The 113,855-nt window shown below is 67.7% G+C and carries 113 protein-coding genes, 3 tRNA genes, 1 other RNA gene, 3 pseudogenes and 1 other annotated feature (2 of these 121 cut by a window edge); of the genes and pseudogenes, 57 read left to right on the top strand and 63 right to left on the bottom strand.

Annotated elements, in window-relative coordinates:
• The 4 genes in view from LEL84_RS06755 to LEL84_RS06740 are tightly spaced (each overlapping or abutting the next) and all read right to left on the bottom strand, a layout consistent with a single transcriptional unit that may run on beyond the window.
• Window positions 1-926, bottom strand: partial view of a sulfate adenylyltransferase subunit 1 gene (locus LEL84_RS06755; RefSeq protein ID WP_226513642.1) — the 5' portion only. Its footprint begins 370 nt before the window's first position; the window shows 926 of its 1,296 coding nt (coding positions 1-926); its start codon is at window positions 924-926; the stop codon falls past the left edge of the window.
• Window positions 926-1,915: a sulfate adenylyltransferase subunit CysD gene (gene cysD / locus LEL84_RS06750; protein WP_176455919.1), complete on the bottom strand. Its 990-nt coding sequence runs from the start codon at window positions 1,913-1,915 to the stop codon at window positions 926-928. Before cysD ends, LEL84_RS06755 begins: the two co-directional genes overlap by 1 nt.
• Window positions 1,897-2,676 carry a phosphoadenylyl-sulfate reductase gene (locus tag LEL84_RS06745; protein ID WP_137810283.1) on the bottom strand — a complete coding sequence of 260 codons (780 nt, stop codon included), beginning with the start codon at window positions 2,674-2,676 and terminating at the stop codon, window positions 1,897-1,899. Before LEL84_RS06745 ends, cysD begins: the two co-directional genes overlap by 19 nt.
• Window positions 2,673-4,436, bottom strand: coding sequence for a nitrite/sulfite reductase (locus tag LEL84_RS06740; protein WP_226513641.1), 1,764 nt, complete (start codon window positions 4,434-4,436; stop codon window positions 2,673-2,675). Before LEL84_RS06740 ends, LEL84_RS06745 begins: the two co-directional genes overlap by 4 nt.
• Window positions 4,437-4,804: 368 nt before the next feature.
• Here LEL84_RS06740 and hemW point away from each other — a divergent pair, with 368 nt between their 5' ends.
• Window positions 4,805-6,004 (top strand): radical SAM family heme chaperone HemW, encoded by a 1,200-nt coding sequence (gene hemW, locus LEL84_RS06735; protein WP_055475481.1) that lies wholly within the window; start codon window positions 4,805-4,807, stop codon window positions 6,002-6,004.
• Window positions 6,005-6,023: 19 nt separating this feature from the next.
• Here hemW and LEL84_RS06730 read toward each other — a convergent pair whose 3' ends face one another.
• Entirely contained in the window at window positions 6,024-6,482 is a 459-nt protein-coding gene (locus LEL84_RS06730; protein WP_058252083.1) for a type II toxin-antitoxin system VapB family antitoxin, read from the bottom strand.
• A gap of 162 nt (window positions 6,483-6,644) precedes the next feature.
• Here LEL84_RS06730 and hrcA point away from each other — a divergent pair, with 162 nt between their 5' ends.
• The 15 genes from hrcA (at window position 6,645) to LEL84_RS06655 (ending at window position 22,177) form a co-directional block, all read left to right on the top strand.
• Complete coding sequence (hrcA, locus tag LEL84_RS06725; RefSeq protein ID WP_055475525.1) at window positions 6,645-7,679, top strand: heat-inducible transcriptional repressor HrcA; 1,035 nt, start codon at window positions 6,645-6,647, stop codon at window positions 7,677-7,679.
• A 166-nt stretch (window positions 7,680-7,845) separates the two neighbouring features.
• On the top strand, window positions 7,846-9,015 hold the full coding sequence (gene dnaJ / locus LEL84_RS06720; protein ID WP_165629853.1) for a molecular chaperone DnaJ: 1,170 nt from the start codon (window positions 7,846-7,848) through the stop codon (window positions 9,013-9,015).
• A 63-nt stretch (window positions 9,016-9,078) separates the two neighbouring features.
• The gene (locus LEL84_RS06715; protein WP_159371946.1) at window positions 9,079-9,828 is read left to right on the top strand and encodes a 16S rRNA (uracil(1498)-N(3))-methyltransferase; all 750 of its coding nucleotides are present in this window, start codon (window positions 9,079-9,081) and stop codon (window positions 9,826-9,828) included.
• Entirely contained in the window at window positions 9,825-10,604 is a 780-nt protein-coding gene (locus LEL84_RS06710) for an alpha/beta hydrolase family protein (protein ID WP_165629854.1), read from the top strand. The genes LEL84_RS06715 and LEL84_RS06710 overlap by 4 nt, the downstream gene beginning before the upstream one ends.
• Window positions 10,605-10,742: 138 nt before the next feature.
• The gene (locus tag LEL84_RS06705) at window positions 10,743-11,825 is read left to right on the top strand and encodes a PhoH family protein (protein WP_055475523.1); all 1,083 of its coding nucleotides are present in this window, start codon (window positions 10,743-10,745) and stop codon (window positions 11,823-11,825) included.
• A complete protein-coding gene (gene ybeY / locus LEL84_RS06700; protein ID WP_055475477.1) occupies window positions 11,822-12,424 on the top strand; it encodes an rRNA maturation RNase YbeY in 603 nt (200 codons plus the stop codon). Before LEL84_RS06705 ends, ybeY begins: the two co-directional genes overlap by 4 nt.
• Window positions 12,421-13,845 (top strand): hemolysin family protein, encoded by a 1,425-nt coding sequence (locus LEL84_RS06695; RefSeq protein ID WP_165629856.1) that lies wholly within the window; start codon window positions 12,421-12,423, stop codon window positions 13,843-13,845. Before ybeY ends, LEL84_RS06695 begins: the two co-directional genes overlap by 4 nt.
• On the top strand, window positions 13,842-14,186 hold the full coding sequence (locus tag LEL84_RS06690; RefSeq protein WP_078112894.1) for a hypothetical protein: 345 nt from the start codon (window positions 13,842-13,844) through the stop codon (window positions 14,184-14,186). Before LEL84_RS06695 ends, LEL84_RS06690 begins: the two co-directional genes overlap by 4 nt.
• Window positions 14,179-15,090 carry a GTPase Era gene (gene era / locus LEL84_RS06685; RefSeq protein ID WP_165629857.1) on the top strand — a complete coding sequence of 304 codons (912 nt, stop codon included), beginning with the start codon at window positions 14,179-14,181 and terminating at the stop codon, window positions 15,088-15,090. The genes LEL84_RS06690 and era overlap by 8 nt, the downstream gene beginning before the upstream one ends.
• A 56-nt stretch (window positions 15,091-15,146) precedes the next feature.
• Window positions 15,147-16,559, top strand: a complete 1,413-nt coding sequence (locus tag LEL84_RS06680; RefSeq protein WP_055475473.1) for a YhgE/Pip domain-containing protein — start codon at window positions 15,147-15,149, stop codon at window positions 16,557-16,559.
• Between the two features lie 55 nt (window positions 16,560-16,614).
• Entirely contained in the window at window positions 16,615-18,474 is a 1,860-nt protein-coding gene (locus LEL84_RS06675) for a pyruvate kinase (protein WP_226513640.1), read from the top strand.
• A 54-nt stretch (window positions 18,475-18,528) separates the two neighbouring features.
• Window positions 18,529-19,332, top strand: coding sequence for a DNA repair protein RecO (gene recO, locus LEL84_RS06670; protein WP_055475472.1), 804 nt, complete (start codon window positions 18,529-18,531; stop codon window positions 19,330-19,332).
• Window positions 19,313-20,134 carry an isoprenyl transferase gene (locus LEL84_RS06665; RefSeq protein ID WP_137810278.1) on the top strand — a complete coding sequence of 274 codons (822 nt, stop codon included), beginning with the start codon at window positions 19,313-19,315 and terminating at the stop codon, window positions 20,132-20,134. Before recO ends, LEL84_RS06665 begins: the two co-directional genes overlap by 20 nt.
• The gene (locus LEL84_RS06660; protein WP_226513639.1) at window positions 20,131-20,541 is read left to right on the top strand and encodes a hypothetical protein; all 411 of its coding nucleotides are present in this window, start codon (window positions 20,131-20,133) and stop codon (window positions 20,539-20,541) included. The genes LEL84_RS06665 and LEL84_RS06660 overlap by 4 nt, the downstream gene beginning before the upstream one ends.
• Window positions 20,542-20,959: 418 nt before the next feature.
• Window positions 20,960-22,177, top strand: a complete 1,218-nt coding sequence (locus tag LEL84_RS06655) for an IS110 family transposase (protein WP_226513638.1) — start codon at window positions 20,960-20,962, stop codon at window positions 22,175-22,177.
• Between the two features lie 165 nt (window positions 22,178-22,342).
• Here LEL84_RS06655 and LEL84_RS06650 read toward each other — a convergent pair whose 3' ends face one another.
• The 3 genes from LEL84_RS06650 to LEL84_RS06640 form a co-directional block, all read right to left on the bottom strand.
• The gene (locus LEL84_RS06650) at window positions 22,343-22,771 is read right to left on the bottom strand and encodes a Fur family transcriptional regulator (protein ID WP_058252074.1); all 429 of its coding nucleotides are present in this window, start codon (window positions 22,769-22,771) and stop codon (window positions 22,343-22,345) included.
• Window positions 22,768-23,142, bottom strand: coding sequence for an ArsR/SmtB family transcription factor (locus tag LEL84_RS06645; RefSeq protein ID WP_226513637.1), 375 nt, complete (start codon window positions 23,140-23,142; stop codon window positions 22,768-22,770). Before LEL84_RS06645 ends, LEL84_RS06650 begins: the two co-directional genes overlap by 4 nt.
• A gap of 86 nt (window positions 23,143-23,228) precedes the next feature.
• A complete protein-coding gene (locus LEL84_RS06640; protein ID WP_226513636.1) occupies window positions 23,229-24,767 on the bottom strand; it encodes a M28 family metallopeptidase in 1,539 nt (512 codons plus the stop codon).
• 193 nt (window positions 24,768-24,960) lie between these two features.
• On the opposite strand from LEL84_RS06640, the gene LEL84_RS06635 reads away from it, so the two are divergent.
• The 6 genes from LEL84_RS06635 to LEL84_RS24895 all read left to right on the top strand — a co-directional run bounded on the left by LEL84_RS06635 (window position 24,961) and on the right by LEL84_RS24895 (window position 31,270).
• Window positions 24,961-26,346, top strand: coding sequence for a glycine--tRNA ligase (locus tag LEL84_RS06635; RefSeq protein ID WP_004023004.1), 1,386 nt, complete (start codon window positions 24,961-24,963; stop codon window positions 26,344-26,346).
• A 136-nt stretch (window positions 26,347-26,482) separates the two neighbouring features.
• A complete protein-coding gene (locus LEL84_RS06630; RefSeq protein WP_058252071.1) occupies window positions 26,483-26,968 on the top strand; it encodes a cold-shock protein in 486 nt (161 codons plus the stop codon).
• Window positions 26,961-28,277, top strand: coding sequence for a deoxyguanosinetriphosphate triphosphohydrolase (locus tag LEL84_RS06625; RefSeq protein WP_226513635.1), 1,317 nt, complete (start codon window positions 26,961-26,963; stop codon window positions 28,275-28,277). The genes LEL84_RS06630 and LEL84_RS06625 overlap by 8 nt, the downstream gene beginning before the upstream one ends.
• A 62-nt stretch (window positions 28,278-28,339) precedes the next feature.
• Window positions 28,340-30,262 carry a DNA primase gene (dnaG, locus tag LEL84_RS06620; RefSeq protein WP_226513634.1) on the top strand — a complete coding sequence of 641 codons (1,923 nt, stop codon included), beginning with the start codon at window positions 28,340-28,342 and terminating at the stop codon, window positions 30,260-30,262.
• A gap of 115 nt (window positions 30,263-30,377) precedes the next feature.
• Window positions 30,378-30,935: a dihydrofolate reductase family protein gene (locus LEL84_RS06615; RefSeq protein ID WP_226513633.1), complete on the top strand. Its 558-nt coding sequence runs from the start codon at window positions 30,378-30,380 to the stop codon at window positions 30,933-30,935.
• Window positions 30,936-31,162: 227 nt separating this feature from the next.
• Window positions 31,163-31,270: a three-helix bundle dimerization domain-containing protein gene (locus tag LEL84_RS24895; protein WP_413466945.1), complete on the top strand. Its 108-nt coding sequence runs from the start codon at window positions 31,163-31,165 to the stop codon at window positions 31,268-31,270.
• A gap of 38 nt (window positions 31,271-31,308) precedes the next feature.
• Here LEL84_RS24895 and LEL84_RS06610 read toward each other — a convergent pair.
• A tRNA-Ile gene (locus LEL84_RS06610) sits at window positions 31,309-31,382 on the bottom strand.
• A 291-nt stretch (window positions 31,383-31,673) separates the two neighbouring features.
• Between LEL84_RS06610 and LEL84_RS06605 the strand changes: the two genes are divergently transcribed.
• Window positions 31,674-31,746: transfer RNA gene (locus LEL84_RS06605), tRNA-Asn, on the top strand.
• Between the two features lie 102 nt (window positions 31,747-31,848).
• Window positions 31,849-32,013 carry a hypothetical protein gene (locus LEL84_RS06600; RefSeq protein ID WP_226513632.1) on the top strand — a complete coding sequence of 55 codons (165 nt, stop codon included), beginning with the start codon at window positions 31,849-31,851 and terminating at the stop codon, window positions 32,011-32,013.
• Between the two features lie 355 nt (window positions 32,014-32,368).
• Here LEL84_RS06600 and LEL84_RS06595 read toward each other — a convergent pair whose 3' ends face one another.
• The 14 genes from LEL84_RS06595 to LEL84_RS06530 all read right to left on the bottom strand — a co-directional run bounded on the left by LEL84_RS06595 (window position 32,369) and on the right by LEL84_RS06530 (window position 42,389).
• On the bottom strand, window positions 32,369-32,677 hold the full coding sequence (locus LEL84_RS06595; protein WP_226513631.1) for a hypothetical protein: 309 nt from the start codon (window positions 32,675-32,677) through the stop codon (window positions 32,369-32,371).
• Window positions 32,674-32,988: a hypothetical protein gene (locus LEL84_RS06590; RefSeq protein WP_226513630.1), complete on the bottom strand. Its 315-nt coding sequence runs from the start codon at window positions 32,986-32,988 to the stop codon at window positions 32,674-32,676. The genes LEL84_RS06595 and LEL84_RS06590 overlap by 4 nt, the downstream gene beginning before the upstream one ends.
• Window positions 32,985-33,821, bottom strand: a complete 837-nt coding sequence (locus LEL84_RS06585) for a phage major capsid protein (protein ID WP_226513629.1) — start codon at window positions 33,819-33,821, stop codon at window positions 32,985-32,987. Before LEL84_RS06585 ends, LEL84_RS06590 begins: the two co-directional genes overlap by 4 nt.
• Window positions 33,822-34,170: 349 nt before the next feature.
• A complete protein-coding gene (locus LEL84_RS06580; RefSeq protein WP_226513628.1) occupies window positions 34,171-34,569 on the bottom strand; it encodes a hypothetical protein in 399 nt (132 codons plus the stop codon).
• Window positions 34,496-35,158, bottom strand: coding sequence for a hypothetical protein (locus LEL84_RS06575; protein ID WP_226513627.1), 663 nt, complete (start codon window positions 35,156-35,158; stop codon window positions 34,496-34,498). The genes LEL84_RS06580 and LEL84_RS06575 overlap by 74 nt, the downstream gene beginning before the upstream one ends.
• On the bottom strand, window positions 35,155-36,501 hold the full coding sequence (locus tag LEL84_RS06570) for a phage portal protein (RefSeq protein WP_226513626.1): 1,347 nt from the start codon (window positions 36,499-36,501) through the stop codon (window positions 35,155-35,157). The genes LEL84_RS06575 and LEL84_RS06570 overlap by 4 nt, the downstream gene beginning before the upstream one ends.
• Complete coding sequence (locus LEL84_RS06565) at window positions 36,498-37,967, bottom strand: terminase large subunit domain-containing protein (protein WP_226513625.1); 1,470 nt, start codon at window positions 37,965-37,967, stop codon at window positions 36,498-36,500. The genes LEL84_RS06570 and LEL84_RS06565 overlap by 4 nt, the downstream gene beginning before the upstream one ends.
• A complete protein-coding gene (locus LEL84_RS06560) occupies window positions 37,964-38,389 on the bottom strand; it encodes a hypothetical protein (protein ID WP_226513624.1) in 426 nt (141 codons plus the stop codon). The genes LEL84_RS06565 and LEL84_RS06560 overlap by 4 nt, the downstream gene beginning before the upstream one ends.
• Complete coding sequence (locus LEL84_RS06555) at window positions 38,386-38,676, bottom strand: hypothetical protein (RefSeq protein WP_226513623.1); 291 nt, start codon at window positions 38,674-38,676, stop codon at window positions 38,386-38,388. The genes LEL84_RS06560 and LEL84_RS06555 overlap by 4 nt, the downstream gene beginning before the upstream one ends.
• A complete protein-coding gene (locus LEL84_RS06550) occupies window positions 38,669-38,833 on the bottom strand; it encodes a hypothetical protein (protein WP_226513622.1) in 165 nt (54 codons plus the stop codon). The genes LEL84_RS06555 and LEL84_RS06550 overlap by 8 nt, the downstream gene beginning before the upstream one ends.
• A 225-nt stretch (window positions 38,834-39,058) precedes the next feature.
• On the bottom strand, window positions 39,059-40,423 hold the full coding sequence (locus LEL84_RS06545; protein ID WP_226513621.1) for a helix-turn-helix domain-containing protein: 1,365 nt from the start codon (window positions 40,421-40,423) through the stop codon (window positions 39,059-39,061).
• Window positions 40,420-40,770 (bottom strand): DUF2742 domain-containing protein, encoded by a 351-nt coding sequence (locus LEL84_RS06540; RefSeq protein ID WP_226513620.1) that lies wholly within the window; start codon window positions 40,768-40,770, stop codon window positions 40,420-40,422. The genes LEL84_RS06545 and LEL84_RS06540 overlap by 4 nt, the downstream gene beginning before the upstream one ends.
• An 89-nt stretch (window positions 40,771-40,859) precedes the next feature.
• A complete protein-coding gene (locus LEL84_RS06535; protein WP_226513619.1) occupies window positions 40,860-41,048 on the bottom strand; it encodes a helix-turn-helix transcriptional regulator in 189 nt (62 codons plus the stop codon).
• 219 nt (window positions 41,049-41,267) lie between these two features.
• Window positions 41,268-42,389 (bottom strand): tyrosine-type recombinase/integrase, encoded by a 1,122-nt coding sequence (locus LEL84_RS06530; protein WP_226513618.1) that lies wholly within the window; start codon window positions 42,387-42,389, stop codon window positions 41,268-41,270.
• Window positions 42,390-42,656: 267 nt separating this feature from the next.
• On the opposite strand from LEL84_RS06530, the pseudogene LEL84_RS06525 reads away from it, so the two are divergent.
• Window positions 42,657-43,642 (top strand): annotated as a pseudogene (locus LEL84_RS06525) (hypothetical protein).
• Between the two features lie 64 nt (window positions 43,643-43,706).
• Here the strand turns inward: LEL84_RS06525 and LEL84_RS06520 are convergent.
• Both LEL84_RS06520 and LEL84_RS06515 read right to left on the bottom strand, forming a co-directional pair.
• Window positions 43,707-43,895, bottom strand: a complete 189-nt coding sequence (locus tag LEL84_RS06520; RefSeq protein WP_226513617.1) for a hypothetical protein — start codon at window positions 43,893-43,895, stop codon at window positions 43,707-43,709.
• 59 nt (window positions 43,896-43,954) lie between these two features.
• Window positions 43,955-44,344, bottom strand: coding sequence for a winged helix-turn-helix transcriptional regulator (locus tag LEL84_RS06515; protein ID WP_058252066.1), 390 nt, complete (start codon window positions 44,342-44,344; stop codon window positions 43,955-43,957).
• Between the two features lie 108 nt (window positions 44,345-44,452).
• On the opposite strand from LEL84_RS06515, the gene LEL84_RS06510 reads away from it, so the two are divergent.
• From LEL84_RS06510 to LEL84_RS06490, 5 genes are all read left to right on the top strand, one after another.
• The gene (locus tag LEL84_RS06510) at window positions 44,453-45,313 is read left to right on the top strand and encodes an NmrA family NAD(P)-binding protein (RefSeq protein WP_226513616.1); all 861 of its coding nucleotides are present in this window, start codon (window positions 44,453-44,455) and stop codon (window positions 45,311-45,313) included.
• Between the two features lie 119 nt (window positions 45,314-45,432).
• A complete protein-coding gene (locus LEL84_RS06505) occupies window positions 45,433-46,080 on the top strand; it encodes a dihydrofolate reductase family protein (protein ID WP_226513615.1) in 648 nt (215 codons plus the stop codon).
• A 118-nt stretch (window positions 46,081-46,198) separates the two neighbouring features.
• Window positions 46,199-46,951, top strand: a complete 753-nt coding sequence (locus LEL84_RS06500) for an isocitrate lyase/PEP mutase family protein (RefSeq protein ID WP_137810270.1) — start codon at window positions 46,199-46,201, stop codon at window positions 46,949-46,951.
• A gap of 68 nt (window positions 46,952-47,019) precedes the next feature.
• Window positions 47,020-47,445 (top strand): pyridoxamine 5'-phosphate oxidase family protein, encoded by a 426-nt coding sequence (locus LEL84_RS06495; RefSeq protein ID WP_226513614.1) that lies wholly within the window; start codon window positions 47,020-47,022, stop codon window positions 47,443-47,445.
• Between the two features lie 62 nt (window positions 47,446-47,507).
• Window positions 47,508-48,401: a hypothetical protein gene (locus LEL84_RS06490; protein WP_226513613.1), complete on the top strand. Its 894-nt coding sequence runs from the start codon at window positions 47,508-47,510 to the stop codon at window positions 48,399-48,401.
• A 405-nt stretch (window positions 48,402-48,806) separates the two neighbouring features.
• On the opposite strand, the gene LEL84_RS06485 is transcribed toward LEL84_RS06490, so the two are convergent.
• Together LEL84_RS06485 and LEL84_RS06480 are read right to left on the bottom strand one after the other, a co-directional pair.
• Complete coding sequence (locus tag LEL84_RS06485; RefSeq protein ID WP_226513612.1) at window positions 48,807-50,156, bottom strand: IS110 family transposase; 1,350 nt, start codon at window positions 50,154-50,156, stop codon at window positions 48,807-48,809.
• Window positions 50,157-50,422: 266 nt separating this feature from the next.
• Entirely contained in the window at window positions 50,423-51,610 is a 1,188-nt protein-coding gene (locus tag LEL84_RS06480) for a TetR/AcrR family transcriptional regulator (RefSeq protein ID WP_226513611.1), read from the bottom strand.
• Between the two features lie 202 nt (window positions 51,611-51,812).
• Between LEL84_RS06480 and LEL84_RS06475 the strand changes: the two genes are divergently transcribed.
• From LEL84_RS06475 to LEL84_RS06455, 5 genes are all read left to right on the top strand, one after another.
• Window positions 51,813-52,619 (top strand): enoyl-CoA hydratase-related protein, encoded by an 807-nt coding sequence (locus LEL84_RS06475; protein WP_226513610.1) that lies wholly within the window; start codon window positions 51,813-51,815, stop codon window positions 52,617-52,619.
• Window positions 52,620-52,701: 82 nt separating this feature from the next.
• Complete coding sequence (gene fadD5 / locus LEL84_RS06470; RefSeq protein ID WP_226513609.1) at window positions 52,702-54,306, top strand: fatty-acid--CoA ligase FadD5; 1,605 nt, start codon at window positions 52,702-52,704, stop codon at window positions 54,304-54,306.
• Window positions 54,307-54,558: 252 nt separating this feature from the next.
• A complete protein-coding gene (locus tag LEL84_RS06465) occupies window positions 54,559-55,689 on the top strand; it encodes an NDMA-dependent alcohol dehydrogenase (protein ID WP_226513608.1) in 1,131 nt (376 codons plus the stop codon).
• A 23-nt stretch (window positions 55,690-55,712) separates the two neighbouring features.
• Window positions 55,713-56,531, top strand: coding sequence for a serine hydrolase domain-containing protein (locus LEL84_RS06460; RefSeq protein ID WP_226513607.1), 819 nt, complete (start codon window positions 55,713-55,715; stop codon window positions 56,529-56,531).
• A 128-nt stretch (window positions 56,532-56,659) separates the two neighbouring features.
• On the top strand, window positions 56,660-57,178 hold the full coding sequence (locus LEL84_RS06455; protein ID WP_226513606.1) for a DUF3145 domain-containing protein: 519 nt from the start codon (window positions 56,660-56,662) through the stop codon (window positions 57,176-57,178).
• A 73-nt stretch (window positions 57,179-57,251) separates the two neighbouring features.
• Here LEL84_RS06455 and LEL84_RS06450 read toward each other — a convergent pair whose 3' ends face one another.
• From LEL84_RS06450 to aceE, 6 genes are all read right to left on the bottom strand, one after another.
• Entirely contained in the window at window positions 57,252-58,703 is a 1,452-nt protein-coding gene (locus LEL84_RS06450; RefSeq protein ID WP_058252055.1) for an acyl-CoA carboxylase subunit beta, read from the bottom strand.
• Window positions 58,704-58,741: 38 nt separating this feature from the next.
• On the bottom strand, window positions 58,742-60,010 hold the full coding sequence (locus tag LEL84_RS06445) for a KasA/KasB family beta-ketoacyl-ACP synthase (RefSeq protein WP_065630088.1): 1,269 nt from the start codon (window positions 60,008-60,010) through the stop codon (window positions 58,742-58,744).
• Complete coding sequence (acpM, locus tag LEL84_RS06440) at window positions 60,010-60,312, bottom strand: meromycolate extension acyl carrier protein AcpM (RefSeq protein WP_058252053.1); 303 nt, start codon at window positions 60,310-60,312, stop codon at window positions 60,010-60,012. Before acpM ends, LEL84_RS06445 begins: the two co-directional genes overlap by 1 nt.
• Before the next feature lie 131 nt (window positions 60,313-60,443).
• Window positions 60,444-61,352: an ACP S-malonyltransferase gene (locus LEL84_RS06435; protein ID WP_137810264.1), complete on the bottom strand. Its 909-nt coding sequence runs from the start codon at window positions 61,350-61,352 to the stop codon at window positions 60,444-60,446.
• Window positions 61,353-61,547: 195 nt separating this feature from the next.
• The gene (locus LEL84_RS06430) at window positions 61,548-62,819 is read right to left on the bottom strand and encodes a PucR family transcriptional regulator (protein WP_065630086.1); all 1,272 of its coding nucleotides are present in this window, start codon (window positions 62,817-62,819) and stop codon (window positions 61,548-61,550) included.
• Between the two features lie 78 nt (window positions 62,820-62,897).
• On the bottom strand, window positions 62,898-65,777 hold the full coding sequence (gene aceE, locus LEL84_RS06425) for a pyruvate dehydrogenase (acetyl-transferring), homodimeric type (RefSeq protein ID WP_226514260.1): 2,880 nt from the start codon (window positions 65,775-65,777) through the stop codon (window positions 62,898-62,900).
• Window positions 65,778-65,928: 151 nt separating this feature from the next.
• Between aceE and LEL84_RS06420 the strand changes: the two genes are divergently transcribed.
• The 3 genes from LEL84_RS06420 (at window position 65,929) to LEL84_RS06410 (ending at window position 67,690) form a co-directional block, all read left to right on the top strand.
• Window positions 65,929-66,549 carry a hypothetical protein gene (locus LEL84_RS06420; protein ID WP_226513605.1) on the top strand — a complete coding sequence of 207 codons (621 nt, stop codon included), beginning with the start codon at window positions 65,929-65,931 and terminating at the stop codon, window positions 66,547-66,549.
• Between the two features lie 239 nt (window positions 66,550-66,788).
• The gene (locus tag LEL84_RS06415) at window positions 66,789-67,211 is read left to right on the top strand and encodes a DUF3052 domain-containing protein (protein WP_058252048.1); all 423 of its coding nucleotides are present in this window, start codon (window positions 66,789-66,791) and stop codon (window positions 67,209-67,211) included.
• The gene (locus LEL84_RS06410; RefSeq protein ID WP_068971527.1) at window positions 67,208-67,690 is read left to right on the top strand and encodes a peroxiredoxin; all 483 of its coding nucleotides are present in this window, start codon (window positions 67,208-67,210) and stop codon (window positions 67,688-67,690) included. The genes LEL84_RS06415 and LEL84_RS06410 overlap by 4 nt, the downstream gene beginning before the upstream one ends.
• Here the strand turns inward: LEL84_RS06410 and LEL84_RS06405 are convergent.
• On the bottom strand, window positions 67,680-68,570 hold the full coding sequence (locus LEL84_RS06405) for a serine/threonine-protein kinase (protein WP_226513604.1): 891 nt from the start codon (window positions 68,568-68,570) through the stop codon (window positions 67,680-67,682). The two genes, LEL84_RS06410 and LEL84_RS06405, sit on opposite strands and share 11 nt — an antisense overlap.
• Complete coding sequence (locus LEL84_RS06400; protein WP_226513603.1) at window positions 68,567-70,348, bottom strand: ABC transporter ATP-binding protein; 1,782 nt, start codon at window positions 70,346-70,348, stop codon at window positions 68,567-68,569. The genes LEL84_RS06405 and LEL84_RS06400 overlap by 4 nt, the downstream gene beginning before the upstream one ends.
• A gap of 475 nt (window positions 70,349-70,823) precedes the next feature.
• Here LEL84_RS06400 and LEL84_RS06395 point away from each other — a divergent pair, with 475 nt between their 5' ends.
• Entirely contained in the window at window positions 70,824-72,029 is a 1,206-nt protein-coding gene (locus LEL84_RS06395) for an RtcB family protein (RefSeq protein ID WP_226513602.1), read from the top strand.
• A gap of 101 nt (window positions 72,030-72,130) precedes the next feature.
• Here LEL84_RS06395 and LEL84_RS06390 read toward each other — a convergent pair whose 3' ends face one another.
• From LEL84_RS06390 to LEL84_RS06360, 7 genes are all read right to left on the bottom strand, one after another.
• Window positions 72,131-72,328 carry a CsbD family protein gene (locus tag LEL84_RS06390; RefSeq protein WP_226513601.1) on the bottom strand — a complete coding sequence of 66 codons (198 nt, stop codon included), beginning with the start codon at window positions 72,326-72,328 and terminating at the stop codon, window positions 72,131-72,133.
• Window positions 72,329-72,398: 70 nt separating this feature from the next.
• Entirely contained in the window at window positions 72,399-72,947 is a 549-nt protein-coding gene (locus LEL84_RS06385) for an alkaline shock response membrane anchor protein AmaP (RefSeq protein ID WP_226513600.1), read from the bottom strand.
• The gene (locus LEL84_RS06380) at window positions 72,944-73,534 is read right to left on the bottom strand and encodes a DUF6286 domain-containing protein (RefSeq protein ID WP_226513599.1); all 591 of its coding nucleotides are present in this window, start codon (window positions 73,532-73,534) and stop codon (window positions 72,944-72,946) included. Before LEL84_RS06380 ends, LEL84_RS06385 begins: the two co-directional genes overlap by 4 nt.
• A complete protein-coding gene (locus LEL84_RS06375; RefSeq protein WP_226513598.1) occupies window positions 73,531-74,079 on the bottom strand; it encodes an Asp23/Gls24 family envelope stress response protein in 549 nt (182 codons plus the stop codon). The genes LEL84_RS06380 and LEL84_RS06375 overlap by 4 nt, the downstream gene beginning before the upstream one ends.
• The gene (locus LEL84_RS06370) at window positions 74,072-74,251 is read right to left on the bottom strand and encodes a DUF2273 domain-containing protein (protein ID WP_226513597.1); all 180 of its coding nucleotides are present in this window, start codon (window positions 74,249-74,251) and stop codon (window positions 74,072-74,074) included. The genes LEL84_RS06375 and LEL84_RS06370 overlap by 8 nt, the downstream gene beginning before the upstream one ends.
• Window positions 74,248-74,598, bottom strand: coding sequence for a hypothetical protein (locus LEL84_RS06365; RefSeq protein WP_226513596.1), 351 nt, complete (start codon window positions 74,596-74,598; stop codon window positions 74,248-74,250). The genes LEL84_RS06370 and LEL84_RS06365 overlap by 4 nt, the downstream gene beginning before the upstream one ends.
• Entirely contained in the window at window positions 74,598-75,110 is a 513-nt protein-coding gene (locus LEL84_RS06360) for an Asp23/Gls24 family envelope stress response protein (protein ID WP_226513595.1), read from the bottom strand. Before LEL84_RS06360 ends, LEL84_RS06365 begins: the two co-directional genes overlap by 1 nt.
• A 124-nt stretch (window positions 75,111-75,234) precedes the next feature.
• Between LEL84_RS06360 and LEL84_RS06355 the strand changes: the two genes are divergently transcribed.
• Together LEL84_RS06355 and LEL84_RS06350 are read left to right on the top strand one after the other, a co-directional pair.
• Complete coding sequence (locus LEL84_RS06355; RefSeq protein ID WP_226513594.1) at window positions 75,235-75,897, top strand: RNA polymerase sigma factor; 663 nt, start codon at window positions 75,235-75,237, stop codon at window positions 75,895-75,897.
• Window positions 75,890-76,369, top strand: coding sequence for a hypothetical protein (locus LEL84_RS06350; protein ID WP_226513593.1), 480 nt, complete (start codon window positions 75,890-75,892; stop codon window positions 76,367-76,369). Before LEL84_RS06355 ends, LEL84_RS06350 begins: the two co-directional genes overlap by 8 nt.
• Window positions 76,370-76,797: 428 nt before the next feature.
• Here the strand turns inward: LEL84_RS06350 and LEL84_RS06345 are convergent, their stop codons facing one another.
• Both LEL84_RS06345 and LEL84_RS06340 read right to left on the bottom strand, forming a co-directional pair.
• Window positions 76,798-77,649 (bottom strand): TIR domain-containing protein, encoded by an 852-nt coding sequence (locus LEL84_RS06345; RefSeq protein WP_226513592.1) that lies wholly within the window; start codon window positions 77,647-77,649, stop codon window positions 76,798-76,800.
• A gap of 647 nt (window positions 77,650-78,296) precedes the next feature.
• Window positions 78,297-79,579 (bottom strand): IS3 family transposase gene (locus LEL84_RS06340; RefSeq protein ID WP_226513591.1). Its coding sequence is split into 2 segments (ribosomal slippage): window positions 78,297-79,291 and window positions 79,291-79,579, totalling 1,284 coding nucleotides; the frame shifts between segments, so codons are not numbered across the junction.
• Window positions 79,173-79,301 (bottom strand) — a sequence feature (AL1L pseudoknot). It overlaps the preceding gene by 129 nt.
• Window positions 79,580-80,067: 488 nt before the next feature.
• Between LEL84_RS06340 and LEL84_RS06335 the strand changes: the two are divergent.
• Window positions 80,068-81,373, top strand: a pseudogene (locus tag LEL84_RS06335) (IS256 family transposase).
• Window positions 81,374-82,200: 827 nt separating this feature from the next.
• Window positions 82,201-82,758, top strand: a complete 558-nt coding sequence (locus LEL84_RS06330) for a hypothetical protein (RefSeq protein ID WP_226513590.1) — start codon at window positions 82,201-82,203, stop codon at window positions 82,756-82,758.
• 304 nt (window positions 82,759-83,062) lie between these two features.
• On the opposite strand, the gene LEL84_RS06325 is transcribed toward LEL84_RS06330, so the two are convergent.
• The 5 genes from LEL84_RS06325 to LEL84_RS06305 all read right to left on the bottom strand — a co-directional run bounded on the left by LEL84_RS06325 (window position 83,063) and on the right by LEL84_RS06305 (window position 86,807).
• Window positions 83,063-83,548 carry a hypothetical protein gene (locus tag LEL84_RS06325; protein WP_226513589.1) on the bottom strand — a complete coding sequence of 162 codons (486 nt, stop codon included), beginning with the start codon at window positions 83,546-83,548 and terminating at the stop codon, window positions 83,063-83,065.
• A 139-nt stretch (window positions 83,549-83,687) separates the two neighbouring features.
• A complete protein-coding gene (locus tag LEL84_RS06320) occupies window positions 83,688-84,098 on the bottom strand; it encodes a hypothetical protein (RefSeq protein WP_226513588.1) in 411 nt (136 codons plus the stop codon).
• A 498-nt stretch (window positions 84,099-84,596) separates the two neighbouring features.
• On the bottom strand, window positions 84,597-85,583 hold the full coding sequence (locus LEL84_RS06315; protein WP_226513587.1) for an AAA family ATPase: 987 nt from the start codon (window positions 85,581-85,583) through the stop codon (window positions 84,597-84,599).
• A 296-nt stretch (window positions 85,584-85,879) separates the two neighbouring features.
• Window positions 85,880-86,470: an NUMOD4 domain-containing protein gene (locus LEL84_RS06310; protein WP_226513586.1), complete on the bottom strand. Its 591-nt coding sequence runs from the start codon at window positions 86,468-86,470 to the stop codon at window positions 85,880-85,882.
• A gap of 4 nt (window positions 86,471-86,474) precedes the next feature.
• Entirely contained in the window at window positions 86,475-86,807 is a 333-nt protein-coding gene (locus LEL84_RS06305) for an excisionase family DNA-binding protein (RefSeq protein WP_226513585.1), read from the bottom strand.
• Between the two features lie 160 nt (window positions 86,808-86,967).
• On the opposite strand from LEL84_RS06305, the gene xerC reads away from it, so the two are divergent.
• From xerC to LEL84_RS06285, 4 genes are read left to right on the top strand one after another with little or no spacing between them, the layout of a single operon-like run.
• A complete protein-coding gene (xerC, locus tag LEL84_RS06300; RefSeq protein ID WP_226513584.1) occupies window positions 86,968-88,317 on the top strand; it encodes a tyrosine recombinase XerC in 1,350 nt (449 codons plus the stop codon).
• A 40-nt stretch (window positions 88,318-88,357) separates the two neighbouring features.
• Window positions 88,358-88,831 (top strand): hypothetical protein, encoded by a 474-nt coding sequence (locus tag LEL84_RS06295; RefSeq protein WP_226513583.1) that lies wholly within the window; start codon window positions 88,358-88,360, stop codon window positions 88,829-88,831.
• A 39-nt stretch (window positions 88,832-88,870) separates the two neighbouring features.
• A complete protein-coding gene (locus tag LEL84_RS06290; protein WP_226513582.1) occupies window positions 88,871-89,260 on the top strand; it encodes a helix-turn-helix domain-containing protein in 390 nt (129 codons plus the stop codon).
• Window positions 89,260-89,751, top strand: coding sequence for a hypothetical protein (locus tag LEL84_RS06285; protein WP_226513581.1), 492 nt, complete (start codon window positions 89,260-89,262; stop codon window positions 89,749-89,751). Before LEL84_RS06290 ends, LEL84_RS06285 begins: the two co-directional genes overlap by 1 nt.
• 152 nt (window positions 89,752-89,903) lie before the next feature.
• On the opposite strand, the gene LEL84_RS06280 is transcribed toward LEL84_RS06285, so the two are convergent.
• The 5 genes from LEL84_RS06280 to LEL84_RS06260 all read right to left on the bottom strand — a co-directional run bounded on the left by LEL84_RS06280 (window position 89,904) and on the right by LEL84_RS06260 (window position 94,908).
• Window positions 89,904-89,978: transfer RNA gene (locus LEL84_RS06280), tRNA-Val, on the bottom strand.
• A gap of 306 nt (window positions 89,979-90,284) precedes the next feature.
• A complete protein-coding gene (locus LEL84_RS06275; protein ID WP_226513580.1) occupies window positions 90,285-90,992 on the bottom strand; it encodes a type II CAAX endopeptidase family protein in 708 nt (235 codons plus the stop codon).
• A gap of 51 nt (window positions 90,993-91,043) precedes the next feature.
• Window positions 91,044-92,135 (bottom strand): NAD(P)H-binding protein, encoded by a 1,092-nt coding sequence (locus tag LEL84_RS06270; protein ID WP_226513579.1) that lies wholly within the window; start codon window positions 92,133-92,135, stop codon window positions 91,044-91,046.
• A gap of 102 nt (window positions 92,136-92,237) precedes the next feature.
• Window positions 92,238-93,221 carry a helix-turn-helix transcriptional regulator gene (locus LEL84_RS06265; protein ID WP_226513578.1) on the bottom strand — a complete coding sequence of 328 codons (984 nt, stop codon included), beginning with the start codon at window positions 93,219-93,221 and terminating at the stop codon, window positions 92,238-92,240.
• Window positions 93,222-93,291: 70 nt separating this feature from the next.
• Window positions 93,292-94,908, bottom strand: coding sequence for a protein kinase domain-containing protein (locus LEL84_RS06260; RefSeq protein WP_413466944.1), 1,617 nt, complete (start codon window positions 94,906-94,908; stop codon window positions 93,292-93,294).
• A gap of 107 nt (window positions 94,909-95,015) precedes the next feature.
• Between LEL84_RS06260 and LEL84_RS06255 the strand changes: the two genes are divergently transcribed.
• Complete coding sequence (locus LEL84_RS06255; RefSeq protein WP_226513576.1) at window positions 95,016-95,840, top strand: maleylpyruvate isomerase family mycothiol-dependent enzyme; 825 nt, start codon at window positions 95,016-95,018, stop codon at window positions 95,838-95,840.
• A gap of 73 nt (window positions 95,841-95,913) precedes the next feature.
• Here the strand turns inward: LEL84_RS06255 and LEL84_RS06250 are convergent.
• From LEL84_RS06250 to LEL84_RS06240, 3 genes and pseudogenes are all read right to left on the bottom strand, one after another.
• Window positions 95,914-96,639 (bottom strand): annotated as a pseudogene (locus LEL84_RS06250) (endonuclease domain-containing protein); the annotation flags it as partial.
• Between the two features lie 64 nt (window positions 96,640-96,703).
• Window positions 96,704-98,683 carry a protein kinase domain-containing protein gene (locus LEL84_RS06245; protein WP_078112780.1) on the bottom strand — a complete coding sequence of 660 codons (1,980 nt, stop codon included), beginning with the start codon at window positions 98,681-98,683 and terminating at the stop codon, window positions 96,704-96,706.
• A 129-nt stretch (window positions 98,684-98,812) separates the two neighbouring features.
• On the bottom strand, window positions 98,813-99,622 hold the full coding sequence (locus LEL84_RS06240) for a spermidine synthase (RefSeq protein WP_078112781.1): 810 nt from the start codon (window positions 99,620-99,622) through the stop codon (window positions 98,813-98,815).
• A gap of 43 nt (window positions 99,623-99,665) precedes the next feature.
• Here LEL84_RS06240 and LEL84_RS06235 point away from each other — a divergent pair, with 43 nt between their 5' ends.
• Complete coding sequence (locus tag LEL84_RS06235) at window positions 99,666-100,670, top strand: cobalamin biosynthesis protein (RefSeq protein WP_058253130.1); 1,005 nt, start codon at window positions 99,666-99,668, stop codon at window positions 100,668-100,670.
• On the opposite strand, the gene LEL84_RS06230 is transcribed toward LEL84_RS06235, so the two are convergent.
• Window positions 100,648-101,634, bottom strand: a complete 987-nt coding sequence (locus LEL84_RS06230) for an SURF1 family protein (protein WP_176455916.1) — start codon at window positions 101,632-101,634, stop codon at window positions 100,648-100,650. The genes LEL84_RS06235 and LEL84_RS06230 overlap by 23 nt on opposite strands.
• Before the next feature lie 37 nt (window positions 101,635-101,671).
• On the opposite strand from LEL84_RS06230, the gene LEL84_RS06225 reads away from it, so the two are divergent.
• A complete protein-coding gene (locus LEL84_RS06225) occupies window positions 101,672-102,676 on the top strand; it encodes a putative zinc-binding metallopeptidase (RefSeq protein ID WP_058253129.1) in 1,005 nt (334 codons plus the stop codon).
• 306 nt (window positions 102,677-102,982) lie between these two features.
• Here LEL84_RS06225 and LEL84_RS06220 read toward each other — a convergent pair whose 3' ends face one another.
• Window positions 102,983-103,462, bottom strand: a complete 480-nt coding sequence (locus tag LEL84_RS06220) for a low molecular weight protein-tyrosine-phosphatase (RefSeq protein WP_058253128.1) — start codon at window positions 103,460-103,462, stop codon at window positions 102,983-102,985.
• Window positions 103,463-103,510: 48 nt separating this feature from the next.
• Complete coding sequence (locus LEL84_RS06215; protein WP_078112869.1) at window positions 103,511-104,197, bottom strand: HAD hydrolase-like protein; 687 nt, start codon at window positions 104,195-104,197, stop codon at window positions 103,511-103,513.
• Between the two features lie 30 nt (window positions 104,198-104,227).
• On the opposite strand from LEL84_RS06215, the gene cobC reads away from it, so the two are divergent.
• The 6 genes from cobC (at window position 104,228) to LEL84_RS06185 (ending at window position 109,938) form a co-directional block, all read left to right on the top strand.
• Complete coding sequence (cobC, locus tag LEL84_RS06210) at window positions 104,228-105,370, top strand: Rv2231c family pyridoxal phosphate-dependent protein CobC (protein ID WP_078112782.1); 1,143 nt, start codon at window positions 104,228-104,230, stop codon at window positions 105,368-105,370.
• Window positions 105,348-106,490 (top strand): Nif3-like dinuclear metal center hexameric protein, encoded by a 1,143-nt coding sequence (locus LEL84_RS06205; protein ID WP_078112783.1) that lies wholly within the window; start codon window positions 105,348-105,350, stop codon window positions 106,488-106,490. The genes cobC and LEL84_RS06205 overlap by 23 nt, the downstream gene beginning before the upstream one ends.
• A gap of 81 nt (window positions 106,491-106,571) precedes the next feature.
• Window positions 106,572-107,309 (top strand): zinc ribbon domain-containing protein, encoded by a 738-nt coding sequence (locus LEL84_RS06200; protein WP_226513575.1) that lies wholly within the window; start codon window positions 106,572-106,574, stop codon window positions 107,307-107,309.
• A 4-nt stretch (window positions 107,310-107,313) separates the two neighbouring features.
• Window positions 107,314-108,006 (top strand): histidine phosphatase family protein, encoded by a 693-nt coding sequence (locus LEL84_RS06195; RefSeq protein ID WP_226513574.1) that lies wholly within the window; start codon window positions 107,314-107,316, stop codon window positions 108,004-108,006.
• A gap of 48 nt (window positions 108,007-108,054) precedes the next feature.
• An RNA gene (gene rnpB, locus LEL84_RS06190) (RNase P RNA component class A) lies at window positions 108,055-108,469 on the top strand.
• A 26-nt stretch (window positions 108,470-108,495) separates the two neighbouring features.
• Complete coding sequence (locus LEL84_RS06185) at window positions 108,496-109,938, top strand: RNB domain-containing ribonuclease (RefSeq protein WP_226513573.1); 1,443 nt, start codon at window positions 108,496-108,498, stop codon at window positions 109,936-109,938.
• 73 nt (window positions 109,939-110,011) lie between these two features.
• On the opposite strand, the gene LEL84_RS06180 is transcribed toward LEL84_RS06185, so the two are convergent.
• From LEL84_RS06180 to panB, 3 genes are all read right to left on the bottom strand, one after another.
• Window positions 110,012-111,505, bottom strand: coding sequence for a CYTH and CHAD domain-containing protein (locus LEL84_RS06180; protein WP_065630068.1), 1,494 nt, complete (start codon window positions 111,503-111,505; stop codon window positions 110,012-110,014).
• A gap of 67 nt (window positions 111,506-111,572) precedes the next feature.
• The gene (gene pip, locus LEL84_RS06175) at window positions 111,573-112,556 is read right to left on the bottom strand and encodes a prolyl aminopeptidase (protein WP_078112787.1); all 984 of its coding nucleotides are present in this window, start codon (window positions 112,554-112,556) and stop codon (window positions 111,573-111,575) included.
• A 31-nt stretch (window positions 112,557-112,587) separates the two neighbouring features.
• On the bottom strand, window positions 112,588-113,433 hold the full coding sequence (panB, locus tag LEL84_RS06170; protein ID WP_226513572.1) for a 3-methyl-2-oxobutanoate hydroxymethyltransferase: 846 nt from the start codon (window positions 113,431-113,433) through the stop codon (window positions 112,588-112,590).
• Window positions 113,434-113,759: 326 nt separating this feature from the next.
• On the opposite strand from panB, the gene glnA reads away from it, so the two are divergent.
• Window positions 113,760-113,855, top strand: partial view of a type I glutamate--ammonia ligase gene (gene glnA, locus LEL84_RS06165; RefSeq protein WP_226513571.1) — the beginning only. The gene runs 1,245 nt beyond the window's last position; 96 of the gene's 1,341 nt are visible here — the first part of the coding sequence; its start codon is at window positions 113,760-113,762; the stop codon falls past the right edge of the window.

Here is a 113,855-nt window from a genome sequence, read left to right as displayed (position 1 = left end):
GCGGCGATGAGGTCACCGCGCGAGATGTCGACGTCGTCTGCCAGCAGGATCGTGACACTGCGTCCGGTGTGCGCGGTGGGCAATTCGTCGTCGGCGGTGTCGATCTGGCTGACGGTGGTCCGCTGCCCCGACGGCAGGACGACCACCTCGTCGCCGACGGAGACCCGGCCGGCGGCGATCTGACCCGCGTAACCGCGGTAGTCGGGGTGTTCCGGCGTGCGGGGACGGATGACGTACTGGACCGGGAATCGCAGGCCGACGTCGTTGCGCTCCACCAGATTGGGCACGGTCTCGAGATGCTCGATGAGTGTGGGCCCGTCGTAGAAGGAGGTCGTCTCCGAGCGGTGGGCCACGTTGTCGCCGTGCAGCGCCGACACCGGGATCGCGGTGACCTGCTCGTCGGACCAGCCCAGCGATCGGGTGAGTTCGGCGAATTCAGCGGAGATCTCGGCGAACACCGACGCCTGATCGGTGACGAGGTCGATCTTGTTGACCGCGAGCACCAGCTGGGGCACGCCGAGCAGGGCCATCACCGCGGCATGGCGGCGGGTCTGGGCGACGACGCCGGTGCGGGCGTCGACGAGCAGGATCACCAGCTGCGCGGTCGACGCACCCGACACCGTGTTGCGGGTGTACTGGACGTGCCCGGGGGTGTCGGCGAGCACGAACGAGCGCGCGGGAGTGGCGAAGTAGCGGTAGGCGACATCGATGGTGATGCCCTGTTCGCGCTCGGCCCGCAGCCCGTCGACGAGCAGCGACAGGTCCGGGGTGTCGAGACCGCGGTCCACCGACGCCTTCGTGACCGCGTCGATCTGGTCGGCCAGAACGGATTTCGTGTCGTACAGCAGGCGGCCCACGAGCGTGGACTTACCGTCGTCGACACTGCCCGCGGTCGCGATGCGGAGGAGATCAGGAGCGTGCTTCATCAGAAATATCCTTCGCGCTTACGGTCTTCCATGGCGGCCTCGGAGACCCGGTCGTCGCCACGGGTGGCGCCACGCTCGGTCAGCCGCGACGCGGCGACCTCGGCGAGTACGGCCTCGTTGTCCGTGGCGTCGGAGAGGACCGCGCCGGTCGAGGAGCCGTCGCCGACGGTGCGGTAGCGCACCGAGAGGCGCTGCACCTCTTCGCCTTCGCGGGGACCGCCCCAGACTCCCGAGGTCATCCACATGCCGTCGCGCTGGTAGACCTCGCGCTCGTGGGCGTAGTAGATCGACGGGAGGAGCACCTGCTCGCGAGCGATGTAGCGCCAGATGTCGAGCTCGGTCCAGTTCGACAGCGGGAACACCCGCACGTGCTCGCCCGGGGCGTGGCGGCCGTTGTAGAGGTTCCACAGCTCGGGGCGCTGTCGCTTCGGGTCCCACTGGCCGAAGGCGTTGCGCAGCGAGAAGATCCGCTCCTTGGCGCGCGACCGCTCCTCGTCGCGGCGACCGCCGCCGAACACCGCGTCGAAACGGTTCTCGGTGATCGCGTCGAGCAGGGGGATGGTCTGCAGCGGGTTGCGGACTCCGTCGGGGCGCTCGGTGAGCCGACCGTCGGCGAGGTAGTCCTCCACCTTGGCCACATGCAGCCGCAGGTTGTGCCGTTCCACGACCTGGTCACGGAACTCGAGGACCTCGGGCAGGTTGTGCCCGGTGTCGACGTGCAGCAGCGAGAAGGGCAGTGGCGCAGGCCAGAACGCCTTGAGCGCGACGTGCAAAAGCACGGTGGAGTCCTTGCCGCCGGAGAACAGGATCACCGGCCGCTCGAACTCGCCCGCGACCTCGCGGAAGATGTGGATCGCCTCGGACTCCAGGGCGTCGAGTGTGGTGAACTCGTCGGCCTCCGCGGCGGCGCCGCTCGTCTGGGCAGCGGCGACGCCGGGCGTCGCCGGAACGGACGGTGTTTCGGTCACGGTCATGCGTGCAGCCCACATTCTGTCTTGGCGCGACCGGCCCAGCGGCCGCTGCGCGGATCGGATCCGGGTTCGGGTTTGGCGGTGCACGGTGCGCACCCGATGGAGGGGTATCCCTCGTCGACGAGCGGATTCACCAGCACGCCGTTGGTGTCGATGTAGTCCTGCATCGTCTCGTCGGACCAGGCCGCGATCGGATTGATCTTGACCAGTCCGAAGCCCTCGTCGAAGGAGATGAGCGGGGCGTTGGCCCGAGTCGGTGCCTCCACACGACGGATGCCCGTGATCCACGCGTCGTACCCGGCGAGTCCGGCCTTGAGCGGCACGACCTTGCGCAGGCGGCAGCATTCGCCCGGGTCGCGCGCGAAGAGGTTGCGCCCCAACAGCTCGTCCTGCTCGGCGACGCTCTGCTCGGGGGTCAGGTTCACCATCTCCACGCCCGGTCGAGCGAAGCGAGGGGCAGAATGGTTATAGACCTGCTCGACGGCGTCGCGGGTGCCGATGGTCTCGGCGAAGTGGTACCCGGTGTCGAGGAAGAGCACCTTGACGGGGTCGCCGTCGAGGAGCTCACGGTCGATGTTCTTCACCGCGAGGTCGACCAGGGCCGCGTCCTGCATGTTCGACGCGACGACGAAGTTGGTGCCGAAGGTCTGCGCGGTCCAGCGGATCAATTCCTCCGGGGTGGCGTCGGAACCGAGGTCTGCAGCACCCTTCTCGGCGATGTCCCGCAGCTGGTCCTCGCTGAAGCGCCGGCCCGTACGGGTGGTGGTCTCGATGGTCATCGCAGCGCCTCCTCATCGGCACGAACGGCCCACTGCGCGAACCGTTCACCCTCTTCGCGTTGGTCGACGAAGTTGCGGACCACGCGCTCGATGTAGTCACCCAGTTCGGTGCCCAGCACCTTGTGCTGGCGCAACTTGCGACCGAAACCCGAGTCCAGGCCCAGGCTGCCGCCGAGGTGGACCTGGAAGCCGTCGGTCTGGTTGCCGTCGGCGTCCTCGACGAGCTGTCCCTTGAAGCCGATGTCGGCGATCTGCGACCGTCCGCACGAGTTGGGGCAGCCGTTGATGTTCACCGTGATCGGCACGTCGAGCTGCGCGTTGATGTCGGCCAGCCGCTCGTCCAGTTCCGGGGCGAGGACCTGCGAGCGCTTGCGGGTCTCGGTGAACGACAGCTTGCAGAATTCGATGCCGCTGCACGCCAGCAGGTTCCGGCGCCACCGCGTGGGCCGGCCGTGCAGGCCGAGCGGCTTGAGCTCGTCGATCAGCCACTCGACCTTGTCGTCGGGGACGTCGAGGACGATCAGCTTCTGGTACGGGGTGAAGCGCACACGGTCGGAACCGGCCTCGGCGACCGCGTCGGCGGTCTTGGTCAGGATCGTGCCCGAGACGCGACCGGCGATGGGGGAGAAGCCGATCGCGTTGAGCCCGTTGCTCAGCTTCTGCACACCGATGTGGTCGATCGGGCGCTCGGGCTTCTCCGGCGCCGGGCCGTCGATCAGCTTGCGACCCAGGTACTCGTCCTCGAGCACCTGGCGGAACTTCTCGATGCCCCAGTCCTTGACGAGGAACTTCAGCCGCGCCTTGGCGCGCAGACGCCGGTACCCGTAGTCGCGGAAGATCGAGACCACGGCCTCCCAGACGTCGGGCACTTCGTCGAGCGGCACCCAGGCGCCGACGCGCTGGGCGAGCATCGGGTTGGTGGACAGTCCGCCGCCGACCCAGAGGTCGAGTCCGGGGCCGTGCTCGGGATGCACGACGCCGACGAACGCGACGTCGTTGATCTCGTGGACCACGTCCTGCTGGCCCGAGATCGCGGTCTTGAACTTGCGCGGCAGGTTCGAGTACTTCGGGTCGCCGATGTAGCGGCGCACGATCTCGTCGATGGCCGGGGTGGGGTCGAGGACCTCGTCGAGGGACTCGCCTGCGAGCGGCGAACCCAGCACGACGCGGGGGCAGTCGCCGCAGGCCTCGGTGGTCTGCAGCCCCACGCCCTCGAGGCGCTCCCAGATGGTCGGGACGTCTTCGATGCGGATCCAGTGGTACTGGACGTTCTCCCGGTCGGAGAGGTCGGCGGTGTCGCGGGCGAACTCGGTGGAGATCTCACCGAGGGTGCGCAGCTGAGCGACGTTGAGCGCACCGCCGTCGCAGCGCACCCGCATCATGAAGTGGCTGTCTTCGAGGATGTCGATGTTCTCGTCGCCGGTCCAGGTGCCGTCGTAACCCTCGGCGCGCTGGGTGTAGAGACCCCACCAGCGCATCCGGCCGCGCAGGTCCTGTCTGTCGATCGAGTCGAAACCCTGCTTGGAATAGATGTTCTCGATGCGCGCACGCACGTTGAGCGGGTTGTCGTCCTTCTTGACCTGCTCGTTCGGGTTCAGCGGCTCGCGATAACCGAGCTTCCACTGACCCTCGGCGCGGCGCTTGGTCGGACGGGCCTTGCGGGCCGGGCGCGCGGGCTTCGCGGCGGCCGGCTCTGCAGCGGCAGCGTCGTTCGGTGCACCCGGACCGGAAGCGGCGGGGGCGTCGGTGGTGGACGTCATGAACTCTCCTGTGCCGGCGCACAGGGCCGGCGTTCGTTGCACGAGTTACGGGCTGAAACGTGCCGGCATCCCCAGGGAATCGGGGACAAATCGGGGCCGAGACGTCGCTAGATGCGACAGAAAGCGCTGTTGACGCGCTTGAGATCAATGTGGCGGCGAGCTGCGAGCCACACCCCGGGGAAAATCACGCGGTCCATAGTGCCACGCTCCCTATCGGCTCGTCTACTTGGGGTTATTTTCCATCATGATGATGGAAACCAGGCCGGCCTCGACGCCTGCCTGCGCCGCACAACGCCGTCGAGTACTGCGCTGTTCCCGATCTGGGCGACGATTTCCTTCCACGTCGCCGCGATCGGCATCATGGAACGGTGAACGTCGACACCACCACCATCGCAGCCGACCTGGTTGCCGCTGCGTGCCGCGAGGTCGACACGGACGTACCACTCGCGCTGTACCTGCACGTCCCGTTCTGCGCGACCCGGTGTGGGTACTGCGACTTCAACACCTATACGGCGGGCGAACTCGGTTCGTCGTCGTCGCCGGAATCGTGGCAGCACGCGGTCGCCCGCGAACTCGAGGCGGCGTCGCGGATGCTGGCCCCCGGCCGGCCGGTCTCGACGATCTTCGTCGGCGGGGGCACCCCGTCGCTGCTCGGCGGCGACGGTCTCACACGACTCCTCGACGCCGTCCGGGTCCACTTCGACCTGTCCGACGACGTCGAGATCACCACCGAGTCGAATCCGGAGTCGACCTCGCCGGAGTTCTTCGACGACCTCCGCTCCGCCGGTTTCACCCGCATCTCGCTCGGCATGCAGTCGGCCGCCGCACACGTGCTCCGGCTGCTCGATCGCACGCACACCCCGGGTCGGGCGGTTGCGGCCGCCAGGGAGGCACGAGCGGCCGGGTTCGACCACGTCAACCTCGACCTGATCTACGGCACGCCCGGCGAGACCGACGCCGACCTGCACGCCACCGTTGATGCGGTGCTCGACGCCGGGGTCGACCATGTGTCGGCCTACGCGCTGATCGTCGAGGACGGCACCGCGCTCGCCCGCCGCATCCGGCGCGGGGAGATGCCAGCACCCGACGACGACGTCCTCGCCGACCGCTATCAGATCCTCGACCGTCGTCTGCGTGCGGACGGACTCGACTGGTACGAGGTGTCGAACTGGGCGCGCGGCGAGAAGTCGGTGTGTCGTCACAACATCGCCTACTGGCACAGCAACGACTGGTGGGGCATCGGTCCGGGGGCGCATTCCCACGTCGCCGGCGTGCGCTGGCTGAACGCCAAACATCCTGCGCGCTATGCGAAGTCGCTGGCGGACGGGGTCTTGCCGATCGCTTCGGCAGAACAGCTGACCCCCGAGGACCGGCACCTCGAGGCCGTCATGCTGACCACCCGGTGCCGCAGCGGACTGCCGCGCGACCTCCTCGACGACGCCGAGACCGCGCATGCCGAACAGCTCCGGGCCGCCGGACTGCTCACCGCGGCCGACGACGCCTACGTGCTCACCGACGCGGGTCGGTTGCTGGCCGACGGCGTGATCCGCCGCGTGCTCTGGGGCTGACGCGGGGCCGGTTGTCGGCCTACCAGCTCTGATCGGGGCGAGGCGGACTCGTCCAGCCCGTCGATCGCGCACCGCGCCGATGCGCACCGGGGCCGTCGGGCGTGGTCGGGGGCCGGCGCGCCGGGATCTCGGCGGTGTCTTCGAGTTGCTCGTCGAGGGGTTTGGCCGCGTCGGACAGGTCCAGGGCGTCGAGGTCGAGGGTGCGGGCGTGGATGATGTGGCGGTTGCGCAATGCCGACCGGACGGCGCGATGCAGGCCGTCCTCCAGATAGAGCTCGCCCTCCCACCGCACGACGTGGGCGAACAGGTCGCCGTAGAAGGTGGAGTCCTCGCTGAGGAGCTTGTCCAAGGCGAGGACCTTGGTGATCGGCGTCAGCTGGTCGAGCCGGAGTTGCCGCGGCGGGATCTTGGCCCAGCCACGCGTCGACAGCCCGTGGTCGGGATAGGGCTTGCCCTCCCGCACCCCCTTGAAGATCATGCGAACTCCTCCGACGCCCGTGCCTCGACGATTGCTGATCTGCGACGACGCGTCGACGGTCAGTGCGCGACACCACGCCGTGGCACGGTGATCGCGATCCCATTTCGTACTATGGAACGCACCCAACTGTATGGCAGGGACCCGAGTCAGGAGGTGTGCCGCGTGTCTACCACCGATGATCGTCGCTTCGAGATCTTGCGTGCGATCGTGACCGACTACGTCGACACGCAGGAACCGATCGGTTCGAAGGCGCTCGTGGAGCGACACCAGCTGGGGGTGTCGAGTGCCACCGTCCGCAACGACATGGCGGTCCTGGAGGCAGAGGGATACATCACCCAGCCGCACACCAGCTCCGGCCGGGTGCCCACCGACAAGGGCTACCGGATGTTCGTCGATCGGATCAGCGAGATCAAGCCGCTGTCGGCCGCCGAGCGCCGGGCGATCCTCTCGGTGCTCGACTCCGGCGTCGACCTCGACGACGTGCTCCGGCGCTCGGTGCGGCTCCTTGCCCAGCTGACGAGACAGGTCGCGGTCATCCAGTACCCGGTCTTGTCGGCGGCGACCGTGCGTCACCTCGAGGTCGTCACCCTGTCTCCGTCGCGCCTGCTGCTGGTCGTCATCGTCGACAACGGCCGGGTCGAACAGCGCATGGTGGCGCTGAGCGAAGACCACGATGAGGACGAGATCGCCCGGTTGCGCGATCTGTTCTCGGCCGCACTGCACGGCAAACGCCTCGAAGCCGCGTCGGCCGCGGTGGCCGAGCTCGCCAATTCCGCGCCTGAGGATCTGCGCGGAGCGGTCCTCAACATCGCCACCGTGCTGGTGGAGACCCTCGTCGAACGCGGTGACGACCGGCTGGTGCTCGGCGGCACGTCGAACCTCGCGCGGTCGGCGGCCGACTTCACCCCCGTCGTCGGCGGGATGGACACCGTTCTCGAGGCGCTCGAGGAGCAGGTGGTGGTGCTCAAGATCTTGGCGACAACCCAGGACATGGGCCAGGTCACGGTGCAGATCGGCGAGGAGACCCGGACCGAGAACCTGCGTGGCACCTCGGTCGTGTCGACAGGGTACGGTGCTTCGGGAACCGTGTTCGGCGGCGTCGGTGTGCTCGGCCCCACACGGATGGACTATCCGGGAACCATCGCCTCGGTGGCGGCCGTTGCCAAGTACATCGGCGAGGTGCTCGCCGAACGATGATCGCTGTTTTTCCATGATCGCTGTCGGGCATACCGCAGCGTCGACGGCGGCCGCTCGCGACACCGAGCCGGGACGACGACGGGGACGGCCGGTCCACCCGCGCGTCGCGCGATCGTGAGAGCACCCGCCGCCAGGCACCAACTGAGACCGAAGGATCACTACAACCGTGGCACGTGACTACTACGCAATCCTGGGAGTGGCGAAGGGCGCCAGTGATCAGGAGCTCAAGCGCGCCTACCGCAAGAAGGCGCGGGAGCTGCACCCCGACGTCAACCCGGGCAACGAAGACGAGTTCAAAGAGGTCAGCACCGCCTACGAGGTGCTGACCGATCCGGAGAAGCGTCGCATCGTCGACGCCGGCGGTGATCCGCTGGCCGGCGCCGGTGCGGGCGGCTTCGGCGGTTTCGGTGGCGGCGGCGGGGGATTCGGCGACGTCTTCGAGGCGTTCTTCGGCAACGGCGGTGCCTTCGGCGGCGGTGGCGGGGGCTTCGGCTCGGGCCGCGGACCCAAGTCCCGTGTCCAGCCGGGTGAGCCGGCACTGGTGAACGTGACCCTGGATCTCGCCGAGTGCGCCAAGGGTGTCGCCAAAGAGATCACCGTCGACACCGCGATCCTCTGCGACGTGTGTACCGGCTCGGGAACCAACGGCGACAGCAAGCCGGTCACCTGCGACATCTGCAAGGGCGCCGGGGAGATCCAGTCGGTGCAGCGTTCCTTCCTCGGGCAGGTCATGACCGTGCGCGAGTGCCCGACCTGCCACGGCGTCGGCGAGGTCATCCCCGACCCCTGCCACAAGTGCGGCGGCGACGGACGCTACCGCTCGCGGCGCACGATGACCGTGCGCATCCCCGCCGGGATCGAGAACGGCATGCGTGTCCGCCTCACCGGGCAGGGTGAGGTGGGTCTCGGCGGCGGCCCGGCCGGCGATTTGTACGTCGAGGTCGCCGAACGGCCGCACGAGGTGTTCCTGCGCGACAAGGACGACCTGCACTGCACCGTCAAGGTCCCGATGGCCGACGCCGCGCTCGGTGCCGAGTTCGAGGTGGAGACGATTCTCGGCGATCCGGTCACCGTGACGGTCGCGCCCGGCACGCAGCCGGGCCAGATCGTGAAGCTGCGCGGGCAGGGCATGCCGCACGTCAGTTCCGGTGTGCGCGGCACCATGCACGTCCACCTCGACGTCGTCGTACCGACCAGACTCGATGCGGCGCAGACCGAAGCACTGAAGAAGTACCGCAAGATCGCCGCCGACGAGATCGAGGTCGTCAACACCTCGGCGGCCGCGGCGCCCGGCGGCCTCTTCTCGCGGCTGCGCAACGCGTTCGCCGGGAAATAGGCACCTGGTGTCCGCGGCGGCGATCTCCGAGTGGATGTGCGCGTTCGGGACGGCGGGTACGCGGTGAGTCCACCGCTGTTCTGGGCGGACTCCGTGCCCGCGCCCGGCGCTGACCTGATCCTGAGCGGCGCCGAGGGTCGTCACGCGGTCACCGTCGCCCGGCTGGGCGTCGGCGAACGGATCCTCGTCGGCGACGGCGCCGGCTCGGTCGGCGGTTGCGAGATCCGGGAGATCACCGCCAAGGACACACTGGTGGCGACCGTCCACGACCTCGCGTTCGAGGCTCGCCCGACCCCGCAGGTGACCGTGGTGCAGGCGCTCCCGAAGTCGGAGCGGTCCGAGCTCGCGGTCGACCTCGCCACCGAGGCCGGCGCCGACGTCATCGTGCCGTGGCAGGCGCTGCGGTGCGTGTCGCGGTGGACGGGCAAGGCGGACAAGGGCGTGGCCAAATGGCGGGCCGCGGCCTCGGCAGCTGCCAAACAGAGCCGTCGACCATGGATTCCGGAGATCACCGACCTCGCGACCACCATCGACGTCCGGGCCCGCTGCGCGGACGCCGTGGCGCGGGGAGGGGTCGTCGCCGTCCTGCACGAGGAAGCCGCGCAACCCCTGGCCCGGCTACCCCTCGCCGACGCCACCGAGATCCTGCTCGTGGTCGGGCCCGAGGGCGGACTCGACGCCGGCGAGGTCGCCGACCTGACCGCGCTCGGTGCGAACTCGGTCGTGCTCGGCCCCGAGGTGTTGCGTACGTCGACGGCCGCCGCGGTGGCCCTCGGCGCGATCGGGGTGCTCACCCGCCGGTGGGCCCGATGAGTGTCGTCGGACGCCGTTCGGTGCGTCGGACCAAGATCGAATACGGCTCTGCGCCTTCCCAATTCGGGCACCTGTACGTGCCTTCCGAGGGGCTCGACGCCGCGACGCCGACGCGGCTCGTGGTGCTTGTCCACGGCGGGTCCTGGTCTGTCGAGTTCGGGTCGACGACCCAGACCGCGATCGCCCGGATGCTCGCCGAACGCGGGGCGGCGGTGTGGAACATCGAGTACCGCCGGGTGGGTGAAGAGGGCGGCGGGTGGCCGAATACCGGCCGGGATGTCCTCGACGCGCTCGGTGCCCTGGACGGTCCCGTCCGCGACCTGCTCCCGCCCGGCGCTGTCGACTTCGCCTCGACCGCGGTCGTCGGGCATTCCGCGGGTGGTCAGCTCGCGGTCTGGGCCGTCGGTCAGCTCGGAGCCCGGACCGCCACGGCCACCATCACCACCGTGATCGCCCAGGCGGCCGTGCTCGACACCGTCGGCGCAGCGGACCGGGAGTCGGTGCGGGCGTTCATGGGTCGGCCGTTCAGCGAGTCGCCGCGCCGCTACTCCGACGCCTCACCACTGCTGGCGCCGGTGGTCGACGCCCACGTCGTCGCGATCCACGGCGACGCCGATGACCTGATCCCGGTCGAGTCCAGCCGCCGGTACGTCGACGCCGCGATCGCACGCGGACAGTCCGCCGAACTCATCGTCGTCCCCGGTGAGGGGCACGAGGCCTTCGTCGATCCGCGCAGCGTCGGCACGCGACAGACGATCCGCGTGCTCGGGATCTGACGGAAATATTGCCTGCTGATCGGCTGTTGCACCGCGATACACTGACCACACCCCTGCCGCCGCGACCGCGTCGGCCGGGGGCGCCGCATCCAGAACCGAACATCCATCCGGACCAGAACACCAGGAGTGATTTCATACGTGAGTGACGACAACCCCGACCAGAGCGGGCAATCCAGCCGTACGCAGCCGCGCCGGTCTGGGGTCACATCCACTGTCGAAGTCTCTCCCGGAGTCGTGTTCGGGCTGCTCGGCGCGAGTGACGTCAACCTGCGTACCCTCGAGCAGCTCCTGCCCGCCGACATCCACGTCCGCGGCAACCAGGTGACATTGACCGGTGAACCCGCCGAGGTAGCCGCGTCCGAGCGCGTCATCGCCGAACTCGTCGACCTCGTCGGGCGCGGAACCCCGCTGACACCAGATCTCGTCCGGCACAGCGTCTCGATGCTGTCCGATGGCACCGAGGAATCGCCCGCCGATGTGCTGTCACTGGACATCCTGTCGCGCCGCGGCAAGACGATTCGGCCCAAGACACTCAACCAGAAGCACTATGTCGACGCGATCGACGAGCACACCATCGTGTTCGGTCTGGGCCCGGCCGGCACCGGCAAGACCTATCTGGCGATGGCCAAGGCCGTGCAGGCGCTGCAGTCGAAGTCGGTCAACCGCATCATCCTGACGCGGCCGGCGGTCGAGGCCGGCGAACGTCTCGGCTTCCTGCCGGGCACGCTGAGCGAGAAGATCGACCCGTACCTGCGCCCGCTGTACGACGCGCTGCACGACATGATGGACCCCGACGCGATCCCGAAGCTGATGGCGGCCGGGGTCATCGAGGTCGCGCCGCTGGCCTATATGCGCGGCCGCACCCTGAACGACGCGTTCATCATCCTCGACGAGGCGCAGAACACCACGAGCGAGCAGATGAAGATGTTCCTCACGCGCCTCGGTTTCGGTTCCAAGGTCGTCGTGACCGGTGACGTCACCCAGGTGGACCTGCCCGGCGGCGCCCGCAGCGGTCTCCTCGCCGCGTCGGAGATCCTCGAGGGCATCGACGACATCCACTTCGCCCGCCTCACCAGCCAGGACGTGGTCCGGCACCGCCTGGTCGCCGACATCGTCGACGCCTACGGGCGGGCCGAGGAGGCACAGCGGGGTCTGCCCAACACGGCCATCGGCGGCAATCGCGCCGCACGCCGGGCGGCGGCGCAGGGTCGTCGCTCATGAGCATCGAACTGGCCAACGAATCCGGGGTCGAGGTCCCGGCCGAGTTGATCATCGACGCCGCGCGTTTCGCGGTCACCGCGATGGACGTGAACCCGGCCGCATTGCTGTCGGTGCTGTGTGTCGACGAGGACACCATGGCCGACATGCACGTCCAGTGGATGGACCTGCCGGGCCCGACCGATGTCATGAGTTTCCCGATGGACGAACTGGTGCCCGGCGGCCGGCCGGATGCGACCGACCCGGGCCCGGCGATTCTCGGGGACATCGTGCTGTGCCCGGACTTCGCCCGGAAACAGGCGCGCGAGGCCAAGCGGTCCTTCGAGCACGAGCTCGCCATGCTGACCATCCACGGAGTGCTCCACCTCCTCGGCTACGACCATGCCGAGCCGGAGGAGGAGCGCGAGATGTTCGGACTGCAGAACCGCATCCTCGACGCGTTCTACGCCGACCGTCACCGTCGCGCCCAGGAGCAACGACAGACCGACCGCGATTCCCGGCTGCTGTCCAACATCGGGTTCACCGGAGCCGAGGGAGATTCACCGACCCCCGGTGCCCAGTCGGTGCCCGAGCAGTCGCGGTCCGAGGAGGACCGAGGGTGACCTCCGACTACTGGTTCATCGTGGCGGCAGTTGTGTTGATCGTGGTGGGCGGCGTCTTCGCGGCCGTCGACACCGCGGTGTCGACGGTGTCGAACGCCCGGGTCGACGACATGGTCCGGGAAGGGCGGGCCGGTGCGCGCCGCCTGGCGGGCATCCTCGAGGCGCGTGCGACCTATGTCGGCCTCGTGGTGCTGCTCCGAGTCGTGTGCGAGGCCGCGGCGGTCGCGCTCGTCGCGGTCGCCGCGACGCAGCTGATCGGCGTCGGCGGGGGACTGGCGGTGGCCATCGCCGCCATGACGGTCGTCTCGTACGTCGCCGTCGGCGTCGGCCCCCGCACCCTCGGCCGGCAGCACGCGTACACGATCGCGCTGTCGTCGTCGTACCTGTTGTTCGCGCTCGGCGTGCTGCTCAAACCGCTGACCCGGCTGTTGATCCTGATCGGCAACGCCCTCACCCCGGGTCGCGGGTTCCGCAACGGTCCGTTCGCCACCGAGGTCGAGTTGCGCGAGGTCGTCGACCTCGCCGAGGCCTCGGGCGTCGTCGCGGCCGACGAGCGCCGGATGATCCAGTCGGTCTTCGACCTCGGCGACACCAGTGCCCGCGAGGTGATGGTCCCGCGCCCGGAGATGGTGTGGATCGAGGCCGACAAGACCGCGCTGCAGGCCACGAGTCTCGCGACGCGGTCCGGACATTCGCGGATCCCGGTGATCGGGGAGAACACCGACGACGTCCTGGGCATCGTGTACCTCAAGGATCTGGTGGCGCGCACGGTCGCCCAGCGGATCGATCCCACGACCCTCCGCGTGGTCGACGTGATGCGCGAGGCCGAGTTCATCCCCGACTCCAAGCCACTGGACCGGGTCCTCGCCGACATGCAGCGAGAGCGCAACCACATGGCGATGCTCGTCGACGAGTACGGCGGCATCGCCGGGCTGGTGACCATCGAGGACGTGCTGGAGGAGATCGTCGGCGAGATCACCGACGAGTACGACATCGACGAGCTCGCACCGGTCGAAGACCTGGGCGACGGGTCGTACCGGGTGTCGGCACGACTGCCGGTGGAGGATCTCGGCGAGCTGTTCGGCGTCGAGATCGCCGAGGAAGAGGTCGAGACGGTCGGCGGACTCGTCGGTCTGGAACTGGGGCGGGTGCCACTGCCCGGCGCCCGGGTGGAGTCGCACGGGCTGCAGCTGGTGGCCGAGGGTGGGCCCAATCGCCAAGGGCGCCAACGCATCATCACGGTGCTGGTCACCCGGGTCCCCGACGTGGACGAGGATTCCCGACGCGACGAGCACGGCGGGCAGTCGAGTCGATCGCAGGGACGTGCCGAGCGCACCACGGGCAACGCCCACGACGACCAGGACACGGACACCGCCGGCCAGGAGCGCGCAGGCGAGTCGAGAGCAAGGATGAACCAGTGACCGAGACCCTCTCCGACGAGGATCGCAAGCTCGTGGTGCTCGCCCGAGGTGCGCTGGCGCGCGCCGAGTCGCCCTCGGGCGCGGCGGTCCGGGACGGCGACGGTCGCACCTACGCCGGGGCCGACGTGCGGACCCGCTCGCTGACCCTCACCGGACTCCAGGTCGCGGTGGCGTCGGCGATCTCGAGCGGCGCCCGCTCCTTCGAGGCGGCGGTCGTCGTCAACGGTGACGCCGGCGACCCGGGCCTGGACACCCTGCACGAGCTGAGCCCGGAGGCCTATGCGGTCCTCACCGACACCGCGGGTCGTCCTCAGCAGCGGCTGGGGCGCGCGGATGCCTGAGTTCCGTTCGGGCTTCGTCTGTTTCGTGGGCAGGCCCAACACCGGCAAATCCACGCTCACCAACGCCCTGGTCGGCGAGAAGATCGCGATCACCTCGAATCGTCCGCAGACCACCCGCCACACCATCCGCGGGATCGTCAACCGGCCCGACGCCCAGCTGATCCTCGTCGACACCCCGGGCCTGCACCGACCGCGCACCCTGCTGGGTCAGCGCCTGAACGACCTCGTCCGCGACACCTACTCCGAGGTCGACGTGATCGGAGTCTGCATACCGGCCGACGAGGCCATCGGTCCGGGTGACCGGTGGATCATCTCGCAGGTCCGCGAGATGGCGCCGCGCACGACGATCGTCGGGGTGGTCACCAAGATCGACCGGGTCGGGCCGGAGCAGGTGGCCAAACAGCTGCTCGCGCTGTCGGAGGTACTCGGGCCGGACTCGGAAGTGGTTCCGGTGTCGGCGAAGTCGGGCAAGCAGCTCGACGTGCTGTCCGACGTGCTCGTGAGCCTCATGGAGGAAGGCCCCGCGTTCTACCCGGACGGCGAACTCACCGACGAACCCGAACAGGTGCTGATGGCGGAGTTCATCCGCGAGGCCGCGCTCGAGGGGGTGCACGACGAGCTGCCGCACTCGCTGGCCGTCGTCATCGAAGAGGTCATCGATCGTGAGGACCGCGACCCCGACCTACCGCCGATGGTCGACGTCCACGCCGTGCTGTTCGTCGAACGCGACAGCCAGAAGGGCATCATCATCGGCCGCAAGGGCGCGCGTCTGAAGGAGGTCGGTACAGTTGCCCGCGCACAGATCGAGCGGCTGCTGGGCACCAAGGTGTACCTGGATCTGCACGTGAAGGTCGCCAAGGACTGGCAACGCGACCCCAAGCAGTTGCGTCGATTGGGTTTCTAGCAGCGTGTTCCTGACGGCCCGGCGCCGGCAGGGGCAGCCTGCGGGGAGGTACGCCGATGGGAACGCACGAATCGCCACAACAGCCGGGGGACGATTCCGGCCGCGGAGCGCATGAGGCGCCCGACACCGACCAGCCGACCGGTCGCACCATCGCCGGCGTCCTCGGATCGCCGCGTTTCTGGCTGGCACCGTTGGCTCTCGTCGCGGTGATGTTCTCGCTGATGGCCGCGCTGTACATGGCGGCGGTCGTCGACCCGCAGCGTCACCTTCACGACTTCCCCGTCGCCCTGGTGCAGGAGGACGCGGGTGGTGAGGTGCAGAACGCAGACGGACAGTCCACGCCGCAGAACTTCGGCGACCAGGTCGCCGAGGGCATCATCTCCTCGGCGGCGCAGAATGGGATCGTCGTGACCCGCACCGACCGCTCGACCGCGCTGTCCGAACTCAACAGCGGCAAGGTGTACGGCGTCATCGTCGTCGGGTCCAATTTCACGAATCGGGCGGTCGCACTGGGCCGGTCGACGGTCCTCACCGCCGAACCGGCGAAACCGACCATCGACATCTTCATCAACCGGGGCTCCGGGGCGTTCGCGTCGTCGATCACCACCACCCTCGCCGATCAGGTCCGTGAACGGGTCAACGAGCAGGTGGGCGCGCAGCTGACCGAACAGGTCCGTACCCAGCTCGAGCGCAACGACATCACCTTCACCGGCGCGGCGCAGGTCGCGCTCGCGACCCCGGTGGCCGTCGAGGTGTCCGAGCCGACCCCGCTTCCCGAGGGTGCGGGCAACGGATTGTCAGCGTTCTATCTGACCCTGCTGCTCGTCCTCGCCGGCTTCACCGGGGCGATGATGGTCAGCATCGTGGTCGACGGCATGCTCGGCCAGACCCCCATCGAGTACGGGCCGTTCTATCAGCTGCGCGAGCGGCTCGCGATCAGCCGGTGGGCGACGCTCGCGGCGAAGTGGACGATCATGTTCCTGGTCGCAGTGGTGCTCTCGACCCTGTTCATCGCCGTCGGCGCGATGGTCGGGACGTCGATCCCGAACGGCTTCGTGCTCTGGATGCTCTCGGTCCTCGGCATCTTCGCCGTCGGCGTGAGCGCGAGCGCGATGATGGCGGTGTTCGGCAACCCCGGTCTGCTGTTCAATCTGCTCTTCTTCGTGGTGTTCGGCCTGCCGTCGTCGGGCGGGACGCTACCGCTGGAGGCGAGTCCGCGCCTCTTCGAGTGGATCGCCGCGATCGAGCCGATGCACGTGATCTACCTCGGCGTGCGTGCTGTCCTGTACTTCGACGCCGACCTGTCGGCGGGGTTGGGCCGATCGATCATCCAGTGCTTCATCGGCTTGCTCGTCGGCGTGCTCCTCGGTCTGCTCGGCACCAAGTTCTACGACCGCAAGGGCTGGCACCGATACCCGGGTGGGATGACGCTGTCGCCGAAGCTGGACAAGATCGTCAACGCCGGCTGACACGGGCGGCGCCGCCTCGCCCCGACCGTTCACCTGGGTCTGACACGGTGGCCGGATGGGTAAACCCGTCGTCATGTCGATCCCCGAATTGTCCTCGGCCCTGCACGAACTGCGGGACGACCTCGATCGCGCCGAGGAGCAGGCCGCCTCGCTCATCGCTGCGGTCGCCGACCAGCACCGGGACAGCGCCCGCAACCTCGTGCACTACGTCGCGGTGCGACGCCGCGATCTGCGTCCGCTGCAGGAGTCGATGTCCGCGCACGGACTGTCGAGTCTCGGCCGGATGGAGTCGATCGTCTATTCGTGGATCGAGACGGTCATCGAGACGCTGGACGCCCTGGTCGAGGGGCGCACCCGGCATCCGATCTGGGGTGACCTCGCGGGCGGGGTGCGGACCCTGACGCGTAATCGCGACCGGCTCCTCGGGCGCGTGCATCCCGGTGGCGGCGATGACGCCATCGTCGACGGACCCGGTGACGAGCACGGCGAGCGGGCCACCCGTGTGATGGTCACGATGCCGACCCAGGCCGCCGACGACCCCGACCTCGTCCGCGCCATGGGTGCCGCCGGAATGGACGTCGCGCGGGTGAACTGCGCACACGACGGCCCGGCCGAGTGGGCGCGGATGATCGAGTCGGTGCGTGCTCTACCCGGCCGGGTGCGGGTGGCGATGGATCTCGCCGGTCCGAAGTTGCGCACCGGCCCGCTCGAATCGGGACCGAAGGTGATCAAGGTCAAACCGGTCCGCGCCGACGATGGCACCGTCGAACGGCGGTCGCGGGTGCGGCTCAGTGCCGCACCGTTCGATCCCGGCGCACGCCTGCCCGACGGCATCGACGCGGTCATCCCGGTACGCGCACTCGCCGACGTCGTGCAGGGAGACCGGTTGCGCCTACGGGACGCTCGTGGTCGCCGACGGCGACTCGAGGTGGTCGCGGTGTCCGAGGCGGGGATCGACGTCGAATGCGATCGCACCGTCTACTACGAGACGGGTACGCCGATCGGGTTGTCGGGCTCTGCCGACGCCGCTCCGATCGTCGTCGACGATCTGCCCGAGAAGCGTCAGCATCTGCTCGTGCGCACCGGTGACGAGATCCGGTTGCAGCGCGACCTCACGCCGACACCGGCGACCCGGACCGGGCCGCATCGGATCGGATGCGAGCTCGGGGACGCCTTCGACGACGTCGAGGCGGGCCATCGGGTGTTGTTCGACGACGGCAAGATCGCCGGGCGAGTGCGGGAGAAGCTCGACGACGAGATCGTGGTCGACGTCGAGCGTGCCGCGCCGGGTGGGACGAAACTCCGCGCCGAGAAGGGCATCAACCTTCCGGACACGACGCTGCACATCCCGGCGCTCACCGCGTCGGACCGCGATGACCTCGAGTTCGTCGCGGTACATGCCGACATGGTGAACTGCTCGTTCGTCCGTTCCCCGGAGGATGTGGCCGACCTCATCGACGAACTGAACCGTCGCGGTGCGTCCGATGTGGGCATCGTGCTGAAGATCGAGACCAGGGCGGCCTTCGGGTCGCTCCCGCAGATGCTGCTCGAGGCGATGCGCTGGGACGCGGTCGGGGTCATGATCGCTCGCGGCGACCTGGCCGTCGAGGTCGGGTTCGGCCGGCTCGCCGAAGTGCAGGAGGAGATCCTCTGGCTGTGCGAGGCCGCGCATGTCCCCGTCATCTGGGCGACACAGGTGCTCGACGGACTGGCCAAGAAGGGCGTGCCGTCCCGGGCCGAGGTCACCGACGCCGCGATGAGCCGGCGCGCGGAGGGCGTGATGCTGAACAAGGGGCCTTATATCGTCGAGGCCATCGAGGCGCTGACGTCGATCCTCGACCGGATGGGTGGTCATGTCGAGAAGAAGCGCTCGCTGCTGCGGCCGCTGACCTCGTTCGACATCGATCCGGGGTAGGCCGGCGGGCATGTCGGGGCACGTCGTGTCGGTACCCGGTGGGAGAATGTCCCGGTGAGGTTCTACCGGGATGAGGCCGTCGTGCTGCGCCAGCACAAGCTGGGCGAAGCCGACCGCATCATCACGCTGCTCACCGCCGAGCACGGTCTCGTGCGCGCGGTCGCCAAGGGCGTGCGGCGGACGCGGTCCAAGTTCGGCGCCCGGCTCGAACCCTTCGCTCACATCGACGTACATCTGTACCCCGGCCGCAGCCTCGACGTGGTCACCCAGGTCCACAGCCTGCACGCCTTCGCCGACGCCATCGTCGCCGACTACGGGCGCTACACCACGGCCTGCGCGGTCCTCGAGACCGCGGAGCGGCTCGCGGGTGAGGAACGAGCGCCCACCCGTCAGCTGCACCGGCTGACGGTCGGGGCGTTGGCCGCGCTGGCCGACGACCGCCGGCCGCGAGAACTGATCCTCGACGCCTACCTGCTGCGCGCGATGTACAGCGCGGGCTGGATGCCGGCGCTCGAGGAGTGCGCGCGGTGCGCGACACCCGGCCCCCACCGCGCTTTCCACGTCGCCGCCGGCGGCGCCGTCTGTCTGCCGTGCCGGCCACCCGGATCGGCGACCCCCTCGCCCGGCGTGCTCGACCTCATGGAGGCCCTGTTCCGCGGTCGGTGGGATGAGGTCGTCGACGCCACGCCGTCGCTGCGTCGACAGGCCAGCGGACTCACCGCCGCGCATCTGCAGTGGCATCTGGAACGCCAGCTCCGAACCCTGCCGCTGATCGAACGCACCGCCCCTCATAGGCTGATGGAGACGGGTGTGGACACGGGCGTGAGGAGGGTCGACGATGGCGTTGCGGCCGGGTAGTTCGGCGAAGGGACGCAAGGCCGCGAGCCTCCGGACGGATGTCCGTCCCCCCGATCCGCATCCGAGCGGTGCCCGGCCCCCGGCGATCCCCGCGGAGTTCGTGCCCAAGCACGTGGCGCTGGTGATGGACGGGAACGGGCGCTGGGCCACCGACCGCGGGTTCCCGCGCACCGAGGGGCACAAGCGCGGCGAGGCCGTGTTGATGGACACCGTCTGCGGCTGTATCGAATTGGGGGTCGGCTGGCTCTCCGCCTACGCGTTCTCCACCGAGAACTGGTCGCGCAGCCCCGACGAGGTGAAGTTCCTCATGGGCTTCAACCGCGACGTCATCCGCCGTCGACGCGATGAGATGCACGAGATGGGCGTCCGGGTGCGCTGGGCCGGACGCCGACCCCGGTTGTGGCGCAGCGTGATCCGGGAACTCGAGATCGCCGAGGAGATGACCCGCGACAACACCGTCATGACGCTCACGATGTGCGTCAACTACGGCGGTCGTGCCGAGATCGCCGACGCCGCACGGGAGATCGCGCGACGCGCGGCGCGCGGCGAGATCGACCCGGAGCGCATCTCGGAGTCGACCTTCGCGCGGTACCTGGACGAGCCGGACATGCCCGACGTCGACCTGTTCCTGCGTCCGTCGGGGGAGCAGCGGATCTCGAACTTCCTGCTGTGGCAGTCGGCGTACGCCGAGATGGTCTACCAGGAGAAGCTCTTCCCGGACTTCGACCGGCGTGACCTGTGGGCGGCCTGCCTCGAATACGCATCGCGCGACCGGCGATTCGGCGGGGTGAAGCCGTCGTGACCGACGCCGCCGCGCTCCTCGACCGGACCGCGCAGATCGTCGCCGAACTCGGTCCCGTCGACCGACCCGACGCCGACTCCCTCGTCGTGCAGGTCGGTCCGACGCGTGCCTCCATCCGCGTGCTCACGCTGGCCGACGGGCTCGACGTGCTGGCCCTGACGCAGATGGTCGCGATGGACCTGCCCAACACGCCGACGCTCCGGGACGACGTCGAGGCGTGCGCCGCCCAGCTCAGCTTCGGCAGCCTCCGACGCTCCGATCGTGTGGGGGTCACCACGGATGTGTTGCAGTACTACACGTTTCCCGCGAGCCAGCTCGACGACGTGCCGCTGCTGACGGTTCTGCACATCGTCCTCGCCGCCGGTGTCGACGCCGCCGAACGGCTGGTGGGCCCGGCTTCTGCTTGAGTCTGGCGATGTCGGATCCCGCTCCCTGAGGACTGAGAAGCGTTGAGCACGACCAATGCTCACTGAGGCGTTGAGCGCGACCTATGCTCCCTGAGGTGCGCGCGAAGCGAGCCACGAAGGGCCGCAACGTGTCTCGCCAGGACCCTAATGGGGGTGGATCGGCGTCCTGCAGGGGATGCTGGTTTGTGTGAGCCTTCCCGGCCGGTGACCACTCCGAGACCCTGAAACGGTGTCGGATTTCTACACGAAGACCGTGGCCCGGCCGGGTAAGGATCACCCGCTAGAACGCTTCTGGGATGTCGTGCCCCCTGAACCATGTGGGGTGAGCACTGATCCATTAGGCCGCGTCAAGGGTGATCACCCCAAGGTTCACACCGACGATCGATCGAGACGACCGAAGACGAGGTGAACGACCGACATGATCTGTGTGGGCAACGACTGGGCGTCGGATCATCACGACGTGTGCGTGATGGATGAACACGGCACCACCCTGGCCACCCGCCGACTACCCGAGAACGCGGCCGGCGTGACGGCGATGCATGACCTGCTCGCCCGGTTCGCCCACGACCCCTCTGAGGTGGTGGTGGGGATCGAAACCGATCACGGCATGTGGGTCGCCGCCCTGGTCGCCGCGGGCTATCAGGTGTATGCGATCAACCCGTTGTCGGTGTCGCGGTACCGCGACCGCCACCATGTCGGGGGCACCAAATCCGATAAGGCTGACGCGAAAACGCTGGCTGATCTGGTGCGGACCGACCGGCACAATCATCGATTGGTCGCCGCCGACACCGTCGAGGTCAAGGCGATCACGGTGATGGCCCGTACGCATCAGAATCTGGTGTGGGCGCGCTCAGCACAACAGAACGTGTTGCGCGCTCAACTGGGCGCCTACTATCCGGCCGCGGTCGATGCCTTCGGCGGCGACCTCGCCCACAAAGACTGCCTGGCGGTGTTGCGTCGCGCTCCCACCCCACGACAGGGAGCGGCACTGACGGTCGCGGCGATTCGATCAGCTCTGAAAAAGGTTGGCCGCCAACGCAATACCGATACCCGTGCCCGCGAGATCCAGCAGGCCCTGCGTGGGGGCGGTCATCTGAGCGCACCGGAGGCACTTACCGCAGCGTATGCGGCGACCGTGACCGTGACGGTGAACATGCTGACGACGCTCAACACCCAAATTGATCAACTGGAAACCAGTATGGCCCAGTCTTTTAGAGCGCATCCGGACGCCGAGATCTACCTGTCCATGCCCGGAGTCGGTGACATCACCGGCGCCCGGATGCTTGGCGAGTTCGGGGACGACCCCGAACGCTATGCCACCGCCAAGTCTCGCAGAAACTATGCCGGCACCTCACCACGGACCATCGCCTCAGGCAAAGGGCACGTCGTGCTGGCCCGCCATATCCGCAACACCCGCCTCAACGCCGCCGCCATGGCGATGGCGCAAAGCGCGCTGACCGGCAGTCCCGGCGCCCGCGTCTACTACGACAGCCTGCGAGATCAGAAGAAGTCCCACCCCCAAGCCTTGCGTGCGCTCGCCAACCGGCTCATCGGCATCCTCCACGGCTGCCTCAAACACCGCACCCTCTACAACGAACACACCGCCTGGAACCACCGCGCCAACCTCGCCGCTTGACACCTTGCACCCCTGGGATGTCTTCGTGGCTCGTCGCTAGCGCTCCTCGCACCTCAGGGAGCAGAGGGAGGGGCATCGCTCGCACGCCACAGACCAGCGGTGTGTGGTTCTTTCGGATCAGGGACCAGTGGGGTGTGGTCTTTCGGATCAGGGGGCGCTGAAAGCTCAGTCCTTCTCGGCGGTTCGGCAGTCCCCACAGCGCCCGAAGACCTCGACGGTGTGGTTGATGTCGGTGAAGCCGTGCTGGGCGGCGATCTTCGCGGCCCAGCGTTCGACCGGTTCGGCCTGGACCTCGACGGTGGTGCCGCACTCCCGGCACACGAGATGGTGGTGGTGTCCCGACGAGCAGTGGCGGTATCGGGTCTCACCGGAACCGTCCCACAGGACATCGATCTGCCCGGCCTGGCTCAGCGCCTGCAGATTGCGGTACACCGTCGTCAGGCCGATGGATTCGCCCCGGGCCTTGAGAATCTCGTGCAGCTCCTGCGCGGAGCAGAAGTCCTCGGTGCCGGCCAGGGCGTCGGCGATCGCAGCGCGTTGGCGCGTCGACCGGATGCCGGTGACCGGCTGCGGGCCCGATGCGACGCCACTCATTCGTTCACCGCCCGGGACGCATCGGACGGCACGGCGCGGCCGTCGGTGGTCTCGTTCGCGTGGATCAGCGCATCGCCGACGATGTGCGCGACGTGGTCGTCGAGGAGTTCGTAGGTGATCTCACGACCGTTGCGCTGGCCCCGCACCACACCGGCGTCCTTGAGCACGCGCAGGTGCTGGCTGACCAGTGGCTGACTCAGGCCCAGGTGCCCGACGAGTTCGTGGACGCACTGCACCCGCTCCCGCAGGGACAGGACGATGGCGACGCGAGTGGGAGAGGCGAGGGCGCGCAGGAGGTCGGCGGCGGCTTCCCGCGCCGCGGCATCGGCCGTCTCGATCGGTCCGGGCCCGTCCAACGGTTGCGTCGACATCGCGCTCCTCTCGCCTGGCTCGCGCCACTGATCCGGCCATTCTATCGGAAATGGTTTTCAATCCATGCCACCGGTGTCGCCGCTGGTCAGCCCTCGTCTGCACGTCGGCGCTCGGCCGGCGGCGGGACCCCGTCCGCACCTGCGGTCGACAACGCGTAGGTTGCGACCGCGGACGCGACCGCAGCCGAGTTGACGCCCAGCAGGTCGGTGTTCAGGTTGTCGAGGGTGTCGCGCGCGGTGTGATAGTCGGGGTCGAAGGGTTTGCCGGCCCGGCCGCCCCACATCTTCGCCTGCGCTTCGTCCTTCTCTGTTTCCGCGCCGGTGAACACCCCGCCGGAGGGGATGCCCACCGCGATGAACGGGCCGTAATCGGAACGGCCGTCGAAGTCGTCGGGGGCGAGGGGGATGCCGCGATCGGCGTAGAACTTCTCGAAGGTCCGCTCGATGCCCCCGGAGCCGTCCGGGCCGGGGCCGGCTCCCTGACGCTCGGAGTCGTCGCCGTCGTACGTGAAGTACCCGCCGTTGGGTGAGGCGAGCATGTCGAAGTTCAGGTAGAGGGCCACCGCCGTACGCGCGGCCGGGTCGAGTCCCCGGACGTACTCGGTGGAGCCCACGAGCCCGTCCTCCTCCGCGCCCCAGAACGCGAATCGCACGCGGTGCGGGACCCGCGGCGACGACCCGAGTCGCAGAGCCGTCTCGAGCACGGCCGCGGAGCCGCTGGCGTTGTCGTTCATGCCGGGTCCCTCGGCGACGCTGTCGAGGTGTGCGCCGGCCATGACGACGTCGTCGCCGGAGCCCGTCCGGGTCTCGGCGATCAAGTTGCGCGTGGTGATGCCGGTGGTCTTCGCCTCGACCGCAAGCGCGACCGATCGCGCCGACCGCACCCGATCGGCGTCGTCGCCCGCGATGCCGAGGACCGGGATCCCCGGGCGGTCGTCCGGCCCCAGGGTGGCGCCGGTGAGCGGGCCGGGTTCGTTGTTGACCATGACGACCCCGACCGCGCCGGCCGACTCCGCGTTCCGTGCCTTGTCGGCGAAGGTGCAGGTTCCTCGGGTGATGACGGCGATCGCACCACGCGTCGTGGCCGGAAAGTCGGTGCTCGCGCATCCGAGGCCGTTGACGGCGACCGGGGCCCCGGTGACCGGGGTGTCGCCGGTTCCGGCCGAATACTCGACGACGCGGGTGGCGACCTTCAGGCCGTCGGCGGTGAGGCTGACCGGACCGGCGTCGAAGCGCTCGTACTCGACGGGCGGCGTCGTCACGTCGAAGCCCGCCGTGCGGAGGAGCCCGGCGACGTAGTCCAGCGAGTCGTCGTACCCGGGTGTGCCGGCCGCGCGGTTGCCGCCGTTGTTGTCGGCGATCTGGGCCAGTGCGCGAACGTGCGCCATCACGTTGTCGAGGGTGACGGCGTCGGCCAGCGCGGCCGGGGTGACCTCGTCGATCGGCGGTTCGGGAGAGGGCGTCGACACCGGCGCCGACGAGGGTCGCTCGGGCTCGGCGGGCTGCTCGGACGAACACCCCACGGCCAGTGCCAGTGTCAGTGCGAGGCCGGCCGAGGCGAGGACCGGCCGACGCCCGCGGGCCGATGGGGGGACGCCGACGCGTCGTCGTATGCGAACGATCACCCTGCCACTCTGGCAGTTTCCGTCCGTGCATGTGGGTCCGACGGGTGCACCGTTGCCGGTGGTTTCGGGAAACGGCACACGTGCTCGGTAGTCTGTACGGGTTGCCGCCCGCATCTGGTGGATGCACGTCGAGCACCGAGCGTCAGCACGACCGTCCCAGCCGAACACCTCAACCCGTGGAGAGCAGTTAACCGTGGCCGCCCAGTCCAATGTGGAATCCGTCGTCAACCTCGCCAAGCGCCGGGGCCTGGTGTACCAGTGCGGTGAGATCTACGGCGGTACCAAATCGGCGTGGGACTACGGCCCGCTCGGCGTCGAACTGAAGGAGAACATCAAGCGGCAGTGGTGGCGCACGATGGTCATCAGCCGCGAGGACGTCGTCGGCCTTGACTCGTCGGTCATCCTGCCGCGTCAGGTGTGGGAGGCCTCGGGCCACGTCGAGGTGTTCACCGACCCGCTCGTCGAGTCGCTGCACACCCACAAGCGCTACCGCGCCGACCATCTCATCGAGGCCTACGAGGCCAAGCACGGGCACCCGCCGGCCAACGGTCTGGCCGACATCAACGACCCGGAGACCGGGCAGCCCGGCAACTGGACCGAACCCAAGGCGTTCAGCGGTCTGATGAAGACGTTCCTCGGGCCTGTCGACGACGAAGAGGGTCTGCACTACCTGCGTCCCGAGACCGCGCAGGGCATCTTCGTGAACTTCAAGAACGTGATGACCACCGCGCGCAAGAAGCCGCCGTTCGGCATCGCGCAGATCGGCAAGAGCTTCCGCAACGAGATCACACCGGGCAACTTCATCTTCCGCACCCGTGAGTTCGAGCAGATGGAGATGGAGTTCTTCGTCAAGCCGGGCGAGGACGAGGAATGGCACCAGTACTGGATCGACCAGCGCTTCGACTGGTACGTCAACCTGGGCATCGACCCGGAGAACCTGCGGCTCTACGACCACCCGAAGGAGAAGTTATCGCACTACTCCAAGCGGACCGTGGACGTGGAGTACAAGTTCGGGTTCACCGGCAACCCGTGGGGTGAGCTCGAGGGTGTCGCCAACCGGACCGACTACGACCTGTCCACCCACAGCAAGCACTCGGGGGAGGACCTGTCGTTCTTCGACCAGGCGTCGGGTGAGCGCTACACCCCGTTCGTCATCGAGCCGGCGGCCGGCCTGACCCGCTCGCTGATGGCCTTCCTGTGTGACGCCTACACCGAGGAGGAGGTGCCGAACGCCAAGGGCGGCACCGACACTCGGACGGTACTGCGGCTCGACCGCCGGCTGGCCCCGATCAAGGTCGCCGTGCTGCCGCTCTCGCGCAACGAGAAGCTCTCGCCGAAGGCCCGCGACCTCGCCGCCGAACTCCGCAAGCACTGGAACGTCGAGTTCGACGACGCACAGGGCATCGGCAAGCGGTACCGCCGGCAGGACGAGATCGGCACGCCGTTCTGCGTGACGGTCGACTTCGACACCCTCGACGACCAGGCCGTCACGGTGCGCGAACGGGACACCATGAGCCAGGAGCGGGTCGCGCTCGACAAGGTCGCCGAGTATCTCGGCGGCAAGCTGCTCGGCGCCTGATCCTGCTCCCGGCCGCGCGGGCCGGGTGTTCACGATTCCGCCTGACCTGCGGATGTCTGTCACAATCGATGACGAGTTGTCGCGTGGAGTAGGGCATGGGGTCCGTCGTGCGCGCGACGAGAGAGTGAGTGGAGTCGTGTCTGTCAGCGGGAAAGTCGTTCATTACGACGCGAATCGAGGATTCGGGTTCTTGGCGCCGGAATCGGGCGGCGCCGATGTGTTCCTCCACATCAACGACATCGACATCGACGAGAACTCGTTGAAACCGGGTGCCAAGGTGTCCTTCGACATCGAGGAGACCGACCGCGGTTCCAAGGCCGTCAACGTCGCGGTGACCGAGGCCGCGCCGGCCGACGACACCGCCGGCGCACGGGCGCACCGCCGCGACGAGCACCACGGCCGCGACCGTGATCGTGGGGACCGGGGCGACCGCGGACGTCACGACGACCGCGGCAGTCGTCGTCCGCGCGGCGGGGGCGGCTCGCTGGACGCCGCCGCGTTCACCGAAGAGCTCACCGAGCTGCTCCTCGACGCCGACGGCGCCCTCACGGCTCGTCAGATCGTGGCGATCAGGCAGCGGGTCACCGACTTCGCCGTCGCCCGGGGCTGGGTGCTTGACTAGCACCCGACAGGGTCCCGAGACGGTCGGGCATGTGCTCCCGACGGTGGCAACCTATGGCGACGAGGCCGTCGAGCGGTTCGTGCCCGAGGGCGCCAAGGTCGCGAGCCTGCCCGGCACCCGGACCGACCATCGAAGCGACTTCGCGCGGGACCGTGCGCGGGTCCTGCACTCGGCCGCCCTGCGCAGGCTGGCCGACAAGACGCAGGTCGTCGGTCCGCGCGAGGGCGACACGCCCCGTACCCGGCTCACGCATTCGCTCGAGGTCGGGCAGATCGGCCGGGGGATCGCCATCGGTCTCGGCGCCGAACCCGACCTCGTCGAACTCGCCGGACTCGCCCACGACATCGGGCATCCGCCCTACGGACACAACGGCGAACGCGCGCTCGACGAGGTGGCGGCGGACCACGGTGGTTTCGAGGGCAACGCCCAGAACCTGCGCATCTTGACGCGGCTCGAACCCAAGCTGCTCGATGCCGACGGGCGCAGCGCCGGCCTCAACCTCACCCGCGCGTCGTTGGACGCGACCCTGAAGTATCCGTGGACCCGACGCACACCCGGAGGTAAGTTCGGCGCCTACGACGACGATGCCGCCATGCTGGCGTGGATTCGTCGGGAGGCGCCCGGGACCCGACAGTGCGTCGAGGCCCAGATCATGGACTGGTCCGACGACGTGGCGTACTCCGTGCACGACCTCGAGGACGGCGTCATCGGTGGCCGGATCGACCTGCGGACCCTCGGCGATCCGCAGGACCAACGCGCGCTCGCCGACATCGGCGCCAAGGAATTCCCGGGTCTCGACCCCGAGGCCCTCGTCGACGCCGCCGCCCGCCTGCACCGCATGGACATCGTGCGGTCGGTGGGTGTCTTCGACGGCACGCTCGACTCCTACGTCGCACTCAAGAGGTTGACCAGTGAGTTCATCGGCCGCTTCGCGTCGGCCGCGATCACCGGCACCCGCGAGGTGGTCGGCGACCGGCCGGTCTCGCGCTACGACGCCGACCTCGAGGTGCCGGAACTCATCGCCGCCGAGGTGTCGATGCTCAAGACCCTGGCACTGCGCTTCATCTTCTCCAACGAGCGGCACAAGGCGACGCAGCGTCGTCAGCGGGAACGCATCCACCGGGTCGCGAACTGGTTCGCCGAGGCGGCGCCCGGGGGCCTGGACCCGATCTTCGTGCCGTGGTGGAGCGCCGCGTCCGACGATGCCGCCCGCATGCGGGTCATCGTCGACCAGATCGCGTCCATGACCGAAGGCCGGCTCGAGCGCACCGACAAGCACAATTCGGGGGCCCAGGCGCATCTGGGGTAGGCCGGGCGTGGTCGACGAAGTACCCGGCCGGGCGGCCTCACCGGCGTCACTACACTGGTCGCGTGGCAGGCCGAATTCCCGATCGCGACATCACGGCGATCCGTGAGCAGACGAGGATCGAGGACATCGTCGGCGACTACGTCGCCCTCCGGCGCGCCGGTGCCGACAGCCTCAAGGGTCTGTGCCCCTTCCACGACGAGAAGTCGCCGTCGTTCCACGTCCGTCCCAATCACGGCCACTTCCACTGCTTCGGCTGCGGCGAGGGCGGCGACGTCTACAGCTTCTTGCAGAAGCAGGAGCACATCAGCTTCGTCGAGGCGGTCGAGCAGCTCGCCGATCGGATCGGCTACCAGATCAACTACGAGGGCGGCGGTACCGCCATCAAGCGGGACCGCGGCACCCGCGCGCGATTGGTGGCCGCCAACGCCGCCGCGGCCAAGTTCTACGCGGCCGCGCTGCAGTCACCCGAGGCGCAGGCGGCGCGCGACTACCTCAAGGAACGCGACTTCGACGCGGTGGCGGCCGTCCAATTCGGTTGCGGTTACGCACCTGCCGGCTGGGACACGATGACCAAGGCGCTGCTGTCGCAGGGCTTCGAGTTCAGCGAACTCGAAGCCGCCGGTCTGTCCAAACAAGGACGCAAGGGGCCGATCGACCGCTTCCATCGCCGTCTCCTGTGGCCGATCCGCAACCTCGGCGGGGACATCATCGGGTTCGGCGCCCGCAAACTGTTCGACGACGACAACCTCGGCAAGTACATGAACACGCCGGAGACCATGCTGTACAAGAAGTCTCAGGTGCTGTTCGGTCTCGATCACGCGAAGAAGAGCATCGCCAAGGGGCATCAGGTGGTGGTCGTCGAGGGCTACACCGACGTCATGGCGATGCATCTGGCCGGCGTCACCACCGCGGTCGCCTCGTGTGGCACCGCATTCGGTGAGGACCACCTCGCCCTCATCCGGCGGCTGATGATGGACGACTCGTACTTCCGCGGCGAGGTGATCTACACCTTCGACGGGGACGATGCCGGAAAAGCAGCCGCGCTCAAGGCCTTCGAGGGCGAACAGTCCATCTCGGGGCAGACGTTCGTGGCGATCGCGCCCGACGGCATGGACCCCTGCGAACTCCGGCAGGAGAAGGGCGACGCCGCCGTCCGCGACCTGGTCGCGCGTCGGGTGCCGATGTTCGAGTTCGCGATCAAGGCCCTCCTCGCCGGCCACGACCTCGACACCGCCGAGGGCCGCGTCCACGCGTTGCGCGACACCGTCCCGGTGGTCGCCCGGATCAAGGACATCGCGCTGCGTGACGAGTACGCCCGCCAGCTGGCCGGTTGGGTCGGTTGGGAAGAGGTCTCCCAGGTTCTGGGCAGAGTCCGCGAAGAAGGCGCGAGAATCCGAAAGGCGCAGGGCGTCAGCAACTCCGGCAGTCGGGGGAGCGGTCGCGGTGCTCGTAATCGGCCGGAGGCGGAGGCCGCGCCGACGTCCGCCCGCCCCCAGCCCAACGACCCGCGCCTGTGGCCGCAGCGGGAAGCACTGAAGGCGGCGCTGCAGTATCCGGCGATCGCCGGCACGGTCTTCGACTCGCTGCCCGTCGAGTGCTTCAACGAGCCGGCCTACGCCATCATCCGGCAGGCGATGACCGGCCTCGGGGGCACGTCGGCCGGGCTGGGTGGCGCGGCCTGGGTCGACGCGGTGCGCAATGCCGTCGACGACCCGATCATCGATCCGCTCGTGACCGAACTCGCCGTCGAATCGATGCCGGTCGACGAGGAAAACATCGCCCGCTACATCTCCAGCGTGCTCGCACGGTTGCAGGAGGTGTGGGTGGGCTCGCAGATCGCCGACATCAAGTCGCGTCTGCGCCGGATGGCACCCAGCGACGACCCCGACGGCTACAACGCGGTCTTCGGTGATCTCGTGGCGCTCGAGGCCTATCGTCGTAGCCTGCTGGAACAGGCTGTCGACCCGATCGTCGACGCGGGCTGACACACCCGCGTAGGTCTTCGCGCCGACGGTCGCGGGGCCGGCGGCCGATGAGTATCCGTCTCCGGCCCGGTCTACCCCGTCGGTACCCCCACGCCACCGACGGAGGCAGGAATCCATGGCGACAACGATCTTCTCGGCGACGGCATCACTCGACGGGTTCATCGCCGGACCCGGTGGCGACATGTCGTGGCTGACCCGATTCTTCGACGTGCCCGCCGACGGGCAGCCGGCGTCCACTGCAGCGGACGATGCCGCCGCACGGTTGATGCGCGGCACCGGCGCACTGCTGGTCGGCAATCGCTCGTTCCGCGGCGATGATCCCAACAAGGGCACCGACCGCGAAGGTGCGTTCGGTGGCGAATATGACAGGCCCGCTGTTGTTCTCACGCACAACCCACCCGCCGACCCCGTCGACGGCGTCACCTTCGTGACCGATTTGCACGAGGCGGTCGACCTGGCCGCACGGACGGCCGGCGCTGGCTACGTCACCGTCATCGGCGCCGACGTGGCGCGACAGATGATCGATCACGGGCTGCTCGACGAGGTGCTCGTGTTCTTCGTCCCGGTGTTCCTGGGGGCGGGGGTCCGGCTGTTCGACCGTCCCGAGGGCGGCGAGGTCAGACTCACGCCCATTCCCGGTGAGACCGAGTACTGGTGTCGCGTCGAACGATGAGCCGGCGCCACCCGGCGACGAACTCGAGCTGAACAGTCGACGACGGTTCGTTCTCCCACGCTGCGAGGGCGACCGGCGGCTGCCTAGCGTGGGACCGTGGACGCGTATGACGAGCGCTGGCAGGTCACCGAGGTTCAGCACCGCCTGATCGGGATGTACGGCGACAGAAAACCCGAGGAAGTGGCCGACGCGCTCGAAACCGCGTCGGCCACTTCGACGGCACCGACGTGCGCGATTTCGTGCCGCTACTGGTCGAGCGCCGCGCCAACGAGGCACTCAGCGGGTCCTCGGTGGTGGCCGATTCAGCCGAGGTGCCCCCGGCGCTAAATGGCTGACATCGGGGAACTCGTGCACGAGTCCCGTGCCTCATGAGTGGGGAGTGCGGGGCTCGAACCCGCGACCTACGGATTATGAGTCCGCGGCTCTAACCGACTGAGCTAACTCCCCGCGCAGTTTCTGCGTCCTGCGGGACACTACCGCACGCCCGGGTAACGGTCGGAGACGCGTGCGTGCACAGGTGTCGACCGTCTGGCACGGCGGGCCACGGGGCTCACGAGCGGCCTGCGACGGACACTCAGATGAAGGGGTCGCGCGTTCGTCCCAGCGTGATCGACGGTCAGTCGGTCACCGCCACGCTAGACGGCTGACCGCGCGTTTTGTTCTCCGGCGCGACCATGCGCTAGAGTCTGACCTCGGTTCTGATGACGCATCGCAGGGTGCCGAACAGGGCTGGAGCAATCCCCCATAGCTCAATTGGCAGAGCATTCGACTGTTAATCGAACGGTTACTGGTTCGAGTCCAGTTGGGGGAGCAAGTAAACCGCCTGGTCACAGGCGGTTTTCTGCTTTTCAGGGCAGTTGGCATGCCGGATACATGCCAGACCCGCCGGGTGCCAGACACCGAGAGGCACGCCATGATCCCAGATCGCACCGCTTGGATCGACCGCTGCTGCGCCGCGCTTGAAGAGTTCGACGAGCGTCAGCTCTCGACCGAGCAGCTCGCCGCGCTGACGGTGATGCTCGAGAACTTCAACGCTCTACACCAGGCGACCTCGGCGCCGGTCCTGCGCCTGGTGTAGCACCTGTCCCAAATGGGACACCTTGTCAGGGCGCTCTCAGAAGGTGGCGCAAATGCGCCACGTGAAGTTACCGGCAATGTCTGGATTCCGGACACCTGAGACGTAGTGAATCACTACAGGTGAGGTGAGCAATTTTGCTCAGGTGCGTCATCTGACGCACCTCGACCCCGTGGTTCAGGTGTTCATTTCTGAACAGGTGGGTGAAGTTCACCCACCCCGCCCCCGCGGTTCAGGTGTCCATTACTGGACAGGCGTGTTCCGAGACCACACCTGCCGTAGATAGCGAACGACCCCGGCCTCCCTCGCATGGGACCGGGGTCGTTCTGTGTCCTGAGTCAGGAACCCACCGAACCGCTCAGGACACGTCGAGGCTCACCACCTCGACAGTTCGGGCGCCCACGTGTTCGGTGCGGGCGATGACCGGCCGGACACTGCCGTCAGGCAGGGTGACGACGTCGCCGACGTCGGGCAGGTTGGCGCCAGGCTGCACAAAGATCGTCGCCGACGAGACGGCCTCTTCGCCGTTGGCGGTCTGTATTGTCTTGACGCCGAACTGCACCCGCGCCGGCACCGTGACCAGATCGCCGTAGACCGGGCCGAAGCTCGTCCGGCCGGTCATCGGGCGGTAGGTCAACTGCTGCGGGAGCAGCCGGGTCGGGATCATCGCGCGCGCCGGCGGTAGCGGTTGAGGATCGCCAACTCGGCCAGCGTCCACCCCTCGACCACCTGACGCTGGACCTCGTAGTCGCCGATCTTCTCCGACCGGAGGTTCTCAGGGTTGGCGGCCAGCCGCGCCGTCGAGGTGAGGATGACGGTGTCGATGTCCGGCGCCGGCTGGTCGCCGGAGAATCCGCGGTCACGGGTGTAGGCCCGCACCTGAGCGGTGACGACCTGCTGCGCCTGCTGGGCGATGGTGACCAGCTCGGCGTCGCCTGGTCGGCCGAGCAGCGCGAGGACGTCGTTGTTGTCGGTCACGGCGCCGCGGTCAGGACCGTGACCGCCTTCGGCTGCAACAGTGCGAGGTCGTAGCGGGCGACGACACGCAGTGCGACTTCGTCGGTGTCGAAGTAGCGGGAGCTGTCGACGGTGACCGACGGGCTCATGTCGCGGGCGATGGCGACCATGCTCATGTCTGCGAGCGCAGCCTTGCCGGTGGGCACCTGCGCCGTCACTGTGACGGGGATACCGAACAGCACCTCTTGACCGGCCTGGGTCAGGTCGGGTTGCAGGATGTAGCGGCCGTCGGCGTCTTTGACCTTGCGGATGGAGAGGTAGTCGGCGGGGCTGAGGAACCAGCGGTTGGGCTTGACCTCGTTGGCGCGGGCGATGCCGATGCCGTCGAGCAGGCTGTCGGGCTCGTCGGCATCGAGGGTGCCGGTGGCCACGCCGCTCTGGTTGAGCAGGCCGCGGATGGTGTTGGAGGTACCGGTGCCGGTGAACAGGGCGACGTCGAGCGCCTTGGCGGTATCAGTCACCAGGCGCTGCTTGAGGATTGCGTCGAGCGCCTGAGCCGACGAGCGGAGCACCTCGGAGGTGACTCGGCTGATGACCTTGAGGCTCTTGAGGGTCGAGGGCAGCATCGACACTTCGTCGAGGCCGACCGAGCTTTCGGGGATCGCAGCACCTTCGGCGACGAATCCGACGGTCAGGCCGGAGGCGATACGCGGGATGCGGATCGGGCCGTTGGTGTCGATGACCTTCGGGCCGGAGGCGAGGAACACGCTCTCGGACTCGAGGGGCTGAACGAGTAGCTGCTGGATCTGAGTCTGTTGCAGCGTGGACAGGGTTGCGGTGGTCTGGGTGGCCATGCGGGGCTCCTACGTGAGTGTGAGATTCACGTCGAGCGCCGGGCTCGCAACGTCTAGACAGGCATCTGGCCTGCATCCATCATGACAGGATGCAGGCCAGATGACAACGGTTGTCGATTAACGGCGAGCGTCGAGCCGCGCTAACCGAGCCCTGATTTCGGCCACCTCAGCGGGCGAACGCTTCGGGCCACTCTCGCGGATGCTGTCGAGTGCTTGCTGTAAACGCTTGCGGCGCATAGCTTCTCGTCGCTCGAACTCGGCTCTGAGATTGGAAGAAGTGGACATGTTTCGACCTTTCGGCTGTGGGATTGAATCCATGCCGTGCCATGCCCAGGTCTCCAAGACTACCTCAGGCTCGGCCTTGCATGATGCCGAGCAGGTCGACACCGGTGGTGGTGCCGGACTCACCCTGCCCTACCGCACCGACAATGCGGCGGGCCTTGAGGTGCGGTTTGACGGAAAGCAACTGATCGATGGACGCGGCCAGCTTGTCGGGGTCCTCGAGGTGCTCGGCGTCGAACGGCATGTCGGTGGGGTCGGCGAGCTTGCCGGTGGCTCGGACGAGTTCGGTGTGCAGCCTCTTGGCGAGGTCGTCGGCGGCCTTGGCGCGGTTGCGGTAGTCGGCGTTCTCCTTGCGGAGGTCTTCGACGTAGGCCCGCGGGAACGTGTCGGGCTCAGGCTCCGGCGTCGGTTCGCTCTCGGTCGGCTCGTCGGGTGCCTGTGTCTCGAGCGTCTCGGGCTCGGTCACGGTTGGCTCGGCGGGTGGCTGCTGCTCGTCGAGCTGCTGCGGATCGTTGGGCATCGGAGTTCTCCTTCTCGGTGGGGGTGGCCGGCGCCTGGGTGCAGGAACAGCCGGTGTGGTGCCACATGGGCGTCTCGATGGGTAGGACGGTGCCGGCGAGGTTGCGGCAGGCAGGGCAGGCACCGGAGTTCGGTACGCGCTTCCAGAACTTGACCTCGTGGCGGCGCAGGCCGGAGGCGTAGCACTCGCGCGCGGTCTCGAGTGTGCGGCCGCGGGCGGCGGTGTCGAGTTTGGTCCGCGGGTCGGGGTCGTCGAGGGCTTCGCGGATCAGGTTGTGTAGCAATAATTTCGGCGGGTCCGGTGCCGGGACGCCGACGGGTAGCGCGACGGCGCCGAGCTGTGCGGTGAGGATGGCGGCCACGCCGACGTCGGCCAGGGTTGCCGCCCGGTGATCGTTGACCGTGAGCGCGGTGGTGGCCAGCTCGACGAACAGTTCCTCGGTCAGCTCCCCGGCGAGGTAGCGGTCGTAGAGCGCCTGTACCGACTCGCTGGTCGACTGTGCCAGGGCGGTCACCCGGTCGGCGTAGGCGTTCACCGCGGCGCCTCGGTCGGTAGCAGGCTGGTCACGTCAGCACCCGCGGAGTCCATCGCCTCGAGCCGGGTGGCGGTGCGAATGTCGGTGATCTCGGTATCGGAGTAGCCCAACCGTTTCAGTGCGTAGGTGGCCGGGAGTAGGCCAGCCTGGTGCAGCTTGACGATGGCGTCGGCCTCCTGGGCAATCGAGCGGGTCGACGGGTCGGCCCACTGCACCCGCGCCTGTACCTCGGCCGGGTCGACGCCGTCACGCACCGCGACGATCAGGCGTGCGACCTGCTCCCAGCTCCGACCGAACAGCGCCTGCTTGGCTTCAGCGCGGGCGGTGAGCGCGGCCTCAGCGGCACGCATGGCGTCAGCGCTGGCCGGGTTCGCCGACGTGATGCCGACGTAGTGGGCCGGTAGCGCGCTGACGGCCATGATCTGCTCGAGCAGCACCTTGACGCTCGATTCGTAGGCGGTGAGCCCGGACGCCTCGAGCTGACCGAACTTGGCCTGCACCTCTTCGGCGATCATCATGCGGTTGGTCTCGGGATAGGGGTTCACCTCGTCGACCACCGGGTCGCCATCGTCATCGAGCACCGGGTTGCCCTCGTCATCGACGACGGGTTCCTCGACGAGTTCGACGCCGGTGGCCCACCGACGCGGTCGGGCGTAGAACTCAGAGCCGACCATCATGTCGGCGAGCGTCTTGTTGAGGGCGTCGACGAGTGGGATCAGGTCGGCGATCTCGGAGACCGGGTCACCGAGGATGCGGTCGGTGTTGGCCAGCCGGACCACCGGCACCACGCCGAGCGGGTTGTCGAGCACCTCGACCGTCTCGAATCCTGCGGTCGTCGCGCCGACGTTGTTGGCCCTCAACCGGGTGATGGTGTCGGCCTCGAATATCGTTGCCTCGGTGGTGGTCTCGGTCGTCCATCGCTTGCAGGCGGCGACGATCTGACGGGTTCCGGGGTCGACCTGCACCGACATCTGATGCGCCGACTCGATGGACACTTGCGGCCGGCCTTGGGCGTCAGCCCACACCACGACGTAGTTGGCGCCGAGTAGCAGCGCCTCGCGGTGTGAGACCGGGGCGAGCTGGTCGAGGTCGTTGCGCAGCCAGTCCGACCAGACGTCGACACCGTCGAATCCGGTCACGCGCAGACGTTCGGCAATCGAGGTCACCGACAGGCGGCAGAGGTTCGATGCGATCCGACCGAACCTGTCCCCCAACGCTTTACGCGCCTCAGGGGCCAGGAATGCCAGCGGTTGTTCGCCGACGTAGTAGCGGTCGAGGACCGCGTAGCGGGCCTGCGGGGCGTCGATGCGTTGCAGTAGTGCGGTGTGCAGGGCATTGGTCACGTGAAGCTCCTAGCTCGTTTCTTCTTCTTCGACGCGCGCCAGGTGGCACGCGAGTGCGCCATGACCGCGCACGCGGCCAGGTCGATCTTTCGGGCCTTCGCCGACCGGCTGGCCTTGCTCAAGCGGATACCGCGGGCGTCCTCGGTGATGACCGCAGCGCCGATGTGCTCGGCCAGGGTGCGGTCGCCGGAGTGGCTCAGACGCTTGTTGAGGCAGGCGTTGTAGAGGTCGCCGGTCGCCGCGGTCAGGCGTGCCGGCGAGTGCGGGAACTCGACCACCGGGAGCCGCTCAGCCTCGAGGGCTTGCAGGGTGCGAGTCCACCGGAACGGGTCGGCGATGATCTCGACGACCTGCCAGTACCGGCACGCCTTGCGTATCTCGTCCTCGACCTCAGCGATCGGCACCCGCCAGGTGGTGTCATCGCGGTCGGGCCGCTGCCACACCTTCACCTTGTCCATGTGCGGTTCGGTCGAGACCGTGGCGACCAACAGCGCGGTGGTGTCATCGGAGAACGACCCGTCGAGCGCGAGCACCACCCGCGCACCCTTCGGCACCGGATGACCCGTCGACAGGTCCGCCCACACACCAGCAGGCAGGAACGCGCCGTCGGTGTCGGAGGCGAACTGACACAACCGTGCTCGGCGGAACGTGGCCTCTCGGGTCTTGGGCGGCAGCAACGCGGTCAGCGCGTCGCGGTGCAGGAAGTCATCGAGCGCCGGGTTGGCCAGCTCCCAGCAGTGCTCGCAGTCGACCGGGTGATCCTCGAATCCGGCCGCCGAGTGCTCCCGCCACACCAGGCTCGAGTCCTCGGGATGCTCGTCGGCGTAGTTGCGCAGATCGGCGAGCACCTGGTCGCCGGGGTCCGGTCCGGGCGTGCCGATACAGACCAGCGTCGAGCGCTCCCGCTTACCCTGCGCCAGCGTCAGCACCTCGTAGGAGTCGCGGTTGGCGACGCCGGCCTCGTCGAGGATGGCCAGCGTGTAGTCCAGACCCTCGAGGCGCTTCGGTTCGGCAGGCAGGCAATGGAAGTAGGAGTCGGTGGTCGGGTTGTACAGCCGCTCCTTGAACACCTGCACCCGGCCGGCGAGGTCGTCGTCGAGTTCCACCATGCGTCGGGCGATGCCGAACACGATCCCGGCCTGACGCTCGTCCACCGCGACCACACAGACGACGGCACCCTCACCGTCGGTGAAGAACCGATAGAGCCCATACGCGGCCACCAGCGTGCTCTTGCCCTGACCACGCGGCAGCATCCACCCGGCCGTCCTCGGCGTCGGCGTAGCGTCCTCGACCGAGCCGATCAGCTCCCGTTGCCAGTCCCGCAACCGCAACGCTTTCAGCGCGTTCGTGCCCTTCGGCACCTTCACGAACCGCTCGCAGAACTTGGCGAACCGCGCCGACCCGGTGACCCTCGGCGCCCACGGCAACGGTGTCGGGTCCACCGCGGCCTTTGGTCCGGCCTTCACGCGGCACCACCGGCCACCGGGTACCCCCTGGGGGTGTGTGACGGCCTTCGCGGCTCCCCCCCGCCGAGTCCCGTCCCCCCTCGCGGGGGCTGCCCCCCAGGGCGTGCGCGGCCCTTGCGGGCGTTGCAGCGGCGGCACAGGACGTCGATGTCACACAACCTGATCGGCTTGCCGGCGTCATGGCGTCGCCAGGCTTCCTCGGAGTGGTCGGCGGTCAGGTCGTCGCGCGTGCCGCAGTCGGAGCACCACGGCTGCATCCGTCGGGCCTGGCGGCTCAGCTTGTCCCAGGCGGTGCCGTAGCCGCGGCTACGGGCGCTCGTCGTCGGCAGGTCGGTGCGGGTGACGCTGCGGTGCGCGGGTGCGCAGTCGTAGCAGCGCGTGGCGTCTGCGGGCTCACCGCAGTCGATGCAAGGGCGCCTCACTGGTCATCCTCGTCGTCGAGGTTGTCTGGGTCGAGGTCGGGTTCGGCCATCATGCGGAACCACTTGGGGATGTCTCCGGAGGCGACGCCAGCAGTCGGTGCGTGCAAGACAGCAAGTCCGATGGTGACCGAGACGCCGCCGAGCCACATGGCCGTCTGCTCTTCGACACTCATCGATCCGAGGTAGCTGCGCACGAGGTTGCTCTTGCCTTCGGCTCGAAGGGCACAGAGGTAGTAGTAGGCGTTCATGCCTTCGGTCACCTGCTCATCGGCGGTGGGCTCAGTCATCGGTCCAACTCCTGGTGGTCTCGTAGTAGTGGGTCAGCAGGGCGTCGAGGTAGACGCGCTGGCGTTCGGAGAGCCGGCGTTTGCGGGAGTGCTTCTCGAGCAGCTCGAGGCGGTTGGCCAGGGTGATGTGGTGGTGGGGCGGTTTGGGTTCGGTCACGGTCGGCGCTCCTTGGCTCGGTGGAGTTGGCAGCGCTGCCCCGGCTCGGCTACCGCGAGACGACACGACCCGCGACGCTTGGTCGTTGGTGCGCCACAGCGCGGAGGACCAGACCCGGCCGGGAGATGGTCGAGACGTGCGCGGGTCTCAGGCTCAAGCTCGGCGAGCTCTCGGTCGCCGCGGGTGTAGATCAGGGCCGTGAGTCCGTAGGGAAGGTGGCGGGTCTCAGGCATCGGCACACACCCCGCACGTATCGACGAGGTCGGAGGGCAACGATGCTCCGCACACCGAACAAGTCCGCGACTTGTTCCAGATATGTAGAGAGGGTCGTATAGGCGACCCCTGTTCTTCGCTCTCTCTTCCAGTTGTCCTATGTGCCTGTACTGACTTTTCTGGGACAACTAGGGCTGTGGGGTCGATGTCCTCGGCCAGGTAGTAGCGCCAGAGTGTGCGCTGATCTCCCTGCGCCTCTTCGTCACACGTGAGGACGCCGAGCATGTGCAGGGCCTGTAGCTGTCGATCGACGGTGTTGCGAGGCTTGTCGATCCGCTTCCGCACCTCCGTTGTGCTCGACCCCGGATGCGCGGCGATGTCGTCGACAATCGCCAGGCGCAGCGGCGGCATCGAGTCCCGAGCGCACCGAACGGCCAAGCGCAGCGCATGGTCCCGGTCCATCCCCAGCGCCACACCGCCCCGGACGATCTGGGCAAGCTGCTTGGCGAACCGGGTCGGCATCTCGGGCGCGTGTGCGTCGATGACGTCGCCGCGGTAGTCGAACTCGACGCCGGTGCGCGCCAGCGTCACGAGGTCGGCGGCGGCCAGGACGCGTTCAGTCTCGTCGTCGGTCAGCGCGGCGTCGGTCACGAGGTCCCGACGCAGGAGAGCGCCGACGGTGTCGGCGAGCTGCTCACGCATGACGACCTCGTGCCCGGTGTTGCCGATCGCTCGTCGGCCGGCCTTCTGACGACCTGTCCGGGAATCCATGCGCACGAGAACAAATCGGTCACCCATCGACGCAATGGCAGAGTGCGCCTTGTCCCAGGCGGTCGTCACAGCGCCGACAACCGTGATGCGTCCGTGCCAGTCCAGGGTCCGGCCGCCATCGGTGCCGACGTTGCGCGACCAGTGCCCGTCATAGACCTCACGCAAGGCGGCGAGCACCTCGGCGCGGGCGTCCTTGTTCATCGACAGGACACTGGTCACGTCCTTGATGACGAGCACACCTCGAGGACCGAGCTTGCGCAACAGGCCGCCTGTGGCGTCCTTGGCCTTGTCCTTGGCTGCCGTCGCCGATAGCAGCGCACCCGGCGAGGACACTGTCGAGGTCACCGTGGCCCCGGCTCCGGCCAACGCCTGGGCGGTCTCGGTCTTGGCGTTGCCTGACCCGGAGATCAGCAACAGCCACAGCGGGTCTCCGTCGAGGCGTTCAACGGCGGCAGCGGCCAGGACCGCGTCGAGGGCGTCGAGGTCGTAGTCGTCGCCGAGCCACTCGGTGAACGCGCCATGCACGTCCTCGAGGGTCCCGACTGCAAGAGGTAACCCGGTCTCGTCGTCCGTCTCGCCGATGTTGTAGTAGTCGGGGATGGTCACGACGCCACCCGCTTAGCCCACGGATTAGCCGCCAACCACCTGTTGTGTTCGGTGACGTGGCCCCAGTCGGTGCCCACGAAAACGTCGATGGACGCTGCCTTGAAGCGCTCGGCCAGATCACGGTTCTCGGCGTCGAGTTGCTCGGCCAGGCGTTGCGGGAGCTGCGCCGTCTCGGTCACCCACGCGACGCCGGCACGGACCACCGCCGCCAGCTTCGCGGGGTCGTAGTCGTCGAGCGCGGCCCATTCCGTCGAGCCCGCGGCAGGCACATAGGGCAGGTCGTCCAAAAAGTCGACGGCCCATGCCTTTACGAGCGGAGCGTTGGGCAGACCGAACGACGGCCACACGCTAGACTGTGCGGTGTCGGCTTGCTTGGTGGCGACTGACTTGGAGAGGTCCTCGTGTGGCGCGGGGGCCTCTTCGCTGTTCGGGGGCCTCAAGCGGCACCGCCGAATGGCTGCATCGAGGCGTCAACCTCGTTGAGATCCAAGCGGATACAGCGTGAACCGTTGCGGTAGCCGTTGAGGCGGCCCTCGGCGATCATGCGCCGGACGGTTCGCTCGTTGAGTCCGAGGTGTTCGGCGACTTGGGGAATGGACGCCCATTGGCGACGGGGAGAGGACATCAGGGAAGAGACTCCAGACACAAGGCAGCCGTGAGTCACGGCTAGTCGGTGTCCTTTCGCCTGCGCTCCGGCAAGCCCGGCGTTCGTGACAGAACCGATCGGCGGTTGCTGTCCTCCGCGCTCAGATCGTCATCGGCGTCCTACGGCGTACTCCGGTCTGAGTCTCTTCGCGGTCGAGACTACCAGTGCGTGCCCGCAGAAGTCCGTGTGCGACACGAGTTATCCCTCGATGAGCTTCGACAGGGCCTCAGCGATCGCTTTGTCACGGCCCTGGGCGGCGTGCTGGTAGCGCATGGCGGCGGCCACCGTGGAGTGTCCAAGTCTGGCTTGCAGATCGGCGAGCGTGGCGCCGCTGACAGCGGCCAGCACGGCGCCGGTGTGGCGCAGATCGTGGAACCGGAGATCGGGTCGTCCGGCCTCCTGGCGGGCGGGGTAGTAGTACCGGTACATCGACGTCGGCGACAGGTATCCGCCACCAGGCGCCGGGAACAGTAGCGCGTCCTGGCGGCGCTCGGTGTGCTTGTCGAGGTGCTCGACGATCGCCGGGAGTACGTGCGGCGGAATGTGAACGACGCGGATGCCGGCGTCCGACTTCGGGGTGGTCACGATGTAGCGGCCGGTGTCGCCTTCGCGAACCGCGGCCCGGCTGATCGACACAACTCCCTCGGCGACGTCGATGTCGCCGCGCCGCAACTCGATCAGCTCGCCGAACCGCATTGCACACCACCCGGCGAGGAGAACTGAGGCGCGCAGGTGGTCGGGCATTGCGTCGGCGATCGCGGTCAGCTCGGGCACCGTGGCGGGTTTGGTGCGTGAGCGTCGCTGTGCCGACCCTGCGCCTTCGACCCGGCACGGGTTGGCGTCGATCAGGTCGGCATTGACCGCCGAGGTCATGATCGTGCGCAACAGGCTGTAGGCGTGCGCCCGCATGGTGTCCTTGCCGGGCAGGAGTTTCGCGTGCCACTGGCGGACTGCGGCCGGGGTGACCTGGTCGAGGCGCTGCTCGCCGAATGCGGGGATCAGGTGCAGCTTGAGGAGCTCGGCGTAGTGGTCGCGGGTACGGGTCTTGAGGGGGCGGCCGCGGACGGTGCGGGTCGCCAACCATTCCTCGGCGTACGGGCCGAACGTGGGGGCGACGTCGCGGTCGGCGGTGGCAGGATTCCACAGGTTGCGGTCGATCTCGCGGCGGCGGTCCGACAGCCACGCTTCGGCGTCGATCTTGGCGGCGAACGTCTGCGGGGCCTTGTGCTCGGCACCGTCGGGGCCGGTGTAGCGGGCCTGGTATCGGCCGGAGGGGAGACGTCGGATGTTGCCGAATCCTCGTTTACTGGCCACTGCCATCTGTCCTCTCGCGTGCCAAATACGTGCCAGATGACTGTATCTCACTGTCCGCTTGTGCCCGTCCATGTCAGCGGTTACTGTGTGCAGTACCCGCAGGCAGAACCTCGATTCTGCAGGTAGGGCACCACAACCCAAGAACACCCGGTTTACTGGTTCGAGTCCAGTTGGGGGAGCAGAAAAGCCCGTCACCTGCGACAGCAGGCGGCGGGCTTCTTCATTCGACCCCGTGTGCGTTTTGTGGCCGGTCGGCGAGGGTAGCCGCCCCGCATGCGAACAGAGCCCTCGTTCCAGTCTGTCTTGGTGATCGCCGATCCCGGTAAAACAGAGGCGATCGGCAAACGTCTGTCCGAGTCCTTGTCGACAGACAGCAATAACACCGACGGTCGGCACGTCTCGACCCGAAGCCACGCGTACCCGATCGAGGCGCACACCGATTTCGCTGACGTGGTCGGCACGATCGATCCCGATTCCGCGAGCGAAGACATCGTCATCTACCTCACCGACCTGGCACGTCGATCGGGGACGACCCCGCTCATCGCCGAGATCCATCTCTCGAAACGGCTCGGGGTGATCTCCATTCCGGGGATGGGGGCTGCATTCGTCGATCGGCGTACGAGGGATCTGGCGCAACTGGTCGTCGCCGAGGTGTCCGGCGAATCGGATGAACCGGCGGGGAAGGAGCGGATTCATCGGGTCCAGGACGACGACGTCGTGCACTATCTCGCGCCGTCCAGACTGTCGCGCCTTCGGCTTCTCGCGGGCATGGTCTACGCCAATCGGCCCTGGCGGGTGGTCGCCGGTATGTCGAAGGTGATGATGGCCGCCTTCGCCACCGGCGCAGTGAGTCTCGCCTACGGGACCATGTGGCAGCTGTCCGACATGATGGGCCCGTGGCGACTGGGTGTGGCCACGATTCTGTCCATTGCCGCGCTGATCGCCTGGCTGATCATCGAACACGACCTATGGGAACGGCCGCCGTCGACGGAAGAACGCGAGCGTGCGGGGCTCTGACGGCGTGGTGGACGATACCGCCGGACATGGTCTCTGACCAGGTCGGTCATCCGATGGATTTCTGGACTCTGGTGGTGATGGCCTGGCTGGTGGCATCGGTGGCCATATTGGGCGGCGCGCTCGGGTCGGGCATGGAGGATGACGACGCCGTGCGGGCGGCGACGTATGGGGCTCGGCAACGCCGACGTTTCGAGCGGGACGACGATGACGATCGGCGCTCCGGAAAGAACCAGAGCCGGTGACAGACGGAAAAGCCCATCACGCTGCGTGAGCAGGTGATGGGCTTCCCGTACCGGGTGGACGACCCTACTCGCGGGGGTAGTCCTCGGGATCGATCTCGACCTCGGCGGCCTGTTCGGCGGCGTCGGCGTCGTCGGCTTCGAACGGCACGCTGGGGTTGACACCTTCAGCGGGGTCGGGCGCTGCCGTCTGGGCCTGCTCGAGTGCATCGGCCTCGTTGGCCTCGACCGGCAGGTCGGCTTCCGGTGGCGTCATGGACGCTCCTCTCGTCGTCGAACTCCTACGGCTCCACGTGTACCCGACGAGAGTGGGTTTCAGTCTCCGCCGCGTCGCTCGTCGTAGTCGGCCTGGGCGTCGCGGACGGCCGGCATGTTGTCCTGCACGAGTTCGATCAGGCCGCTCAATTGGTCGGCGACCTGCCTGCCGAGCGGGGTGAGGTGGTACTCGACCTTCGGCGGGATGGCTTCGAGGACGGTGCGCACGATCATGCCGTCGCGTTCGAGGCTCTGCAGGGTCTGCGAGAGCATCCGTTCGCTCACGCCGTCGACGCGTCGCCGCAGCGCGCTGAATCGATAGTTGCTCTCCCCCAACGCGATCAGCACGAGGCTGCCCCAGCGTCCGGTGACGGTCTGCAGTGTGGTCCGGGACGAGCAGTCCCGGGCGAAGACGTCCGCCTCGAGGGACTCGTCGCTGATCTCGGTCACGTGCTCAACGGTAGCCGAATCGACGAGACCTTGCTAACAGTTCGTATTGCACTTACGAAAAGTAAGTTCATACTGGGAGTCGTCCAACCGACAGAGATGAGGAATCAGATGACCACAGCAGTGACCGGCGCGACGGGACAGCTCGGCGGACTCGTGATCGACGAACTACTCGCCCGGGGCGTCGCCGCCGCCGACGTGGTGGCGATCGTCCGCGACGAGTCGAAGGCCTCGAAGCTCGTGTCGCACGGCGTTTCGGTCCGTGTCGCCGACTATGACGATCCGGCATCACTTGTCGACGCCCTCGTCGGCGTCGACAAGTTGCTGCTGGTCTCGGGTTCGGCGGTCGGGCAACGGGTTGCCCAGCACACCAACGTGATCGAGGCGGCGGAGGCCAACTCCGTCGAACTGATCGCCTACACCAGCCTGCTGCACGCCGACACGAGCGGTCTGAGTCTGGCTCCCGAGCACGTCGCCACCGAAGCCCGACTGAACGAGTCGTCGGTGCCCGCCGTGATCCTGCGCAACGGCTGGTACTGGGAGAACTACCTGGCCGCCATCCCGCAGGCGGCGGCGACCGGAACGCTCCTGGGTGCTGCGAGTGAGGGAAAACTCGCTGCCGCCGCTCGCGCCGACTACGCGGCTGCGGCCGCAGCGGTCCTCACCGCCGACTCGGACCAGGCCGGCAAGGTCTACGAGTTGGGTGGCGACGAGCGGCTGACCTACGGCGAATTCGCCCGAGCGATCGGTGTGGCCTCGGGTGCGACCGTCCAGTACCGCGACCTCTCCGAAGCCGACTACCAGGCCGCTCTCGTAAGCGCGGGTCTGCCGGAACCGGTCGCCGCGATGCTGGCCGGCGCAGATGCCGGGATCAGCCGCGGTGAGCTGGACACCGACTCCGGCGACCTCCAGTCGCTCATCGGCCGGTCGTCGACCCCCGTCGCGGAGGTCATCGCGCAGGCGCTCGCCTGACCCGGCGTCGCACGATCGGCGTCCGGCGTGCTCCGCGCCGAGTCGCATCGATGAGTTCGGCTGCGACACCGAGTCTGTCCGCATAGATTGCTCGTGCCGACCGACAAGGAAGCCGAACCATGCCACAGCTACTCAGAGTCCAGAACTTCTCGATCTCACAAGATGGGGTCGGGGCGGGGGAGAACCAGACGTTCGAGCGTCCCTTCGGTGATCGCGTCGAACCGTGGGAACTGATGTCGTGGGCGGGCGCCACCGCGAGCTGGCCCAACCGGACCGACCCGGGTGGCACCCGCGGCCTCGACGACTATTTCACCCGCGACTTCGCTCATAACATCGGTGCGGAGATCATGGGCCGCAACAAGTTCGGTTATCAACGCGGCCCGTGGACCGACCACGAGTGGCAGGGTTGGTGGGGTGACGAACCGCCGTTCCACACTCCCGTCTTCGTGCTGACGCACCATGTTCGGCCGTCGTTCACGCTGAGCGACAACACGTTTCACTTCCTCGACGCCACCCCGGCCGAGGCCGCCGAGCAGGCGAAGGCCGCGGCGGACGGCAAGGACGTACGTATCGGCGGCGGCGTGAGCACCGTGCGGGAGTTCCTCGACGCCGACCTCATCGACACCCTCCACATCGCCGTCGCACCCGTCACGATCGGCGCCGGACTCAAACTCTGGGAGTCACCCGAGGAGCTCGAGGGCCGGTATCACCACGAATCCGTCCCGAGCACCAGTGGCGTGACGCACCATTTGTTCTGGCGCAGGTAGCGGCTCGTCACTTACTCAGTACGATCCGGTTGCGGTTTGTCCCGGCATCCGGGACAAACGACAACCGGATCGCCGTGGCGGTGGAATGCGGTCGCCGATCGGCGTAGTTGTAGGGACCATGACGGAACTCGCCGGCAAGGCCACGACTCTGCTCGAACTCCACCAACCGGGAAACCCGGTCATCCTGCCCACGGTGTGGGACGCCTGGTCGGCGAACCTCGCGATCTCCGCCGGGTTCACCGCGCTCACCGTCGGCAGTCACCCGGTGTCGGACTCGATCGGCAAGCCCGACAACGAGGGCATCACGTTCGAGGAACTGACCACCCGCATCCGGCAGATCACCGCGGCGGTCGACGTCCCGATCTCCGTCGACATCGAGTCCGGCTACGGGGAGGACCCGAAGACGCTCATCGAGGGCCTGATCGCCGCGGGTGCCGTCGGTCTGAACATCGAGGACACCGTGCACAGCGAGGGCGGACGCCTTCGCGACGCACAGGAGCACGCCGACTTCGTGGGTGCGCTCCGGGCGGCGTCCGACGCCACCGATGTCCACGTGGTGATCAACGCGCGCACCGACCTGTTCGTCAAGCAGGTCGGCGACGAATCCGACCGCCTCGACCGGGCGATCGACCGAATGAAATTGGCTGCCGATGCCGGCGCAGACGTGCTGTACCCGGTCGGTTTCCACGACGACGCCGCGCAGAGGCGGCTCACCAGCGAACTGCCGTTGCCGGTCAACGCGATCGGCCATCCGACCAAGAACACCAAAGCGGCACTGGCCGAACTCGGTGTCGCCCGGGTCAGTTTCGGACCGATCTTCCAGATGGTGCTCGCCGAGCGCGCCGCCGAGGTTCTCGAACCCTGGAAGTAGTCACACCGCTCTCCTCCGGGTAGTCGGACCCGGAGGAGAATGTCGGTGGTCCGAACTACCGTCGGATCATGGCACTCACGAAATCCGAACGAGAAGCGTTCCTGTCCGAACCCCATGTCGCGGCGCTGTCGGTCGAAGCCGAGCCCGGCCGGGCGCCGCTCATGGTCCCGGTGTGGTACCAGTACGAGCCGGGCGGTCGCCCCTGGCTGCTCACCGGAACCGAATCGCGCAAGTTGCAGCTCATCCGAACCGCCGGGCGGTTCACGTTCATGGTCGACGAGGTGTCGCCGCGGCTGATGTACGTGGCCGTGTCGGGGGATGCGGTCGACATGGTTCCGGGCACCCGCGGCGACCTGCAGGAGATGGCGGCGCGCTACCTCCCGCCCCAGGCCGTCGACCCCTACGTGGAGATGGCCGAGAAGGATCACGGTCCCCAGACCAAGCTGTTCCTCGAACCGAAACAGTGGGTGTCCCTGGACCTCGGTGCGCTCTGACCGACGGGCCGTGATCCGGCAGCGAGACGAACCCGTCGGGAACGTCTCGCTACATTGAACGCATGCCGAAGTCGCGTTCCACGTCCGACCAGCCCGAACAGTCCGTCGACGCGGAGTCTCACCAGGCGACATCGCCGACGGGCGAGCAGGTCACCCCGCTCGACGGCAACGAGTTCCTGCAGGCCAATCGCAGTAACCGCGACAAGTACCGCGCCGAGGCCGAGGCGAAGGCGGCGAAAGCAGCCCGCAAGGCCGAGCGCCGACACCCGGCTGACGAGCCCACGGGTGCCGACGAGCCGGCCGATACGGACGACGCCGACGGGTCCGACGACGCCACGACCGAGGTCGCGGACCCACGCCCTGGCTCGGACCGCACCCCCCGCAAGCTCGATCCCGCCACGGCGCGTCGGAGTGGTTCCCGCCGGTGGATCGGTTGGACTTCGAAGGTCGGCAGCCGACCGTGGGCGGTGATCGCGCTGATCGTGGCGGTCGTCGTCCTCGCGGCGTCGACGGCGGTGCTCGCCGTGGCGTACGTGGATGCCGATGAACGCGCCGAGTCGAGCGCGTCGGCCGGTACGACGACGTCCCTCCTCGAGACCGCCCGGCGATACGCGGCCGAGATCTCGACCTACAACTCTGCCGACTACGCTGACCTCGACCGACGCATCCGGGAGATCTCCACGCCCGCGTTCACCCAGACCTACATCGAGTCCTCGCAGGACGCCCGCCGCGGATCCGCCGAGGCCGAATCGGTGTCCACGGCGACGGCCGACAATGCGGGCCTCATGTCCGTCGACGACGGCAAGGCCGTTGTGCTGGTCACCCTGGACCAGACCCTGAAATCGCCGCAGACCGCACAGGAGTTCCCCGAGGGATTCCCGTACCAGTCGCGGGTCAAGGTCACCCTCGTGGAGCAGGACGGTCGCTGGCTGATGGACGACTTCGCGGTGCTGTGAGGCCTCGGCTCCCTGATCCGAAAGAAGCGAGTCCTATCGCTCCCTGAGGAGCGGCCGGAGCTTGCGGAGGGCGCGGCCAACCATCGCCTTCCGAATCCGAAGAACGACATAACCATTGCCCCCTGAGCAGCCTATGAGGGTTTGTGTCAACAGGGTCCTGTGGTGGGTGTGGGCGTGGGTGTTCGGCCCGGCGGCCGGTTGGCGTGTCGGGATGGGTGCGTGGTGGGGGGTTCGGGTTGGCCGGGGTCGTGCCTGGCGCGGGCTCTACCTAGCGTTCAAACGGGTTGCTACCCAACAGCCTTCATTCGAGCTTGGTTCGCGCCGGGGGTGGGGACTGCTCAGGCTCAGGGTCGGGCTTGGGTGCCCAAGGCGCAGCGAGCTTGTCCCGGCCGGAGGGTTTAGGGGTCAGGCGGCGGTCCTTTCGGCGGGTCGGGTACGGCCGGCAGCGATGTCGGGGTTCCAGGCAGTGTTGGTGGTGATGACGACGAACAGTTGCCGCAATAGGGCGGCAGCGATCGCGACCCGGGCCTGGTTGGGGTTGAGCTGGTTGGTGTCTCGGCTGGTCAGGTGGCGGTAGCGGGCGGCGTAGACCTCGTTGTGGGTGAGCGCGGCGAATGCCGCCCGCCAGGCGGCGACCCGCAACAAGGGCCGGCCACGCCCGCTGATGCGGGTGGTGCCGCGGTAGTTGCCGGAGGAGTTCTCCCGCGGGCACAGTCCGGCGTGTTTGACCACCGCGCGTGCGGAATCGAAGCGGGTCAGGTCCCCGGTTTCGGCGAGGATCGCCGCGACCGAGACCGCCGAAACCCCCGGGATGGACTCGGCGAGGGCGCGTAGGCCCAGCCCGGTGAGGACCTCGATCATGAGGTGTTCGACCTGCTCGCAGGCGGTGCGGGCGTGCCCGAAATCGTCGAGAGCGTAGCGGGCCCGTTCCAACGCACCAGCCTCGCCGGTGATCGTGGTCTCGGTCGCGAAGGCGGCGTCGACGAGTGCGACCAGGATGCGGGTGGTGACCCGACGCCCACCCCAGCGGGGCAGCTCGGCGCGCACCTGCTCCCGTAGCCACGCCACCGCCTGGTCGCGGCTGCTCTGGGCGGTCAGGGGTGTCGGGTCAGCGCCGATGACGGCCATCGCGGCCAGCCAGGTCACCGATTTGAACGGCTGCCCGGCGCAGTCGAGCGCTTCTGGCCAGCTGCTCTCGAGCAGATCGCGGGCTTGTTGTTGGGCTGCGCTACGGCGGGTGAGTTGCTGGGATCGGCGCACACCGAGGTGGCGTAGCCTGCTCCATTGCTCGTCGGCGTGTTCGGGTAGGTAGAGGTGGAGTTGGGTGGTCAACCGTGCGATCAGCAGGGCGTCTTTGTCGTCGGATTTGTCGTGGGTGAAGTCTTCGGTCTCCCGGGCGCGAGAGACGGCGATCGGTTGCACGCACACCATCTGCACCCCGACCGCAGCGGTGAGGTCTCGGACTGTTTTCCAGCGATGCCCGGTCGGTTCACACGCGATGACGATGCCGGCAAACCCCGCAGCAGCAGCGGCGGTACGGCTCCACTCGATCGCGGTGGCCAACTGTGGTGGCGCGCAGTGAAACGTGCGGCGCGCCACGATGCGGGAGTCGTGATCGACCACCGCGACGACTTGTTTGTTCGATGCCAGATCGATCGCTGCGACCGCGTGGTCGCGGCGCACGATCCCCCGGAACCGGGTCAACCGATCGTTCCGACGCTTGTCACCTCGACTCAAACGACTAGCCTTAGACATTGACATCCTCCTTTTGTGGTTGGGATAACCAAGCCCCTTATGACCACATCAGGAGGATGTCCCAGTTACCAAAGCCCTTCCAGCTATTACTAGGTGCGAGGAGCGTTAGCGACGAGCCACGAAGGGCCTGGTGAGACACGTTGCGAAGCCCTTCGTGGCTCGCTTCGCTCGCACCTCAGGGAGCAGTGGCACAGCACGTCTCTCGGGTTCTGCAGTTCTTTCGGATCAGGGAGCGAGGTTCGGCGTGCTTGCCGGTCATCAGATAGTCAGCCGTGCAACAGAATCCGCATCGCCAGTGCGTCGATCCGGTCGGGGGAGGGCGGTAGGGACTGACGCGACAGGTCGGTGACCACGTTCAGGGAAGCGTGTACGAGGAACCGCGCCTGCGAGAGCGACAGCTCGTCGCGGACGCGGGTGAGCCAGGTGGCGAACTCGTCCACGGTGATCCGCTGCTGGTTGCGTAGTTCCTCGCGTGCCTGTGGAGTCGTGTGCCCGATCTCGGTCTCGTAGATCGCGATGAGATCGGTTGCGCTGGATGATAACCGGATGTACGAGGCGACCATCGCGGCGATCGCCTCGCGGGGCGTGGTCGACGCCGCCAGCGCGTCGGAGATGGCCGACGTGACCCGGTCGGTCGCGCGCCAGAACGAGGCCTCGAGAATGGCGACCTTGCTGGGGAAGTGGCGGTACACGCCTGATGCCGGCAGGTCGGCCGCGTGTGCGATGTCCTCGATCGTCACGTCCCGGAACCCGCGGGCGGCGAACAGCTCGATCGCTTCGGTCAGGATGACCTCGCGCTTGGCGGCCGGGGCGAGTCCGGTCACCGACGGCGGCTCGGGGTCGGTCGGCTCTGGCAGCTCGACTTCGAGCAGGCCGATCGCGGCGGCCGACATCAACGCCGTCGCCTCGCGGGCCGGCAACGAGGCGCGATGCGTTGTCGGACTCGCCGCGACGCTGATCATTGCGGCGGCAACGAGATTGGCGTCGAGATCGGTCAGCGACGGGCGCAGCCGGCGGGCGGCGGCACGCACACGACGATGCTGGTGGACGACGACATCGCGGACGATCGCGGCGTCGGCGGGCTCGAGGTAGCGCGACTCCCACCGGTACAGCCCACCGCGGCGACGATTGTCGAACGAGGTGGCGGTGATCGCCTCGAGGAGTGCGGGCAACTCCTCGGGCGACCCCTCCGGGACGGTGTCGAGAACGTCGCGCAGGCCGGTCGCGAGCTCGGCGGTGGTCTCGGCGAACAGTGCGTACTTGTTCGGGAAATGCCGGTACAGCGCCGGGGTGGAGATGCCGACGGCGTCGGCGATGTCGTCGAGCCGCACCGCGTGGTACCCGCCGTCGCTGAAGGCCTTCGCCGCGGCGTCGACGATCATGCGTCGCCGGTCGGCGGGACGACGACGCCGGGCGCCGGTGTCCGGGCGCGACGTCTGCGGACGTGCGGTCATGACGACAGAGCCTATCCGGAGACCGCGTTCTCGTGACAGATTTCGGCATCGACCGGCAAAACCGCAGGAGAGACCGGCTTGCGGATCTGATAAGTTAACCGAGATTCTCGTGATCTGCGTCGCATTATGGTAGTAATCTAGGCGATGGCACAGATGCGGGGGGCTGTGTCTACCGAGAAGCCGGCCTGGAGTGGGGAGAGCAGTGAGCGAAGAGATCACGCGCGGCGGAGTCATCACATCGGTGGACGACTCCGGGATCGGGCGCCTGACGATTTCTCGTCCGGAACGGATGAACGCCCTCGACGGCGGGGCCCATCAGGCGATCGAGGACACGTTGGCGGAGTGGTCGACTCGCGACGACGTCCGCGTGATCGTGATCGACGGCGCGGGCGGCAGTTTCAGTGCGGGCGCCGATGTCCGGGGCTTCGCCGAACAGTCGACCGCGGGCGGCGCCTCCGGGTTCACTCCGACGCAGGCGCGTCAGATCATCTCCGGAGGTTCTGATCTCATCCGGGCCGTGCGTTCGGTCCCGGTCCCGGTGATCGCCTCCGTCGACGGTGCAGCCGCGGGGATCGGTGCGTCGCTCGCACTCGGTGCCGACCTCATCTATACGACGGCCAGGTCGTATTTCCTGCTCGCGTTCGTCAACATCGGTCTCATGCCCGACGGCGCCGCCTCGATGTCGTTCGCGACGGCCGTCGGTCGCGTGCGTGCCAACGAGCTGGCGCTGCTCGGTGAGAAGCTGCGTGCCGCAGAGGCTCTCGACGCCGGACTCGTCAACGGCGTCGTCGAGGATCGTGCCGCGCTCGACGAGGTGGTCGGCAAGGTCGCCGGCAAGCTCGCGGGTAAGAGCGCTACCGCGCTCCGGCTCACGAAGGCTGCTCTCGACGCGCACACGATGTCCGGTTTCGAGGCCGCGATCGAACGAGAACTCGACGGCCAGACCGAACTGCTCCAGTCCCCGGAGTTCCAGGCGGCCATCACCGCGTTCGCCGGCGCCTCCAAGTGAGCGCCGCGACACGTCGGAATCGCTGTACCCCAACCGTTCCCGACCCCATCACCACCAGAGAGACAACGAGGAGACCGATCGTATGACCGCGACCGTCGACACCTTCAGCGACCTGGCCACCGAGCCGCTGCGTTCGCGCCGCAACCACTGGAACAACCAGATCCGCCGCCACGCCTTCATGACCCCGGACAAGCCGGCGCTGAAGTTCCTGGGCAACATCACCACCTGGAAGGAACTCGACGAGAGCAGCCGCGCCTTCGCGGCCGCACTGAGCCGCCGCGGCGTGCAGTTCGGCGATCGTGTGCTGACCGTCCTGCTCAACCGCTCGGAGTACGTCGAAGCGGTTCTGGGTGCGAACCTGATCGGTGCCATCCCCGTTCCGGTGAACATCCGGATGAGCCCGGCCGAGGTCGCGTTTCTCGTCAACGACAGCGGCGCGAAGGTGATCGTCACCGAGACCCTGCTCGCCCCGCTGGCCGACGCCGCGGGCGCCTCCACCGGAGCGATCGAGCACACCATCGTGGTCGGCGGTTCGGACAAGGACAATCACCTCGACTACGAGGCGCTCGTCGCCGAGGATTCGTCGGATCTCGAGGAGATAGACGTTCCCGAGGAGACCGTCGCGCTGATCATGTACACCTCGGGCACGACCGGAAAACCCAAGGGCGCCATGCTCACCCACACGAACATGCAGGCGCAGGCGGTCACCTGTCTGCAGGCCCTGCAGACCCGTTCCGACGACATCGGCTCGTGTGTTGCCCCGATGTTCCACATCGCCGGCCTCGGCGCCATGGCGCCGCTGTTCTACATGGGCGCCCTCTCGGTGATCCATCCGCTCGGCGCGTTCGACCCCGACCACATGCTGGACACCATCGAGCGCGAGGGCACCACCTCGATCTTCCTGGTGCCCGCACAGTGGCAGGCCGTCTGTGCCGCGCAGCAGGCCAAGCCGCGTGATCTCAAGCTGCGCGTGATCAGCTGGGGTGCGGCCCCGGCGTCGGACACCGTCCTGAACGCGATGAACGAGACTTTCCCGGAGGCGCTCAACGTCGCCGTTTTCGGACAGAGCGAGATGTCGCCGATCACCTGCGTACTCGAGGGCAAGGATGCCCTGCGCAAGATCGGCTCCATCGGAAAGGTCGTCCCGGCCGTGACCGCGCGCATCGTCGACCCCGAGGGCAACGACGTCGCGCAGGGTGAGGTCGGCGAGATCGTCTACCGCGGTCCGAACATGATGAAGGGGTACTGGCAGAACGAGCAGGGCACCGCCGACGCCTTCGCCGGCGGCTGGTTCCACTCCGGTGACCTGGTCCGGGCCGATGAGGAGGGCTTCCTCTACGTCGTCGACCGCGCCAAGGACATGATCATCTCCGGTGGCGAGAACATCTACTGCGCCGAGGTCGAGAACGTCCTCTTCGGTCATCCGAGCATCACCGAGGCGGCGATCATCGGTCGCGCACACGAGAAGTGGGGTGAGGTGCCGGTCGCGGTGATCGTGCTCGCCGAAGGCGTCGAGGACCTGACGCTCGCCGACCTCGAGCCGTACCTCAACGAGAACCTCGCGCGGTTCAAGCATCCGAAGGACATCGTCATCGTCGACGAGTTGCCGCGCAACGCCGGTGGCAAGGTCGTCAAGCCGACCCTGCGCCAGAGCTACGGCAGCAAGGACGCCGGCCTGGCCGACTGACGCCGTCGTATCCACCGTCGTCGGACACCTCGGCGACGTCGACACCCTCCGACCTGGGCGCGAGCACTCGCGCCCAGGTCGTCGTGGTCTCGTCCGTCCCGACCACCGCCGGCATCGACGCGCCAAGAAACACGCACTAGAACACGTTCCAATTTTGTGGTTGAGTGACTACTGTCACGTCATGGCGGCAACCGTCGGAGTGAGTAGATCCTCCCGGTGCGAGACGTCGCCGGGTTCGAACGGAGGAGTTCAGTGAAGACAAAGGGTGCATTGCTGCGGGAGCACAACAAGCCGTGGGCGATCGAGGACATCGAGATCGGCGATCCCAAGGCCCACGAGATCAAGATCAAGATGGAAGCCGCCGGCATGTGCCACTCCGATCATCACCTGATGACCGGTGGCATCCCGATGGCCGGGTTCCCGATCCTCGGTGGTCACGAGGGTGCGGGCGTCGTGGCCGAGGTCGGTGAAGGAGTCACCGACTTCGAGGTCGGCGACCACGTCGTGCTGTCGTTCATCCCGTCGTGCGGCAAGTGTCCGTCGTGTCAGTCGGGAATGGCCAACCTGTGCGACTTCGGCGCCATGCTGCTGCAGGGCGAGGCGGTGTCGGACAACACCTTCCGGATCCAGACCGCCGCCGGCGAGAACGTCTACCCGATGACGCTGCTGGGCACCTTCGCGCCGTACATGGTCGTGCACGAGGCCTCGGCGGTGAAGATCGACAAGGACATCCCGTTCGAGGTCGCGGCGCTCTGCGGCTGTGGCATCCCCACCGGTTACGGCTCGTCGACCCGCAGCGGCGACGTACGACCGGGGGAGGACGTCGCGATCGTGGGTGTCGGCGGCGTGGGTACCGCGGCCCTACAGGGCGCGGTCATCTCCGGCGCCCGCAACCTGTTCGCCATCGACCCGGTGGAGTGGAAGCGGGAGCAGGCGCTCAAGTTCGGGGCCACCGCGGCCTTCGCCACGGTCGAAGAGGCGGCCACGGCGATCGCGGAGACCACTCACGGCGGCATGTGCCAGAAGGTGATCGTCACGGTCGGCGAGGTCCACGGCAAGGACGTCGACCTGTGGATGGGTATCACCGCCAAGGGTGGCACCTGCGTCCTGACCGGTATGGGCAACATGCTCGAGAGCGATGTCAACCTCAATCTCGCCATGCTGACCCTGCTCCAGAAGAATCTGCAGGGTTCGATCTTCGGCGGTGCCAACCCGAAGCTCGACATCCCACAGCTGCTGTCGATGTACAAGATCGGCAAGCTCAACATCGCCGACATGATCACCCGGCAGTACCGTCTGGACCAGATCAATGAGGGCTACCAGGACATGTTGGACGGCAAGAACATCCGCGGAGTCATCCGCTACACCGAAGAGGACTGGTGAGCACCCGGGTAACGTGACCCGATGTGTCTGTCCTTGATTCTCTGACGGAATGGCCCGTCGACCACGTGTCGGCGGCGATCATCACCCGCGACGGGGTCGCCGACCAGTTCGGCGACCCCGCTCGCGTCTTCGAGCTCGCCTCGGTCACGAAGCCGCTGGTGGCCTACGCGGTGCTCGTCGCCGTCGAGGAGGGAGCCGTCGAGCTGGACGACCCGGCCGGGCCGTCGGGGTCGACCCTTGCCCACCTGCTTTCGCACGCGTCCGGCCTGGCCTACGACACCCGCGAGGTCGAGGCCCCGCCGGGGGAGCAGCGGATCTACTCGAGCGCGGGCTTCGAGGTGGCCTCCGAGGTCGTGGCCGAGGCGACCGGTATCGAGTTCGGCCGCTATCTCTCCGAAGCCGTGTGCGCGCCGCTGGAGATGTCGTCGACGACGCTCTACGGGCCGGCCGGGCATGCCGCCCGCTCGAGCGTGGCGGATTTGGCGGCCTTTGCCCGCGAGTTGCTGGATCCGCGCCTGCTGGCGCCGGAGACCTTCGGGACGCTGACGTCGGTGCGGTTCCCCGGACTCGACGGATTCGTCCCCGGGTACGGCAAGCACCGTCCCAACGACTGGGGGATCGGCTTCGAGATCAGGTCCGAGAAGTCGCCGCACTGGACCGGGACGAGGAACTCCCCGCGGACGTTCGGGCACTTCGGTCAGGCCGGCACGTTCCTCTGGGTGGATCCGGCGCTCGACGCGGCCTGCGTCGTGCTGACGGATCGGCTCTTCGGACCATGGGCGAAGCCGCTGTGGAGCGAGTTCAACGATCGCGTCGTTGATGAACTCTCGTCACAGAACTGAATTTTTCTCGCAGGAGAAACTAGCGCAACACGTGCATCATGGGGCACAATTGACCCTACGAATGTGATATCCGCTGTCGCGAGGTGTGTTGGGGAAGACGTTCCTCGTCGACAACGGAGGTGAACAAGGTGCGCAATCTGAATCAGTTTGCGGACATGACAACAGGAGTGGTCTACATCCACTCGGCGCCGGTGGCGCTGTGCCCGCATGTGGAGTGGGCTCTGTCGTCGACCCTGAATGCGCGCGCCAACCTGAAATGGTCGGCACAGGATGCCGAACCCGGCATGCAGCGTGCCACTGTCGACTGGGCGGGTCCGGTCGGTACCGCGGCTCGTCTGGTGACGGCGCTGCGGGAGTGGTCGGCGCTGCGTTTCGAGGTGACCGAGAACCCCAGCGAGGGTGTCGACGGTGAACGGTTCTGCTACGTCCCGGGACTCGGCCTCTGGCGCGGCTCCGCGAGCGCCAACGGCGACGTCATCATCGGCGAGAACCAGTTGCGTTCGATGATCGAATCGCAGCCCGACAGCGCCGGTCTCGCCGGTGAACTCGAAGGCGCGCTCGGAACCGCGTGGGACAACGCGCTCGAGCAGTACCGCATGGGCGGTGCCGGCGCCGAGGTCACCTGGTTGCAGCAGCGGGTGGGTTAGCAGGGGGACGAACTACAACGAGAAGTGCCCCGGTCCTCGTGGACCGGGGCACTTTCGTCGTCTGTGCGACGCGTCAGAGCGGGATGTTCTTGTGGCGACCGCGGCGCGCGGGTGCCGCGGCGAGCGCCTCGGCGATGATGCTGCGAGTGTGCGCCGGGTCGATGATCTCGTCGACCACGCCAATGGACTGTGCGCGGCCGACACCGCCGGCGATCGCCTCGTGCTCGGCGGCGAGACGGTCGTGCAGGGCCTCACGCTCGTCGTCGGGCGCTGCGGCGAGAGCTTTCTTGTGCAGGATGCCCACCGCGGCCTTCGCGCCCATCACGGCGACCTCGGAGCCCGGCCAGGCGAACACCGCGGTGGCGCCGAGCGCACGCGAGTTCATCGCGATGTAGGCGCCGCCGTAGATCTTCCGGGTCACCAGCGTGACCCGGGGGACCGAGGCCTCGGCGAACGCGTGCAAGAGCTTCGCGCCGCGGCGGACGACGCCGTTCCACTCCTGGCCGACGCCGGGCAAGTAACCCGGCACATCGGTGATGACGATGAGCGGGATGCCGAAGGCATCGCAGAGGCGGACGAAACGCGATGCCTTCTCCGCGCTCTCGGAGTTGAGGCAGCCGCCCATCCGCAGCGGGTTGTTCGCGATGATCCCCACGCTGCGTCCGGACAACCGGCCGAAGCCGACGACGATGTTCGGCGCCCATTTGGCTTGCAGCTCTTCGAAACTCGAGATCTGGGTCTCGCCGTCGGCCGCGACACCGGAGTCGAGCAACTGCTCGACGACCGGGTGGACGTCGTAGGCGCGCCGATTCGACTCCGGCAGCAAGGCCTTGAGGTCGGTGTCGCCGGCCCGCGCGTGTTCGCGGTCGAAATGTCCCTGCTGGGTGAACGTCGACACCAGACGCCGTGCGCGCCACAGCGCGTCGGGCTCGGAGTCGGCGACGATGTGACAGACACCGGACTTCTTGCCGTGGGTGGTCGGGCCGCCCAGCGACTCCATGTCCACTTCTTCGCCGGTGACGCTCTTGACGACGTCCGGGCCGGTCACGAAGACCCGGCCGGCCGGCGCCATGATCACGACGTCGGTGAGCGCCGGGCCGTAGGCGGCGCCGCCGGCGGCGAAGCCGACGACCACCGAGATCTGCGGGATGTAGCCCGAGGCACGCACCATCGCCTCGAAGACCTGACCCACCGCGTGCAACGCCTCGACACCCTCGGCGAGGCGGGCGCCACCCGAGTGCCAGATGCCGATGACCGGCGCCTGTTCGGTGATGGCGGTGTCGATGGCGTTGACGATGTGCGCACACCCCACGACACCCATGGCGCCGCCCATGACGGTGCCGTCGGTGCAGTAGGAGACCGTACGGACCCCGTGCACCAGACCGACGGCGGCCTGGACGCCCGACTTGTCGCGCGGATGGAGCAGCGACATCGTGCCTTCGTCGAAGAAGTTGGTCAGCCGCAACAGCGGGTCGCGGGGATCGGCGGCTTCTTCGCGGCCGGCAACGGGAGCCAAGGTCGTCATCGATGTCTCCTGGGTGTCGGGGGGTGTGGCGGTGATTCTCAGTAGCGACCGAAGGCGAGCGCCACGTTGTGCCCACCGAAACCGAACGAGTTGTTGATCGCGTAATCGATCTGCCCGTACCGGGGTTCACCGTGCACGACGTCGATGTCGCATTCCGGGTCCAGGTTCTCGAGGTTGAGGGTCGGCGGGATGACGCCTTCCTCGACGCTCTTGATCGTCAGGACCGACTCGAGCGCCCCGACCGCACCGATGGAGTGTCCGAGCGCGGACTTCGGCGCGTACACCGCAGCATGCTGTCCGATGGCGGCGAGGATGCCCGCGGCCTCGGCGGTGTCGCCGATGGGGGTCGACGTCGCGTGCGCGTTGATGTGGGTGATGTCGGAGCGCTGCAGACCAGCGGTCTGCAGGGCCCGTGTCATGGCCCGCGCGTTGCCCTGACCACTCGGGTCGGGGGCGACGAGGTGGAATCCGTCGGAGGTGATGCCGGTACCGAGCAGGCGGGCGTGGATGTGTGCACCGCGTGCGCGGGCGTGTTCCTCGCGTTCGAGGATCAGCATCGCCGAACCCTCGCCGAAAACGAAACCGTCGCGATCCTTGTCGAACGGTCGCGAAGCCGCTGCGGGGTCCTCGTTACGGGTGCTCATCGCCCGCATCATCGAGAACGCGGCGATCGGCACCGCGTCGATGTGACCCTCGACGCCGCCGGTGACGACCATGTCGGCGTCACCCATGACGATGTGCCGCCAGGCGTGCGCGATGGCCTCGGCGCCCGACGAACAGGCCGAGACGGGAGTGATCACGCCGGCGCGTGCGCCGACGTTGAGTCCCGCGACGGCCGCCGGTCCGTTCGGCATCGCCATCGAGACGGCGAGCGGGGACACCTTGCGGTAGTTGCCGGTGCCCTCCATGGCCTGGACTGCGTCGACCATCGCGTCGGCGCCACCCTGACCGGTGCCGATGACGACCGCGAGGCGGTCCTTGTCGACGTCGGGTTCGCCGGCCTGCGCCCAGAGGCGCTTGCTCATGACGTGGGAGATGCGCTCGACGTAGGCCATCCGCCGGGATTCGATGCGCGTGACCTCCTCGGCGGGATCCTGGAGGAGACGACCACCGATGCGCACCGGGAGGTTGTACTTGGTGATGAAGTCGTCGGTCAGCTCACGGATGCCCGATTCGCCGGCCAGCAGGTTCTTCCAGGTCGAGTCGAGATCCCCACCCAACGAGGTGGTGGCCACCATGGAGGTGACCACCACACTCGGGAAGTTCCCACCCAGCGTGGAGTACTCGCGGAGGGAAGAGGGGGTCATCAGGCCTCGTCTGCCTCGACCTGCGCCTTGATGGCAGCTGCGGCCTCGGGGTTCTCGCTCTCGAGCTTCTGGATGTAGGCGACCGCGTCACCGACAGTGCGCAGGCCGGCCAGATCCTCGTCGGGGATCTTGACGCCGTACTTGTCCTCGGTCTGGACCGCGATCTCGACCATGGACAGCGAGTCGATGTCGAGGTCGTCGACGAACGACTTCTCGAGGGTCACCTCGGACGGCTCGATGCCGGTGACTTCCTCGATGATCTCGGCGATGCCGGCAATGAGTTGTTCCTGGGTGGCAGCCACTGTGTGGTTCCCTTTCGTCTTCCTACGTGGATGTGAGATTTCCGGAGCGCAGCACGGACGGAGAAGTCCGCGCGCTTGGACACGCCGACGTTGAGGCCGACGTTCCGGGGGTCGCGGACTACCCGCGACCGCTATCCAAGTTCGGTGATCTTCGCGATGTCGCCGGGCTCCTTGAGCGCCAGCGCGGGGGTGCCCTTGAGCTCGCGCTTCGCGATGCCCACCAGCGTCCCTGCCGGGGGCAGTTCCACCAGGGCGTGTGCCGAGTGGTCTCGCAGGTACGCCGAGCACAGATCCCAGCGGACCGGCCTGGTCACCTGTCCCACCAGCTTGGCCAGCGCGTCGGCGCCGTTCGTGACCGGCTGTCCGTCGGAGTTCGACAGCAGGGTCCGGGTGGGATCGGCGGGCGTGATGCGGGCGGCGGCTGCGGCGACGGCGTCCTGCGCCGGGGCCATGAAGTGCGTGTGGAACGCGCCGGCGACCGCGAGCTTGCGGATCCGGGCCTTCTCCGGCGGCGAGGCGATCAGCTCGTCGATCTGCGCGACCGCGCCGGCGGCGACGATCTGCCCGGCGGCGTTGCGGTTGGCGGGGACGAGATCGAGTTCGTCGAGACGTGCGAGGACGGCCGCCTCGTCGCCCCCGAGGACCGCGGCCATGGTCGTGGGCTGCAGGGCACACGCCTTCGCCATCTCCGAGCCGCGCAGCGCGGCCAGCGTGACGGCCTCGTCGGCCGAGATGACACCGGTGATCGCGGCGGCGGCGAGTTCGCCGACCGAGTGGCCGGCGACCACGGCGTCGGCGGGCAGTTCACCGTGCTTGCGCACCTCGTCGTAGGCCAGCAGTGCGGCGACGACGACGAGCGGCTGGGTCACGGCGGTGTCGGTGATCTCCTCCGCCGTGGCGGTGGTGCCGAGGCGTTCGAGGTCCAGACGGGTCTGTTTGGACCAGGTGGCGATCTGGTCACGCGCGCCCGGCAATTCGAGCCATGGCGTGAGCATGCCGGGTGTCTGAGATCCCTGTCCGGGAGCAAGCATCGAAAGCACGTGACCAGAGAACACCCTTTACCCGGGGGATGTGGGTGTGGAGAAGCATGAAGCTTGTCGCGGGCTTTTGTGGGGTTCCCACAAAGGAGACCTAGAGGTCACCTGGTTCGTCATCAGTCTGAGATTTGTTACCGAACCGTGTTCTTAAGGCTCCTATCAGCACAAACGGTGAATCGGACATGAAACCCGTGTGACTCATGTGGCAGATGTTGGCGATTTGTGCCGGAAGTGTGTCAGTCGACCCACCGTCGACGCGACCCTCAGAACGTAGGCATCGCGCGGGTTAGTTGGGTCACGTCCTGTGATTTCCGAAATTTTCTTCAGTCGGTAGCGAACCGTATTTGGATGGATGTACAGAATTCGGGCGCAGGACTCGACCGAGCCGCCGGAGTCGAGGTAGGCCTCGAGAGTGGTGCTCAGCGTCGCACCGCCCTCGGCGAGCGGCTGGACGAGGGATTCGATCAAAGCGGTCATCGCTGACTCGTCGCCGTTGAGCGCGCGCTCGGGTAGCAGTTCGAGACTGTGGACCGGCCGCGGTGCGCTCGGCCAGCCGGCCACCGCCTCGATCCCGGCCATGGCCTCGGTGGCACTCGAGTGCGCGCTGCCGAGGTTCGGCATGGTCGGACCGATCACCACCGGACCGTCGGCGAAGTGGGAGAGCAGTGCGCCGACGAACTTCTCGGTCGGACGGGCGGGACCGCTCACGATGGCCACCAGCACCGAACCCTGCACCACCGACAGGGCCGACCGGTCGAAGGACTTGGCCGTGTTGTGGATCGCCAGTGGCACCGACACGTTCTGTTCCGGGGGCGGCGTCCCGACTATCACGGTGGCCGGCGCATCCGAGTCCCAGTTGAGCGCCGCTGCGCGAGAGAGCAATTGTGGCCCGGTGTCGCCGCGGACCACCGCGTCGACGACGAGGGCCTCGAGCCGGGAGTCCCACGCCCCGCGTGACTCCGCGGCCGAGGCGTAGATCGCTGCCGCGGCGAAACCGATCTCGCGTCCGTAGCGCAGCACCGACTCGGTCAGCGCACGGAGCTGGGCATCGTTGCGGGCGAGGAGCGGCAGCCACTTCTCGAAGAACTCCATGGCCACGCGGACCATCTCGACGGTCTGCAGCAGCGTGATGCGGCGGGCGAGGTCCTGCGGGACCACCTGGAAGGCCTGGACCGTGAACTTCACGTTGCCCTCGGGGTCCTGGATCCACTCGACGAAGTTGACCACCGCGGTCTGCACGACGAGTTGCACACTCGCGCGTTGCGCGGCGTCGAGGTCGGAGAAATAGGGCAGCTGGTCCTGCATCGAATGGACCGCCTCGGTGGCGAGTCGGCCGCTGTACTGCTTGACCCGCCGGAGAAGAGTGTCCGGCAGCGCGTCGTGCACGGTGGCGGGGGCCGGTACGTGCGCGCCCCGCTCACCGAACACGTCAGCCGGTGGCTGCTTCCTGTTCACGCGCGCATCGGACACGACCTCAATCTAGCCCCTCGGCCGGGGTGGGTTCCCCGGCCGAGGGCGAGTGGAGGCCGTGTCCGTCGGCGCGACCGGTCAGGCGACTCCCGGATCGCTGGTCTGCTCGGGTGCGGCCGAGACGTCGTCGATCCGGTACCTGTCGGCGGCCTGCTTGGCCACCGACATCTCGATGTTGCCGTCCCGGGCGAGCGCGACGAGCACCGCGACGACGATGGACTCGGCGTCGACGTTGAAGAACCGTCGCGCCGCCGGGCGCGTGTCGGAGAACCCGAACCCGTCCGTCCCCAGCGTGAGGTAGGTGCCCGGGAGGTATGCCCGGATCTGCTCCTGCACTCCGCGCATGTAGTCGCTGACACCGACGAACGGGCCGGCGGCGTCGGCGAGCAGCTCGGTCAGGTACGCCGGTGCCGGCTCGGCGGCCGGATCACGCAGTACCTCGCGGTCGGCGCGGATCCCGTCCCGGGCGAGCTCGCTCCACGACGTGACCGAGTAGACGTCGGCGCCGACGTTCCATTCCTCCGCGAGCATGTCGGCGGCGCGCAGTGCGTCGGGCATGGTCACACCGGACACGAGGATGTTGGCCGGGTGTTCCTTGCCCTCCGGCGCCTTCTGGAACCGGTACGCACCCTTGACGATGCCGGTCGGGTCGAGTCCCTCAGGCTTCGCCGGCTGACTGATCGGCTCGTTGTAGACGGTCAGGTAGTAGAAGACGTTCTCCGGGTCCTCGCCGAACATGCGCTCCATACCGCTCTCGACGATGTGGCCGAGTTCATAGGCGAAGGCCGGATCGTAGGAGACGACGGCGGGGTTGGTCGCGGCCAGCAGCGGCGAATGCCCGTCGGCGTGCTGCAGGCCCTCACCGGTCAGCGTGGTGCGGCCCGCGGTCGCGCCGATGATGAAACCGCGCGCCATCTGGTCGGCGGCGGCCCAGAAGCTGTCACCGGTGCGCTGGAAGCCGAACATCGAATAGAAGATGTACAGCGGGATCATCGGCTCGTCGTGGGTCGAGTACGACGTGCCGACCGCGGCGAAGCTGGCTGCCGACCCGGCCTCGTTGATGCCCTCGTGCAGGATCTGACCCTCCGGGCTCTCCTTGTAGGCGAGCATCAGTTCGGCGTCGACCGAGGTGTAGAGCTGTCCGTTGCGGTTGTAGATCTTGAGGGTCGGGAACCAGGAGTCCATACCGAAGGTCCGCGCCTCGTCCGGGATGATCGGCACGATCCGCTTGCCGACCTCCTTGTCGCGCAACAGATCCTTGAAGACGCGCACGAGCGCCATGGTGGTCGCGACCTGCTGCTTGCCCGAGCCCTTCGCGGTGGCCTTCAGTGCCGAACTCATGTCGGCCTTCAGCACCTTCGCCTTGGTCCGCCGGCTCGGCAGGAAGCCGCCGAGGGTCTTGCGCCGGTCGAGCATGTACTGCAGCTCCGGCGAGTCCGTGCCGGGGTGGTAGTACGGCGGCAGGTACGGGTCCTTCTCGAGCTGCTCGTCGGAGATCGGGATGCGAGTGCTGTCGCGGAAGGCCTTCAGATCGTCGAGCGTCAGCTTCTTCATCTGGTGCGTCGCGTTGCGGCCCTCGAAGTGCTTGCCCAGCGTGTAGCCCTTGATGGTGTGGGCCAGGATCACCGTCGGCTGGCCCTTGTGGGTCATCGCCGACGCGTAGGCGGCGTGGATCTTGCGGTAGTCGTGACCGCCGCGCTTGAGGTTCCAGATGTCGGCGTCGGAGAGGTCCTTGACGAGTTCCTTCGTGCGCGGGTCGCGGTTGAAGAAGTGCTCGCGGACGAACGCGCCGTCGTTGGCCTTGTAGGTCTGGAAGTCGCCGTCGGGCGTGGTGTTCATCAGGTTGACCAGCGCGCCGTCACGGTCGGCGTGCAGCAACGAGTCCCACTCGCGGCCCCAGATGACCTTGATGACGTTCCAGCCCGCGCCGCGGAAGAACGACTCGAGCTCCTGGATGATCTTGCCGTTGCCGCGCACCGGGCCGTCGAGACGCTGCAGGTTGCAGTTGATGACGAAGGTCAGGTTGTCGAGGCCCTCGGTGGCCGCGAAGCTCGCGAAGCCGCGCGATTCCGGCTCGTCCATCTCGCCGTCGCCGAGGAAGGCCCACACGTGCTGGTCGGAGGTGTCCTTGATGCCGCGGTCGTGCAGGTAGTGGTTGAACCGCGCCTGGTAGACGGCATTCATGGGGCCGATGCCCATCGACACCGTCGGGAACTCCCAGAAGTCCGGCATCAGTCGCGGGTGCGGGTACGACGGCAGGCCGCCGCCCTCGCCGGCGTGGCTGTGCTCCTGCCGGAACCCGTCCATGCGGGCCTCGTCGATGCGGCCCTCGAGGTAGGCGCGGGCATAGATGCCCGGGGAGGCGTGGCCCTGGATGAAGATGTGGTCGCCGCCGCCGGAATGGTCCTTGCCGCGGAAGAAGTGGTTGAAGCCGACCTCGTACAGCGACGCCGACGAGGCGTAGGTGGAGATGTGGCCGCCCACGCCGACGCCCGGGCGCTGTGCGCGGTGCACCATGATCGCGGCGTTCCACCGGATCATCTGGCGGAATCGGCGTTCGACGTCCTCGTCACCGGGGAACCAGGGTTCGGCCTCGGTGGGGATGGTGTTGACGTAGTCGGTGGAGGTGAGCGCGGGGATCGACACCCGCTTCTCGCCGGCGCGTTCGAGCAGACGCAACATCAGGTACCGGGCGCGACCAGGGCCCGCGGCGTCGAGGAGGGCGTCGAACGAGTCGAGCCACTCGTCGGTCTCGTCGGGGTCGATGTCTGGCAGATAGGACGCGACTCCTTCACGGATGACCCGGACTCGTTGTCCGGCGGCACGTCCGTTCGAGCGGGGGCCGGTGTTCCCGGCGGCGCTCGGCGAGACGTCCTGTGTCGCTTGGTCCATCTGGTTGGTCACGGTGATGCCTACTCCCTCTGACAGGCCGAACTCGGGGTGGTGGTCCGACCGCATGGCGTCGGCACCGCACTCCGATGTGGTGCGGCGCCTACCCTCATCGTGCCCCATGTGGGGTGGCTTGGCACCGGGTGGATCGGTGTCGCGTGTCCCGATCGGCGTGATGCGGTAGCGTCCAGAAACGGTTACTGACCAGTAGGGGGAGTGGATGCCGGATCGAGGAGGCGCGGCCGACGGGCGGCGCCGGGGTCGTGCCGTCCGGTCGGCGACCGCGGCCACGATCGCACTCGGCGCGGCCCTGTCGGGGGCGTGCGCGTCGACCGTCGATGGCGCGGGGGCGCCGGCGCCCGGCGAGGTGGCGGTGTACCGCTCCGAACTGTCCGCCTCGGCGGCCGCGGAGGTGCGTGCCGAGGGTGTCGAGCTCTGCCGCGAGTCGATGGCGTCGATGGTCGTGATGGTCCGCGGGTTCAACGCCTTCGTCGCCCGGCTGAACGCGGCGCAGACCTACGCCGGGGTCGGGGATCTCGACGAGAAGGCACGTGCCAGTCTCATCGCCGGTGCCGACGGGATCCGCCCCAAGATCACCGAGACGTCGCCAGCGGACGTCTCCACGCCGGCGCGGGCGTTCCTCGCGTCGACCGCGCGCCTCGAGAACGCGATCAGTCGCGAACTGCGTGTCGGCCTGAACCCGGTGTCGAGCGAGTGGTCTCGCACCAAACAGCGCCTGCTCGATGTGTGCGGTACCTACACGCCGCTCCCGGCCACGTCCTCGGCCACACCTCGACCGTCGGTTCCCGCCACGACGTCGGCCGAGCGACCCGGGGGTTGACGCCGCCGTCCGCCTCGCGCCGCTGGGTACGGTTTGTTCCGCCCCGCTGTGGGTAACGATCGGGCGGGTCGGTCACGGAACCGGTGCGAAACGCCCGAAATCCCTGACGGCGTTCGGCTTGCAATGTGAGGCTCTAGGCTGTTGCCTATGCTGACAGGCGAACGGCGTGCGGGAGCGCACGCGGATTCGCCACAGACGACGCACAGAACGATCCACGAATCTTCAGGAGGTCACGCGCGGTGGTAGCCGCCACAGACGGTAGCAACGCCCAGAAACTGGGCTTGACCGCAGGCTTGGTCGTGCAGGAACTCGGCTGGGACGAGGACACCGACGACGAACTGCGCGCTGACATCGAGGACGCGATCGACGCCGAGATGGTCGACGAGGATGCCGATGACGTCGTCGACGTCGTGGTCCTCTGGTGGCGCGACGGTGACGGCGACCTCGTCGACGCCCTCATGGATGCGATCGGTCCGCTCGCCGAAGACGGTTTCGTGTGGGTGTTGTCGCCGAAGACCGGCAAGTCCGGATACGTCGATCCGAGTGAGATCGCCGAGGCGGCCCCGACCGCGGGACTCACCCAGACGTCGGCCATCAGCCTCGGTGACTGGTCGGCGGCCCGACTGGTCCAGCCCAAGGCCCGCGCGGGCAAGAAAGCATGAGCGGTGCTCTGCCTTCTGCGCCCCTGACCGTCGGTGACCGGGCCCCGGATTTCGCCCTGCGCGACCAGAACAACCAGCTCGTGTCGCTGTCGACCCTGCGAGCCGACCGCAACGTGCTCGTCGTGTTCTTCCCGCTCGCGTTCACCGGTACCTGCCAGGGCGAGCTCGGCTACATCCGCGACCAGCAGCCCCGTTTCGACAACGACGACGTGACCACGGTGACCATCTCGGTCGGACCCTCTCCCACGCACAAGGTGTGGTCCGCCGCGCAGGGTTTCCTGTTCCCGCTGCTGTCCGACTTCTGGCCGCACGGCGACACCGCGCGCGCCTACGGGGTGTTCAACGAGGACCGCGGCTACGCGAACCGCGGGACCTTTCTCGTCGATCGGGACGGCACGATCGTCTTCGCCGACATGGTCGGTCCCGGCGAGGTGCGCGAGAACGCCGTCTGGGACAAGGCACTCGGCGTCATCGGCTGAGTCGGCGCTTCTCCGCATCCCGCGCGATCGAGTCGAGTCGGTGCCATACGGAGTCCATCCCCGGTCGCTGCTCGGGTTCGAGATCCAGCATCCGGTCGAGCAGTTCGCCCAGATCATCGGGTAGGGCGCGGTTCGTCGGGAATCCGGAGTCGCGCGTCGTGGCCGACGTCGGGCGACGCAGAGTGCGCAGGCGTCGGATGCCCCGTTCGGACCACGGCGGGACCGCACCGTATGGTCGTCGTCCCGTCAGCGTCTCGAAGAGCGTGACGCCCAGGGCGAAGACATCCGCCGCCGGGGTCAGGGCGACGTCGACGGCCTGCTCGGGCGGCAGGTAACCGCGCGTGCCCGAGCCGTCTCGGCGCTCTCCGGGACGGCCGAGCAGACCGAGGTCGATGAGGATCGCCTGCCCGCCGTGCACGATGATATTCGAGGGCTTCACGTCCAGGTGAATCCAGTTGTGGCAGTGTAGGTATCGCAGCGCGGATGACAGCTGCACGCCGAGCTGCACCACGTCGTCGACACTCAGCGGGCCGTTCTCGATCACCCCATCCAGGGTGGCGCCGGGGATCGTCTGCATGGTGAAACCGATCAGACCCGACTCGTCCCGGGGGAGCATGCCGTAGCCGCGCACGAGATGCGGGTGGGCGAGTTCGGCGAGCGCGCGTCCCTCCCGACGGACGGACTCCGCGACCTCCTCATCGTGGCGTCGATGCCGTCGGATGACCTTCAGGACGCATCGTGTGTGGCGGTCGGTGTCGAACGCGTCCCAGGTGACGGTGCGCTTGCCGACGGCCAACGGGGCAAGTGGTTCGACACCGGGGAAACGTGGTGTCGGGTCGTCGGTGCCGTTGCGCTGCAACAGGTCTGACAGTTGCCTCATTGAACGTCACTCGCCGATGTGATCAGTCGGGTGCCGACGGATTCGACGGCGGGCAGCTCGATCACCCGATCGACGTGGTCGAGGACGACCGGGTCGTGGGTCAGGATCAACAGACTCCGATCCCGGTGCTCGGTCAGCGAGCGCATCAGGCGATGGGCGCCCGCCGGGTCGAGTCCGGTGGTCGGCTCGTCGAGGATGAGCAATCCGCCACCGTGGAGAAGTCCGCGTGCCACGTTGAGCCGTTGCCGTTGTCCGCCGGACAGGGTGCGGCCCCGCTGTCCGATGCGGGTGTCGTACCCGTCCGGGAGCCGGGTGATGAAGTCGTGGGCGTCGGCGCGTCGAGCGGCCGCGACGATGTCCGCACGGGTGGCGCCGGGTTCGCCGAAGGCGATGTTCTCGGCGACGGTCGCGTCGGACAGCAACATCTCCTGGGCGACGACGGCGACCGAGGCGCGGATCGACTCGCGCGTCACGAGAGCGAGATCGTTGTCGCCCAATCGAACCGTTCCCGAATGGGGTTGCAGGGAACCGTCGAGCAGGCGGGTCAACGTCGTCTTGCCCGCCCCGCTGCCGCCGACCACTGCGACGCGTTCACCGGGTTCGATCGTGAGGTCGAGGTCGCGCACGGCGTCGACGTCCCGGCTGGGATAGCGCGCGTGGACGTTTCGGAGCGCGACGCCCGCGGCCTCGGCCGGCAGTGCGACGGCGTGGGGCGGATCGGCCATGGTGGGCTCGTCGAGCAGTTCCTGTACCCGCTCGATGCCGGCGGTCGCGGCGAACAGCGAGGGCAGGAGGTTGCCGAGGTCGCGCACCGGGCGATAGCAGCTCCCCAGCAGAGCCAGGAACGCCAGGACTTCGCCCAGGGTCATCCGCTGGGTGGCGAGTGCCCAGACGCCGAGCCCGATGACCACGAGGACGCCGAGGAGTTCGAACAGGCCGACCATCGGCAGGAACACGGCACGGACCCGGCTGGCGACCAGCTCGGCGTCCATGATGGCAACATTCTGGCGCTCGTAGCGCGCGATCGCCGTCGACTCCTGGTTGTACCCCTGCACGAGGGCGGCATTGGCGAGGTGTTCCTCGGTGATCGCGCTGAGGGACCCGGCCCGACGCCGCCGTTCGCGTGATGCGGACTTGGTGTAGTCGGCGAATCGGGTTGCGGCCCAGAAGAACAGCGGTACGACGACCATCGCCGCCAGGGCGAGGAGGAGATCCATCCAGAGGAGGGCCGCCACATAGATGATCAGGGTCGCCAGCTGGCGGAAGCCCCAGGTCAGGTGGCGGACCATGAACGACTCGACCGTGCCGATGTCGGAGGTGAGACGGCTCATCACGTCGCCGAGCCGCAGATGGTCGAGTCGGTGGGCGGGCAGTGCCAACACGTGCGCGAACGCCTCGCGCCGCAAGGTGGTGAGGAATCTTTGGGAGATCCAGGTACCCAGATAGTCGTCGGCGCCGTCGACTACCGCGGCCAGCAGGTTGAGCCCGACGTAGATCGCCGCGATGTAGGGGAAGGGGCCGAGGTCCGCGGGCACCAGCACGTCGTCGACGAGACGCTCGAACAGCGCGATCTCGGCGACGGCGATCACGGCGGGGATCACCGACAGCATCAGGCTGAGCAGGAGCCACCACCGGAGCGTGCGCAACCGCGGGCAGAACGTGCGGAAGATCTGCAGGACGGTCAGGGTCGCGGAGTGCTGGACGAGGGGCTGATCGTCGGCGCGCGGTCGTAGCAGCGCGAAGAACGGTGACGGCGAGGGCATGACGGAGATGTCCATCCGGGTTCGTGGTGGTGGCCGTGCTCGCGGTTGCGAGAGCGGGCGGGCGGGTGGCCCGATCTGCTTCGGGGGAACAGATCGGGCCGCACCGCTTAATCGGTGGTGGTGACCGGCGGGCGACGACGCGGACGGCGGGGCGCGCGTCGGCGGTTGTCCGTGGACGTGTCGTGGGGACGGCATGCGCCGGGAACTGCCGGCGCGAGGGCGCAGAGGATGTTGGAGTGCGACATGAGAAGACCTTTCGTCGGGTGTCGTGATCGTTCCGCCGGTGGTCCCGAGCGGAACGGTTCTCACTGTCACGGACCCCGATGAGGTCTCCGTGAGTCGCACATGAAAGATCCTTCATCGTCGCCGACGGGTGCCGCCCCCTTGCGGCGAGTGGCATCGCGGAGTGGAAAAGGGGTTGCCGCCGAGCGGATTCGACGGTGTGATGGGCGAGCCCGTCGACGCGGGCGCACACGAGAGGAAGAACTCCATGCCGACCAAGGTGTCGCCCAAGGTGCTGAACTACGCATCGCACGTGGACGACAACACCCTGACCCAAGCGGCCGAGACCGCCCGGTTGCCGTTCGTGCACCCGCACGTCGCCCTCATGCCCGACGCCCACTTCGGGAAGGGCTCCGCGGTGGGCACCGTCATCCCGACGACCGGCGCGGTGATTCCCGCGGCCGTCGGCGTCGACATCGGCTGCGGCATGATCGCGGTGCAGACGCGCCTGCGCGCCGCGGACATCGACGGAATGGACCTCGGGCGACTGCGGAGGACGATCGAGGACGCGATCCCGCTGTCGCCCGGCAACTACAACCGCGGTCTGGACCGGTTCGAGTTCACCCGGCCACGCATTGATGCCCTCGCCGAACAGGCGACGAAAGACGGTGTCGACCTGTCACATTCGCCGAAGTGGCGGGAGCAGCTGGGCTCGCTCGGCGGTGGCAACCACTTCATCGAGCTGTGCCTCGACGAGGGTGACGTGGTGTGGCTGTTCCTGCACTCGGGTTCGCGGGGCGTCGGCAACAAGATCGCGCAGAAGCACATCAAGATCGCGCAGCGATTGTGCCGCCAGTGGTGGATCAAGCTGTCGAACGCCGACCTCGCGTACCTGCCGCAGGGGACCCCGGAACTCACCGCTTACCTGCGGGATCTGTCCTGGGCGCAGCGGTTCGCGTTCGAGAACCGCGCGGAGATGATGGACCGCTTCGTCGAGGTGTTCGGGAAGTGGTTCGCAGACAACGCCTCTGGTGGCGCCGCCGAGGGAAAGGGATCCTTGGAGGTGGACCGGATCAACTGCCACCACAACTACACCGTGCGGGAGACGCATGCGGGCCAAGACGTCTGGCTCACCCGGAAGGGTGCGATCGACGCCCATGAGGGCGTACGGGGCGTCATCCCGGGTTCGATGGGTACACGGTCGTATGTGGTGCGCGGCAGGGGAAATCCCGCGGGCCTGTGCTCGGCGCCGCACGGTGCCGGCCGGCGGTTCTCGCGGAGCGAGGCGCGGAGGCGGTTCACCGCCGACGATCTCGCCGCCCGGATGACGGGGATCGAGTACCGGCACGGCGAGCAGTGGGTCGACGAGATCCCGGACGCTTACAAGGACATCGATCAGGTCATGGCCGACGCCGTCGATCTGGTGGACATCGAGCACACCCTGCGGCAGATCCTCAACGTCAAGGGGACGTGACCGGTCCGGGTTCGCCCCGAACAGATCGAATCCCGAAGGTGCTGAGCACCTTCGGGATTCGTCTGTCGCCGCCGGCCGGGGTGTGGGGCCGGCGACGATGATCACTTGCCGGTCAGCTTGTCCTTGATGTTCGACGCGGCGTCCTTCACGTTCTCCACGCCGTCTTTGACGGCCGCGGAGAGCTGATCGCCCTTGCCCTCGCTCTTGAGCTGGTCGTCACCGGTCACATCGCCGGCGGTCTCCTTCGCCTTGCCGGAGAGGTCCTCGGCCTTGTTGCCGACCTTGTCGCTGAATCCCATCGTGACTTTCCTTTCATTTCTTTCTCGGACGACTGCCTCGGACGAGGCGGTCTGTCGGTCTGTGTCGGTGTCATCTGTCGAGGTGGATGAAAGCCTGGACGTGGACTCCGGAGTCGCCGAGCGCGGTACGGATGGCCGTGACGGTCTCCGCGACGGGCGCGGTGATCTCGTCGAAGCTGCGATTCGGCGTCGCCGACACCTCGAGTCGGATGATGCTGCGCGACCGGTCGTCGATCGCCTTCGCGGTCACCTTCTGGAACAGCGGGTTGCCGGCCAGTTCCGTCGCTGCCGCGTTCGCGATCAGTTTCGGTGCGACGGTGAGCGCTCCGGTTTGATCGGAACCGTCGAGCAGGGCGTCGTCCACTGCGCGGGGCCGTACGTTGGTGGCCAGCAACAACAGGCCCCAGCCGATCGCGACCACGGTGACGCCGGCCAACACCCACACCCACCAAGACGCCTGGGCGGCGTCGAGAGCGGCACGCTCGTCGAGACGGTCGACCCACCCGGCCACCGGTTGGGCGTCGACCTGCGAGGCCACGGCCGCGGCGCCGACCGCGATGAGCAGCAGTGCCACGAGTCCGATCGACAGTCGATGTGCGGTTGCGGGAAGACGGTTCATCGGACGCTCCTCGGTCCTCGATCGCGCACGCGCACCACAACCCGCGGTGACGAGGCGAGATCGGCCGCCACGGCGGCGACCGTGCTGTCGATGAGGGCGGGGTCGACGACCTGCCTCCGCACCCCGACGGTGCAGGTCACCTTCCGTCGCGTCACCACGGTGTCGGCGTCGAGTACGCCGGGCAGGTCGGACACGGCGGCGCTGCAGCGTCGCGCGACGTCTCCGGGACGGGTCCACATCCCCCCGCCACCGGCGAGTTCGAGGTGGGTCCGGCGACGAGGCTTGACCGCGATCCACAGCAGAACGAGGCCCACCACGATCAACCCGATGGCGGCGGGCCACATCCAGTTCTGCCACTGCAGTTCTGCGACCCACTGCGCGGCGGTCACCGACCACGGGCGACCGTCCAGCCAGTTGGCGTCGACGGCGATGTCGCGTACGGCTGCCGCGCCGAGCGCGATGAGGGTGAGCCCCAACGCTGCGCCGGCGATCGCGGCGCCCGGGAGGGCGGCGGGTGGGAACACGTCCCCCGGATCGGGTTCGTGCTCGTGAGGTGCGAGATCCGGTGCCGGTGCGGTCTGCGTCATCGTCGTACCCCCGTGTCGATGCTGATGGTCGGAGTGAGTGCGTCGGTGTTGTCCGGGTCTTCGGGGCGCGGGTCGTTGTCGTGAACGTGGTCGTCAACGTCGTCGTATTCGGGCTCGTCGACGACCGGCGGCAGGTCCACGTAACCCTTCTGCAGGCGTCGGATCGCTTGTCGTGGCTCGAACTTGGACACCGTCACGTCGACGCGCAGCGGGACGATCCCGGCGAGTCGCTCGACCTCGGCGGCGACGTGATCGCGTGTGCTGCGGGACACCTCGGCGACCGCGCACGGCCATTCGAGGGCGAGGGACAGAGTGATCCGGGCCCCGCCCGCATGAACGGCCGCGTCGGGAAAGGACCGCTCACCGACGACCCCCAGAACCGACCCGACGCCACCGCGATGGCGGACGACCCCCGGGATGTCGAGAGCTGCTCGGGCCGCGATCTTCTCGATCACGCGATCGGCGACGGTGAGCGTGCCGGGCGGCGAGTCACCCGCGGTCGGATGCGCATCCCGCGCGGGCCCGCCGGATTCGTGCTCAGCCACGACCCCGGCTCCGCAGGAGTGCCCCCAGATCGATGGCCCCGTCCCGGTTCAGTCCCAGCACGAGTCCCGCGGCGCCCAGCACGACGGCCAACAGGAAACCGGCCAGCCCGCCGGCGACGGCGGCCAGAGCGAGGAGCAGGCCGACGAACAGGCCCACGATCGCGTTGTTCATTGCGGTTCACCATCTTTCGGAATCGGAGTCGGAGTCGGCGTCGAGGTGACGCTGATGTCTGCCACGGTCACCGTGACGGGTCTCGCGGCGAGCTCCTCGGTGACATCGCGTACCCGCGCGGCGGTGCCGTGGAGGTCGTACGCGGCGTCGACGACGATGTGGACCTCGCCGTGGTCGTCGGCGAGGGACACGCCCGGGACCCGACGCCCGGGGAGATACGTGGCGATCTCCCCGAACAGGCCGCTGTGCAGGTCACGGACGCCCGGTACGGCGAGGACGGCGGTGGCGAGGCGTTCCGCCAGCGGGCCCCCGTCGTCGGTCTGCGCCGCCGGGAGGTCCGACGTCATCACTGGACCCGCGGCGTGGTGTTCGACTCCTGCTCGTCGTCGCCGAACGCGATGTCGTGCACGGTGATGTTGACCTCGGTGACCTCGAGGCCCGTCATCTGCTCGATCGCAGAGACCACATTGCGTCGAATGGCGGCTGCGAGTTGGTGAATCGCGACGCCGTACTCGGCCACAATCGAGACGTCAACGGCGGCCTGACGCTCGCCGACCTCGACCTCGATGCCCTGGGTTGTGCTCACCGTCGTGCCCGGCAGGACGTCGCGGACCCGGCCGACCACGCGCTCGGTGGTGCCGCCCAGGTCGTGGACACCGTCGATCTCGCGCGCGGCGATGCCGGCGACCTTGGCGACCACGATGTCGGCGATGGAGGTGCGTCCCCGGTCGCCCGACGAATCACGGCGGGCGAGGGCACGGCCGGCGGCGGCGTCGGTGGCGTCGGTGCGCGACGCGTCGACGGTGGCAGCCTCGTCCTTGGTGGCGTCCTTGGTGGTGGTGGTGGCGCTTGCGGACATGTCGAACTCCTTCGGTCGTCGTGTCTTCTTCGTAGACGGACCGCGTTCGGATGATGCGCGATCGCAAAGGCTGTTCACGATCCGTCTGTAAGGTCAGTCGGGACGGACGGGGGGAGTTGCACGCATGAATACCGGTGATTCAGCTCACAGACAGCCGCTCGACCTGTCTGCGCTGACCCTTTCGGGGCTCGGTGATGACGAACTCGCAGGCGCGGCCGCAGTCGGCGACACCGAGGCGTTCGACGTGCTCGTCCGGCGCGTGACCCCGGGTCTGCTGCGATACATGCTGCGGATGGTCGACGGTCAGCAGACCGCCGAGGACCTCACGCAGGAGACCTTGCTCGACGCGTGGAAGGGGCTGCCCGACTTCGCTTTCCGGAGTAGCTTCCGCACGTGGATGTTCGCCATCGCGCACCGCAAGGCGGTGGACTACCACCGCCGCCGACGCGACGTCCCGTTCGACGACGAGCGGTTCGCCGAACTCGAGGCCGCCGGACCGCTGCCCTCCGACATGGCCGAACGGAGTCTGCTCATGGATGCCCTGCGCGCCGAATTGGACAATCTCCCCGCCAATTCGCGCGCCGCGTGGTGGCTGAAGGAAGTCGAGGGGCTTACCCTCGAGGAAATCGGACAGGTGTTGCGCATCACCACCGGATCGGTGCGCGGTCATCTCCAACGGAGCCGGAAGTTCCTGTCGACCCGTTTGGCGCCGTGGAACCCTGGTAAACCGAGAATCACACCGACGGAGACCGTCGACGACGCGGAGGGAGGCGAGGTCGGTGCCTGACAAGCACGGACGCGACTTCGAGGCCACCGACGTCGCCGACGCCTGGCTCGTCGAGGCGACACAGCAGATCGCCGCCGACGAACCCATCGGTGACGTCGATCGGCTGATCACCTCGATCTCGGGCAGCCTGCAACGGATTCGGCGGCCGGCTCGGACCCTGGCGACCGACGAACTGCGCGTCAACACGAGCGACCGCGTCGTCAAACAACTCATCGCCGTGCGCACCCGCCGCGAACTCGGCCGCCTGACGGTCTTCGTGTCGGTCGACGGCACTGGCGACACCGTCGACGGCGTGCGCGTCGGCCTGATCGCCCGGTACGCCGACGACCTGCCCGCGCTCTCCGACGAGGTGCGCGACATCGTCGACGACGTGCTGATCGACACCCTCGGGACCGAGAGCAGTGCTGCCGCCCGACGCAACATCTCGGTGCGCTGGCAGGACGTGTACACCCGAGAGTGGTTGAGCCGGTAGCGGTTCACAGTTGCGAGTCGCGATGGGCGCGCGGTTAGGGGCTATGTTATCGGTTGCGATCGACTACATAGGCGATCTTCGCCATCGAGCTAGTTTCCCGGAAGCGTTCATGCTGATCTCACCGTCGCGCTTTGGGCGCGTATGTGCCCAGTGTCGATGTCACAAGCGCGGCGGCCACGGCCGCACACCTCGCGACCCGATGGCTGAATACCGGCAGCTCGACGTCGGACGTCGTGACGGCTGGGTTCACAGGAGAGTGATTGTTGACTTGGACGTCGTCTCAGAGACACACGGGAGTGCGGGTTCTGAATGTGGGCAGGGGTCGAAGACAGGGCCTTGATCGCTTCGCGACGACTGCGGCGGCAATTTTGATGCGCAGGAGTTGGCCTTCACGTGCGTGCCATGTCAAGAAAGCCTCAAGATAGACACTATCGGTGGGTCCTTTCACGGACCGCATCGAGAAGCGGGCTAGTTGCCGCCTCCGAATGGGTGATGATTCTGTATGGCGCGTTCCAGACGGCGCTAAGTGCTCGTTCGTATATCTGAATCTCTTGTTCGGTGAAGTTCTGGCCGTCTTTAATCTCGAGCACCATGTTCGTATATTGGGTCTCACTCAAGCCATAAAATCTAATTGAGTGGATATTGGCCGAGGCTATAATTCGCGCTGCGATCTCGTCCCTGGCCTCGGCATGCGCGAGGGTTGCGTTGTTCTTTGCTTCATTTCGCACGATCTCAAGAATTTCGTCGACCTTGGTTTGATGGGAGCGCGCTGGCGTAGCGCTGGGTGTCGCCTTCGCCTTCGATAGTTTACGTTCGAGACTCGGCCAGGAATTCTCAAAACGCTCTGTAACCGGAGCTTCGTTCTTTTCAAGAGCCCTGGCAAGAGACCTCGCTAGGCTGCGCAGGCCTTCTTTTTCGAGATGGATGGCCTGGAACTGACTGAGAGTGGATGGAAGGTCGCTCGTATTCGTGAAGTCGACCATCACTGGGACGACTCGACCACGCTCGTCATTGACGAATCGTTGTCCCAAAGCGCCGGCCTCGAAGTTCAGCCACTCACGGTCTTTGTTCTCAAGGGTAACTACAACTATGCCGAACTGAGCAGCGGTCAGCTTGGTGTTGACTTCATGTAACCAACCCATGCCAGCCTGGATGCTTGTCGACGATGCCCAGGGCTCGATGTCGTCGACCAGCGTCGGTAACCACTCTTGAATGACCTGGGCTACTGCTTTGGCTAACTCGCCAGACCAGCTCACGAAGACAGTTTTATCCGTAGGCATGGCGCTGAGGTTAGCAGCGAGTTCGACCAACGTACCCCTGCCGCGCGCGCGGAGACTGTCTCTCCAGAGACTTCGGTGCTAGCACCGAAGCGGCATGACAAGCTGCGGGATGGTAAAGCTGCTGCCATTTACATTCTGGAAGGCCAAGTGCTGCGCGGTTATAGCTTAGTGGAACGGGGCAGCTACGAGCTCCCGAAGCTGGGCAAGGAACCACCGCCCGTAGATGGCGGATCAGTGGGTTCGGTGGGCTCGGTAGGAGGATCAGGGTCTACAGGCTCCGGAATTACAGGCGCCGGAATGGTCCAGAGACCAGCGCCCGGTCCGGGGCCAGCCGCCCAGCCTGTACCGCCGATCAGGCGCTCAGCTACCACACCATTGGCTCTCACTACCTCGGTCATCTGGGTGGCGATACCGCGGCCGGCGGCGCGATGTATGAGACGGACCCAATCGCCCTCTTTCAGGTCCGTCCGAACGACGGTGTGACACCACATTCCTCCGGGATACGGGTTATTGGGAACTTGTTCGACCCAGGTGTCGAATGGTGCATCCCCTATCCGCGGACCGTGCCAGGTTTCCTCGGGCGCGTCGCCCCACGGGTAAGTATTCGCTGGTTTCTCTGAATCGCCCCGGGTTTGCTGGAGGCTCGGTTAGTTGGTTCCAGCGTTTGCGGGGACCGGGTTCTCACGGTAGCTGGTGACGGTGTGGGTCGACCAGTAGGCGCTCTCGTACTCGACGGGTGGGACGTGTCCGATCTCGCCGTGCAGGCGGCGGTGGTTGAACCATTCGACGTACTCAGCGACGGCGATCTCGACCTCGCCCACACCTGCCCAGCCGCCTCGCGGGCGCATCACGGGGTTACGGATGCATTCGGCTTTGAACAGCGAGTTGAACGCCTCAGCCATCGCGTTGTCGTATGAATTCCCTTTGGAGCCAACAGATGTCACCGCTTCGGCTTCGGCCAGTCGTTCGGTGTAGCGGATGGCTCGGTATTGCACTCCGCGGTCGGAGTGGTGGATCAGCCCGGCCACGTCGTGGCCGGCACGCGACCGTGCCCACAATCCCATGTTCAGGGCGTCGAGGGCGAGGTCGGTGTGCATGGTGGTCGAGACCTGCCAGCCGACGACCATCCGCGAGAACACGTCCAGGACGAACGCCGCGTACACCCAGCCCGAGTGGGTGCGGATGTAGGTCAGGTCCGCCACCCACAACGCGTTCGGTGCCGCCGCGGTGAACTGACGGTTGACCCGGTCAGCCGGCCGGGGTGTTTCAGCTCCCTCGCTGCGCGTGGTCTTGCGTGTCTTGAGTCTCGCTATCCCTTGCAGCCCATCGGCTTTCATCAATCGCTCGACGGTGCAGCGGGCAACACTATGGCCCTGTCTGCGCAATTGGGCATGCACCTTGCGGGCACCGTAGACGCCGAGGTTGTCGGCATGCACCGCGCGGACCTGGGTAAGGAGCTCCCGGTCACGCACCACACGAGGCGCCTCGGTCTTCTGGGGGCTCAGGTGGGCTCGTACCGTGGACGGAGCGATCTGGGCGGACGTATCGCGCAATGCCGCACAGACCGGATCGACTCCGTGTTCATCGCGGTGAGCCGCGACGAACTCCACGATCAGCGCTGTGGGCGGTCGATCTCCGCCGCAAAGAAAGCCGAAGCCTGCTTCAAGATCGTGTTCGCTCGCCGCAGTTCACGGTTCTCCCGCTCCAACGCCGCGATGCGGTCAGCGTCCTCACTCGTGGTGCCCGGGCGGACCCCGCCGTCGATCTCGGCCTGACGAACCCAATTGCGCAACGCCTCGGGATGGACTCCGAGCTGATCGGCGATCCGCTTGATCGCACCTCTCGACGAATCGGGATCTCGTCGCGCTTCACATGCCATCCGGGTGGCCCGGTCCTTGAGTTCCTCACTGTACTTGCGTGGTGCTGCCATGCTCTCCATCCTTCACAGGTTCGAGAGCCTCCGACAGACCCGGGGCGGTTCACTCGTTTACTTGAACGGCAATTTTGTTGCCCTGTTTCACGTCGGCGCAAAACCGGGCGTTGTACGAGACGGTGGCAGCGGGATCGGCAGACGCTACGCCGACTCCGCTAGTTAGGGCGATGCCCGCAATGGTCAGGATGGTGGCGGTGAGGGCTCTGGACAAGATGTTCCCTTGTGATCGGCTGCAAATATGAGTCCGGGATCGGTCGATGAACTAGGCGACGCTGTAGGTGATTTCAGCGCGTAGTGGCTTCCTTGATTGCCTCCACAACTCGTACACCGTGCTCAATGACGCCACCTGTCAACGGGTAGGACGATTCGACGGTGACGGTAATAGCGCCGACAGTCTGGGGTTATCAGTCCACGGTGGGACTGTCGTGAGAACGGTGTAAGTGGCCTTACCGCCCTCGGTGTGTCGGGGGCAGGAAGGTCGCATCATGACCGACACTCTTGTGGCTGTGGAGCCATCTGATGAACACGATGACGGGATCGTCGAGGTGCCTGCGGACCGCAGCGTCGATGAACGCGAGCTGGTCCGCCAGGCCCGGGAGGCCGGGGGTCCGCCTGACCGGTCCGGATGGGTTGCTCAAAGCGATGACCAAAACGGTGCTCGAGACGGCGCTCGATGAAGAGATGTCTGAGCATCTCGGTTACGACAAGCACGACCAGCGTGGTCGCGGGAGTGGCAACTCGCGCAACGGGTCTCGGTCGAAGACCGTGCTGACTGATGCGTGTGGGCAGGTCGAGATCGATGTCCCGCGGGATCGGGCGGGCACCTTCGAGCCGCAGATCGTGAAGAAGCGCCAACGCCGCTTGACTGATGTGGATGAGGTGGTGTTGTCGCTGTATGCCCGTGGGCTCACCACCGGTGAAATCAGCGCCCATTTCGCCGACATCTACGGTGCTGCGGTCTCCAAAGACACGATCAGCCGGATCACCGACCGGGTGCTCGAAGAGATGGCCACCTGGCATGCCCGTCCGCTCGAACGCGTCTACGCCGCGGTGTTCATCGACGCCATCCATGTCAAAATCCGCGATGGGCAGGTAGGGCCCCGGCCGATCTACGCCGCGATCGGGGTGGATCTGGCCGGGCATCGTGACGTGCTCGGGATGTGGGCAGGTGAAGGCGATGGTGAGTCGGCAAAGTACTGGCTGGCGGTGCTTACCGAGCTGAAGAACCGGGGTGTAGCCGACATCTTCTTCCTCGTCTGCGACGGGCTAAAAGGCCTGCCGCAATCGGTCGGGGCGGTCTTTCCCGACACGGTGGTGCAGACGTGTGTCATCCATCTGATCCGGGGCACATTCCGCTATGCCGGCCGCCAGCACCGCGATGCTATCGCCAAGGCGATCAAACCGATCTACACCGCCCCCACCGCTGCAGCCGCGGCCGAGGCGCTGGATGCGTTCGACGCCGAGTGGGGGCACCGGTACCCGGCAGCTATCCGGTTGTGGCGCAACGCATGGCAAGAATTCATACCGTTCCTCGACTACGACATCGAGGTCCGTAAGGTGATCTGCTCGACGAATGCGATCGAGTCACTCAACGCCCGCTACCGGCGCGCAGTGCGGGCTCGTGGGCATTTCCCGAACGAGCAGTCGGCGCTAAAGTGCCTGTACCTGGTGACCCGGTCGCTCGATCCGACCGGCACCGGACAGAAACGATGGACAATGCGGTGGAAACCAGCACTCAACGCATTCGCCATCACCTTCGCCGACCGCATGCCGGCCAGCGAAGACAACTAACCGAAAACGCCACTTACACCGTTAATCTGATACTCCCTCCACGGTCACCTCCTCACGGTCTGAAGAGACATCCGTATGAACGCCAGGTTGGTTAGCGGCTTCGTGGAGGGCATTGGCCCTGTGTTCGTTCATTCTCTCGACGTTTGAGGGGGTGGCGAGGGTGGCGTCGGTCATGCTCACGGTCCTCCGTGAAGTGTAGAAGTCGTTGAGAAATCGTGTGTTTAGAGTCCGAGCCAAGTGCGACACCGGCCATAAGGGCCTGCAGTTCGTCGACTTCGCCGCCGGTCGCCAAAGTGAGTGCTTGGGCGACTTCGCGGCCAAGTTGGTGGAGTGCGTCGGAGCGTTCAGGGTCAACGGACTCTTCCGGTTGCCAGACAGCGTTATGCAAAGACTCGGCATGGTGGTGATGGGTCCTTGTCCGGAGAGGTCCGAGGCATGGTGGATGAGGGTTTCGCCGCGTGGGCAGTCTGTGTGTTGGCATTGCGCCGTCTCGCCCTCCGAGGTTGCTACCTGGACGGGAACACCGAACAGTTGCACAGACTGTCGCAATCGAGGCATGTCCAACAACAGCGGAACATCAAATTGCTGCGTTTTCCTGGGGACACTGGTGCGCGCAAAGGGATTCGAACCCCTGACCGCTGGTGTGTAAGAGCGAGCTCATGTGTTCGAGCAGGGTCGGCGATGGTCGCCTCGATCGGCTCTGACCAGTGTAAACAGGCTTTGCCGGTCGGTTCCGTATTGGCTTGGTCGTGCGGTTCTTGGCACACTCTCGGCACACTGCGGGGATTCGGGTGTCCTGCTGGCGACGGGGTCGCTACGGTTCCGACATGGACTGGGGCACGTTGTCGTCGTGGATCGCGGCCGGGATCTCGCTCGCGTCACTCGGTGGTGTCATAGTGCGGGCGTGGTGGACTCGCTCGACGGTCGACTGGGAGTTCGCCGGCGAGGTGCGGCCGGCGCAGGGTGGTCTGCGGTTCGCGGGCACGGTGAGCAACTTCGGCGACGGGCCGGCGCACCGTGTGGTGGTCTACGTGCATCGGCCGGGCGCAGACCGGGCCGAGCGGATCGGGTTCGCTGCGTTCGTCGAGCCGGGTACCAGTGTTGAGTGGTCGACGGTCCTCGCGCTCGACGATCTCGACGACGGTGCCACACTGTCGGTCGGGTGGACACCTCCACCGATCCGCCGGCGGTCCGAGGTCGAGACGCCGAGATGGCCGATAGTCACTGAATCGGTGTGGTCGCCAGATGCCGAGATCGCTAGGGCCGCAATGGGCAACCGACGGCGGTACGTCGCCGAGCACGGTGCCGAGCATCGCGAGACATGGACACCTGGTAGTGAGTTCGACGACGAGGCGATAGGTGATGGTGATTCCTCGCGAACGTGACCGCCGGTCACAGCTGCTGCCAACTGCGGAGGCAGCGAAGCAGGCCTACCTTGAGGGGCTGAGTTCCCGACCCGGGGCGGCCAATCCGTACGCGGGTAGACGGGTGTTGCTGAGCATGTGGGCGTTCGGTAATCACGAGGCGCGGCGTATCGCGTGGAGAGAGTTTCAACAGCGGGAGGCGGAGCGGCGACGACGCGGGCTCACCGGGCGAACAAACGACGAAAACAGACCGAACACCCGGGTCGAGCGTCGACAGTGAAAGAGTCTCGTTGCGCATCCTTGGTGGGTGTGTGGCTTACGGTCGCTAGCAGTAGTCGATGGCTTCAAGCCCGGATAGGCCCACACTGGCAAGAGTCGTGACGAGAGCGTCTAGATCCTCGTCGTTACCGGCGTAGATCACGACCCGTGCCCCGTCTGTGATGACTCTGCCGTCGTCGTTGACTCCGGCCTCACACGCCGCGGTTACAAAGGCGCGGTCACCATCGCCTTGGGGCGATTCGCGGATCTGCCAGTGTTCGCCGGAGTCTTTGGTGCAGATCGTCATGTCGGTCTCAGCGTTGCATGCATAGCCGAGTGTTGTCAGTGCTGTGAGGACCGATGACACGGCGGCGGGCTGCTGTTGGGTCGTGGATGGGGCGGAGCTTGTCGTCGTGGCGTGAACGCTAGTGGTGGTCGGAGCGCTGGCGAGTTCTGTTGTCGGTGGGGTCGACGTTGGTTCGTCGGTGGAGCATCCTGTCGCTGCAAGTAGCGCGAGTGCCACGGCAGCGGCGGTTCCGATCAGTTTTGTCAAGACGCACTCTTCCTCTGACGATGTTCAGCGAATCGTAAACGACCGATAGAAAGGCACTGGCCTGGTGCCTTCTAGGTGTGTCACCTTCTAGGGGCGATCTACGAGTCTGATCCTGTGACAACCGTCGCAAAGCGAACGGTCAGTCGTGGCGAACGATCTGGGCGTCGATGCCGTAGTCGTTGATGAGGCTGTGCAGACGGGTTGCTGTGTCGTGGTCGACGGCGAGGTCGATCGCGTAGTCGGGGATGCGGACGAGGTAGCTGTGGCGGCGGATGGTCGCCGGGTCGGGTCTCGTCGTGTTGCTGGCGTGGCGGACGCGTGCTGCGCGCACGGTGTCGCGGCCGATTCGGTAGTGGGCGGCGAGGTCGGCGTCGGTCCAGCCGAGTGAGGCGAGTCGCTGGATCTGGGCGTCGCGTTCGGTGCGCCACGGTACCGACCCGTATTCGCCGGCGGCGTCGAGGCGGGCGCGGAGGACGTCGAGGAACTGGGCGGCGATCTGGTCGTCGTCCTCGTCGTCGGGTGGCGGGTATCCGCCGTGGCTTGTGGTCATCGTGGGTTCCTGTCTCGCTGGAGGGCTGGCAGATCTATCGGTCGGTGGTTGCTGCTCGTGCGGCAGCGGTCCGGTGCCCTCCTGGTGTGGTGCTCGCGATCGCTTTGTGGTTGAGGTCGACGTGGGTGGTCGCCGAGTTCGTGGGTGGCTGGTCGTCGTCGGCGTCTCGCCTCGGTTGGTGGTCGGGTTCGGTTCTCCGCTCGTGCCTCGCTCCGCTGCCGCGAGAACCGCTCCGGTCGTCCCTCCCTCCGCGAACCTCTTGCCTCGTGGTGAGGGCGTGAGATGCCTGCTTGGCGTTCCTGTTGTGATAACGGCCGGCGTAAATCGTGGAGCGCCAGCGGAGCGATTTGGGGCGGAACGGAGCGACGAAGGAGCGGAGCAGAAACGCGACCAACCATGTCCTGTCTCACTTCCCGAGTCTCAGTCCCACCCCTAAGGGTGTGGGGTGGGTGATACTGGTGACCGTGGGGTGAGACTTGGGTGAGACTATGGTGAGACTCATGAGACTTTCCGCTGAGCGACTGCGGACGAGGTAAGGGAGTAGCGGTCACCCGACTTGACCACGTTTCCGTTCTCTACCAGTGCGCTTAGGCGTTTGTAGACGGTCGCCCTTGGGATTCCGGTTGCATCGGTCAGCTGCCCGGCTTTGACGCTGGGAGTCTCACGGAGCGCTTCAACGATGAGACTTTCTGACTTAGACACAGGACGGAGAGTCTCACCCCCTCGTGAGACACAAACGAGGGTGCTGCGCACGTTCTCGGACCTGCCCGGCATCGCATCCTCGGATACTTGATGCTCGACGAGTTGGTAGCCGTGCGAGCATCCCGACGGGGCGTCCTTGTGCTTTTCGCAACGGACCGTGACTCCGAAGTTCTTGCCCTCCTTGATGCGCAGATCGGACCAGACGCCGCCGTCCCATGCGGTCGCCCCGCGCGGGTTGTTCCCGTCACGGCCGGTGTGGTGGATGACGAGGACCGTTGCGCCACTCGCTTCGGAAATTTGCTCGGCGGCCGCGACGGCCTTGGCCTGGTCGGTGTTGCTGTTCTCTTCCATGCCGATCGTGCATTTCGATCGGGTGTCGAGGATGACGAGCGCGGCATGAAATTGTTCGGCGAGTGCGGCGGCTTCGGCGACGTCGGTGGTCCTGGTATCGAGTTGGACGGGCAGAGGTAGGACGTGAAGCGTCGGTTCGAGTGCGCGGGGTTCGATGCCGTGGTGTTCACACCACGCGAGGATTCGAGCACGCAGTCCTGCCGCCCCCTCAGCGGCGACGTAGATGACGTGCTCGGGTTCACCGACCCTTTGCCCGTCGAGGTCCGTACCAGCCGCTACGGAGCAGGCAACGGCGATCGCGAGAAACGATTTGTAGCTGCCGGCGGGACCGGCTAGCTGGGCGAGGGTTCCGCGGTAGAGCAGCCCGTCGACGAGGGGCGTCGGTATGCGGAGCTCGCCGAGCGACGAGAGCGTGAGCAGGCGATCGGCCAAAGGCGCGCGCATGGAGCGTCGCGGGCGATGCTCAGAAGGGCCGTCGTCCTGAGCTACGGGTTCCTCGGGAAGCGGTACGTGGTGGGGGCCGATGAGGTCGACGTCGGGTGAGTCGACGGTGGTTGTCACAGCCGCAGTGCTGACCGCGCCGGCTTGTCGGCGTTCGAGGACTTGCCGGGCCTCGTCGATCTTCCGGTCGCCGTGGCTGTCGAGGTTGCTGCGTTCGGCTCGCCGCATGTCATCCACGACGTTGCGGCGCGGCTGGCTGCGGCGTTGACGTTTCGCTGCGTGTGGGCTCATCGCTGGGGCCTCCTGCCGTGGATGGCCAGGCAGGCGCGACAGGCGCGAACAGTGCGACCTTCGGAACGCCGGACTATGCGAGTGTTCCCGGGGGTGTAGCCGTGGCCGTGGGCACAGTGCGTTCGCCGGGCCATCGGGTGCCGTCCGTTCTGGACGGTGAGCCTGCCGAGATCGGCGGGGGTGCCCCACGTCAGGTTCGCGAGCCGGTTGTCGTCGGCTCGGGAGTTGCGGTGCAGTGCCTCGTGGCCGGGCGGGCACGGGCCGGCGAACGCGGCCAGGATAAGCCTGTGGACGCGGAAGCTGCGCTTGGTGTGGTCACGCCCGTAAAGGCTGACAACGAGGTGGCCTTTGCTGTCTCGCGCGGGTGAGATCAGTTGCCCGGTCCGGCGTGTCGCGTGTCCGATCGCGCTGACCATCGTGCGGTCGAGTGATCGGATGCGGCCGAGGTCCGATACCTCGTAGACGCCGACGTAGCCGGGGATTGCGCGCCATTCCTCGAACGCTGTCGGACGGATAGACTCGGCGTTGCCTTTGTTGGAGAGGCGTTCGGGGGCCGGCAATTGTTGCCGGCCTTCGTTGTTGGGCATCGCGTCACGCATCCTCGATGCCGAGTTGCCGGCGGACGACCGCGGCCGGGATGCGTCGGCGCCGGCCGACCTTGATCGACGGAATATCACCGCGCTCGACGTGCTCATAAGCCGTGATTCGGTTGATGCCGATCAGGTTCGCGTACTGGACAACTGAGATCGTCGGCTGTGTCTTGACTGCCCAAGTGGCGGTCTCGGTGTTGCCGAGTGCGACGATGGCGCGGCGCGCAACGTCGAGCGCGTCGACCGTCGCCGGATCGAGGCTGTCGGTGGGAACCTTCGCGATCGCGTCGAGTGCGTCAGCGAGGTCGATAGCTGGTTCGGCAGTTCTGGGCATAGCGGGGCCGTCCTCGTAAGGATCAGGTCGCCCGGCCCCTAGCCAGCTGCGAAAATTGGTGCCGCCGGTTCGGGTTCGGGTGACCTTTCGACCGCCCGGCCCCTCGCCTGCAGCGTTGAACGTTCCCGAATGTATCAGACCTCGGCGCTATGGTGTCGGCATGACGCGACGGGCCGAACCGATCACCAAGCGCACCGCGAAGAACGGTGCCGCGAGCTATACGTTCCAGGTCGATGTGGGGAGTAAACCCGATGGCGGTCGGCTGCGGCAGCGGTTCACCTATCGGACGATGGCCGAGGCGCGACGCGAATACCGGCGCATCGCAACCGAAGTTTCCGCCGGCACATACGTTGTGCGGCACGCGGTTACGGTCTCCGAGTTCCTGACCGGATGGCTCGACGGTCGCCGCGACATTCGGCCGGTCACGCTGGCTGGCTACCAGCAGGCACTGAAACCCGTGATCGACCAGCTCGGCGGAATGCAACTGCAGCAACTCACCAAGTCGCACGTCGACGACCTCGTGGCGTGGCGCATGGAATCGGGGCGGGTGCCGGCGCGTCGCCTGTCCGAGCGGGCCGCGCAGATACTCGCGTTCGTCGCGAGCCATGTCGACGGCGTGAGCTATGCGCAGGTCGAGGCCGAGTTCGGGGCGAACGCTGGCAAGTTCCTCGACCGGCTGCGCGAGGGTGGGCACGTCGACCGGCCGGCGCGTGGCCGCTACGTCGCTGTCGAGGTCGACGACGACGCCGGGCAGTCTGCTGGGGTGAGCGCGAGGACGGTCGTGACGATGCTCGTGCAGTTGTCGGCGGCGCTCGATGATGCGATGGCGCAAGGTCTGGTGGCGCGTAACGTTGCTCGGCTCGTCGAGCGGCCTAAGGTGGCGTCGAGGGAGATGGCGACGTGGACGCGGGAGCAGGCCGCGGAGTTCCGTACGCACGTCGAGTCCGATCGGCTGTACGCGCTGTGGTTGCTCACCTTGTGCGGGCTGCGGCGCTCCGAGGTGCTGGGCCTGCGGTGGGATGCGATCGACTTCGACGCTGGCACCGTGGCGATTGTGTCGGGTCGGGTGATCGTGCCGGGGCGGGGCACCGTCGAGGGCGACCCGAAGTCGGCGCGGTCTCGTCGGGTGTTGCCGGTGCCGGCAGACGTGATCGCCGCGCTCCGATCGTTCAAGGCGGCGCAGGCAGCCGAACGCCTGGTCATCGGGCCTGACTGGCCCGATACCGGGCTCGTTGCGGTCAACGGTGACGGGTCACCGATCCGGCCGGAAACGTACTCGAGCGAGTTCGCCCGACAGGCCAAGGCTGCGGGTGTGCCGGTGATCCGGTTGCACGATGTGCGGCACACCGCGGCGACGATGATGCTCGACTCGGGCAACACGGTGTCGGCGACCGCGAAGTGGCTCGGGCACGATCCCGGCATGACGTTGCGGGTGTACGGACATGTCTACGACGACGCCCTCGAATCCGCCGGCGCATCGCTGCTCGGGTCACGGGCGGCGAGCGAATGACCCATACGTGTCGATCGCTCGTCGAGGCGGAGGTGAGCAGATGAGGCGTGCTCCTCGTCACAACTCAGATCGCATAGGGGTGATCAACTGCTCGTGGAAGCGACACAGCGACCTCGCTCACGACATCGGACGACTCCGAGTCGACAAAGACACTTGGGTCGCCATCAAGGCACAGCTTAGGCGCGCTGCAATAGGCACCATTCGTGACGAGGACTGGGAGTATCCGTGCGAAAGCACACGTGGTGCGATCGGCGAGATCCGATACGACGAGGAGGCTGAGGTGGAGGCAATCTACTCGGATCGCGTGATTACGGAAACGACTACGGTCAACTACCGCGTCTACTTCAATGAACCAGTGCTGTGCCCAGAGGAGTTGTGGGGCATGGGTGCGGGTGCGAAGAGTCTGCACCCTGACTACGTCGGGACCGAGCAGCAGGCGGACATCGATGTTGCGGTAGGTCGCACGAACTCGACATCGGCGACTGGTAGGGAACTACTCACATTTCCGGTCTAGATGTACCCTGCGCGGCTTGTTACGGTTAACCTGAACCGCATGGACGCAATCGACGCACTAGAAGCAGACCTTGCGGATGATCCCTACACCCCTCTCCGCGAGCATCTTGCTCTGAATGATGACCAATTGCTTGAGGACTTGGTCGCTATGCGCAAGGCGAAACGACTCACTCAAGACGAAGTCGCTGCCCGTATGAACCGATCGAAGACTGCAGTGTCCAACTTTGAACGGCTGGGCGCTGACCCGCACCTTTCGACAATTCGTCGCTATGCGGCGGCCGTCGGGGGAAAGGTCAACACTAGGCTTTCAGACTTCGATGAGGAGCTCGACGAACGCGCTGCCGCTGAGACCCTGTCTGTGTCGGTTCGGAAGAGTGATAGCCCCGCCAAGCCAGAGCGTGGCCCGATCGGTGTATGGGAGTTGGTGTAGTGACCGCCTTCCCTGCGGTCGAGGACGCCCTGTTCACGGTGTTTGAGCGCAGGGCCTCGCACCACCATGAAAACACCGGCGAGACTCTCCCTGACACCACATTTCAGTTGTCGGTCAACGTCCAGCCCGAGAAACTCGGGATACGCATTCGGATCGTCGACGAGTACCGGGACGGAACTGCTTCGGTGGACGTTGCGGTGTTGTACTACTGGGAGCGAGATGTCACTCCGGAGGACGACCTCAATGGCTTCGTCGAGGAGACGGCGTTACCGCAGGTCTTATCGTGCGCGTCGGCGACTCTGATCGACACAGCACGCTCGATTACAAGCGACGAGGTCCCGTTCTACGGCCTCAGTGGGCTTGAGGGCATACGGAAGAGTTTCCGAAACCGTAAGAAGGGTCTGAAGGAGATTCTTGCTGAGTCGAACGCTCGTCGCGAGTCCGAGGATCTCGATGCCGACGGCGAAGGTGCCGTCGACAACGACAAGTAGTGATGAACCGCTCGGAGCAACGGACAGACAAGGCCAGTCTGGGCGAGGCGGATTGGCGGTCATCCACCGCGCGTTGGCACAGTCTCGGCACACTGCGGGGATTCGGCACGCTGGTCGCGATCACATAAACTTACCGCCACCTGCAACAACACTGGTGCGCGCAAAGGGATTCGAACCCCTGACCGCTGGTGTGTAAGACCAGAGCTCTACCGCTGAGCTATACGCGCGTGCCGCGCTGACGAACGTGGCGCTGCGCACACGAATTTAGTCGCTCCGATGCCGAGCGCTCAAACCGGGTCTGGCCGAGGCTGGGTGGTCGGGTCGCCAGCCCTTCGAGGCTCGTCGCTTTCGCTCCTCGCACCTCAAGGAGCAAGGAGCTCCTCAGGGAGCAGGGGGCAGGTCGTTCTTTCGGTTAGGGAGCGGAGGTTTGTCGATGCCCCCGGACGCCAGGAGTTGGGACCGGGGGACCGGGGGACTTCAACTCGACCGACAGACTTCGATCGAAGTCTGACAGTCGAGTTGAGGTCTGGCGGTCAGGCGAAGACGGGCGGGAGGGCCAGGACCATCACCGCGCCCCAGATGACGTGGGTGATCGCGGGTGCGAGGACGCCAGCGGTGCTGCGCCGCAGGATGGCGCAGACGGTACCGAGGACCGCGCCGGCGAAGCCGAGCATCACGTTGCCGCTGGCCATGGTGACCAGCACGTAGATGACCGTCGACACGAGGATCGGATTGTGCGGGCGGGCCGCCGAGTAGACCGAGCCGCGGAAGAACAACTCTTCGGCGAGGCCGTTAAGCATTGTGATCGCGGTGACCACGGCGAGGCTGCCGAAGTCGGCGAAGGCCAGCACCTGGTTGGCGAGGTCGCTGACGCCGGGGATCATCCGTGCCACCAGGCCACCGAGCACGAACGCGCCGCCCACGGCCAGGCCGACGACGACGCCGAGTCCGATCGCCCCGATCCGGTCGGGCGGGCGCGAGGGGGTGGGGCTGAAGGCACCGAGCCGCAGCGGTCCGGAGACGAACGCACCGACGATCCACACCGCCGCCAGACCGATGGTCAACGGGTAGAACGCGGCGTCACCCGGCTCCACCCGTAGGGAGATGCCGAGAACCACCGCACCGATGACGAGGAAGACGCCGACCAGCCAGCGTCGTCGGATGTAGTGGGCGCCGGGATCGGGGTCGCGGTCCGCGGCGACGGAGTCGTACAGGTCGCGCGCCAGTGAGGTCACCAGCACATCACCACCTAGTTCGATCGGTCAGGAAATCGGTCGATCAATGGTCACCGGTCACGACGCTACATCGGCGCGACTCGGTCGGAGGACTCCGACGACCTTCGTGGCCACCCCGAGGGACGTGCCGATCGTCTCGACGACGCTGCGTTTCACCCGCAGCCAGTCGCCGCCGGCCCAGGCCGGGTCGGTGTCGGCGAGGTGGTGGAGGTCGTCGAGGTCGCACACCGAGCGCGGATACGGCGACCGCACGGACGCGCGGACGGCCTCGCGCATCGGTGTCAGTCCGCCCTCGGGCGGCGGGACGAGATCGCGGATGCGGTGCTCGGACGCCGTCATCGGGTGGTCGAGGGAGGTGACGAGCTCCTCGGTGAGCGACGCCGGGACCGGCACCAGCATGCCGCCGACCCGGCCCGCGAGCCGGGTCGAGATCCCGAAGACCGGTAGCCGCAGCCTCGGCATCCGGATCGCCGACACGTACTCGTGCAGGATCGAGATGTAGCGTGCGCTGTCGGGTCCGGAGATGTCGTAGTTCCCGGCGGGCAAGACGGAGGAGTCGCACGCCGCGGCCAGATAGTGGACCGCGTCGCGGATGGAGATGGGATCCATCTCGTTGGTGATCCAGTCGGGTTCGGGGATCACCGGCAGTCGGTCGGCCATGTAGCGAATGATCTCGAACGACGTCGAACCCGCGCCGATGACCACTGCGGCGCGCAGCCACACCAGTTCGGGCCCGCCGTCGACCACCAGTCCGTCGGCGACGTCGGCGCGGCTCTGCAGATGGGTGGACAGTTTGTCGTCCGACGGCACGAAACCGCCGAGATAGATGATCCGTCCCACTCCGGCGTCACGCGCGGCTTCGGCGACGTTGCGTGCGGCGTCGCGGTCGCCGTTCGCGAAGTCGGCCTGGCCGATGGCGTGGACGAGGTAGTAGATCGCGTCGATCTGGCCGGCGTCCGACATCGCCTTCTGGACCGAAGCCGGGTCGTCGGCGTCCATGGTCACCATGCTGACTTGGTCCGACCAACCGAACTTGGCCAGCTTCCGGGTGTCCCGCGACGTGACGACCACGTCGTGTCCCTGCTTGAGCAATGCGCACACCAAGCGGGAACCGACGTACCCCGTGGCGCCAGTGATGAGAAGTCGCATGACACCGACGGTAGAGAAAATCGGCGGAGTCGGTCGGCTCGGGTGCGTTCATGTGACAGACACGGTGCCGATGTCACGGTCGGGTAACGGCGTCGGTGACGGTCACGGTTGCGCGACGACTGCCCGTCGGTACCGTTCGGCGACCCGGTCGTGGTACTCCGCGGCGGCCACCAACTCGGCCCGGAGTTCAACCGGTTCGATCACGGTGAAATCCGCGCCGAAGGCGTACAGCCAGCGAGCGATCTCCGCGAGCGACGTGCTGTACAGCGTGATCTCGCAACTGTGCTCGTCGCCGGACTCGAGTGCACCCCACGATTCGTGGACCATCGCCGACACCGCGTCGAGCGAGGCATGGATACGCACCCGCGCCGTCGCCCGCCGGTAGACGGACCCGAGGCCCCGGAGAACGAACGCCGCCGCGCCGCCCTCGGGTGGTTCGCGCGGGGTGAAACGCGGTCCGGTCGGCACCTTCGGTTCCATCCGGTCGACGCGGAACGATCGCCAGGCGCCGCGTTGGATGTCGAAACCGACCAGGTACCAACGGTTCCCGTTGCGCACGAGTCGATAGGGTTCGATCTCGCGTCGGCTCTCCTCCCCGTCGTTGCGCCGATAGTCGAACCGTAGCCGCTCGTTCCGATGGCACGCGGTCGCGATTTCGGTGAGCCGGTCCGCGGACACCGCGCTCGCCGGCGCGGTACGGGGCACGGCCTCGATCCGCAGGGCGTCGAGTCGGTGGCGCAGCCTCGACGGCATGACCTGACGCAGCTTCGCGAGCGCGCCCGCCGAGGCCTCCGCCATGTCGGCGACCGCACCGGTCGTCACCGCGTCGAGACCCAGGGCGACCGCGAGGACCTCCTGGTCGTCGAGCAGCAGCGGCGGCATCTCCGCGCCGGCGCCCAGCCGGTAGCCACCGCGCGAGCCGACGTTGGCGTCCACCGGGTAGCCCAGTTCGCGCAATTTGTCGATGTCGCGCCGCACGGTGCGGGTGGTGATGTCCAGGCGCTCGGCGAGTTCGGGACCCGACCACTCGCGTCGTGTCTGCAGTAGCGACAGCAACGCGAGCAACCGCGCGGAGGTTTCCAACATGTGCCCATCCTGCCCGACGATGCGGACAGGTCCGGTCCTTGTTCGTCGCGTCGTCCCTGTAGGGGCGCGGTCAGCAGGTGATCTGCGATTCCGGGTCGGTGGTGTAGTCGAGCCAGCGGCCGTATGCAAGGCCGCCGATCTGGTTGCGCATCGTGCAGATGTCCTCGAGAGTGCGGCCCGCGACGTAGTAGACCGCATAGATCGGAGTGCCGTCATCGCTCACCTGCTTCAGCGACGGACACGACTGATCTGTGCGCAAGTAGCTCGCACCCGGGTACTGGTTCAAATAGGACTGCACCTCGCCGGGGTAGGTCCCGGGTGCGGTCGCGTTGGCGACCACGACGATCCCCGTGCCGTCGCACGCCGGCCGGGTCATCGGCACGGTGAGACCGAGATCGCCGGGGACGATTGCGGGTTGAGGACTCGCCGACGGCCGGGGTGCCGGACCCGGCTGCGACGCGGGGCCCGGTTGCGAAGTCGGTCCGGGAAGGGGTGTCGGTTCGGCCGGCGTCGGCGTCGTCGGCTGGGGCGCCGCCTCGGTGGTCGTGGACACTGCGGATGCGTCGGCGGCTGTGGTCGCCGGGTTGTCCCGCTCGGTCGTGATGATCGCCCAGGCAACGACGCCGGCGCAGATCAGCAGCACGACGGACGTCGCCACGACGATGGGAACGAGAGGTGACCGGCGGCGGGGCGGTGTGGTCCAGACCGCGGCCCGGGTGGCGTCCCACGGCCCGGCTGGAGCGGCGGGTGTCGATGCCGACGGGGTGGCGGGCACGACGGTGGGGGTTCCGGCCGGGACGATCGTCGGCGCGCCACCGAGAGGCTCCGACCGCAGGGCGGCGCCGGCGTCGGCGACCAGCGCTGCCGCCGAGAGCTGGCGCTGCGACGGATCTTTCGCCATCCCGCGGGCGATGACGTGATCGATCGCGGCACCGAGGCGCGGCGGCGGGGCGGTGAGGTGGGCGGCGATCAACCGCTCGATGGTGGTCGCCGAGGCGAACGGGTGCACTCCGGCGAGACATTCGAACAGCACGCACGCCAGCGCGTAGATGTCGGCGGGCGGCCCGACGGCATCGTCGCCGAATCGCTCCGGCGCCATGTAGCCGAAGGAGCCGACCGCGGTGCCGGTGCTCGTGAACCGTGTGTCGGTGTCGGCCTGTGCGAGACCGAAATCCACGAGGTACGCGAAGTCGCGATCGTCGACGAGGATGTTGTCGGGTTTGACGTCCCGATGGACCAGGCCGGATCGATGCGCAGCATCCAGGGCGTCACCGATCTGACCGACGATCCGCAGCGCGCGTTCAGCCGGCAGAGGTCCGTCCTGCAGGAGCAGGGTGCGGAGGTCGCGGCCGTCGACCAGGCGCATGTCGATGAACAGGCGCCCGTCGATCTCTCCCCAGTCATGGATCGGGATGACGTGTGGATCGTTGAGGCGGGCGGCAACGCGCGACTCGCGGTGGAACCGGTCACGGAAAGCCGGGTCGTCGGCGACCTGCGGGCTGAGCAACTTCAGGGCGACGACCCGGTCCTTGCGGGTGTCGGTCGCGCGGTACACCTCGCCCATCCCGCCCCGGCCGATCAACCCGTCGATGAGGTACGGACCGAGCCGGTCGCCGGCGCGCACGGATGCAGACACGCGGACAAGCGTAGGGTGCCCGGGTCGTTCGCCGGGGCCGACACCGCGCATTGTCCTCCGTTCGGCGGGTCCCGGGATCCGCAGATCGGTCCCCGATACGGTTGAACCGAGTGACCCGCCGGCGACCCTGATCGCCGATCCAGACCCGAGGAGAAACGATGGCGACGACGATCCTGCCGATCGACGAGGTGACCGAGGCTCTGATCGCGCAGTGGGGCGTGATCGGCGAACTGGCCCGCGCGCTCGACGACGACGCGTGGTCGGCCCCGTCGGTTCTGCCCGGCTGGACCAATGCCGACATCGTCGCCCACATCGTCGGGACCGAAAGCATGCTCGACGGCCGCGACGTCGAGGCCACCCGTACGGTCAGCGCCCTCGACCACGTCCGTAACCCGATCGGCGAACTCAACGAGAAGTGGGTCGACCATTACCGCCCGAAGCCGCGTGCCGAGGTGGTTGCCGCCCTCGACGAGATCATCGGCGTCCGGACCGAGGCGTTGAAATCCATGTCGCAGAACGACTTCGATGCCGAGGCGATGACGCCCGCCGGGCCGGACACGTACGGGCGATTCATGCGGATTCGGATCTTCGACTGTTGGGTGCACGAGATCGACCTGCGTGACGGCACCGATCGTTCAGCCGTGGCAGAGCCGGGCCCGGCGTCGTTCGCACTCGACGAGATCGGCGCGTCGTTGCCCTTCGTCGTCGGGAAGCGAGCCGATGCACCGAAGGGCAGCACCGTCCTCTTCGACATCACCGGGGTGTCTCCGCGGACCGTGCGAATCGCCGTCGGGGACCGGGCGGGCGTCGTCGACGAGTTCGACGGCGGCGACGACGCTGCCGACGTGCGTATCCGGCTGGATGCGATGAATCTTGCGCGGTACGCCGGCGGCCGACGGGATGCCGATCCGTCCGCGGTCGAGTTGCACGGCGATCAGGCTCTCGGACAAGCGATCCTGAGCCGGATGAACTACGTGATCTAGTCGGGTGGCCCTTTGCGGCTCGTCTTGATCCGCTTGCGGTTTGTATCGCTTTGCGGGACAAGTCGCAACCGGATCAGGCGGCCGAACGGCTCAACGCATTTCTCACCGTGGTCACCACCTGATCGCCGCGTTCGACGATGTCGGCCCAGGTGAAGTTCACGACGGTCCAGCCCGCGGCGATGAGCGCATTGCGCTTTGTCCGGTCTCGCTGAAACGTCGTGACATCGCGGTGATAGTCGAATCCGTCGATTTCGACAGCCAGCTTCTCCCGGGTGAAGGCCACGTCGATGACATATCCCTCGGCGCTCACGTTCGGTGTCCAGCTCACTATGCCCGACTCGCGAAACAACGTGGCCACGATTCGCTCCGCCTCCGATCGCGCCGTCGCCGAGAAGTCGCAAGTACTGAGTGATGGCCGGAGAACCATGCCGCCCGGGGTAGCGCAAGTGCGCGGCCTGTAGGTCGGCGAGTTTCACCGAGCCGGAGAGAAGCGCCGAATCGAGGACAGCGATTCCGAGTTCGGCGGAGGCGTCGAGGACGGTGAGCGCCGCTGCAGTGACCCTGAGGTCGGCGTGCGTGGTGACGTCGGCGTCGGTCAGGCGGCGGTGCCGGACCACCGCAGTCGCCGACGAGCGCGAATGCGCTCCGTGAGAGCCGGTGAACACCAGGTGTTTTCGAGGTTCTTTCGGGTGGAGGCCCAACCACCAAGCGGCGGCAACCCCACCCAACGCGGCGTCGAGCTCACGGAGAGCACCGCGATCCGTGCCTGTGCGCGCGCCGATCGGTGATGGCCCAGAATTCCGGTTGCGGTTTGTCCCGGTTGCCGGGACAAACCGCAACTGGATCCACATGGACTCCGCGGGTCACCCGCCGACGGTCGCTTTTTGGATCAGCAGGTTCTGCTTCGGCGGGCCCGACGCCGCACCCGGGGCATTCGGGGTGAAACCGCCTGCCAGGACCTTGTCGAGGACGGCGAGTCCGGACGGGTCGATGGTGCCGACGGTCGAGTAGGTCAAGGGGAGGTCGGTGTCGTCGGCGAGCAGGAAGAACGTCGTGGATCCGGTGGCACCCTCGTCATCGGGCAGATCGAGGATGCCGACGGTGCCGCGTGGATAGGTGACCTGCGGTACGCCGTCGTCGTCGGTGCCGGCCGACGGCAGGTTCTCGGGCAGCTCGTCGGGGCTGGTCCAGCCCGGGTTGGTGCCTTCCCGGCCACCGGACGAGCCGCAGATCAAGTACTGCCGCGAGGCGCGGTGACACTTGCTGTTGTCGTAGAAACCGGACTCGATCAACGACACCATCGCCCCCACGTTGCAGGGCGCCTCGGCGCGGTCGAGCGTCAGGTCGATCGTGCCCTGGCCGGCGATCGGGATCTGTGCGTCGACCGTTCCGGTGTTCGGCTGGCTCGCGGCGGGAGCGGGCTGGGTGATGCCGCCGACCGCGGTCCGTGTGGGGTAGTCGCATGCGACGGTGCCCGCCGGGATCGCACTGGTCGACGTGCTCGGCGGGGCCGGGTCGTCGCCGCCCGAACCGGCCAGGACCACGATGATGCCGGTGACCGCCAGCGCGATCACGACCAGCCCGGCACCCACCGCGATGGCCACATTCCGTCCGGTGTTCGATTTCCGAGGCGGGGCGGTCGGGGTGCCCCACTGGCCCGGGCCCGCGAACTGTTGCGGGCCGGAGAACTGTTGCGGGCCGGAGTGCTGGGGAGCCGAATAGGACTGGGGGCCCGAGCGCTGGGGACCCGGGTAGGACGGCGCGCCCGAATGCGACTGGGGTCCCGAATAGGACTGGGGACCCGAATGTCGTTGCGGGCCGGACTGTCCCGGCGGTGGCCCGAACCCGGGGGCGCCGCCGGGCTGTCCGGGTACGGGTGTGCCGGGCGAGATGACCGTCCGATCCGAGGGGACCGGACTCCCTGGCTTGCGAAACGCGTCCGAGCCGGGCCCTCCGGGCGCGTAGGTGGGCGGGGCCATCGGGGGTGGTGTCACGATGCGCGGTGTCACCGTCGGCGGTGCCGACGACGCGGGCGGTTCGGTCAGCGCCGACGCCGCGGCCCGGATCAGTTCGCGCGCCGTCGGATAGCGCTGCGCCGGATCCTTGGCGAGTCCGCGCGCGATGACCGGGTCGAGCGGACCGCCCATCGTCGGCGGTTCCTTGGTGATGTGCGCGGCCATCAGACCCTGATCGGTTTTCACCGGATACGGGGTCTGACCGGTGACACATTCGTACAACACGCAGGCCAACGCGTAGTTGTCCGAACTGGGCCCGGCGGGGTCGTCACCGAACCGCTCCGGCGCCATGTAGGCGAGTGTCCCGAGCGCGGTCCCGATCTGGGTGAGGCGGCTGTCGCTCGCGCCCTGCGCGATGCCGAAGTCGACGAGGTAGGCGAAGTCGTCGGCGTCGACGAGGATGTTGTCCGGCTTGATGTCTCGGTGGACGAGGCCGTTGCGGTGCGCGGCGTCGAGAGCCGACGCCACCTGGCCGAGGATCGCAACCGCCCGGGCGGCGGGCAGCGGACCGGCGGCGAGCACCTTGCGCAGGTCCTGCCCGTCGACGAGCCGCATGTCGATGAAGAGGACGCCGTCCTTCTCGCCCCAGTCGTGGATCGGGATGACGTGCGGGTCGGAGAGCTTCGCCGCGGTCTTCGACTCCCGCTCGAAACGCTCGCGGAAGTCCTTGTCGTGCACCAGGTGTGGGGGCAGGAGTTTCAGGGCGACGCGGCGTTCCCGGACGGTGTCGTAGGCCTCGTAGACCTCACCCATCCCGCCACGACCCAGGAGTCTGTCGATGCGGTACGGACCCAGCGTCGTACCCGCACGCGACGATGGATCGCTCACGTCATCCTCGGTTCCTCGGCGTCGGGATCGAACCCAACCCTATCCATTGGCGACGACAGGTGTGCAGCGTGTGCCGGCAGCCGGGTCACGACTCCGCGTCCGGCGGGTGGCTGCGCGACCACCCGGTGCTCAGGGCTTGTCGGTCAGGGCCTCGCCGCGGGCGAACTCGCGGGCCCGGGCACCGGAGAGGATCTGCGCCGGTAGCGGATCACTGAGCAGGGTGCGGACGAGCGTGGCCGACGGATCGAGCGGGGTGTCGCTGCCCGCGATCACGATGTTGCCGGTGCGTCGACCTTTGAACATCGCGGCGTCGGCGATGAGCGCGAGATGGCCGAACACCGATCCGACGGTCGCGGCTTCGGCGCGGGCGCCGGCGAGGTCCCGGCTGTCGCCGCAGTTGGCGAGATACAGGCCGCCGGGGACGAGGACGTCGCGGACGCGTTCGGTGAATTCGCGCGTCGTGAGGTGCCGTGGGGTGCGATCGCCGGCGAACGCGTCCCGCACGACGACCTCGCGGGTGCCCGGTTGCAGCGACTCGACGACCTGCCGCGCATCGCCGACCCGGATCCGGAGTTTCGGCGCCCGCGGGAGGTCGAACCACTCCCGTACGAGGCGTGCGAGTTCGGCGTCGATCTCGACGGCCACCTGGCGGGCGTCCGGGTAGCGGTGGTCGAGGTGGCGCGCCAGCGCGCAGGCGGCCCCACCGAGATGCAGGACCCGTAGCCGATCGGTCGTGGGGTGCCGTTCGTCGATGACGGCCGCCATCTGCCGCAGGTACTCGAAGTCGAGCGCGGTCGGGTCGTCGGGGTGGATGTGCGAGCTGTGCGCCCCGTTGATGGTCAGCAGCCACCCGCCCGCGATGGTGTCGGGGCTCAACTCGGCGACGCCGGTGTCGATGTCGTACCGACCGGGTGTCGGGTGTGCGGTTGTCCGGGCCACGGGGGCCAAGTGTGGCACGACCATCTGTGGATACCATCGCGCGGTGCCCAGACCGTCGCGTTTCCGTAGTCCGCACCCCGATCGCCGTCGTGGTGACGTCACCGCGGCGGGGTTGGTGGCCGGGTTCGTGCTCGACGAGCTGTTCGGTGATCCGTCGCGCGGTCACCCGGTGGCCGGATTCGGACGGCTGACGGGTGCGGTCGAGCGGCGTATGTACCGGGACTCGCGGGCGGCGGGCGTCGGGCTGGTCGGGGTGATGGTCGGTTCGACGGTGGCGCTCGCGGCGTTGCCCGGTCGGCGATCTGCAGGCGTCGTCGGCGTCGCGGTGACCGCGGCGTCGACGTGGGTGGCGCTGGGCGGCACGTCGCTGTGTCGGGTCGGCGATGCGGTCGCGCAAGCGTTGGAGGCCGAGGACCTCGAGGGTGCGCGAGCGCTCATTCCCAGCCTGTGCGGCCGGGACCCGGAGTCACTCGACGAGGCGGGGCTCTGCCGTGCAGCTCTCGAGTCGATCGCCGAGAACACCTCCGATGCGACCGTCGGTCCGCTGGTGTGGGGTGCACTGGCGGGTGTCCCCGGAGTGCTGGGGTATCGGGCGGTCAACACGCTCGATGCGATGGTCGGCTATCGGAGTGAGCGCTACCGGAACTTCGGCTGGGCGGCCGCGCGCCTCGACGATCTCGTGAACCTGCTGCCCGCGCGGCTGGCGGGTTCGCTGCTGGTGGTGATCGGCGGCGCCCCGCGGCGGACGATCGCGGCGTGGCGCCGGGACAGCAGTGCCCACCCGAGTCCGAACGCGGGGGTCGTCGAAGCCGGGTTCGCCGGGGCGCTGGGGGTGCAGCTGGGCGGTCGGACCGTCTACCCGTACGGCGTCGAGATGCGTCCGACGCTCGGTTCCGGACCGGCGCCGGGGCCGGCCGATCTCCGGGCCGCGGTCGCCTTGTCGCGGCGCGTGCAACGCGCGACGGTGCTCACCTGCGCGGTCGTCGCCGTGGTACGACCGGGCGTCGGAGCCGCGGCGAGGCGGCTCAGCCGCCGTATCGCCGGGTGAGCTTGTCGCGGACGTCGCCGGATTCGTCACCGGCGCGCGGGCCATGGCCGATGTCGCCGACCTGCTGGGTCACCGTCGTCCCGGCGGCGGCCCGCAATTCCTCTCGACGGTGCTGCCGGCGCTGGGAGCGGGACTCGACGGTCGTGGTGGCAGCGGCGACCGGGTCGGACGGCTGGTCGACGGCGGTGTCGGCGGCCGCGGTCGCCGATGTCTCGGTGGCCGCAGCGGCAGCCCGGCGACGGGCGCGGATCTCGGAGTAGAGGAAGTAGCCGACGCCGAGGGGGGCCATCACGCCGAAGGCGAGCCACTGCAGGCCGTACGACAGGTAGGGGCCGGTGTCGAGCTGGGGCAGCGGGATCTCGCCGAGCGAGCCCGGCTGGTCGGGGGAGAGCTGCAGGTAGAAGTCGTCCATCGGGGTGGACGTCGCCGCGGACACCAGCCCCGGGTTGATGGTCGCGACGGTCAGTGCGCCGTTCTCGACGCGTGTGCCGCGGTCGGTGCTCACGCTCTCGGCGGCCCGGATGCGGCCGTCGACGGTTTGCTCGCCGACGGGCGGGGCCGGGATGTCGGGGACCGCTCCCTCGACCGGGCGGACGAAACCGCGGTTGACGAGGATGACCCGGTCGGACCCGCTGACCGCGAACGGGGTGAGCACCTCCACCGCGGGGCGCTGATCGACGTTGCGGAGCCGGACGAGAGCCTGCCGGTCCGTCAGGTACCGCCCGGTCACCGCGACCGAACGCCACTCCGAGGACGGCACGAAGGTCGACGACGGCGCCACCTCCGCCAACGGTGCCGTCTCGATCGACGTGGCAGTGCGGATCAGGTCGTTGCGGCGTTCGGTGTCGGAGTTCTTGCCCAGCTGCCAGGGCGCGAGCAGGGTGAAGCAGGCCACCGCGAACGCCGCGACCACGAGACCGAGGGCAATCCACCCGGGCCGGAGGATCGTTCGCAGTACGTGCACACCGCCCAGGCTACCGAGCGGGGGTAGCCTGATCGAAATGCGAGACTTCCTCTGCTTGAAGTGCGGTCAGCGTCTCTCCTTCGAGAACAGTCTGTGTCTGAACTGCCGGAGCCCGCTCGGCTTCTGGCTGAAGACCAGGACCATCCACGTCCTCGACGACCAGGCGCGCGTGGAGGTGGACGGCGTGCTGCTCGAACGCTGTGCCAATACCAAGGTCGCGCAATGCAATTGGCTGGTGAAGTGGAGCGGCAAGCCGACCATGTGTGAGTCGTGCCGCCTCACCCGTACCCGTCCCGGCGACGACGATCCCGAGGCGCTGGTCATCTTCGGCCAGACCGAGACCGCCAAGCGTCGCCTCATCCTGGAACTCGACGAACTCGGGCTCCCCATCGAGACCCGGGAGGAGAACCCGGAGTCCGGGCTGGCCTTCGACCTGCTCTCCAGTGCGAAGCAGTCGGTCATCACCGGTCATGCGAACGGCGTCATCACCCTCGACCTCGCCGAGGGGGACGACGTCCACCGCGAACAGATGCGCGTCGAACTCGCCGAACCGTACCGGACCGTCCTCGGGCACTTCCGGCATGAGATCGGCCACTACTACCAACTCGTCCTCATCACCGACGAGCGACGAGCGGGCTTCGAGGAGCTGTTCGGAAACCCCGACGACGACTATCAGGCGGCTCTCGACCGCCACTACAGCGAGGGCGCTCCCGAGGGCTGGCGGCAGGACTTCGTGTCCTCATACGCGACGATGCACCCGGCGGAGGATTTCGCGGAGACGTTCGCGCACTACCTGCACATCCGCGACACGCTCGACACCGCAGCGGCGTTCGCCATGGCGCCCGCGGGCACGACCTTCGACGGGGTGCCGCCCGGGGACGTGGGATTCGACCGGGTCATCGACGAGTGGCTACCGCTGACGTGGGCGCTCAACCAGATCAACCGGTCGATGGGCCATCCCGACCTCTACCCGTTCGTGCTGCCCGAGACGGTTCTGACAAAGATCCGCTTCGTGCACAATCTCATCGCGCCGGCGGCCTGAGACTGAGTCCCTGATCCGAAAGAACGACCCGCCCCCTGCTCCCTGAGGAGCGCCTGGAGCTTGCGGAGGGCGCGTCACGAAGGGTCTTCGCAACCGACCTCTTCAAGACCCTTCGTGACGGCCTCCGCAAGCTCCGGCCTCCTCAGGGAGCAGTAGTTGGGCTCGCTCCGAGGGCAACGAGTCTTGTCAATGCGGGCGCTCCTCAGGGAGCAGTAGTTGGGCTCGCTCCGAGGGCAACGAGTCTTGTCAATGCGGGCGCTCCTCAGGGAGCAGAGGACAGACCGGCGGTTTTGTGGTTCTTTCGGATCAGGACACCCCGAGTTCGGCCCGCACCCAGTCGATCAGGCCCGGCATCGAACCCTCGATCTGTTCGCGTGTCACCACGAAGTCGTCGGGGGTGCCGTAGTACGGGTCGGCGAGATCGAGGTCGTCGGCGGGCGCGGACGGATCGAACGAGCGCAGCAGTCGTGTGCGGTCGCCGAGACGTTTGCGTTCGAGTTCGCGCACGTGGCCCTCGTCCATCGCGAGCAGAAGGTCGGCCTCGAAATGTTCGGGTCCGATCAACGCGGCGACATGTGCGTCGGAGTAGCCGTGCGCGACCAATTCGGTTCGCGCGCGATTGTCGGCCGGCTCACCGATGTGATAGCCGCTCGTCCCGCAACTGGACACGCGCACCTTGCCGCCGAGTCCGGCGTCGTCGAGTGCCGTTCGGAAGATGTTCTGCGCCATCGGTGACCGGCAGATGTTGCCCGTACACACGAAGCAGATGTGAAGTTCGTCAGACACTGCTACCCCAACAAGTCGATTGCGCCTGCGCTGATCGTCGGGTGCTGGTCACGCACCCAGGACGTCGCGGAGTTCGGCCACGGACTCGACCACCCAGGTCGCACCCTGGTCCTCCCCGCCCAGAGCGTAACCCCACCGCACGAGAATCGCTGAGATGCCGAATTCGGCCGCGCCCAGCACGTCATGGCTGCGGTCGCCGATCATCACGACCGGAGTGGTCACGTGCCCGGTCTGCGGGTCGGTGGGCAGTCCGAGTTCGGCGAGGGCGGAGGCGATCACGTCGGCTTTCTCGCGGCGGGTGCCGTCGTCGCTGGCCCCGGCGATGTAGCGGAAGTGTCCGGCCAGACCGAAGTGCTCGAGGATCCGACGCGCGGTGGTCTGGTTCTTCGACGTCGCGATCGCCAGGGTCCGGCCGCCGGCGGCCAGATCGGCGAGCAACTCGGCCATCCCGTCGAACACCGAGTTCTCCAACCAGCCCACCTCGGTGTATCGCTCTCGGTACGCGCGCATCGCCTTGTCGGCCGTCTCGGGCGAGAGTCCCAGGGCATCCAGCGTGTCGATCATCGGCGGCCCGGCGATGCCGGCCACGATGCGCGGATCGGGCTCGGGCGCCCCGACCACGGCGAGAGCATGCCGAAAGCTGTTCTCGATACCTGCGAAACTGTCGGTGACCGTGCCGTCGAGGTCGACGAGTAGGACGGTCTCGGGATGGCGGGGATCCGGCGTCGTCGTCACCTCTCCATCGTGCACGTAAGGTCTGAACACATGACAGTTGGGTACGACGCGCTCGACGTCGAGACCGGCCCGGCCGGGACACCGCCGCCGCGCGCCGATCTGACCGACCCGGAACGTCACGGCGACCAGGACGCCGCGCCGGGGCTCGTCGACTTCGCCGTGAACGTCCGCGGTACACCGCCCGCGTTCGTCCTCGACGCCATCCGGTCGGGACTCGACGATCTCGCGCGATATCCGACCGGAGTGCAGGAGCGACGCGCCGTCGACGCGATCGCCGCAGCACACGGCCGTCGCCCCGAGGAAGTGCTGCTGCTCTCCGGAGCCGCCGACGGGTTCGAGATGCTCCCGCGACTGGGGGCTCGTCACGCGGCCCTGATCCAGCCGTCGTTCACCGAGCCGGAGGTCGTGCTCCGCGCCGCGGGCATCCCGATCACGCAGGTCGCGCTGACCGCACCCTGGGAGCTGCCCGGTCCGGGAGACAGCGGGACCACCGTGCCGGACGACGCCGATCTCGTCATCATGGGCAATCCCACGAACCCGACGTCGGTGCTGCACCCGGTCGAGGCCATCGCCGCATTGCGCAGGCCGGGACGGATCCTCGTCGTCGACGAGGCCTTCGCCGACCTCACCCTGGGCGCCGACGGGTCACTCGAACCCCAGTCCCTCGCCTCGGTCGACTGGCCCGACCTACTCGTGATCCGCAGTGTGACAAAGACTTTCGGTCTCGCTGGACTCCGCGCGGGTTATCTGCTCGGGCCGGTCGACCTGCTCGATCGACTCCGTGCCGGCCGACGACCGTGGGCCGTGTCGACCCCCGCGCTGGCCGCGCTGACCGCCTGTGTCGAGCAACAGGGGCAGCGATACTGCGCCGCGGTCGCGCGGCGGGTCGCCGACGAGCGCAGCGAGATGGTCGCCGAGCTGACGCGGATCGGGCTCCGAGTGGCGGCCGAGCCCGCGGCGCCCTTCCTGCTCGTCGAGATGAACCACGCCACCGAGGTGAAGCAGCGGCTGATCCGCCACGGATTCGCGGTGCGCAGCTGCGCCAATTTCGTCGGCCTCGGCGACTCGCATCTTCGTCTTGCCGTCCGGGCACTTCCGCAGGTCCGCGCGCTCACGCGGGCGATCGAGTTGGTACGAGAGGAGATCGACAGTGGAACCGGCGAACGCGTCTGACGCGACTGTGACGGTGGGCGACGTGGTCGACGTCGTGGAGCGGGCTTATCCGCCCGCCCTCGCCGAATCGTGGGATGCGGTCGGTCTGGTGTGTGGCGACCGGGCCGACCCGGCGCGCGGCGTGCTGGTGTGCGTGGACGTCACCGATGCGGTGGTCGACGCCGCGGTCGCGGCCGGCGCAGGGATCGTCGTCGCCCATCACCCGCTCCTCCTGCGCGGTGTCACCACCGTGGCCGCCGACACCCCCAAGGGCCGGATCGTCCATCGGCTGATCCGCAACGGGATCGCGCTACTGTGCGCACACACCAACGCCGACAGTGCGCGGCCCGGCGTCTCCGACGCGCTGGCCGACCGGCTCGGGCTGCGCGGCACCGTCCCCATCGACCCGAAACCGGTTGCGGCAATGGACAAGTGGGTCGTGATGGTGCCGGAGGGCAACGTCGAGCAGGTCAGCGAGGCGATGTTCGCCGCGGGTGCGGGGGCGATCGGCGACTACCGGGACTGCTCGTGGACGGTCGTCGGAACCGGGCAATTCGAGGCCGGCGACGACGCCTCACCGACGATCGGCGAGATCGGGATGCGCACCCACGTCGACGAGGCGCGGGTCGAGATGGTCGCCTCGCGCGGACTGCGGGCCGGCGTCTTGCGCGCCTTACGCGACGCGCACCCGTACGAGGAGCCGGCCTTCGACGTGTTCGAACTGGCCGACCTGGGCAGCGACGTCGGGCTGGGTCGCGTCGGGTCGCTCACCGAGCCGATGACGTTGCGCGACTTCGTCGCCGAGGCCGCCCGGGTGTTGCGAACCCCGGCGGGTGTCCGCGCCGCGGGAGACCCGGACGCGCTGGTGCGGACCGTCGCGGTGTGCGGCGGGGCCGGGGACTCCTTGCTCGGACGTGTCCACGGTCTCGGCGTCGACGTCTACCTGACCGGTGATCTCCGTCATCATCCGGTCGACGAGAGTCTGCGCGACGGTGGGCCGGCCCTGGTCGACGCCGGACACTGGGCGACCGAGTTCCCGTGGTGTGCGCAGGTCGAAGCGTTGCTCGAGGCCGAATTGGGCACGCCGGTGAGTGTCTTCGAGGCGCCGACCGATCCGTTCGCGCTGCACAGTGCGGGCTGACTCGGGAGAAACCGAGCCGCCGCCGGCTCTCGCGCGCCCCCCGCGTACGGTGGGGGGACTTTCGCCGAAGAGGAGACCGCAATGAAAGTCGACGCCGCCGTGCAGCGACTGCTGCTCGATCTCGCGGACTCCGATGCCGAGATCAATCGTCTCGTTCATCGCCGCAAGACCCTGCCGGAGGACGCCGAGATCGCCGAACACAATTCCGCGATCGATGCCGCCCGTGACGATCTGGTGCGCGCGGAGATCGCCGCCGAGGACCTCGGACGCGAGTACCGCCGGATCGACTCCGAGGTGACCGGTATGGCCAACCGTGAGGCCAAGGACTCGGCCCTGTTGACCGCCGGTGGCCTGGCGCCGAAAGCGTTGTCGGAGTTGCAACACGAGCTCGCGGGCCTGGGTCGCCGGCGAGCGGTGCTCGAAGACGAGATGCTGTCGCTGATGGAGCAGCAGGAGGCCGTCGAGTCCGAACGCACCCGGGCCGCGGCGACCATCAGCCACCTCGAGGAGAAGGTCGCCGAAGCGCAGGTCCGGCGCGACAAGTCCCTCGGGACCATCGACGAGGACCTGTCGCGCGCGCGGGAGCGCCGCGAGACCCTCGAAGCCGAGATCGATGCGCCGCTGCTCGCGATGTACGACAAACAACGTGCCGGCGGCCGTATCGGCGCCGGCCTGCTGCGGGCACGCCGATGCGGTGCCTGCCGGATGGAACTCGACCGCGGGACCATCGCCACCATCGCCGCGGCGCAGTCCGACGAGGTGATCCGGTGCGAGGAGTGCGGCGCGATCCTCGTGCGGACCGCCGAGTCCGGGATCTAGATACATGACCGCGACCGCCGAAGAGTCTGTCCCCGAGGGAGATTCGGCGACCAAGGCGCCGTCGTGGCAGGGTCGGCGCAGCGACCCGACCCGGTTGATCCTGCTCCGGCACGGCCAGACGCCGCTGTCGGTGGAGCGGCGCTACTCCGGGCGGGGCAATCCCGACCTCACCGACGAGGGCCGACGCCAGGCCCGCGCCGCCGCCGCGCGCGTGGTGCGCGAGGAGGGGATCGCCGCGATCGTGACCTCGCCGCTGCGGCGTGCACGATCGACGGCCGAGGAGGTCGCCGTGCTGACCGGGATCGACGTCGTCGAACATCCCGGGCTGATCGAGAACGACTTCGGTGACTGGGAGGGTCTGACGTTCACCGAGGCGTCGCAGCGTGACCCGGATCTGCACCGCGCGTGGCTGTCCGACATCACCGTGCCCGCGCCCGGCGGGGAGAGCTTCGCGCAGGTCGCCGAACGTATTTCGCGGACGAAAGCCGAACTGCTGCAGAGGTATCCGGGTCAGACCGTGGTGCTGGTCTCGCATGTCACGCCCATCAAGACGCTGCTGCAGGACGCGCTCGGCGTCGGACCCGAACTGCTGTTCCGGCTGCACCTCGACCTCGCGTCGGTGTCGATCGCCGAGTACTTCGACGACGGCGGCTCCGTCGTGCGGCTCGTCAACGACGCCGCGCACTGGCACGTCTGACCGCGGATGTTTTGTGCCGTCGCCCCGGGCGTATCCTGAGTGCGCGAACGAGTCGGCCGGGCGGCCGCGGGGCGCGGAACGGGCGGTCTCCCGCCACGCCGCGCATCGAGGAAAGTCCGGACTCCGCAGAGCAGGGTGGTTGTCAACGGCAACCCGGGGTGACCCGCGGGACAGTGCCACAGAGAACAGACCGCCGGCCGCGAGGTCGGTAAGGGTGAAACGGTGCGGTAAGAGCGCACCAGCGGCACGGGTGACCGTGCCGGCTCGGTAAACCCCACCCGGAGCAAGGCCGAAGCACGCACCTCACGGTGCGTGTGCGCGGGCGTCACGAGGGCTGCTCGCCCCAGCCCGCGGGTGGGCCGCTCGAGGTACCCGGCGACGGTGTGCCCAGATGGATGGTCGCCGCCCACGCGGTCTCACGACCGTGCGGGAACAGGATCCGGCTTACGTGCCGACTCGTTCGCCTCACTCTTCTCTAGGGTTGGGGGAGTGAAGCGCATCCTCTCCGCCCCCGACATCGACTTCGCCGGTATACGCACCGAACTGGGCGTCGACGAGGAGTACGGCGACGATGCCCTCGCCGAAGCCCGGGCCACCGCGCAGATGATCGACTCCGGCGCTCCGGGTGCCGACCGGTACGCCGACGTCCGCGAGGACCACACCGGCGTCCCCTTCGTCACGATCGACCCGCCGACCTCCCGAGATCTCGACCAGGCGGTGCACCTCACCGCCGACGGCGACGGGTTCGTCGTCGACTACGCGATCGCCGATGTCGCGGCACTCATCACCCCCGAAGGTGCTCTCGACCAGGAGAGTCGACGACGCGGCGCGACCGTGTACTTCCCCGACGGCTCGGTCCCGTTGCACCCTCGCGCACTGTCCGAGGGCGCGGGTTCCCTTCTGCCGGAGCAGGTCAGACTGTGTGTGCTGTGGACCATCCGGGTGGCCGGCGACGGATCGGTGACCGATGTCCGGGTGCGGCGGTCCCGCATCGCCTCGGTCGCGCGCCTCGACTACGCCGGGGTCTCGGCCGATGCAGCCGCCGGCCGGCTGCATCCCGCCATCGCCGCCCTGCCCGCATTCGGCGAACTGCGACGCGAGGTCGCGCTGGCGCGGGGCGCGGTCGAACTCGACCTGCCCGACCAGACGGTCGTCCGCACGGCCGACGGGTGGCGTCTTGATCTCGAGGCACACACACCCGCCGACATGTGGAACTCGCAGGTGTCGCTGCTGGCCGGGATGTGCGCGGGCACGATCATGACCGAGGCCGGTGTCGGGCTGCTGCGCACCCTGCCGCCGGCCGAGGAGGACGCGATCGAGGATCTGCGTGCCGCTGCCCGGGCCCTCGGGGTTCAGTGGCCGGCCGGCTTGCCGGTGGGCCGGTTCCTGGCGGGGCTACCGGGTGGCGAGCCGAGCACGCTCGCCCTGCAATCGGCCGCGGCCGGGCTCATGCGGGGTGCCAACTACCTCGCCCTCACCGGACCCGACGAGCCCGTCGATGACGCGCTGATGCGGCATTCGGCGATCGGTGGGCTCTATGCCCATGTCACCGCACCGCTGCGGCGGCTCGGGGACCGGTTCGCCACCGAGGTGTGTCTGGCGATCGCATCCGGTACGCCGGTACCGGACTGGGTGCACCGCGCGTTGCCGACGCTGCCCAAGATCCTGCGGTCGGCCGACACTCTCGGCGCCACCGCGGATCGCGCGAGCATCGACCTCGCCGAAGCGGTGATTCTGCGGGAGCGGGTGGGTGAGCGGTTCGACGCGGTGGTGATGTCGGGCGCGACCGAGCGCAGGCAGGCGCAGATCTTCCTGTCCGATCCGCCGGTGGTCGCGCGCTGCGCGGGTGATCTACGCCCCGGCGACCGCGTGGTCGTCGAACTCACCAAAGCCGACGAAGTGACCCGGACGGTGGAGTTCCGTCGGGTCTGAGCCGTGGTTTGCAGAGTGGCTTCGACTCGGCGCCTCGCTCCGCTCGGTGCCGGCTCAACCAGCGGCCGGTTGGTCAGAGTTCCTTGGCGACTCGGCGGTACGCGGCGATCGCGCGGTGCCCGTCGGCCTCGAGCCGGGCGTCGATCCGGCCGAGTACGAACATGTCGGGGCCGCCGAGGGTGCCGGCCGAGGCGATCTGTGCGAGTCGCGTCCGGTTGATCCGGGTGTCGTTGAAATCGCCCAGCGCGGACTGGATCTTCTTGGCCGCCACGCCGACCTCGCGATACTTCTTCTTGCCGAGCGGTTCGGTCGCGTCGATGCTGTAGCGCAGCCGCTTGGCCCGCTTGCGGATGGTGTGCAGCTGCTCCTCCCACTCGTCGGAACCCTCGGCGAAGCCGGCGAGACGAGCCTGTGCGCGGTGGATGTGCTTGCGGCTGCGGGCGATCGCCTTGTCGACGACCGTGGTCGCCGGGATGTCGGCGTCGGGGCCCGGTGGGGGCGACGCGATCAGGCCGTCGATGCTGTCGAGCAGGGCGAAGTACCGCTTCGACGACATCGCGGCGTGTGCCGCGCGCAGGGCGCGATCGTGGGCGGTGACCTCGGTGCCGGCGAGCTCGGCGAGCAGCTCCGGCGAGGCGTTCTCGCCACGCAGCAGTGATTCGCTCAACTCGAGCTGCACCTCTGAATCGCGTGCGTCGCCGAGGATCTGGGCGAGCAGCTTCAACTCGGCGCCGATGTGGGCGGTGCGCTCGGCGTCGAGGACGGTGGGGAAGCCCGACAACACGCTGCGCAGGCGGCGGCACGCCACGCGCATCTGGTGCACCGCGTCGGGGGCGTCGACGCGCACCAGGGGATCGTAGGCGACCAGCGAATTGCGGTGCAGCGCAATGTCGGTGACGACGAGTTCGAGTGCGGTGGGTCGCTTGGACAGGCGCGGTTCGTGCACGGTCGGGGTGGCGCCGATCGCACGGGCGAGTTTCGACGCGCTCGACGCCTCGCGGCCGCCCCCGGCACGCAGCGCTTTGTCGGCGGCCTTCAGGAGCTTCGGCGTGCCACCGGCGAGGAGCTCGAACTCCCACTCCGCCCACTGCTGGCTGTGACCGCCGGGCAGGAGCGACTGGGCGGTGACGAGGTCCTCGGCGAGTTCGGCGAGCGGCTCGTCGTCGGCGCCGAGCAACCGGGTCACGGTGCGCGTCGTGGAGATGACGGCGACCGGCATCAGGGTGCGTTCGCGGATGTGGGCCAGGACCGGCGTCGACAGTGCGGCGGGGACGTCGCCGTCCGCGGGAGCCTCGTCGAAGCCCACGTGCAGCTCTCGCCGGGTTCCCGGAATGCCCGTGGGGCGCTTGAGGTGCCAGCCCTGGTCGCTTCCGCCGGTACGCCGCCGCATGGTGATCTTGTTGCCGGCGAGGTCGAGGTTCTCGGTGTCGAAGTAGGTGGCGTCGAGTGAGAACGTCTCAGGGGTCGTCGCCGAGACGACGCCGGGCAGCACCCGCAGGTCGGGGGCCACGTGTCCGGCGTCCACGTCGAACTTCAGCTCCACCTCGACCTGCTCGGATGCGGCCACCTGTTCCTCCTGGTTTCTCGACGGCTGTCCGTCGAGCTTAGTGGTGCGCGCGGAGTACTGGCGTCGGCTACCGCGCGAACCGGTCCGTGGCCTCGATCAGGTGATGTCTGATACCCGGCTCGTACGACGCGTGCCCGGCGTCGGCGACGATGCGGAGATCGGCAGCCGGCCAGGCGCGGTGCAGGTCCCAGGCGCTGCGCATCGGGCACACGACGTCGTAGCGGCCCTGCACGATCACGCCGGGGATGGAGGCGATCGTGTCGATCTCGTCGAGGAGCTGACCGTCGCGCAGGAATCCGTGATTGACGAAGTAGTGGTTCTCGATCGATGCGAAGGCGAGGTCGAAGCGGTCGGTGTCCTTCTTCTGGGGGTCGTCCGTCGAGGAACCGTCCGACTCCTCGTCGGGGCGGGGGAGGAGATAGCTGGTCGCCTGCTCCCAACCCGTCCAGGCGCGGGCGGCGGCGCGGGCCGTCGCGGCGTCCCCGGAGGTGAGCAGGCGGTGATAGGCCGCGACGAGGTCCCCGTCGCGTTCGTCGACGGGGATGGGCTCGAGGTAGCTCTCCCACAGATCGGGGTAGATGTTGGCGGCCCCGCCGTTGTAGTACCAGTCGATCTCGCTGCGCCGCAGCAGGAAGATGCCGCGCAGCACGAGTTCGGTGACCCGGTCGGGATGGGCCTGCGCGTAGGCCAGACCGAGTGTCGAACCCCAGGAACCGCCGAAGACCTGCCAGCGGTCGATCCCGAGATGAGTACGGAGGCGCTCCATGTCGGCGATGAGATGGGGTGTCGTGTTGACGGTGAGGTCCGCGCCGTCGGCGATGTGGGGCCGGGACTGTCCGCAGCCGCGCTGGTCGAACAGGACGATCCGGTACCTCGCCGGGTCGAAGAACCGGCGCTGCGCGGGGGACGTCCCGCCCCCGGGTCCGCCGTGCACGAACACGGCGGGTTTGCCGTCCGGGTTGCCGGAGGTCTCCCAGTGGATCTGCTGGCCGTCGCCGACGTCGAGATGGCCGGAGGCGTAGGGCTCGATCTCCGGGTAGAAGTTCCGCATGGACGCCAGCGTAGTGCTGGCGTCCGGGCTCTCAGTAGCTGTGTTCGGGGCCGGGGAACACTCCGCGGCGCACCTCGTCGGCGTATTGCTCGGCGGCCGACCGCAATTCACCTCCGACATCGGCGAAGCGCTTGACGAACTTCGCGGTCTTGCCGTGGGTGAGTCCGGCCATGTCCTGCCACACGAGCACCTGCGCGTCGGTCTCGTTGCCCGCGCCGATGCCGACGGTCGGGATGGTCAGCTTGCGGGTGATCTGCCCGGCGAGCTCGGCCGGCACCATCTCCATCACCACGGCGAAGGCGCCCGCCTCCTGGACGGCGATGGCGTCGGCGACGAGCTGATCGGCGCCGTCCCCGCGGCCCTGGACACGGAAGCCGCCGAGCCCGTTGACGCTCTGCGGGGTGAACCCGATGTGGGCCATGACCGGGATGCCGGCCGCGGTCAGCGCCGCGATCTGCGGGGCGACGCGTTCGCCGCCCTCGAGCTTCACCGCGTGCGCACCGGTCTCCTTGAAGATCCGGAACGCGTTCTCGAGCGCGTGTTGCGGACCGATCTCGTAGCTGCCGAACGGCATGTCGGCGACGACCAGTGCATGCGGTGCGCCGCGTACGACGGCGCGGATGAGCGGGATCATCTCGTCGACGGTGACCGGGATGGTGGTGTCGTAGCCCAGGACGACGTTGGCGGCGGAGTCGCCGACCAGCAGGACGGGGATCTCGGCGGCGTCGAAGATGCGGGCGGAGGAGTAGTCGTATGCGGTGAGCATCGACCACTTCTCGCCCTCGGCCTTCATCTGCGCGAGGTGGTGGATGCGGGTCACGCGTCGCTTGGCGGACTGGGCGGGGGCGGACGCGCCGTATACCGAGGAATCGGACATCGTTGTCTCTTTTCTGCCTCGAGTCCCGACTGGCCGGAGAGGGCGCGGCGGGTACCCGGGTTGAACACGGACGTAGGCCATTGTTTCACCAGGACGACCGGTTGTGACCTGCCACCTTTATGCAATTGGTCACAGGCGAAAAGGGGTCCGAGATCGCCGTGTGCGTCTCTGTCGGCAGTTCACTTGGGATTTCGTGTCCGGCCCGGCGTCCCAGCTACTGGTCGGACGTCTCACGATGTGGGATGCCGTCCGTAAAACTGCAGCACAGCGAGTTGGAATTGCGCGTGTAACACGGATTTAACAGCGTACTTCTAATGTCGGCGACCATGGATCGCCAAAAGGAATTCGTGCTGCGGACCCTCGAAGAGCGCGACATCCGCTTCGTCCGACTGTGGTTCACCGACGTCCTCGGTTATCTGAAG

Source organism: Gordonia sp. WA4-43 (assembly GCF_020520305.1).
Classification (GTDB): Bacteria; Actinomycetota; Actinomycetes; order Mycobacteriales; family Mycobacteriaceae; genus Gordonia; species Gordonia hongkongensis.
Note: the sequence above shows the minus strand (reverse complement) of the source record. Positions and strands in the feature narration are given on the sequence as shown.

Bases quoted from the DNA above. Each gene is read 5' to 3' on its own strand.
- cysD (WP_176455919.1), bottom strand. From the start codon at position 1,915: ATGTGGGCTGCACGCATGACCGTGACCGAAACACCGTCCGTTCCGGCG.
- LEL84_RS06745 (WP_137810283.1), bottom strand. From the start codon at position 2,676: ATGACCATCGAGACCACCACCCGTACGGGCCGGCGCTTCAGCGAGGAC.
- LEL84_RS06740 (WP_226513641.1), bottom strand. From the start codon at position 4,436: ATGACGTCCACCACCGACGCCCCCGCCGCTTCCGGTCCGGGTGCACCG.
- LEL84_RS06730 (WP_058252083.1), bottom strand. From the start codon at position 6,482: ATGATCTTCAAGGGGGTGCGGGAGGGCAAGCCCTATCCCGACCACGGG.
- LEL84_RS06710 (WP_165629854.1), top strand. From the start codon at position 9,825: ATGAGTGTCGTCGGACGCCGTTCGGTGCGTCGGACCAAGATCGAATAC.
- ybeY (WP_055475477.1), top strand. From the start codon at position 11,822: ATGAGCATCGAACTGGCCAACGAATCCGGGGTCGAGGTCCCGGCCGAG.
- era (WP_165629857.1), top strand. From the start codon at position 14,179: ATGCCTGAGTTCCGTTCGGGCTTCGTCTGTTTCGTGGGCAGGCCCAAC.
- LEL84_RS06680 (WP_055475473.1), top strand. From the start codon at position 15,147: ATGGGAACGCACGAATCGCCACAACAGCCGGGGGACGATTCCGGCCGC.
- LEL84_RS06675 (WP_226513640.1), top strand. From the start codon at position 16,615: ATGGGTAAACCCGTCGTCATGTCGATCCCCGAATTGTCCTCGGCCCTG.
- LEL84_RS06665 (WP_137810278.1), top strand. From the start codon at position 19,313: ATGGCGTTGCGGCCGGGTAGTTCGGCGAAGGGACGCAAGGCCGCGAGC.
- LEL84_RS06655 (WP_226513638.1), top strand. From the start codon at position 20,960: ATGATCTGTGTGGGCAACGACTGGGCGTCGGATCATCACGACGTGTGC.
- LEL84_RS06650 (WP_058252074.1), bottom strand. From the start codon at position 22,771: ATGAGTGGCGTCGCATCGGGCCCGCAGCCGGTCACCGGCATCCGGTCG.
- LEL84_RS06645 (WP_226513637.1), bottom strand. From the start codon at position 23,142: ATGTCGACGCAACCGTTGGACGGGCCCGGACCGATCGAGACGGCCGAT.
- LEL84_RS06615 (WP_226513633.1), top strand. From the start codon at position 30,378: ATGGCGACAACGATCTTCTCGGCGACGGCATCACTCGACGGGTTCATC.
- LEL84_RS06600 (WP_226513632.1), top strand. From the start codon at position 31,849: ATGATCCCAGATCGCACCGCTTGGATCGACCGCTGCTGCGCCGCGCTT.
- LEL84_RS06595 (WP_226513631.1), bottom strand. From the start codon at position 32,677: ATGATCCCGACCCGGCTGCTCCCGCAGCAGTTGACCTACCGCCCGATG.
- LEL84_RS06585 (WP_226513629.1), bottom strand. From the start codon at position 33,821: ATGGCCACCCAGACCACCGCAACCCTGTCCACGCTGCAACAGACTCAG.
- LEL84_RS06555 (WP_226513623.1), bottom strand. From the start codon at position 38,676: ATGACTGAGCCCACCGCCGATGAGCAGGTGACCGAAGGCATGAACGCC.
- LEL84_RS06535 (WP_226513619.1), bottom strand. From the start codon at position 41,048: ATGTCCTCTCCCCGTCGCCAATGGGCGTCCATTCCCCAAGTCGCCGAA.
- LEL84_RS06530 (WP_226513618.1), bottom strand. From the start codon at position 42,389: ATGGCAGTGGCCAGTAAACGAGGATTCGGCAACATCCGACGTCTCCCC.
- LEL84_RS06520 (WP_226513617.1), bottom strand. From the start codon at position 43,895: ATGACGCCACCGGAAGCCGACCTGCCGGTCGAGGCCAACGAGGCCGAT.
- LEL84_RS06510 (WP_226513616.1), top strand. From the start codon at position 44,453: ATGACCACAGCAGTGACCGGCGCGACGGGACAGCTCGGCGGACTCGTG.
- LEL84_RS06505 (WP_226513615.1), top strand. From the start codon at position 45,433: ATGCCACAGCTACTCAGAGTCCAGAACTTCTCGATCTCACAAGATGGG.
- LEL84_RS06500 (WP_137810270.1), top strand. From the start codon at position 46,199: ATGACGGAACTCGCCGGCAAGGCCACGACTCTGCTCGAACTCCACCAA.
- LEL84_RS06495 (WP_226513614.1), top strand. From the start codon at position 47,020: ATGGCACTCACGAAATCCGAACGAGAAGCGTTCCTGTCCGAACCCCAT.
- LEL84_RS06490 (WP_226513613.1), top strand. From the start codon at position 47,508: ATGCCGAAGTCGCGTTCCACGTCCGACCAGCCCGAACAGTCCGTCGAC.
- LEL84_RS06485 (WP_226513612.1), bottom strand. From the start codon at position 50,156: ATGTCTAAGGCTAGTCGTTTGAGTCGAGGTGACAAGCGTCGGAACGAT.
- LEL84_RS06480 (WP_226513611.1), bottom strand. From the start codon at position 51,610: ATGACCGCACGTCCGCAGACGTCGCGCCCGGACACCGGCGCCCGGCGT.
- fadD5 (WP_226513609.1), top strand. From the start codon at position 52,702: ATGACCGCGACCGTCGACACCTTCAGCGACCTGGCCACCGAGCCGCTG.
- LEL84_RS06450 (WP_058252055.1), bottom strand. From the start codon at position 58,703: ATGACGACCTTGGCTCCCGTTGCCGGCCGCGAAGAAGCCGCCGATCCC.
- LEL84_RS06445 (WP_065630088.1), bottom strand. From the start codon at position 60,010: ATGACCCCCTCTTCCCTCCGCGAGTACTCCACGCTGGGTGGGAACTTC.
- aceE (WP_226514260.1), bottom strand. From the start codon at position 65,777: ATGCGGTCGGACCACCACCCCGAGTTCGGCCTGTCAGAGGGAGTAGGC.
- LEL84_RS06420 (WP_226513605.1), top strand. From the start codon at position 65,929: ATGCCGGATCGAGGAGGCGCGGCCGACGGGCGGCGCCGGGGTCGTGCC.
- LEL84_RS06410 (WP_068971527.1), top strand. From the start codon at position 67,208: ATGAGCGGTGCTCTGCCTTCTGCGCCCCTGACCGTCGGTGACCGGGCC.
- LEL84_RS06405 (WP_226513604.1), bottom strand. From the start codon at position 68,570: ATGAGGCAACTGTCAGACCTGTTGCAGCGCAACGGCACCGACGACCCG.
- LEL84_RS06400 (WP_226513603.1), bottom strand. From the start codon at position 70,348: ATGGACATCTCCGTCATGCCCTCGCCGTCACCGTTCTTCGCGCTGCTA.
- LEL84_RS06395 (WP_226513602.1), top strand. From the start codon at position 70,824: ATGCCGACCAAGGTGTCGCCCAAGGTGCTGAACTACGCATCGCACGTG.
- LEL84_RS06390 (WP_226513601.1), bottom strand. From the start codon at position 72,328: ATGGGATTCAGCGACAAGGTCGGCAACAAGGCCGAGGACCTCTCCGGC.
- LEL84_RS06385 (WP_226513600.1), bottom strand. From the start codon at position 72,947: ATGAACCGTCTTCCCGCAACCGCACATCGACTGTCGATCGGACTCGTG.
- LEL84_RS06380 (WP_226513599.1), bottom strand. From the start codon at position 73,534: ATGACGCAGACCGCACCGGCACCGGATCTCGCACCTCACGAGCACGAA.
- LEL84_RS06370 (WP_226513597.1), bottom strand. From the start codon at position 74,251: ATGAACAACGCGATCGTGGGCCTGTTCGTCGGCCTGCTCCTCGCTCTG.
- LEL84_RS06365 (WP_226513596.1), bottom strand. From the start codon at position 74,598: ATGACGTCGGACCTCCCGGCGGCGCAGACCGACGACGGGGGCCCGCTG.
- LEL84_RS06360 (WP_226513595.1), bottom strand. From the start codon at position 75,110: ATGTCCGCAAGCGCCACCACCACCACCAAGGACGCCACCAAGGACGAG.
- LEL84_RS06355 (WP_226513594.1), top strand. From the start codon at position 75,235: ATGAATACCGGTGATTCAGCTCACAGACAGCCGCTCGACCTGTCTGCG.
- LEL84_RS06345 (WP_226513592.1), bottom strand. From the start codon at position 77,649: ATGCCTACGGATAAAACTGTCTTCGTGAGCTGGTCTGGCGAGTTAGCC.
- LEL84_RS06330 (WP_226513590.1), top strand. From the start codon at position 82,201: ATGGACTGGGGCACGTTGTCGTCGTGGATCGCGGCCGGGATCTCGCTC.
- LEL84_RS06320 (WP_226513588.1), bottom strand. From the start codon at position 84,098: ATGACCACAAGCCACGGCGGATACCCGCCACCCGACGACGAGGACGAC.
- LEL84_RS06310 (WP_226513586.1), bottom strand. From the start codon at position 86,470: ATGCCCAACAACGAAGGCCGGCAACAATTGCCGGCCCCCGAACGCCTC.
- LEL84_RS06305 (WP_226513585.1), bottom strand. From the start codon at position 86,807: ATGCCCAGAACTGCCGAACCAGCTATCGACCTCGCTGACGCACTCGAC.
- xerC (WP_226513584.1), top strand. From the start codon at position 86,968: ATGACGCGACGGGCCGAACCGATCACCAAGCGCACCGCGAAGAACGGT.
- LEL84_RS06295 (WP_226513583.1), top strand. From the start codon at position 88,358: ATGAGGCGTGCTCCTCGTCACAACTCAGATCGCATAGGGGTGATCAAC.
- LEL84_RS06290 (WP_226513582.1), top strand. From the start codon at position 88,871: ATGGACGCAATCGACGCACTAGAAGCAGACCTTGCGGATGATCCCTAC.
- LEL84_RS06270 (WP_226513579.1), bottom strand. From the start codon at position 92,135: ATGCGACTTCTCATCACTGGCGCCACGGGGTACGTCGGTTCCCGCTTG.
- LEL84_RS06265 (WP_226513578.1), bottom strand. From the start codon at position 93,221: ATGTTGGAAACCTCCGCGCGGTTGCTCGCGTTGCTGTCGCTACTGCAG.
- LEL84_RS06260 (WP_413466944.1), bottom strand. From the start codon at position 94,908: ATGCGCGGTGTCGGCCCCGGCGAACGACCCGGGCACCCTACGCTTGTC.
- LEL84_RS06255 (WP_226513576.1), top strand. From the start codon at position 95,016: ATGGCGACGACGATCCTGCCGATCGACGAGGTGACCGAGGCTCTGATC.
- LEL84_RS06225 (WP_058253129.1), top strand. From the start codon at position 101,672: ATGCGAGACTTCCTCTGCTTGAAGTGCGGTCAGCGTCTCTCCTTCGAG.
- cobC (WP_078112782.1), top strand. From the start codon at position 104,228: ATGACAGTTGGGTACGACGCGCTCGACGTCGAGACCGGCCCGGCCGGG.
- LEL84_RS06200 (WP_226513575.1), top strand. From the start codon at position 106,572: ATGAAAGTCGACGCCGCCGTGCAGCGACTGCTGCTCGATCTCGCGGAC.
- LEL84_RS06195 (WP_226513574.1), top strand. From the start codon at position 107,314: ATGACCGCGACCGCCGAAGAGTCTGTCCCCGAGGGAGATTCGGCGACC.
- pip (WP_078112787.1), bottom strand. From the start codon at position 112,556: ATGCGGAACTTCTACCCGGAGATCGAGCCCTACGCCTCCGGCCATCTC.
- panB (WP_226513572.1), bottom strand. From the start codon at position 113,433: ATGTCCGATTCCTCGGTATACGGCGCGTCCGCCCCCGCCCAGTCCGCC.